105 protein-coding genes and 2 tRNA genes are annotated in these 97918 nt (G+C 64.5%); 46 read left to right on the top strand and 61 right to left on the bottom strand.

Annotated features, from left to right (window positions below; translation table 11 throughout):
* The first annotated feature begins 16 nt into the window (after positions 1–16).
* Positions 17–1627, top strand: coding sequence for a GMC family oxidoreductase (locus tag BRX37_RS17400; RefSeq protein ID WP_125988458.1), 1611 nt, complete (start codon positions 17–19; stop codon positions 1625–1627).
* A 29-nt stretch (positions 1628–1656) separates the two neighbouring features.
* Here the strand turns inward: BRX37_RS17400 and BRX37_RS17405 are convergent, their stop codons facing one another.
* Together BRX37_RS17405 and bla are read right to left on the bottom strand one after the other, a co-directional pair.
* Positions 1657–2478, bottom strand: coding sequence for an SDR family oxidoreductase (locus BRX37_RS17405; RefSeq protein WP_125988460.1), 822 nt, complete (start codon positions 2476–2478; stop codon positions 1657–1659).
* 60 nt (positions 2479–2538) lie between these two features.
* Positions 2539–3465 carry a subclass B3 metallo-beta-lactamase gene (gene bla / locus BRX37_RS17410; protein WP_125988462.1) on the bottom strand — a complete coding sequence of 309 codons (927 nt, stop codon included), beginning with the start codon at positions 3463–3465 and terminating at the stop codon, positions 2539–2541.
* A gap of 107 nt (positions 3466–3572) precedes the next feature.
* On the opposite strand from bla, the gene BRX37_RS17415 reads away from it, so the two are divergent.
* The gene (locus tag BRX37_RS17415) at positions 3573–4457 is read left to right on the top strand and encodes a LysR family transcriptional regulator (protein ID WP_125988464.1); all 885 of its coding nucleotides are present in this window, start codon (positions 3573–3575) and stop codon (positions 4455–4457) included.
* 88 nt (positions 4458–4545) lie between these two features.
* Here the strand turns inward: BRX37_RS17415 and greB are convergent, their stop codons facing one another.
* Both greB and BRX37_RS17425 read right to left on the bottom strand, forming a co-directional pair.
* Positions 4546–5031 (bottom strand): transcription elongation factor GreB, encoded by a 486-nt coding sequence (gene greB, locus BRX37_RS17420; RefSeq protein WP_125988466.1) that lies wholly within the window; start codon positions 5029–5031, stop codon positions 4546–4548.
* A gap of 45 nt (positions 5032–5076) precedes the next feature.
* Complete coding sequence (locus BRX37_RS17425) at positions 5077–7149, bottom strand: lytic transglycosylase domain-containing protein (RefSeq protein WP_099234396.1); 2073 nt, start codon at positions 7147–7149, stop codon at positions 5077–5079.
* 99 nt (positions 7150–7248) lie between these two features.
* On the opposite strand from BRX37_RS17425, the gene dapA reads away from it, so the two are divergent.
* The 6 genes from dapA (at position 7249) to recA (ending at position 13343) form a co-directional block, all read left to right on the top strand.
* Positions 7249–8127 carry a 4-hydroxy-tetrahydrodipicolinate synthase gene (dapA, locus tag BRX37_RS17430; protein WP_004208674.1) on the top strand — a complete coding sequence of 293 codons (879 nt, stop codon included), beginning with the start codon at positions 7249–7251 and terminating at the stop codon, positions 8125–8127.
* 44 nt (positions 8128–8171) lie between these two features.
* Positions 8172–8654: an SsrA-binding protein SmpB gene (gene smpB, locus BRX37_RS17435; RefSeq protein ID WP_010337314.1), complete on the top strand. Its 483-nt coding sequence runs from the start codon at positions 8172–8174 to the stop codon at positions 8652–8654.
* A gap of 3 nt (positions 8655–8657) precedes the next feature.
* On the top strand, positions 8658–9251 hold the full coding sequence (locus BRX37_RS17440; protein WP_017499609.1) for a DUF2062 domain-containing protein: 594 nt from the start codon (positions 8658–8660) through the stop codon (positions 9249–9251).
* An 83-nt stretch (positions 9252–9334) separates the two neighbouring features.
* Positions 9335–11719, top strand: a complete 2385-nt coding sequence (locus BRX37_RS17445; protein WP_125988468.1) for a hybrid sensor histidine kinase/response regulator — start codon at positions 9335–9337, stop codon at positions 11717–11719.
* Positions 11720–11803: 84 nt separating this feature from the next.
* A complete protein-coding gene (locus tag BRX37_RS17450; protein ID WP_004208678.1) occupies positions 11804–12160 on the top strand; it encodes a response regulator in 357 nt (118 codons plus the stop codon).
* A 112-nt stretch (positions 12161–12272) separates the two neighbouring features.
* Positions 12273–13343: a recombinase RecA gene (gene recA / locus BRX37_RS17455; RefSeq protein WP_004208679.1), complete on the top strand. Its 1071-nt coding sequence runs from the start codon at positions 12273–12275 to the stop codon at positions 13341–13343.
* A gap of 177 nt (positions 13344–13520) precedes the next feature.
* Here the strand turns inward: recA and BRX37_RS17460 are convergent, their stop codons facing one another.
* The 5 genes from BRX37_RS17460 to aspS all read right to left on the bottom strand — a co-directional run bounded on the left by BRX37_RS17460 (position 13521) and on the right by aspS (position 19035).
* Positions 13521–13706, bottom strand: coding sequence for a hypothetical protein (locus BRX37_RS17460; protein ID WP_004208680.1), 186 nt, complete (start codon positions 13704–13706; stop codon positions 13521–13523).
* Between the two features lie 88 nt (positions 13707–13794).
* Positions 13795–15123: a methyl-accepting chemotaxis protein gene (locus BRX37_RS17465; RefSeq protein WP_125988470.1), complete on the bottom strand. Its 1329-nt coding sequence runs from the start codon at positions 15121–15123 to the stop codon at positions 13795–13797.
* Positions 15124–15204: 81 nt separating this feature from the next.
* A complete protein-coding gene (locus BRX37_RS17470; protein WP_125988472.1) occupies positions 15205–15990 on the bottom strand; it encodes a polyphosphate kinase 2 family protein in 786 nt (261 codons plus the stop codon).
* 65 nt (positions 15991–16055) lie between these two features.
* Positions 16056–17132, bottom strand: coding sequence for a DUF5694 domain-containing protein (locus tag BRX37_RS17475; protein WP_017499615.1), 1077 nt, complete (start codon positions 17130–17132; stop codon positions 16056–16058).
* Between the two features lie 118 nt (positions 17133–17250).
* A complete protein-coding gene (aspS, locus tag BRX37_RS17480) occupies positions 17251–19035 on the bottom strand; it encodes an aspartate--tRNA ligase (protein ID WP_125988474.1) in 1785 nt (594 codons plus the stop codon).
* Between the two features lie 128 nt (positions 19036–19163).
* Between aspS and rnd the strand changes: the two genes are divergently transcribed.
* Together rnd and BRX37_RS17490 are read left to right on the top strand one after the other, a co-directional pair.
* On the top strand, positions 19164–20330 hold the full coding sequence (rnd, locus tag BRX37_RS17485; RefSeq protein WP_099231051.1) for a ribonuclease D: 1167 nt from the start codon (positions 19164–19166) through the stop codon (positions 20328–20330).
* Between the two features lie 11 nt (positions 20331–20341).
* A complete protein-coding gene (locus tag BRX37_RS17490; protein WP_017499617.1) occupies positions 20342–20659 on the top strand; it encodes an I78 family peptidase inhibitor in 318 nt (105 codons plus the stop codon).
* Positions 20660–20671: 12 nt separating this feature from the next.
* On the opposite strand, the gene BRX37_RS17495 is transcribed toward BRX37_RS17490, so the two are convergent.
* The 6 genes from BRX37_RS17495 to BRX37_RS17520 form a co-directional block, all read right to left on the bottom strand.
* On the bottom strand, positions 20672–21607 hold the full coding sequence (locus BRX37_RS17495; protein WP_017499618.1) for a PAS domain-containing protein: 936 nt from the start codon (positions 21605–21607) through the stop codon (positions 20672–20674).
* A gap of 172 nt (positions 21608–21779) precedes the next feature.
* Positions 21780–22193, bottom strand: coding sequence for a hypothetical protein (locus BRX37_RS17500; RefSeq protein ID WP_004208689.1), 414 nt, complete (start codon positions 22191–22193; stop codon positions 21780–21782).
* Between the two features lie 25 nt (positions 22194–22218).
* The gene (locus BRX37_RS17505; RefSeq protein WP_004208690.1) at positions 22219–22602 is read right to left on the bottom strand and encodes a hypothetical protein; all 384 of its coding nucleotides are present in this window, start codon (positions 22600–22602) and stop codon (positions 22219–22221) included.
* Positions 22603–22666: 64 nt separating this feature from the next.
* A complete protein-coding gene (locus BRX37_RS17510) occupies positions 22667–23176 on the bottom strand; it encodes a helix-turn-helix domain-containing protein (protein ID WP_004208691.1) in 510 nt (169 codons plus the stop codon).
* 246 nt (positions 23177–23422) lie between these two features.
* Positions 23423–24106 (bottom strand): hypothetical protein, encoded by a 684-nt coding sequence (locus tag BRX37_RS17515; RefSeq protein WP_206434179.1) that lies wholly within the window; start codon positions 24104–24106, stop codon positions 23423–23425.
* Between the two features lie 225 nt (positions 24107–24331).
* Entirely contained in the window at positions 24332–24718 is a 387-nt protein-coding gene (locus BRX37_RS17520; RefSeq protein WP_037510835.1) for a PH domain-containing protein, read from the bottom strand.
* Positions 24719–24865: 147 nt separating this feature from the next.
* Between BRX37_RS17520 and BRX37_RS17525 the strand changes: the two genes are divergently transcribed.
* On the top strand, positions 24866–25423 hold the full coding sequence (locus BRX37_RS17525) for a nuclease (RefSeq protein ID WP_125988478.1): 558 nt from the start codon (positions 24866–24868) through the stop codon (positions 25421–25423).
* A 123-nt stretch (positions 25424–25546) separates the two neighbouring features.
* Positions 25547–26590, top strand: coding sequence for an acyltransferase family protein (locus tag BRX37_RS17530; RefSeq protein WP_125988480.1), 1044 nt, complete (start codon positions 25547–25549; stop codon positions 26588–26590).
* A gap of 33 nt (positions 26591–26623) precedes the next feature.
* Here the strand turns inward: BRX37_RS17530 and BRX37_RS17535 are convergent, their stop codons facing one another.
* Positions 26624–27397 carry a CsgG/HfaB family protein gene (locus BRX37_RS17535; RefSeq protein ID WP_017499622.1) on the bottom strand — a complete coding sequence of 258 codons (774 nt, stop codon included), beginning with the start codon at positions 27395–27397 and terminating at the stop codon, positions 26624–26626.
* Between the two features lie 195 nt (positions 27398–27592).
* On the opposite strand from BRX37_RS17535, the gene lepA reads away from it, so the two are divergent.
* Entirely contained in the window at positions 27593–29398 is a 1806-nt protein-coding gene (gene lepA / locus BRX37_RS17540) for a translation elongation factor 4 (protein ID WP_125988482.1), read from the top strand.
* Positions 29399–29508: 110 nt separating this feature from the next.
* Here lepA and BRX37_RS17545 read toward each other — a convergent pair whose 3' ends face one another.
* From BRX37_RS17545 to rpsL, 30 genes are all read right to left on the bottom strand, one after another.
* Complete coding sequence (locus BRX37_RS17545) at positions 29509–31104, bottom strand: hypothetical protein (protein WP_164522482.1); 1596 nt, start codon at positions 31102–31104, stop codon at positions 29509–29511.
* Positions 31105–31372: 268 nt separating this feature from the next.
* Positions 31373–31957, bottom strand: a complete 585-nt coding sequence (locus tag BRX37_RS27350) for a hypothetical protein (protein WP_318276749.1) — start codon at positions 31955–31957, stop codon at positions 31373–31375.
* A 261-nt stretch (positions 31958–32218) separates the two neighbouring features.
* A complete protein-coding gene (locus BRX37_RS17555; protein WP_125988486.1) occupies positions 32219–32770 on the bottom strand; it encodes an SRPBCC family protein in 552 nt (183 codons plus the stop codon).
* Positions 32771–32808: 38 nt separating this feature from the next.
* The gene (locus BRX37_RS17560) at positions 32809–33465 is read right to left on the bottom strand and encodes an adenylate kinase (RefSeq protein ID WP_004208699.1); all 657 of its coding nucleotides are present in this window, start codon (positions 33463–33465) and stop codon (positions 32809–32811) included.
* 46 nt (positions 33466–33511) lie between these two features.
* Positions 33512–34858, bottom strand: coding sequence for a preprotein translocase subunit SecY (gene secY, locus BRX37_RS17565; protein WP_125988488.1), 1347 nt, complete (start codon positions 34856–34858; stop codon positions 33512–33514).
* A gap of 195 nt (positions 34859–35053) precedes the next feature.
* The gene (rplO, locus tag BRX37_RS17570; RefSeq protein WP_004208702.1) at positions 35054–35584 is read right to left on the bottom strand and encodes a 50S ribosomal protein L15; all 531 of its coding nucleotides are present in this window, start codon (positions 35582–35584) and stop codon (positions 35054–35056) included.
* Between the two features lie 136 nt (positions 35585–35720).
* Positions 35721–35900 (bottom strand): 50S ribosomal protein L30, encoded by a 180-nt coding sequence (rpmD, locus tag BRX37_RS17575; RefSeq protein WP_010337294.1) that lies wholly within the window; start codon positions 35898–35900, stop codon positions 35721–35723.
* Positions 35901–35905: 5 nt separating this feature from the next.
* Positions 35906–36616 (bottom strand): 30S ribosomal protein S5, encoded by a 711-nt coding sequence (rpsE, locus tag BRX37_RS17580; RefSeq protein WP_004208704.1) that lies wholly within the window; start codon positions 36614–36616, stop codon positions 35906–35908.
* A gap of 2 nt (positions 36617–36618) precedes the next feature.
* Complete coding sequence (gene rplR, locus BRX37_RS17585) at positions 36619–36984, bottom strand: 50S ribosomal protein L18 (RefSeq protein WP_004208705.1); 366 nt, start codon at positions 36982–36984, stop codon at positions 36619–36621.
* Position 36985: 1 nt separating this feature from the next.
* On the bottom strand, positions 36986–37519 hold the full coding sequence (gene rplF, locus BRX37_RS17590; RefSeq protein ID WP_004208706.1) for a 50S ribosomal protein L6: 534 nt from the start codon (positions 37517–37519) through the stop codon (positions 36986–36988).
* Positions 37519–37914, bottom strand: a complete 396-nt coding sequence (gene rpsH / locus BRX37_RS17595) for a 30S ribosomal protein S8 (RefSeq protein ID WP_004208707.1) — start codon at positions 37912–37914, stop codon at positions 37519–37521. Before rpsH ends, rplF begins: the two co-directional genes overlap by 1 nt.
* Before the next feature lie 12 nt (positions 37915–37926).
* Positions 37927–38232: a 30S ribosomal protein S14 gene (gene rpsN, locus BRX37_RS17600; protein WP_004208708.1), complete on the bottom strand. Its 306-nt coding sequence runs from the start codon at positions 38230–38232 to the stop codon at positions 37927–37929.
* 50 nt (positions 38233–38282) lie between these two features.
* Positions 38283–38855 carry a 50S ribosomal protein L5 gene (rplE, locus tag BRX37_RS17605; protein ID WP_010337292.1) on the bottom strand — a complete coding sequence of 191 codons (573 nt, stop codon included), beginning with the start codon at positions 38853–38855 and terminating at the stop codon, positions 38283–38285.
* Complete coding sequence (gene rplX, locus BRX37_RS17610; protein WP_004208710.1) at positions 38855–39166, bottom strand: 50S ribosomal protein L24; 312 nt, start codon at positions 39164–39166, stop codon at positions 38855–38857. Before rplX ends, rplE begins: the two co-directional genes overlap by 1 nt.
* Positions 39166–39534: a 50S ribosomal protein L14 gene (rplN, locus tag BRX37_RS17615; protein ID WP_004208712.1), complete on the bottom strand. Its 369-nt coding sequence runs from the start codon at positions 39532–39534 to the stop codon at positions 39166–39168. Before rplN ends, rplX begins: the two co-directional genes overlap by 1 nt.
* A 168-nt stretch (positions 39535–39702) precedes the next feature.
* On the bottom strand, positions 39703–39966 hold the full coding sequence (gene rpsQ, locus BRX37_RS17620; RefSeq protein WP_004208713.1) for a 30S ribosomal protein S17: 264 nt from the start codon (positions 39964–39966) through the stop codon (positions 39703–39705).
* 12 nt (positions 39967–39978) lie between these two features.
* Positions 39979–40182, bottom strand: coding sequence for a 50S ribosomal protein L29 (rpmC, locus tag BRX37_RS17625; RefSeq protein ID WP_004208714.1), 204 nt, complete (start codon positions 40180–40182; stop codon positions 39979–39981).
* Positions 40183–40185: 3 nt separating this feature from the next.
* A complete protein-coding gene (rplP, locus tag BRX37_RS17630) occupies positions 40186–40617 on the bottom strand; it encodes a 50S ribosomal protein L16 (protein WP_004208715.1) in 432 nt (143 codons plus the stop codon).
* Positions 40618–40638: 21 nt separating this feature from the next.
* Positions 40639–41334, bottom strand: coding sequence for a 30S ribosomal protein S3 (gene rpsC, locus BRX37_RS17635; protein ID WP_004208716.1), 696 nt, complete (start codon positions 41332–41334; stop codon positions 40639–40641).
* Between the two features lie 4 nt (positions 41335–41338).
* A complete protein-coding gene (rplV, locus tag BRX37_RS17640; RefSeq protein ID WP_004208717.1) occupies positions 41339–41725 on the bottom strand; it encodes a 50S ribosomal protein L22 in 387 nt (128 codons plus the stop codon).
* Positions 41725–42003, bottom strand: coding sequence for a 30S ribosomal protein S19 (gene rpsS / locus BRX37_RS17645; RefSeq protein ID WP_004208718.1), 279 nt, complete (start codon positions 42001–42003; stop codon positions 41725–41727). The genes rplV and rpsS overlap by 1 nt, the downstream gene beginning before the upstream one ends.
* Before the next feature lie 5 nt (positions 42004–42008).
* Positions 42009–42845 carry a 50S ribosomal protein L2 gene (rplB, locus tag BRX37_RS17650; RefSeq protein WP_004208720.1) on the bottom strand — a complete coding sequence of 279 codons (837 nt, stop codon included), beginning with the start codon at positions 42843–42845 and terminating at the stop codon, positions 42009–42011.
* 10 nt (positions 42846–42855) lie between these two features.
* Positions 42856–43170, bottom strand: a complete 315-nt coding sequence (locus tag BRX37_RS17655; protein ID WP_004208721.1) for a 50S ribosomal protein L23 — start codon at positions 43168–43170, stop codon at positions 42856–42858.
* Entirely contained in the window at positions 43163–43786 is a 624-nt protein-coding gene (rplD, locus tag BRX37_RS17660) for a 50S ribosomal protein L4 (RefSeq protein ID WP_004208722.1), read from the bottom strand. Before rplD ends, BRX37_RS17655 begins: the two co-directional genes overlap by 8 nt.
* Positions 43787–43789: 3 nt before the next feature.
* Positions 43790–44542: a 50S ribosomal protein L3 gene (rplC, locus tag BRX37_RS17665; RefSeq protein WP_125988533.1), complete on the bottom strand. Its 753-nt coding sequence runs from the start codon at positions 44540–44542 to the stop codon at positions 43790–43792.
* 287 nt (positions 44543–44829) lie between these two features.
* Complete coding sequence (gene rpsJ / locus BRX37_RS17670) at positions 44830–45138, bottom strand: 30S ribosomal protein S10 (protein WP_004208724.1); 309 nt, start codon at positions 45136–45138, stop codon at positions 44830–44832.
* Between the two features lie 207 nt (positions 45139–45345).
* Positions 45346–46536, bottom strand: a complete 1191-nt coding sequence (gene tuf, locus BRX37_RS17675) for an elongation factor Tu (RefSeq protein ID WP_004208725.1) — start codon at positions 46534–46536, stop codon at positions 45346–45348.
* Positions 46537–46673: 137 nt separating this feature from the next.
* The gene (fusA, locus tag BRX37_RS17680) at positions 46674–48746 is read right to left on the bottom strand and encodes an elongation factor G (protein ID WP_004208726.1); all 2073 of its coding nucleotides are present in this window, start codon (positions 48744–48746) and stop codon (positions 46674–46676) included.
* Positions 48747–48903: 157 nt separating this feature from the next.
* Positions 48904–49374, bottom strand: a complete 471-nt coding sequence (gene rpsG / locus BRX37_RS17685) for a 30S ribosomal protein S7 (RefSeq protein WP_004208727.1) — start codon at positions 49372–49374, stop codon at positions 48904–48906.
* A gap of 15 nt (positions 49375–49389) precedes the next feature.
* Positions 49390–49761 (bottom strand): 30S ribosomal protein S12, encoded by a 372-nt coding sequence (gene rpsL, locus BRX37_RS17690; protein ID WP_004208728.1) that lies wholly within the window; start codon positions 49759–49761, stop codon positions 49390–49392.
* 359 nt (positions 49762–50120) lie between these two features.
* Between rpsL and BRX37_RS17695 the strand changes: the two genes are divergently transcribed.
* From BRX37_RS17695 to BRX37_RS17705, 3 genes are all read left to right on the top strand, one after another.
* Complete coding sequence (locus tag BRX37_RS17695; RefSeq protein WP_125988493.1) at positions 50121–52397, top strand: putative bifunctional diguanylate cyclase/phosphodiesterase; 2277 nt, start codon at positions 50121–50123, stop codon at positions 52395–52397.
* Between the two features lie 167 nt (positions 52398–52564).
* Complete coding sequence (locus BRX37_RS17700; RefSeq protein ID WP_125988494.1) at positions 52565–53755, top strand: M23 family metallopeptidase; 1191 nt, start codon at positions 52565–52567, stop codon at positions 53753–53755.
* On the top strand, positions 53736–54122 hold the full coding sequence (locus BRX37_RS17705; protein WP_206434178.1) for a polymer-forming cytoskeletal protein: 387 nt from the start codon (positions 53736–53738) through the stop codon (positions 54120–54122). The genes BRX37_RS17700 and BRX37_RS17705 overlap by 20 nt, the downstream gene beginning before the upstream one ends.
* A gap of 4 nt (positions 54123–54126) precedes the next feature.
* Here the strand turns inward: BRX37_RS17705 and BRX37_RS17710 are convergent, their stop codons facing one another.
* Genes BRX37_RS17710 through BRX37_RS17720 form a run of 3 tightly spaced genes read right to left on the bottom strand, consistent with a single transcriptional unit; the run spans position 54127 to position 57475 of the window.
* A complete protein-coding gene (locus BRX37_RS17710) occupies positions 54127–55635 on the bottom strand; it encodes a YifB family Mg chelatase-like AAA ATPase (protein WP_125988498.1) in 1509 nt (502 codons plus the stop codon).
* A gap of 50 nt (positions 55636–55685) precedes the next feature.
* Positions 55686–56360, bottom strand: a complete 675-nt coding sequence (locus BRX37_RS17715) for an RlmE family RNA methyltransferase (protein ID WP_004208734.1) — start codon at positions 56358–56360, stop codon at positions 55686–55688.
* Positions 56357–57475 carry a Ppx/GppA phosphatase family protein gene (locus tag BRX37_RS17720; protein WP_010337284.1) on the bottom strand — a complete coding sequence of 373 codons (1119 nt, stop codon included), beginning with the start codon at positions 57473–57475 and terminating at the stop codon, positions 56357–56359. Before BRX37_RS17720 ends, BRX37_RS17715 begins: the two co-directional genes overlap by 4 nt.
* A 336-nt stretch (positions 57476–57811) precedes the next feature.
* On the opposite strand from BRX37_RS17720, the gene BRX37_RS17725 reads away from it, so the two are divergent.
* The 4 genes from BRX37_RS17725 to BRX37_RS17740 all read left to right on the top strand — a co-directional run bounded on the left by BRX37_RS17725 (position 57812) and on the right by BRX37_RS17740 (position 64607).
* On the top strand, positions 57812–61144 hold the full coding sequence (locus BRX37_RS17725; protein ID WP_125988500.1) for an autotransporter domain-containing protein: 3333 nt from the start codon (positions 57812–57814) through the stop codon (positions 61142–61144).
* A 124-nt stretch (positions 61145–61268) separates the two neighbouring features.
* Positions 61269–62402: an endo-1,4-beta-xylanase gene (locus BRX37_RS17730; RefSeq protein ID WP_125988502.1), complete on the top strand. Its 1134-nt coding sequence runs from the start codon at positions 61269–61271 to the stop codon at positions 62400–62402.
* Positions 62403–62472: 70 nt separating this feature from the next.
* Entirely contained in the window at positions 62473–64056 is a 1584-nt protein-coding gene (locus tag BRX37_RS17735) for a Na+/H+ antiporter (RefSeq protein WP_125988504.1), read from the top strand.
* A 5-nt stretch (positions 64057–64061) separates the two neighbouring features.
* Positions 64062–64607, top strand: coding sequence for a nucleotidyltransferase family protein (locus BRX37_RS17740; protein ID WP_125988535.1), 546 nt, complete (start codon positions 64062–64064; stop codon positions 64605–64607).
* On the opposite strand, the gene BRX37_RS17745 is transcribed toward BRX37_RS17740, so the two are convergent.
* The 4 genes from BRX37_RS17745 to yajC all read right to left on the bottom strand — a co-directional run bounded on the left by BRX37_RS17745 (position 64608) and on the right by yajC (position 67955).
* Positions 64608–64889: an MTH938/NDUFAF3 family protein gene (locus BRX37_RS17745; protein WP_486056638.1), complete on the bottom strand. Its 282-nt coding sequence runs from the start codon at positions 64887–64889 to the stop codon at positions 64608–64610.
* Positions 64890–65005: 116 nt separating this feature from the next.
* The gene (secF, locus tag BRX37_RS17750) at positions 65006–65989 is read right to left on the bottom strand and encodes a protein translocase subunit SecF (protein WP_004208741.1); all 984 of its coding nucleotides are present in this window, start codon (positions 65987–65989) and stop codon (positions 65006–65008) included.
* A gap of 21 nt (positions 65990–66010) precedes the next feature.
* Entirely contained in the window at positions 66011–67612 is a 1602-nt protein-coding gene (gene secD, locus BRX37_RS17755; protein WP_004208742.1) for a protein translocase subunit SecD, read from the bottom strand.
* A 7-nt stretch (positions 67613–67619) separates the two neighbouring features.
* Positions 67620–67955 (bottom strand): preprotein translocase subunit YajC, encoded by a 336-nt coding sequence (gene yajC / locus BRX37_RS17760; protein WP_004208743.1) that lies wholly within the window; start codon positions 67953–67955, stop codon positions 67620–67622.
* A 244-nt stretch (positions 67956–68199) separates the two neighbouring features.
* Here yajC and BRX37_RS17765 point away from each other — a divergent pair.
* A tRNA-Pro gene (locus BRX37_RS17765) sits at positions 68200–68276 on the top strand.
* A 66-nt stretch (positions 68277–68342) separates the two neighbouring features.
* On the opposite strand, the gene BRX37_RS17770 is transcribed toward BRX37_RS17765, so the two are convergent.
* Complete coding sequence (locus BRX37_RS17770; protein WP_125988506.1) at positions 68343–69377, bottom strand: nucleoside hydrolase; 1035 nt, start codon at positions 69375–69377, stop codon at positions 68343–68345.
* Between the two features lie 94 nt (positions 69378–69471).
* Complete coding sequence (locus tag BRX37_RS17775; protein ID WP_125988508.1) at positions 69472–69921, bottom strand: DUF1003 domain-containing protein; 450 nt, start codon at positions 69919–69921, stop codon at positions 69472–69474.
* An 837-nt stretch (positions 69922–70758) separates the two neighbouring features.
* Between BRX37_RS17775 and BRX37_RS17780 the strand changes: the two genes are divergently transcribed.
* On the top strand, positions 70759–71298 hold the full coding sequence (locus BRX37_RS17780) for a glycoside hydrolase family 108 protein (protein ID WP_125988510.1): 540 nt from the start codon (positions 70759–70761) through the stop codon (positions 71296–71298).
* A 14-nt stretch (positions 71299–71312) separates the two neighbouring features.
* A complete protein-coding gene (locus BRX37_RS17785; protein ID WP_017499646.1) occupies positions 71313–71594 on the top strand; it encodes a 3TM-type holin in 282 nt (93 codons plus the stop codon).
* A gap of 36 nt (positions 71595–71630) precedes the next feature.
* On the opposite strand, the gene BRX37_RS17790 is transcribed toward BRX37_RS17785, so the two are convergent.
* The gene (locus BRX37_RS17790; RefSeq protein WP_026108855.1) at positions 71631–72080 is read right to left on the bottom strand and encodes a hypothetical protein; all 450 of its coding nucleotides are present in this window, start codon (positions 72078–72080) and stop codon (positions 71631–71633) included.
* 136 nt (positions 72081–72216) lie between these two features.
* Here BRX37_RS17790 and BRX37_RS17795 point away from each other — a divergent pair, with 136 nt between their 5' ends.
* Positions 72217–72891: a spermine/spermidine synthase domain-containing protein gene (locus BRX37_RS17795; protein WP_125988512.1), complete on the top strand. Its 675-nt coding sequence runs from the start codon at positions 72217–72219 to the stop codon at positions 72889–72891.
* Between the two features lie 555 nt (positions 72892–73446).
* On the opposite strand, the gene BRX37_RS17800 is transcribed toward BRX37_RS17795, so the two are convergent.
* Complete coding sequence (locus tag BRX37_RS17800) at positions 73447–74010, bottom strand: hypothetical protein (protein ID WP_026108856.1); 564 nt, start codon at positions 74008–74010, stop codon at positions 73447–73449.
* 347 nt (positions 74011–74357) lie between these two features.
* On the opposite strand from BRX37_RS17800, the gene rpsM reads away from it, so the two are divergent.
* From rpsM to BRX37_RS17835, 7 genes are all read left to right on the top strand, one after another.
* Positions 74358–74726, top strand: a complete 369-nt coding sequence (gene rpsM / locus BRX37_RS17805; protein ID WP_004208751.1) for a 30S ribosomal protein S13 — start codon at positions 74358–74360, stop codon at positions 74724–74726.
* A 77-nt stretch (positions 74727–74803) separates the two neighbouring features.
* A complete protein-coding gene (gene rpsK / locus BRX37_RS17810) occupies positions 74804–75193 on the top strand; it encodes a 30S ribosomal protein S11 (protein ID WP_004208752.1) in 390 nt (129 codons plus the stop codon).
* 125 nt (positions 75194–75318) lie between these two features.
* Positions 75319–76380, top strand: coding sequence for a DNA-directed RNA polymerase subunit alpha (locus BRX37_RS17815; protein WP_004208753.1), 1062 nt, complete (start codon positions 75319–75321; stop codon positions 76378–76380).
* Between the two features lie 237 nt (positions 76381–76617).
* Positions 76618–77043 carry a 50S ribosomal protein L17 gene (rplQ, locus tag BRX37_RS17820; RefSeq protein ID WP_004208754.1) on the top strand — a complete coding sequence of 142 codons (426 nt, stop codon included), beginning with the start codon at positions 76618–76620 and terminating at the stop codon, positions 77041–77043.
* A gap of 103 nt (positions 77044–77146) precedes the next feature.
* The gene (locus BRX37_RS17825) at positions 77147–79357 is read left to right on the top strand and encodes a prolyl oligopeptidase family serine peptidase (protein ID WP_097384651.1); all 2211 of its coding nucleotides are present in this window, start codon (positions 77147–77149) and stop codon (positions 79355–79357) included.
* A gap of 63 nt (positions 79358–79420) precedes the next feature.
* Positions 79421–80056 carry a hypothetical protein gene (locus BRX37_RS17830; protein ID WP_125988514.1) on the top strand — a complete coding sequence of 212 codons (636 nt, stop codon included), beginning with the start codon at positions 79421–79423 and terminating at the stop codon, positions 80054–80056.
* Positions 80057–80175: 119 nt separating this feature from the next.
* Positions 80176–80769, top strand: coding sequence for an outer membrane protein (locus BRX37_RS17835; RefSeq protein WP_125988516.1), 594 nt, complete (start codon positions 80176–80178; stop codon positions 80767–80769).
* A 71-nt stretch (positions 80770–80840) separates the two neighbouring features.
* Here BRX37_RS17835 and BRX37_RS17840 read toward each other — a convergent pair whose 3' ends face one another.
* Entirely contained in the window at positions 80841–81233 is a 393-nt protein-coding gene (locus tag BRX37_RS17840) for a gamma-glutamylcyclotransferase family protein (protein ID WP_125988518.1), read from the bottom strand.
* Positions 81234–81579: 346 nt separating this feature from the next.
* Between BRX37_RS17840 and BRX37_RS17845 the strand changes: the two genes are divergently transcribed.
* The gene (locus tag BRX37_RS17845) at positions 81580–81765 is read left to right on the top strand and encodes a PspC domain-containing protein (protein ID WP_004208760.1); all 186 of its coding nucleotides are present in this window, start codon (positions 81580–81582) and stop codon (positions 81763–81765) included.
* A gap of 317 nt (positions 81766–82082) precedes the next feature.
* Here the strand turns inward: BRX37_RS17845 and BRX37_RS17850 are convergent, their stop codons facing one another.
* On the bottom strand, positions 82083–82832 hold the full coding sequence (locus BRX37_RS17850; protein ID WP_125988520.1) for a DUF72 domain-containing protein: 750 nt from the start codon (positions 82830–82832) through the stop codon (positions 82083–82085).
* Between the two features lie 120 nt (positions 82833–82952).
* On the opposite strand from BRX37_RS17850, the gene BRX37_RS17855 reads away from it, so the two are divergent.
* Positions 82953–83189: a DUF2061 domain-containing protein gene (locus BRX37_RS17855; protein WP_017499658.1), complete on the top strand. Its 237-nt coding sequence runs from the start codon at positions 82953–82955 to the stop codon at positions 83187–83189.
* A 4-nt stretch (positions 83190–83193) separates the two neighbouring features.
* On the opposite strand, the gene BRX37_RS17860 is transcribed toward BRX37_RS17855, so the two are convergent.
* Positions 83194–83868, bottom strand: coding sequence for a peptidylprolyl isomerase (locus tag BRX37_RS17860; RefSeq protein ID WP_125988539.1), 675 nt, complete (start codon positions 83866–83868; stop codon positions 83194–83196).
* A gap of 271 nt (positions 83869–84139) precedes the next feature.
* On the opposite strand from BRX37_RS17860, the gene BRX37_RS17865 reads away from it, so the two are divergent.
* The 13 genes from BRX37_RS17865 (at position 84140) to BRX37_RS17925 (ending at position 96652) form a co-directional block, all read left to right on the top strand.
* Positions 84140–85264 carry an 8-amino-7-oxononanoate synthase gene (locus BRX37_RS17865; protein WP_017499660.1) on the top strand — a complete coding sequence of 375 codons (1125 nt, stop codon included), beginning with the start codon at positions 84140–84142 and terminating at the stop codon, positions 85262–85264.
* Positions 85261–85893 carry a dethiobiotin synthase gene (gene bioD / locus BRX37_RS17870; protein ID WP_125988522.1) on the top strand — a complete coding sequence of 211 codons (633 nt, stop codon included), beginning with the start codon at positions 85261–85263 and terminating at the stop codon, positions 85891–85893. Before BRX37_RS17865 ends, bioD begins: the two co-directional genes overlap by 4 nt.
* Positions 85894–86000: 107 nt before the next feature.
* A complete protein-coding gene (locus BRX37_RS17875; protein WP_125988524.1) occupies positions 86001–88043 on the top strand; it encodes a M13 family metallopeptidase in 2043 nt (680 codons plus the stop codon).
* 204 nt (positions 88044–88247) lie between these two features.
* On the top strand, positions 88248–88658 hold the full coding sequence (locus BRX37_RS17880; protein WP_004208769.1) for a DUF4168 domain-containing protein: 411 nt from the start codon (positions 88248–88250) through the stop codon (positions 88656–88658).
* 113 nt (positions 88659–88771) lie between these two features.
* On the top strand, positions 88772–90604 hold the full coding sequence (locus BRX37_RS17885; RefSeq protein WP_037513092.1) for a cation:proton antiporter: 1833 nt from the start codon (positions 88772–88774) through the stop codon (positions 90602–90604).
* A complete protein-coding gene (locus BRX37_RS17890; protein WP_125988526.1) occupies positions 90601–91224 on the top strand; it encodes an OmpA family protein in 624 nt (207 codons plus the stop codon). The genes BRX37_RS17885 and BRX37_RS17890 overlap by 4 nt, the downstream gene beginning before the upstream one ends.
* A 32-nt stretch (positions 91225–91256) precedes the next feature.
* Positions 91257–92546: an adenosylmethionine--8-amino-7-oxononanoate transaminase gene (locus BRX37_RS17895; protein ID WP_125988528.1), complete on the top strand. Its 1290-nt coding sequence runs from the start codon at positions 91257–91259 to the stop codon at positions 92544–92546.
* A 57-nt stretch (positions 92547–92603) separates the two neighbouring features.
* Complete coding sequence (gene infA, locus BRX37_RS17900; RefSeq protein WP_003049127.1) at positions 92604–92822, top strand: translation initiation factor IF-1; 219 nt, start codon at positions 92604–92606, stop codon at positions 92820–92822.
* Positions 92823–92834: 12 nt separating this feature from the next.
* Complete coding sequence (locus tag BRX37_RS17905; RefSeq protein WP_125988530.1) at positions 92835–93422, top strand: Maf family protein; 588 nt, start codon at positions 92835–92837, stop codon at positions 93420–93422.
* 49 nt (positions 93423–93471) lie between these two features.
* A complete protein-coding gene (locus BRX37_RS17910) occupies positions 93472–94461 on the top strand; it encodes a hypothetical protein (protein ID WP_048939423.1) in 990 nt (329 codons plus the stop codon).
* Positions 94451–94645 carry a DNA gyrase inhibitor YacG gene (locus tag BRX37_RS17915; protein WP_037521277.1) on the top strand — a complete coding sequence of 65 codons (195 nt, stop codon included), beginning with the start codon at positions 94451–94453 and terminating at the stop codon, positions 94643–94645. Before BRX37_RS17910 ends, BRX37_RS17915 begins: the two co-directional genes overlap by 11 nt.
* A gap of 49 nt (positions 94646–94694) precedes the next feature.
* Positions 94695–94770: transfer RNA gene (locus tag BRX37_RS17920), tRNA-Phe, on the top strand.
* A 166-nt stretch (positions 94771–94936) separates the two neighbouring features.
* Positions 94937–96652, top strand: a complete 1716-nt coding sequence (locus BRX37_RS17925; RefSeq protein ID WP_318276756.1) for a phage integrase central domain-containing protein — start codon at positions 94937–94939, stop codon at positions 96650–96652.
* A gap of 1092 nt (positions 96653–97744) precedes the next feature.
* Here the strand turns inward: BRX37_RS17925 and BRX37_RS17930 are convergent.
* Positions 97745–97918, bottom strand: a 174-nt coding sequence (locus tag BRX37_RS17930) for a transposase domain-containing protein (RefSeq protein WP_164522413.1), incomplete at its 5' end; no start/stop codon positions are given.

Below are 97918 nucleotides of genomic sequence, written 5' to 3' on the forward strand. Positions count from 1 at the left end.
CACAAGAGGAGAGGCGATGGACCGGGATTATGGCCGCTGGGATTATATCATCCTGGGCGCGGGCAGCGCGGGATGCGTGCTGGCCAACCGGCTGAGCGCCGATCCGCGCAACCGCGTGCTGCTGCTGGAGGCAGGCGGCAAGGACGACTGGCTGTGGATAAAGATCCCGGTCGGCTATCTTTATTGCATGGGCAATCCGCGCACCGACTGGTGCCTGAAGACCGAGGCGGAGGCCGGCCTTGGCGCTCGTGCCATCGCCTATCCGCGCGGCCGGGTGATCGGCGGCAGCAGTTCGATCAACGGCATGATCTACATGCGTGGCCAGGCCGCCGATTATGATGGCTGGCGCCAGGCCGGCAATATCGGCTGGGGCTGGGACGATGTCCTGCCCTATTTCGTGCGGGCGGAGGATCATCAGGACGGGGCCAGCGCCACCCATGGCGCAGGCGGCGAGATACGGGTCGAGCGACAAAGGCTGCGCTGGGACCTGCTCGACCGCTTCCGCCAGGCCGCCAGCCAATATGGCGTGCCCGAAACCGCCGACTTCAACGGCGGCGACAATCTGGGCTCGGGCTATTTCCAGGTGACGCAGCGGCGCGGCCGGCGCTGGAGCGCCGCCGACGCCTTCCTGCGTCCGGCGATGAACCGCCCCAATCTGCGCATCGTCACCGGCGCAACGATCGACCGGGTGACGATCGCGCAGGGCCGCGCCACCGGCGTGCGCTTCCTGCTGGACGGCGACGCCTGCACCGCGCTGGCCGATGGCGAAGTCATCCTGTCGGCCGGCTCGATCGGCAGCCCCGCCATCCTCCAGCGATCGGGCATCGGCGACGGCGCCCGGCTAGCCGCACTCGGCATCGACGTGCTGGCCGACCGGCCGGGCGTCGGCGAAAATCTGCAGGATCATCTCCAGATACGCTGCGCCTATCGGGTGAACGGCATCGCCACCCTCAACGGCCGGGCCGGATCATGGCTGGGCAAGGCATGGATGGGCCTGCACTATCTCGCCAGCCGCTCCGGGCCACTGTCGATGGCGCCCAGCCAGCTTGGCATGTTCGTCAAATCCGACCCGCGTCATGCCAGCGCCAATCTCGAATATCATGTCCAGCCCTTGAGCCTGGCCGCGTTCGGTGGCGCGCTCGACGCCTTTCCCGCCTTCACCGCCAGCGTCTGCAACCTGCGCCCGCACAGCCGGGGCGATGTGTGGATCCATTCCGCCGATCCGCTCGCCCCGCCCGCCATCTGCCCCAATTATCTGTCAGCGGCCGAAGACCGTCAGGTCGCGATCGAGGCGGTGCGCGTCACCCGCGCGATCGTCGGCCAGCCGGCCCTCGCCCCCTATGCGCCGCAGGAGTTCCGGCCCGGCCCGGAGCGACAGGATGACGCCGCCCTGCTCGAAGGAATCGGCGCGATCGCCAGCAGCATCTTCCATCCGGTCGGCACCGCCGCCATGGGCAGCGGCCCGCGCGCGGTAGTCGACCCGCAATTGCGCGTCCATGGCATCGGCGGGCTGCGCGTCATCGACGCCTCGGTGATGCCGACGATCACGTCGGGCAACACCAATGCGCCGACCATGATGATCGCGGAAAAGGGAGCGGAGATGATCCTCGCCGCCGCCCGTTCCTGAACTATCGGGCCTGAGCTTTCGCGCCTCAGTCAGCGCCCGGTCGCCGACGCCCCCGTGCGATAGCCCGGCTGGGCCGGTGCGCCGAACGCCGCCAGGATCGTATCGAACCGGCGGGCCAGGTCGTCGCGATATTCGGGATGGGTAATGATATAGGGCTGGTCCTGCTCGACCGCGCGCACCACCGCCCGGCCCAGCCAGATCGGCTCCATCATGTTGGCGCGAATCTGCGCCAGCCGCGCCGGGTCCATCGCGCCCGGCCCGACCGTGTCGGATTCCGACATGCGGCTGCGGGTCAGGCCGGGAAACAAAGTGGAGACGCCGACGCCATGGGGCGCCAGTTCCTGCCGCAGCGAATCCGACAGGCCCAGCACGCCGAACTTGCTCGCCGAATAGGCGGCGAACAGGCCGAAGGGGTTGAGTCCGTTCATCGACGATGTGTTGACGATATGCCCCACGCCCCGGTCGACCATCGCCCGCGCGAAACAGGCAATGCCATTATAGACGCCGGTCAGGTTGACCGCCACCAGCCGATCGAAATCGGCCGGGTCCATGTCGATCAGCGGTGCAAAACCCGACGCGATCCCGGCATTGTTGCAGAGGATATCCACAGGCCCGAAGCGCGCTTCCGCCGTCGCTTTCGCCTGCGCCCAGCTGTCGCGGCTGGTGACGTCGATCTGCAGCGCCATCGCTTCCGTCCCCGCCGGCAGCTTCGCGGCCTCCGCTTCGGCGAAACCCGCGTCGATATCGGCCAGGATGATGCGCCCGCCCTGCTCGGCAAAGGCCTGCGCTATCCCTGCGCCAATGCCACCGCCACCCCCGGTGATGAATGTCGTCCTGCCCGCGATCTGCATCCTGCTCCCCTTTATATTTACGACAATAGTGTCGCAAATTAAGACCGGCAGGAAAAGGGGTTATTGGCCCCGGCTGTAACTGCGCGTTTCCCCTTCCGCTGCCAGCTTCTTGTCCAGCATCCCGGCGGCGCGGTCGGCATAGCGGCGGCAGGCGGTCGGATCGATGAAGGCATTGGGCACGCGCTTCGCCCGCAAGCGCGCCAGCTTGGCCGGGTCGGCCGGATCGGGATGAGCCGTGATCAACAGGTCGCAATCCATTGCGCCCACCTTGGCGAAGGTCGCGCGAAAGGCGTCGACCACCGGCCGGTGCGCGGGATCGGAAAACCCATAGCCATCGGCCGCGATCGGATTGAGGCTGGAGCCGAAGACCATCGTCGCGCATTGCCGCCCCTCGCAGCTTTTCCAGCGCCAGCTCATGCTGCCCATCGTATGGCCCGGTGTCGCGACGGCGGTGATGACCGTGTCGCCCAGCCGGATCTCCTCGCCATCCTTGACCGCGCGCAGCCGGCGGACGGCGGGAAAATGCTCCAGCCAGGCCGCCTGCGGATCGGCCGGATCGATGCCGCCGGTGCGCAGCACGGCCGCCGCCGGCGCGCTCGCTACCACCGTCGCGCCGCTGTCGCGGGCCAGCGCGGCCAGCCCGCCGGCATGGTCGAAATGCGGCTCCGTGCTCAGGATCAGCTTCACGTCGCGGATCGAAAAGCCCAGCGCCCTGATGTTCGCCTCCACGTCGCGCACCGCCTGCGGCACCGCGCCGTCGATCAGGATCAGCCCGGCACTCGTCCTGATGAGCGCGACATTGAGGCCGCCGAACCCGACCAGATAGGTCTGGCCATGCAGCCGGACCGGTGCCTGCGGCGCCAGCCAGCGTTTGGACGAGGCGAGCGCGATCGGCCGCAGCAACGGATCATCCGCCGCCTTCGTCCAGGCCGGCCCACCCAGAAACATCGCAGCCATGCTGATACCTACGCCCATCCAGTTGCGCATCGCCCTACCCTTACATGCTTGGTGATGTGCAGAGATTGCGGGAGACACGGGCTTGCGACAAAGCATCAATTCTCGACACAGCCATTAGCTGACCTTATGCTTTGACCATGGATCGCGCCCAACTGCCGCTCAATGCCCTGCGCGCCTTCGAGGCGGCGGCCCGGCATCTCAGCTTCACCCGCGCCGGCCTCGAACTCTGCGTCAGCCAGGGCGCGGTCAGCCAGCAGGTCGCGCAGCTGGAGGCGCGGATCGGCGCGCCGCTGTTCCGCCGCCTGCCGCGCGGCCTCGCTCTGACCGATGAGGGGCTGGCGCTGCTCCCGGTGCTGGCCGATGCGTTCGACCGGGTCGGCGGCACGCTGGAGCGGATCGAGGGCGGGCGGCTGCATGAAGTGCTGACCTTGGGCGTGGTCGGCACCTTTGCCGGCGGCTGGCTGTTGCCGCGCCTTGCTGATTTCGCCCGTGCCTGCCCCCATGTCGACCTGCGGCTGATGACCAACAACAATAGGGTCGATCTGGCCGGCGAGGGGCTGGACCTGGCGATCCGCTTTGGCGAGGGCGCCTGGCACGGCACCCATGCCCAGCCGATCCTGCGCGCGCCGCTCGCCCCGCTCTGCACGCCAGCCCTCGCCGCCCGCCTGGCCGATCCCGCCACGCTCGCGCGCGAGCCGCTGCTGCGCTCCTATCGTGCCGACGAATGGCCGCGCTGGTTCGCCGCCGCCGGCGCGCCCTGCCCGCCGCTGCGCGGGCCGATGTTCGACACCTCGCTGCTGATGGTGGAGGCGGCGCGGGCCGGCCTTGGCATCGCGCTCGCCCCGGTAGCGATGTTCGCCGCCGATCTGCAGGCCGGACGGCTGGTCCAGCCTTTTCCTGAGAGCGTCGATGTCGGCGGCTATTGGCTCACCCGCCTGCTGTCCCGCCCCGACAGCCCCGCCATGGCCGCCTTCCGCGCCTGGCTGGCGGATGCTGTCCTACAGGGCAGATCGCCCCTATAATGGGGGCGGCCCGCGTAAGGATGTTACAGGGATTGGAAATAGAATGTCGAAATGTGCGGGAAATGTGGGAAGTTAAGCGATCGAAATCCTATTGCGGATAGCTGATCGCCATCACCTCATATTCCTTCTCGCCGGCGGGCAGATGCACCCGGCGCAGGTCGCCGATGGCCGCCCCGCGCAGCGCACGGGCGATCGGTGATCCCCAGCCGATCCGGCCGGCGTTCACATCGGTCTCGTCATTGCCGACGATCGTCACGGTGCGATGATTGTCATCCTCGTCGGCGATGGTGACGGTCGCGCCGAAATAGACCCGCCCCTTGTCGGGCTGCTGGCGCGGGTCGACGACCTTGGCGTCCTTCATCTTCTTCGACAGGCGCTTCAATTGCCCGTCAATCTCGCGCATCCGCTTGCGGCCATAAAGATAGTCGCCATTTTCGCTGCGGTCGCCATTGCCCGCGGCCCAGCTTACCACCTCGACGATGCGCGGCCGCTCGACGCCGAGCAGATGGTCATATTCCGCGCGCAGCTTCGCAAAGCCCTCGGGGCTGATATAATTGGGATAGGGACCGCTCATGCCGCCCCTTATCCACAGCCTTGGCCGACGCGCAAACCGGAAAGATCAGCCCGGCGTCTGCTTGCCCAGATAGCGGCTGAGCACCGCATTGCTGCCCTTGAACTTGGCCCGCTCCGGGTTCATCGCCTCATAGACGACGGCATTTTCCAGCACCCGCTGGACATAGTTGCGCGTCTCGAAGATCGGGATCTGCTCGATCCAGCGCAGCATGTCGGCGCCCGGCAGGCGCGGGTCGCCATTGGCCTTGACCCAGCGATTCACATTGCCCGGCCCGGCATTATAGGCGGCCACGGCCAGCGGATAGCTGCCGCCATAATAGTCGAGCATGCGCTGGAAATAGCCCGACCCCAGCATGATGTTGTAGCTGGGATCATTGAGCGAACCGGCGTCATAGCTCAGGCCCAGCTTGCCCGCCTGCTCGCGCGCCGTGCCCGGCATCAGCTGCATCAGGCCGCGCGCGCCGGCATGGCTGACGATCTGCTTGTCGAACTGGCTTTCCTGTCGCGCGATCGCATGGACCATGGTCCAGTTATATTGCGCCGTCGGCGGCACCGGCACGCGCGGGAAGGCGCTGGCGCCATAGCCGGTCAGGCCGTTGGATACGGCGCGACGACCGACCATCACGCCCATGTCCGGGCGGCCCAGATTCTGCGCCAGCTCGGCGGCCAGGAAATGATCGCCATCGCTGTCGGCGCCATTGGCAATGGCGCGGACGAACTTGCTCTGGTCTTCCCAATAGCCCATCTGGCCCAGCGCCCTGGCGGCGCGCACCACCGACCGGTTGTTGAACTCGCTGCGTTCTGCGGCCGAGATCGACACCGCCCGTTCGGGCGGCGGCGGCACCGGCCGGCCCAGCCGCTCCAGCGCCAGCTGACCATAATATTGATCGGGGAATTGTGCCGACTGGTTGAAATAGCTGTTGGCGCTGGCGGCATCGCCCGCCTGCAGCGCCGCGCGCCCGGCCCAATAATAGCCCTTGGCCTGGACCTGGGGCGACTTGCCGCCGGTTGCATAGCGGCGGAACATCGCCACCGCATCGGTCGGACGGTTGAGATTGTAGAAGGCGGTCGTGCCCGCCAGCCAGGCAAGGCTGGTATAATCGTCGCGCTCGCCGATCGGCCGGGTCGACACGTCCGTGCCCGGCGCATAGGCATCGTCCAGTTGGCTGGCGATGCCATAGGCAAAGCTCCACTGGCTGTCGTTCGCCGACGACCGCGCCTGGGTCAGCAGCGTCTCATACCATTTTTCGGCATTGCCGGGGCGGAAGGTCAGCGGCTGGCGATTGGCCAGATATTGGCGCCCGGCGATCCAGTTGCCGCTGTTGAGCAGCCAGGTCGCCTTGTCGGCGATGAAGCCCGCATCGCTCGCCCCGCCGGCCGGCTCGGCCGTCTGCATCTTGATCGCGGCGTCCGGCGACTTCTGGCGAAAGGCGATGCGCGCATCATAGATCGCCCGCCGCGCCGGACTGACATAGGCCAGCATCCGCATCGCGCCGATCGTGTCGTTGGACCACAGCAGTATGTCGGCGCGCTGGTCATGGTCGGCCACGGTAAAGCCCGATCCGAACAGCGACAGCAGCCGCGCCTCGTCGGTCGGGCTCAGCGTGCCGGTGATCCAGGCGGTGCGCGCGGCCACCCGCGCCTCATCCATCCGCCCGGCCTGCATCAGCGCCACGGCATTGCGGGCATGGCCGGTCGCGGTGCGCGCCGGGAAGCGGGCGAAGAAGGCGATCACCTGGCGCGGATCAAAGCTGTCGGGATTGATCCCGGTCTCGGCCAGCCGCCGCATCCGGTCCTCGCCCGGCCAGCCGGGATTGGCCATGATGAAGCTGGCATAGGTGGAAAAGCCCAGGCCATCGCTCTGCTGCAAGGCGCGCCACTGGCTGATCGTGCCGGCGATCGAGGGATCGGACGGCATGCCGACGCGGCTGGCCGCCTGGTTCCAGGCGCTGGGCTGAGTCGAGCCCGGCTGGCCCGGCAAAGGCTGCACCATCGCCTGGGCATAGACGGTGGGGGTTTCGGTCTGGGCGCCGGCACCGGCGGTTGCGAGCAATAAAGCAATGACAGGCATGCGGATCAGGTAACTTTCGACAGTTCCGGGCTTCGGCATGCTGGACATAATCGCTATTGCATCCTTATCAGGCCCTGAATGACGCGCTATAGCGCGCCGCTTGCCCGATCATGCCCCGGTCGCCCGGAGAATTGAAGGAGTTTAATGATGTTTTCCGGGTCGATTCCAGCCCTGGTGACCACTTTCCGCGACGGAGCGGTGGATGAGGCCGCCTTCCGCGCCCTGGTCGACTGGCAGATCGAGGAAGGGTCGAGCGCGCTGGTCCCCTGCGGCACCACCGGCGAAAGCGCGACCATGACGGTCGAGGAGCATAATCGCGTCATCGCCATCTGCGTCGACCAGGCGGCCGGCCGCGTGCCAGTGATCGCCGGCTGCGGATCGAACGACACCCGGATCGCGCTGGAACATATGTATGCGGCGCAGGCCGCCGGCGCCGACGCGGCGCTGGTCGTCGCGCCCTATTACAACAAGCCGAATCAGGACGGCGTCTACCAGCATTTCGCCTATCTGGCGCAGCGCTGCGACCTGCCGATCGTCCTCTACAACGTCCCCACCCGCACCATCACCGACATCGGCGTGCCGGTGATGCACCGGCTGAGCCAGGAATATCAGTCGATCGTCGGGGTGAAGGACGCCACCGGGAATCTGGGGCGGGTCACCGCGCAGCGCCTCGCCTGCGGCCCGGACTTCTGCCAGCTTTCGGGGAATGACGAAACCGCACTCGGCTTCAACGCGATGGGCGGCCGGGGCTGTATTTCGGTCACCGCCAATGTCGCCCCGCGCCTGGTCGCCGATTTCCAGGCGGCCTGCGCCGCGCAGGATTGGGATGGTGCCCTGGCGCTGCAGGATCGTCTCTATCCCCTGCATGATGCCCTGTTCAGCGATTCTTCACCCGGCCCTGTCAAATATGCGCTTACCCGCGTGCGGCCCGACATGCCCGGCGAGCTTCGGCTGCCGATTACCTGGCCGTCGGAATCGAGCCGCGCCGCGGTCGATCGCGCGCTGGAGATCGCCGGTCTGGTTTGACGCGCCGGCGTCCCTATATGATGAATTGAGTTAAGCAGCAGAATATGGCCCGCCCCCGCCCCGCAACCTTCGACAAGAAGAAGATCGTCGCCGAGAACCGGCGCGCCCGTTTCGATTATTTCATCGAGGACGTGTTCGAGGCCGGCATCGCGCTGCAGGGCACCGAGGTGAAGGCCCTGCGCGGCGGCGAGGGCAATATCGCCGAAAGCTATGCCGAGGTGAAGGGCAACCAGGTCTTCCTGGTGAACAGCAACATCCCCGAATATAGCCATGGCAACCGCGAAAATCACGAGCCCAAGCGGGTGCGCAAGCTACTGCTGCACGAACGCGAGATCGAGAAGATGCACAGCGCGGTGTCGCGCAAGGGCATGACGCTGGTGCCGCTGATGGTCTATTTCAACAGCCAGGGCCGGGCCAAGGTCGAACTGGCGCTGGCCAAGGGCAAGCAGAATCACGACAAGCGCGACACGATCAAGGAACGCGACTGGAAGCGCGATCAGCAGCGCATCATGAAGGCGCATAGCTGATCCATGGACAATCGCTTCTCCCGCTGGTGGCACGCCAACGCGCCAACCCGTGAATCGCTGGAGAAGAGCCGCGTCCTTGCCCCCGTCGCCCATCGCGTGCTGGAACCCTCGCTGTGGCGCTTCACCCGCCGGTCGGTGCCGCGCGGCGTCGCGCTCGGCCTGTTCGTCGGCATCTTCCTGCTGATCCCCGGCGTCCAGATCGCCGGCGCTGCGATCTTCGCCCTGCCCTTCCGCGCCAATATCCCGGTGGCGGCGGCAATGACCTTCCTGTCCAACCCGGCCACCACGCCGCTGATCCTGATGGCATCGGTATGGCTCGGCAACTGGATGCTCGGCCGCAGCGCCGACGCCTCGGGCTTCATGGCGCTGGTCGATGGCCATGCCTCGATCGGCCAATGGTGCGCCTGGCTCTTTTCCGAAGCCGCCCCGGCCATGCTGCTCGGCCTGTTCCTCATCTCGCTCGCCAGCGCGGTGCTCGGCTATGTCGGCGCCGACTGGTTCTGGCGCCGCCGCATGGGCCGCAAGTGGCAGGCGCGCAAATTGAGGATTGGCAAGCGCACCGAAAGCAGCGCATTGGAAGAGATCGCTCGGGTCTGATCCGTGGCGTCATGGTTCCATTGTAAGGGCTTAAGGGGACGGCGCCGATGGTTGCGCGGGTAAACAGGGATGATGAGGCGTGGATGGGACAAGCCCCGTCGCGCAGCTTCGTGCCCCTGCTCGCGCTCGCCGCAGCCGCCTCCGCCGCAATCGTCCTCTATGCCATTGGCGACTGGGCACTGGCCGCCGGCTTTGCCGCCACGGTCATCACCATCGCCGCGCTGCTCGCCTGGTATCGCCGCCTCTACCCCCCGCCGCTGTCCGCAAGTGATGCCGTGCCCGACTGGACCGTGGCGCGCGCCGCCGCCGACGCCTCCAGCATGGCGATCGCCGTCACCGACCGCGCCGGCCGACTAGTCTGCGCCAGCGACCTGTTCGGCGAATGGTTCCCCGGCTATCCCTCCCCGCCGGCCGTCAATACCGATGCCTCGCTGATCGAGAGCCTGACCGCCGCCGCCCGCGCCGCCTGGCGCGATGGTGAGGCCAAGGTCGAGGCGATCGCCCATGCGACCCTGCGCCTCGACGTCGACATCACCCGCACCGGCCGGTCGGAAGATTATCTGCTCTGGCGCTTCACTCCGATGCGCCAGCCCAGCGCGCTCGACGATGTCCATCGCGTGCTGACGGGCGAAGCCGGACGACAGTTGGGCGAAGCCGGCATCATGGCGGTGATGATCGGCGGCGAAGGCCGCATCCGTGCCGCCAACGGCGCCTTCCTGCTGCGCGCCGCCGGACGGATCGACGCCAACATCACCGGCCGCGATTTCGCCGCCCATATGCGGGTCGATGACAAGGGCCGGCTGTTCCTGGCGCGCGAGGAAAGCGGCGGCCTGCCGCTGCGCCTGCTTCAGGTGCCGCTGCGCCGTGCGTCGCAGCCGGGCGGCGTCCAGAACGGCGCGCAGGACGGCCCGATGCTGCTGCTGCTGATTGACGAGCCGGCCGGCGGGGGCGGCACCTCTGCCCTTTCCTATATCGAAACCCTGCTCTCGCTGCTGCCCTTCGGCCTCGCCATGGCCGACCGCGACGGCCGGGTGCTGTTCGTCAACAAGGCGTTCGCCCGCGCCGCCGGCATCAAGGATGCCGAAACGCCCAGCTATCCCGGCGACCTTGTCGTGCGCGAGGATCAGGCAGCGGTGGCCGACGCGGTGCGACGCTTTGCCGTCGGCCCGCAAATGTCGGGCGACATCGCCGTGCGCATGCGCGAACAGCCCGAGGAACCGATCGCGCTCAGCCTCGCCGGCGTGCGCGGCCTGGGCGAGGCCGCCGTACTACTCAGCCTCAAAGACAATAGCGAGGAATCGAAGCTCAAGCGCCAGGTCGCGCAGGCGACCAAGATGCAGGCGATCGGCCAGCTGGCCGGCGGCGTCGCCCATGACTTCAACAATATCCTGACCGCCATCATCGGCCATTGCGACCTGATGCTGATGCGCCATACGCCGGGCGACAGCGACTATGACGACATCACCCAGATCAAGTCGAACAGCAATCGCGCGGCGGGCCTCACCCGCCAGCTGCTCGCCTTCTCGCGCCAGCAGACGCTGCGCCCGCAGATATTGCAGCTGCCCGACATCGTCGCCGACGTTTCCAACCTGTTGAAACGCCTGCTCGGCGAAAATGTGAAGCTCGACGTCAGCCATGGCCGCAACCTCGGCGCGGTGCGCGCCGACCCCGGCCAGCTCGAACAGGTCATCATCAACCTGGCGGTCAATGCCCGCGACGCCATGCCCGAAGGCGGCACGCTCAATATCCAGACCTATGGCGTGCCCGCCAACCGCGTGCGCGAGATGCGGCAGCAAATCCTGCCGATCAGCGACTATACCGCGCTGCGCGTATCCGACACGGGCCTGGGCATCCCGCCCGACATCTTGTCCAAGATCTTCGAACCCTTCTTCACCACCAAGGAACTGGGCAAGGGCACGGGCCTTGGCCTTTCCACCGTCTATGGCATCGTCAAGCAGTCGGGCGGCTATATCTTCGCCGAATCCGAACTGGGCCGGGGCGCCAGCTTCGTCATTTATCTGCCGGTCTATGCCGGCGGCGACATTGAACAGGCCAAGCCCAAGACGCCGATCAAGCGCAGCGAGACCTGGGGCACCGGCACGGTGCTGCTGGTCGAGGATGAGGATATGGTCCGCGCCGTGGCCGAACGCGCCCTCACTCGCCAGGGCTACAAGGTGCTGACCGCCAGCGACGGCGAACAGGGGCTGGAGGTGCTGGGCGGCAGCGAGAAGATCGACCTGCTGATCTCCGACGTGGTGATGCCCAATATGGACGGCCCGGCGATGGTGGCGCAGGCGCGGCGCAGCTTCCCCGACCTCCCCGTGCTGTTCATGTCCGGCTATGCCGAGGAGCAGCTGCGCAAGTCGATCGACATCGCCAATGTCGCCTTCCTGCCCAAGCCCTTTTCCGTCAACCAGTTGGCCGAAGCGGCGCGCGACGCGCTGGCGATGCGACCGGCGGTGGAATGAACTTGCCCGCCGGCAAACGATTATGCTGGGCATCGCCTGCCCCTTTGGCTAGCGATGGGAAGCAAGAACAAGGGACAAGGGCGCATGGCTGACGGCAAGTCCATCCTCATCGTCGAGGATGAAGCGATGATCGGCATGATGCTGGAAGATTATCTCGACGCGCTCGGCTATCGCCTTCACGCGACCGCCGCGTCGGTGGACGAGGCGTGCGCCCTGGCGCGCGAGGGCGGGTTCGACGCCGCCCTGCTCGACTGCAATCTCCAGGGTGAAAAAAGCTGGCCGGTTGCCGACATATTGGCCCAGCAGTCGATCCCCTTCCTGTTCGCCACCGGCGGCATGGCCGACGATCTGCCGCAGGGCCATGCCGATCGCCCGACGCTGGCCAAGCCCTTCACCATCGGCGCCGTCGAACGCGCGCTGGAGAAGATTCTCGCCGACTGAATAGGCAGGATAGGAAATTTCCGTTCCCCTCTTGTTCCTCAGGAACAAACAGGATACATCATTGGCAGGCGCCGAGTGACTCGACGCGATCCGCTTGACAGGGGATAGGCCGATGACCGCTATGCTCTCACTCATCGATTCCAAGAAGACAGGCACAATGGACAGACAGAAAGCATTGGAGGCGGCGCTCGCCCAGATTGATCGCGCCTTCGGCAAGGGCAGCGCGATGAAGCTCGGCAGCCGCGAGAAGATCGAGATTGAATCGATCTCGACCGGCTCGCTCGGCCTCGACATCGCGCTCGGCATCGGCGGCCTGCCCAAGGGCCGCATCATCGAGATTTACGGCCCGGAAAGCTCGGGCAAGACCACGCTGACGCTGCATGCGATCGCCGAAGCCCAGAAGGCGGGCGGCACCGCCGCCTTCGTCGACGCGGAACATGCGCTCGACCCCATCTATGCCAAGAAGCTGGGCGTCGACATTGACGAACTGATCGTGTCGCAGCCCGACACCGGCGAACAGGCGCTGGAAATCGTCGACACGCTGGTCCGTTCCAACGCCATCGACATCCTCGTCGTCGACTCGGTCGCCGCGCTGGTGCCGCGCGCCGAGATCGAGGGCGAGATGGGCGACAGCCATGTCGGCCTGCAGGCGCGCCTCATGTCCCAGGCGCTGCGCAAGCTGACCGGGTCGATCGCCCGCTCCAAGTGCATGGTGATCTTCATCAACCAGGTGCGCATGAAGATCGGCGTGATGTACGGCAATCCGGAAACCACCACCGGCGGCAACGCGCTCAAATTCTACGCCTCGGTCCGTCTCGACATCCGTCGCACCGGCCAGATCAAGGATCGCGACGATATCGTCGGCAACGCGACCCGCGTGAAGGTGGTGAAGAACAAGGTCGCCCCGCCCTTCAAGCAGGTCGAATTCGACATCATGTATGGCGAGGGCATTTCCAAGATTGGCGAGATGCTCGACATCGGCGTCAAGGCCGGGCTGGTCGAGAAGTCGGGCTCCTGGTTCTCCTATGACTCGGTCCGCATCGGCCAGGGTCGCGAAAACGCCAAGACCTTCCTCAAGGAAAATCCCGAAATGGCAGACCGCCTGGAAAAGGCGATCCGCGGCAAGACCGAGGAAGTCGCCGAAGGGATGATGGCCGGACCCGAAGCGGGGGATGACGACTAAGCAGGACGACCGCGCCCGACCGGATCAACCGGGCGCCTGATCCTGGCTTTCGTCCACCTCTGGCTTCACGCTCTGAAAAGGCCCGTTGCGCGATGGCGCGGCGGGCCTTTTACCTGCCGCGCGCGCGACAGGGCTGTCGCCATGCAGGCGCAACGGAGGGGAAGAGGGAAAAGACCGCTATTCGTGCGGCCGCAGGGCGCGGTTGAGCGAATCCAGCACTTCGGCGATCGGTTCGGTCACGGTGACGCTGCGGCCTTCGCCAAAGCGGATGCGGGTGCCGTCGGTCACGGATGAGACGAAGGTCACCTGGGTAGGGTTGACCGCGGTTTCGGTGCGATCGACGCCGACGAACATGACGAGCATGATCTTCTCTCCCATTTTCGGCCCGTGCCGGACCCATTGGGTGCAAGACTAGCTGCTTTTTGCGCCGTTACCAGAGGCTTTGTGCGGCTCAGCCTGCCTGGATCGCCTGCAGGAACCGGCTCGCCCGATCGTCCAGCCGGTGCGCGACCGTCGCCAGTTGCCCCGCCGCAACGCCGATGTCATGGGCGCCCGCCGCCGCCGCGCTTGCATTGTCGCTGATCTGGCGCGCACTCTGGCGGATATGGTCGCTCGACGATCCGGCTTCCGACAGGCTCGCGGCGATCGACCGGCTGAAGGCGCCATGGCGCGCCACCGCCGAAAAGACCGACGCCGACACCTCGTTCGCGGTCGCCATCGCCGCGTCCATGTGCATATGCCCCTGCGCCACCGTCTCCACCGCCAGTCGGACATGGCCGATGCGCTGTCCGATCTCGGCCGCCGCCTCGCGCGTCTGGCTCGCCAGAGTCTTCACCTCGCGCGCCACCACGGCAAAGCCCTGCCCCGCCTCGCCCGCCCGTGCCGCCTCGATGCTGGCATTGAGCGCCAGCATGCTGGTCGCCCGCGCAATATCGTCGATCAGGGTGATGACCGCGCCGATCCCGTCCGCCTCGACGCGCAGCGCCGCCGTCTGCTCGGCCCCGACCTGCGTCTGCGCCACCGCCGCGCGGATCGCCTCGCCCGCCGCGCGCACCTGGCTTTCCATCGCCTGGAACAGCCCGCCCAGTTCCTGCCCGCCGCTGGCGATGCCGTGCAGGCTGTCGGCCGTCTGTTCCGCCGCGACCGCCATGCCGGCCGCCGCCTCGCCATTGCCCGACGCCCGCTCCACCGCCTGTTCAGCGCGCGCCGACAGCATGTCGGCCATGCCGACCAGATCGGCGATCAGCGCCTCGACATCCGCGCGAAATGCGCCGCTCTCGCGCGTCACATGTTCCAGCCGCCGGGTGCGGGCCAGCGCATCGCGTGTATCCCGCTCCGCCGCCAGCCGCAGCAGCAGCGGACCGCCGACCACGCCGACATAATCGCCGCCCTGCGTCACGATCAGCCCCTCGCAATCGCTCCCCTGCGCCGCATAAAGGTCGATCAGCCGTTCGACGCTGGCACTCTGCTCGACCGTCGCGCACGGCCGCACATGTTCGTCCAGCCGCCCGCCGAAACTGGGATTGCGCAGCAGCGCATGGCCGAAGGGATTGAACAGGATGCGCCGCATGTCGCGCTCATAAATGGCCCCCACCGGCCGATCGGCGGCGTCCACCACCGGCAGCAGCCGCAGCGCCGCATCATCCTGGAAGCGGTCGACGGCCTGGCTGAGCGGCTGGCCCAGCCGGACCGCAGCGCAGCCCTGCGCAAAGGGCAAGGCGGTGCCGGCGGCAACATGCGGCTCCGGGTCGGGCCGATCGAGCATCTGGGGCGCGTACATGGCGCCCGGCCTAGAAGAAAAGGGTAAATGACCGCTTAGTATTTGATGACGCTTTTGTTACAGATCGTTGTTTTTACGGAATTATTTGGCCGGCTTATAGCCAAATGCCTCGCGTGCCAGCTTGACCACCTCGGGATCGGCCGCCGGGAAATCCATCGGCACCAGTTTCTCCAGCCGCTCCGCGACATAGGTCAGCGCCGCGATTCGTCCGGCCTTGCGGTTATTATTGTCGATCACCTTCCAGGGCGCCTGCTTGGTGTCGGTCTTCTCGAACATGTCGTGCATCGCATCCCAATATTCGGCCCGCCTGGCCCGGTTGCGATAATCGTCGGTGCCGGTCTTCCACCGTTTCCACGGCGTATCCAGCCGCTGCGCCAGTTGCTCATCCTGCGTCTCCTGGGTGATGTGGACGAACAGCTTGATGATGTTGGTGCCGGTATCGACCTGCTGCGCCTCGAACGCATTGATATCCTTGTAGCCGCGCTTCCATTCCGCCTTGGTGGCATATTTCTCCACCCGCTCGACCAGCACCCGGCCATACCAGCTGCGGTCGAACAGGCCGATATTCTGGCTGGCGGGCAGCCGGGTCCAGAAGCGCCAGAGGAAATGATGGTCCAGTTCCTCGCGCGTCGGCGCGGCGATCGGGTGAACCTGATAGTAACGCGGGTCCCAGTCCGCCGTCATCCGCTTGATGATGCCGCCCTTGCCCGCGCCATCCCAGCCTTCCAGCATGATGACGGTCCGGCGGCGATGCAGGATATGGGCGACCTGGATCTTCGACAGGCGATGCTGCAGCGCCAGCAGCGCCGCATCATAATCGCCCTTGAACTTCGCCCCGGTCTCATAGTCCGACAGATTGATCGTCATGCGCCGCTCTCCTGCAAGGGGACGGCCGATTAGATCGAACCCCGACGTCAAGAGCAAGCGCGGCCTCAGTGCAGCACGGCATCGGTATCGACCAGCCGCACATCGTGCATCATGTCGAGATAGGCCTGGAGATAGAATTTGTGCGAGGCTCCGACGATCACCAGCATCCGCTGGCGCGGCGCGGCGGCGAAGACGTCGCGAATATTGGCCGCCATGCGCAGGTTGCGCACCTCCCAATAGCCGGCATAGCCGCGCCCGAAACGCTCGGGCGAAGGCTCCTTGAGCGCCGCGCCGAAATCGCTGTCATAGATGGTCTGCGCCTGATCCGGCGCATTATAGGCGCGATAGAGCGCCAGCACGCCGGCCCCCGTCCGGATGCCGGGCTGCAGCGCCGCATCGGCCGCCTTGCGCCGCGCCGTCGCTTCATTGTCCCACGCCTTCATGATCGCCGCGCCCGCCGCCTTCTCCTCCTCGGCATTGCGATAGGGCCGGTCGGCGCTGTGGTCGTCCATCGGTTCCAGCCGCTCCAGCCCCAGCCGGGCAGCCAGCGGCGCGGCAATCAGGAACTCCTCGTTGCGACGCTGGCGCAGCGTTTCCAGCCGCGCCACCAATATGGCGTCCAGCCCATCCCCCGCATGCCGGTCCGCGCCGTCCAGCCGCAGCCATTGCACCAGCGCCGATCCCTGATCCGCCGCCGCCAGGAACAAGGCCGCCATATGGCGCCGGTCCGATGCCGTCGGCCGCTCCGGCCAGGCGGCCATACGCCGCTCGACCTCGGCCGTGGCGGCCGGCACGTCCAGCCCGGTCGCCTGGCGCGCCGGCGTCGCGTCCCAGCAATAGGTTTCCACCGTCTCCGCATAGCGGAACGGCGCGCGACGCAAGGCGTCGCATTGCAGGCCAGACAGGGACTCGACCGCGATCGATTGCGGCTTCCACGCCGCCAGCCGGTCGATCAGCGGCCCCAGCGCCTTTGCATCGAAATCCTTTGGCCAGCCCGACAGATGGGGCGTGCCCAGCACCATCACCTCATTGGGCGGCCCGGCAACCGCCTTCAAAGCGCGCGGATCGAAACCGGGACCAGTCGCCTGCACAGACACCGCCGCAAGCCCCGCTGCCACTATCGCCATGATCGTCCGCATCATCCGCCACGCTCCCTTGCCGCCACGTGTGTTATCATAACAATACAGCAAGGCAAGACGGCAAAGAAAAAGGCCCCCGCCAGATGGCGGGAGCCCTGTTCCTTCCAGCCGAGGGAAAGGCTTATGCCTTCGCCTGCGGCTCCACCACGCGGACATGCAGTTCGCGCAGCTGCTTGAACTCGGCAGCGCTGGGCGCCCCCATCAGCAGGTCTTCGGCGCGCTGGTTCATCGGGAACAGCGTGATCTCGCGCAGATTCTGCGCGCCGCACAGCAGCATCACGATACGGTCGACGCCGGCGGCCATGCCACCATGCGGCGGCGCGCCGTACTGGAACGCGCGATAGAGACCGCCGAAACGCTCTTCCACGTCGGCCTGGCTGAGGCCGACCAGCTCGAACGCCTTCACCATCGCCTCGGGCGACTGGTTACGGATCGAACCCGACGCGATCTCATAGCCGTTGCAGACCATGTCATACTGATAGGCCTTGAGGCTCAGCGGATCCTGATTGTTGAGCGCGTCCAGCCCGCCCTGCGGCATCGAGAAGGGATTGTGGGCGAAGTCGACCTTCTTCTCGTCTTCATCATATTCATAGAAGGGGAAGTCGACGATCCAGCACAGGTCGAACCGGTCCTTGTCGATCAGGTCGAGCGTCTCGCCGACGCGGATGCGCGCCAGGCCCGCCAGCTTCGCTGCCTGCGACTCCTTGCCCGCGGCGAAGAACACGCCGTCATTCGGGCCAAGGCCCAGCGCTGCGATCAGCTTGGCGGTCGCTTCCTCGCCATGATTCTTGGCGATCGGGCCGCCGGGCACGCCATCCTTGATGTTGATATAGCCAAGGCCCGAATAGCCTTCGCCGCGCGCCCAGCTGTTCATGTCGTCGAAGAATTTGCGGCTGCCCGCGCCCGCGCCCGGCGCCGGGATCGCGCGGATCACATTGCCGCTCTCGACCAGGCTGGCGAAGATGCCGAAGCCCGAGCCGTGGAAATGCTCGGTCACGTCCTGGATGATGATCGGGTTGCGCAGGTCCGGCTTGTCGCTGCCATATTTCAGCATGGCTTCGGCATGCGGAATGCGCGGGAAGCTGCCGGCCGGGGTGACCGGCTTGCCCTGCGCAAATTCCTCGAACACCGATGCGATGACCGGTTCCATCGTGTTCCAGACATCTTCCTGGGTGACGAAGCTCATTTCCAGGTCGAGCTGGTAGAATTCGCCCGGCAGACGATCGGCGCGCGGATCTTCGTCGCGGAAGCAGGGCGCAATCTGGAAATAGCGGTCGAAACCGGCAACCATCAGCAGCTGCTTATATTGCTGCGGCGCCTGCGGCAGGGCGTAGAACTTGCCCGCATGGATGCGGCTGGGCACCAGGAAGTCGCGCGCGCCTTCCGGGCTGGACGCGGTCAGGATCGGCGTCGAATATTCGGTGAAGCCGGCATCTTCCATGCGGCGACGCATGTCGCGGATGATCTTGGTGCGGGTGACGATATTGGCGTGCAGCGTTTCGCGGCGCAGGTCCAGGAAGCGATAGCGCAGGCGGATATCCTCGGGATATTCCTGCTCGCCCGCCACCGGCAGCGGCAGTTCGGCCGAGGTCGACAGCACGGTCACCTTGTCGGCCACGACCTCGATCGTGCCGGTCGCCATCTTCGGGTTGGTCGCTTCCGGGCCGCGCGCGACCACGGTGCCGTCGATCGTCACGACCGATTCCGCACGCAGGCCGTCTAGGATGCGCAGCGGCTCGCTGTCCGCCTTGGCGACGATCTGGGTCAGGCCATAATGGTCGCGCAGGTCGATGAAGAGAACGCCGCCATGATCGCGCTTGCGATGCACCCAGCCGGACAGGCGCACATTCGCGCCGACATCGGCTTCACGAAGGGCGCCGCAATTGTGGGTGCGATAGGCGTGCATGGCGTTTCGATCTTTCAAATTCGTTTTACGGAAATGACAAATTGTTGCGGCCCGGCTATGGGCTTGCCTTGTCGACTATCGACCAGCCCGCAGGACGCGGGCCAGCCCATAATAAGATCGAAGACCATATGCAAATTCATCCGCTGATTACCGACAGCAAGACGCTTTCCGATTTCTGCGCCCGCATGGCCAAATCCCCCTATGTCGCGGTGGATACCGAGTTCATGCGCGAGAATAGCTACTGGCCCGAACTCTGCCTGGTCCAGGTCGCCGACTCCAACGAGGCCGCGGCGATCGATCCCAAGGCGCCGGGCATCGACCTTACGCCCCTGCTCGACCTGCTGGTCAATAATGAGGACGTGCTCAAGGTCTTCCATGCCGGCGGCCAGGACATCGAGATCGTCCATAATCTGACCGGCAAGACGCCGCATCCGATGTTCGACACCCAGATCGCCGCCATGGCGCTCGGCCTTGGCGAACAGATCGGCTATGGCAACCTCGTCGACGCCTGGCTCGGCGTGCAACTCGACAAGGGCGCACGGTTCACCGACTGGGCGCGCCGCCCGCTCGACAAGCGCCAGATCGACTATGCGATCGGCGACGTCACCTATCTGATCGAAATCTTCCCCAAGATGCTGGAAGAATTGCGCAAGACCGGGCGCGGCGACTGGCTCGACCAGGAAATGGAGCGGATCAGCGATCCGTCCAATTACGAGAATGATCCATCCGAAGCCTGGAAGCGCGTCCGCATCGCCAGCCGCAAGGCCGATGTGCTGGGTCGCCTCAAGGCGCTGGCCGCCTGGCGCGAGAAGGAAGCGCAGGACAAGAATCTGCCGCGCGGCCGCATCGTCAAGGACGAGACGCTGGCCGACATCGCCAGCCACCCGCCGCGCGCGCAGGAGGATCTGGGCAAGGTGCGCGGTCTCTCCGCCACCTGGAAGAGCAACGACATTGGCGGCCGGCTGATGGCTGCGCTCGGCGCGCACAAGCCGCTCGGCAAGGACGAGATGCCCGAGCGCGATCCCAAGCGTCCGGGCCTGGGCAAGGATGGCGCACTGGTCGCCGACCTGTTGAAGCTGTTGCTCAAGATTCGCTCGCGCGACATCAATGTCGCCCCGCGCCTGCTCGCCCGCACCGACGATATCGAGGCGCTGGCCGCCGGCGTGCGCGACGATCTCGCGATCCTGGAAGGCTGGCGCTATGACCAGTTCGGCCGGGACGCGGTGGACCTGGTCGAAGGACGCCTTGCCTTTGCGGTCAAGAATGGCCGGCTCAAGATGACGCGGACTGAATAAGGAGACGGACGATGCGGATGCCGGTGCCCATGCCGATGATGGCGATGATACTCCTGCCCCTGGCCGCCTGTGCCGGAACCGGCAGCGAAGGCCCCGGCTCCGCATCGCCGCCTGCCATGGCGCAGGGGCCGTGCAGCCATGACGGGCTCGACCGCTTCACCGGCCAGAAGGCGACGGCCGATCTGGGCGCGGAACTGCTCAAGGCATCGGGCGCCAAGACGCTGCGCTGGGGCGGCCCCAATATGGCCATGACCATGGACTTCCGTCCCGACCGGCTGACCGTCAGCTATGACGATCAGATGGTCGTCACCAGCGCCCGCTGCGGCTGACCCGCGCCCGCCTCATTCGGCGGCGCGCGGTAACTCCACCACTGTGCTCCCATCGAGCGCGGTGATCAGCACCACCGCCCCCTCGGCGCCATAGGCGCCGTGCAGGGCGACGATAGAGGCCTTCACCGCCACCGCCTCGCCGCGATTGCTCAGCAGCATGGTCTGCACGCATTGCGCGCCCTGCCCCTGCATCGCTCGCTCCAGCGCCTGGCGGAATGCCGCGCGGCCATGGGTGAGGACCAGGTCGGTCAGTTGCACGCCCATCACCCGTTCGCGCGGCAGGCTCAGCATGTCGGTGAAGGGCACATCGACCGCGTCGATCGTGCCGCGCACCGACAGGCGGACATAGCCGACATCGCCATGGGCGGTCATCGCCTCGATGATCGCGGCCTTGGCATCGGCCAGCCGATGGCGGCGCACATCCTCGGTAATGTCGCGGAACATGATGACGGTTGACCTTCCAAGGGGAAAACTCTGCAGCCGCAGCCAGGCGCCGTCGGCAAAGGGGGAGGGAATATCGGCTGCGCTCGGCTCGCCGCCGCTCACGGTGCGGCGCACATGCACTTCCATCAGACTGCCGCTGATGGAAGGCAGGACGACGTCCAACTTCGGACCGACCATCTGCCCCACCGGCTTGCGACAGATGGCGCTGGCGACCCGGTTGACGAAGTCGACGCGCATATCCTGGTCGCAGATGATCACCGCCTGATCGACCCAGTCGGCCAGCGCGAACAATTTCTCCTCGGCGCTCTCCTGACCGGCGTTGCCCGACTGGGCTTTGAGCGCCCGGAATTCGTTGACGCCCAGCAGCACATGGGTCGCCCGGCCATGATGGGTGATGTAGAGCGGCGTGCGTGTCGCCATGTCGCGACATTCGGAAAAGCCGCGGACTAGGTCGGCCGCGGTGACGACCGGACTTTCGGCCGGATAACCACCCTCTCCCTCCATTCCATCACTCCCTACTGGGTTCAGATGGCGCGTAACGCGCTGGGTCATGTCCCTTGATGCCATAATTATCGGCCCTCCATCAATCGGACAAAAACAGAAACGATATGCCTTTCGCCGGACGGCGCAGTCTCAAGAGGGAATGGTGGCCATTTCCGCATCCTGTTTCCCTTGTTCAGGCCGGAAACGCGTGTTTCCGGTCCATCTGCGTGCCCATGGCCATCACGACCAGCACCGGCACCGCCCAGATTGTCGACATGGCGTAGAAGAATTTGGTGAGGTAGGCGGGCGACACGATCACCGCGACCTGAACCGCAGCCACATTCAGTTGGAAGGCGGCGACGATGATCGGCCAGCGCCGGCTGCTCAGCATCGAAATGATGATCTTGAACAGCAGCGAGGCGCATTCGATCGCCAGGATCGTGCGGATCAGCACCGCCTCCGGCCGGATGGTCAGGACCGCCGTCTGGGCCAGGATGAACCCCGCCCAGACGCCGACGATGCTCCAGCGCCCGGTCGCGCCGCCATAGCGCACCACGAAGATCGAGGTGGCGATCAGCGCGATCGTATAAGCGAGGAAGATCTGCACGATCCTGCCTTCCGGTCCGGTCGCGTCAGGCGACCAGGCGCAGGGCGTCGGCCTGCTTTTCTTCCAGCGCGCTCCACGGGCTATAGCAGCCGTCGGCGCGTTCGGCCTGGTTGGTCTTCATGCGGATCTTGGTCGCCTCCAGATGGGCGCCCAGCAGCTGCTCGCGGCTCTGCATCATCGTGTCGATGCAGCCATGGAAGCGCTTGAACAGCTTCTGTCCCTGTTCAGGGGCGAGGCCGATGGTGCGGGCGGTGTCGATCATGTCGGCGCTCATCCGCAGCGTGTGGGCCAGAACATCGTCCAGCTTCACATAGGCATCGCGGACCTGGCCGCTCAGGTTGAAGAAGGTGTCGTCCGACATGTGCATTTCGCTCTTGGCGGCGCGCTCGGCGCGGCGGGCATTGGACATGGCAAGGCTCCCTTTTCAGGCCAGCGCTCGCTGGCCCATCAGATGGTTGGATTGTTGGAGACCGTCAGCCGAACAGATGATTGAGCCAATATCCCATCGTGATCAGCGCGGCCAGGGAACCCCCTGCCCATAACGCGACCCGGAAGATGGTCGTCAGGATCTGCCATCGATTCAGCCCATGCGGTTCCCCTCCCATGGTTGCCAGAATCCGGTTACCCAATTGGCGCAAACGACCCTTTTCCTGCCGCTCTGCACCAGCCGGGATATCGCCGGTCCGGGTCGGCCTGCTTGGTGCCGACGCCTCCTTCTCACCCGCCATCACCGGTTCAACAAGCGGCTCCGGCTTTAATTCAAATTGCTTGAATTGCGCGTTTTTCTCGGCCTCTACCAATATCCGGGCCGCCTCGCGCCGATCCTTGGCGCCCAGCGCCACGGTCGCGCGATAGACATATTGGTCGACCGTACCGGGGGTCAGCGATGTGCGCTGCGCGATCTGCTTGGAGGTATAGCCCTGTGCCACCAGCCGCAGGCATGCCCGCTGATTATCGTCCAGACTGGCAACCGCATTCGACATTCCAACCCCTCTGATCGCCCACAGGGAATCATGCCCCGGAACGGATGTAAACTTCTTCTATGATCAATTTTTTATGATGGCGGCCAAGCTATTGATTTATATCAGATACACTTCATCCATATCGGTGAGACGAAAAAGGCGACGCCTGTGGGCATCGCCTGTTTCCGTTACGGAATCCAGTCATGACATGACTCGATCCGCAATAGCTGCAATCGGGAACCCGGATAGCGCCCCGAAAGGCGCCGTCTACAGTTCCAGGCCGATCAGCGTACCGCTGCCGATCCGGTCGACATAGCGCTTGCCATCGACCTCCAGCCAGTCCGGCGTCACTTCCAGCCGGCGCCCGTTGATCGTGGTCCGCAGATGCTCGACCGCAAGCCGGTTGCGTGCAACGATACGCAAAACGCACAATCCGTCGCCCCGCGCCGCCATCATCGAATAGCGGTCGCCACGCAACAGGAAATGCCAGCTGCCGTCATGCGGCTTCCATTCATTGCCATCGATCACCTGCATCGGCGTGCCGTCGGCCGCGCCCAGCCTGACGCTGATCCGCGTCGCCCCCATGGATCGGCGCGGCGGCGCGAAGATCAGGATCGGCTCGCCATCCAGGGTGATGGGAATCGGCGTATCGCGCAGCAGCCGCGATCCACCGACGATCAATTGCGGCAATTCGTTGGAGAAGGGCAGGCGATCGCGCGCGAAGTGGCGCTGGCGTACCACCGGATTGGCATGGAAGCTGTGGACCTGATTCGCGGTCAGCCGCCCTTCCTCCACCAGCCCGTGACAGGTCGGGCAGAGCAGCGTCGCCCCCGGCCCGTCTGGCAGCCCCAGATAACGATAGATGGTCACCCCGCAGCGCACGCAGGCGAAGCCGCAGGACTGCCGAATCTCGGCCCGCTGATCGGCCGTCAGTTCCGGCAACAGCGGCATTACGCGCAAACCCACCATCAAGGCGCCCCCTTTTTCCCGCCGTCCGCCTGATGCGGATCGACGTTGCTTGTTCCTGGCGTCCTCGTGCGGGTGGAAAGCTCTGCCGGCCCCTGGGCTCCTATTGGTTAAAATAAATGCGCCCAAGTCAAGGGCCTAGACATTATGTTCGACAAGAAAATGGCGGATTTCGTGCGCTTTCCGTGCGCGCCGCCTCTGCCCGACCGCTCAGCGCTGGGGCAGAAGGTCCAGGTTGCGGGCTGCCGCAATCGCCCGAATCCGGCCCGGTCGCGGCATGTTGCGGATCGCGATTTCCGCTACGTCACCGGCGCTGAACAGCTCGACATTGCCGACATCGAACAGCCGCTGGCCGAAGGTCTGCGTGATCCGCACGCTACGGATACTGGACAGCGCGATCTCGGTCCGCTGCTTGGCCAGCAAGCCACGTTCCAGCAGCACCTCGCGCTCGCTCAGCGCCAGCCGCTCGCCCTTGTGCATCACCCACCACACGCCGATCGCCAATATGCCGACCACCGAAACCAGCAGCAGCAGGAACAGGAAGGGATGCGCCCGGACCATCGCCGGATGCTCGTCATACAGCCATGCTTCGCTCACGCCGCCTCCTTCGTCTGGCTTCCGCGGTTTTTCACCATGCCCCCGGCGCGGCGTCAAGGCGCCGTCCGCCGCCCCCTGTGCAGCCACCATGGTTAACCAAAAATTTCCCAATATTTACTAGCGATGGCCTCCGATTGGGGATGAATCATGGCCTATAGCCTGCATGATATTGGTGACGAAGACCGGGACCGGTCGGACCATTGGCTGAATGACAAGCAAGACGAGCGCCGCGCCATCGTGCCGCTGCGCCTCATCCTCATTGCCCTGTTTATGGGCGCGCTGCTGCTGGTCCTGATGCGCCATGTGCTGCCCGCGTCGACGACGGCTTCGGCACCATCCGTCGACGCCCCCGCCACCATATCCACCCGTTTTGCCGCCTGTGACGATCTGGACGGCCAGGCCTGTGTCCTCGCCACCGACGCCTATGCCTATCAGGGCCGTCGCTACCATCTCGCCGACATCAGCGCGCCCCGACTCGAAGGCGCTGACTGCCCGCAGGAAGCCGCCCTTGCCCGCGCCGGCCGCACCGCGTTGCAGGGCATGCTGAACGGCGGCAGCTTCGAAGCCCATGCCGATCCCGCCGACAGTGACCCGACCGCCCGCATACTGCTCCGTGACGGCGTCTCGCTGGGCCAGCTCCTCATTCTCAAACGCTATGCCCGTCCCTGGTCAGCCAGGCCAATCGACTGGTGCGCGGCCGGCTAAGACCGCGATCCCGCGGCGGGACGTTCCAGATCGGGACCGACAGCGCCCGTATCCGCCATTTGCGCATTGCACGTTAACCAAGAAAATATCCCATTCGTTGCTCCATCATTGCTATGAAGCATCATGGTCGAAACGAAGCCGAAGCGAACAAGGCTGACGGAGCTGGACGCGTTGCGCGGAATCGGCGCCTTGTGCGTGCTGGTCTTCCATTATTCGACCCGCTTCCATGAGCTGTTCCCGCAGGCCAGCCATGTGCCCTTCAGCTTCCCCGGCGGCAATTACCGCGTGCTGCTGTTCTTCACCATTTCGGGCTTTGCGATCTTCTTCACGCTGGACCGGATCAGCACGGTCGCCGACTTCATCGTCAACCGCTTCGCCCGCCTCTATCCCGCCTATCTGGTGGCGATGCTGGTGACGCTGTCGATCGAATATCTGGCCCAGGCGACCCAGTTGCTGGTTGGCCCCTTTGCGATTCTCGCCAATCTGACGATGCTCCAGGGCTTTGCCTTCATTCCCGAAGTGGACGGCGCCTATTGGACGCTGACGGTGGAGATCGCTTTCTATTTCTGCATGGTCTCGATCTGGAAATGGATTGGCCTGCGGCATCTGGAACCGACGCTGGTGGTCTGGCTGATCCTGCGCTGGGTTATGCAGCTCTGGCCCGACATCGTGCCCGAACGGGTCGTGATGCTGCTGGTGCTGCGCTACACGCCCTTCTTCATCATCGGCATGCTGGCCTACCGCATCTGGGCGGGACAGCGCAGCTGGCAGCAACAGGCGCCCTATGCCACGCTGGCGCTGCTGTCGATCGCGACCATGGAAACATGGGACGTGACGATTGTCGGCCTGGTGCTGATGGCGACCTTCGCAGCGCTGATCCGCAACCATCTGCGCTTCCTGGCGATCCGGCCGCTCGTCTGGATGGGCGGGATCAGCTACAGCTTCTACCTGATCCACCAGCATGTCGGTTTCGTCGTCATGCTGGAAATCGCCAGGGCCGGCTATAGCCCCTGGATCGGCTTTGCCGCCGCCTTCCTGGTCGCGCTGACACTTGGCACGCTGATCAACCGCCTGGTCGAGCGACCGGCGGGAGAGATCATCCTGCGCTGGTGGAAGAAGCGGCGACGGGCGCCCGGCCCGCTCGCGGAAATCGCGCCGAGCGGATGAAGGCGCTGCCGCAGCGGCAGCGCCCCCTTGCCATCAGGGCTGCGCGACCGGCGCGGCTGCCGCCGCATTCTCGGGCAGGCCGCCCAGCTGCGTCACCAGTTTCGTATAAGCGTCGAGATAGGCGAGCACGATCACCTGACCGATCTCGGTATTCTGGTAGCCGCCGCCGCCTGCGCCGGCAAAACCGCCCCACCAGCTCGACCCGCCGCTCGCGTTGAAGCTCAGGTCCGACTTGCGGGCATAGCCTTCGGTCAGCGCCTCTTCCTCGGTGGTGCGGGCATTGACGACCGAGAGGGTGACATTGGCCTCGCTCTTCTTGACGTTGATGCCGCCAGCGATCCGGCCCCAGGTGCTGCCACCCATGAAGCCGCCGAGCACGCCGCCCAGCGAATTGCCGCCGCTGTTGCGGTTGGAGGAGACGATGTCCGGCTCCAGGAAATAATCCGCCGCCTTCACCTGGCCACGGCCCAGATTGCTGTTCGCCTGCAATTCGCCATTGTCAGCCATGGCGCGTTCCATGTTGCGGCTCGCCATCGACCGGCCACGATTGACCAGGCCGAAGCAGCCCGACTGCTGCACGAAAATCTTCAGGATCGCCTCGGGGCTGCCCAGATTGAGTTCGCGCCACCACTGATTGTCGGGCTCGACGATCGCGACGGTGCCAAGGCGGCGGGTGCAGCGCGGGATTTCCGCCTGCTTTCGCGACTGTTCCTGACGGGCCGACGAACCCTTTTCGGCGGCCATCGCCATCGGCGCGGCCGAACCAAGGCAGACCGCAGCCGCAGTCAGCATCTTCAATACACGCATTTTCAAAAACCCCGTTTCCTGTCTGGTCGAGAGAAATTGGTGCGCCCCGGATATTTTTCTGGAACGTAACACAGCCGCAGGGGGCTTCCAAGCAAAGGGGGTTAATGACGATGCTTGTCATCGCACGGCAATTTCGCGTGCCATGCACTACGTGATCCTGCTGACAGCGCCCGCAACTGCTGCTATCGGGCGCCGATGACCGACCTGTCCCATATCCGAAACTTTTCGATCATTGCACATATCGACCATGGCAAGTCGACGCTGGCCGATCGCCTGATCCAGCGCACCGGCGGCCTGACCGACCGTGAGATGAGCGCGCAAGTCCTTGACAACATGGACATCGAGAAGGAGCGCGGGATCACCATCAAGGCGCAGACCGTGCGCCTGGACTATACCGCCAAGAATGGCGAGACCTATGAGCTCAACCTCATGGACACGCCGGGTCATGTCGACTTCGCCTATGAGGTGTCGCGGAGTCTCGCGGCCTGCGAGGGCGCGCTGCTGGTCGTCGATGCCGCGCAGGGCGTGGAAGCGCAGACGCTGGCCAACGTCTATCAGTCGATCGAGCATGATCATGAGATCGTGCCGGTGCTGAACAAGATCGACCTGCCCGCCGCGGAGCCGGAAAAGGTCCGCGCGGAAATCGAGGAGGTGATCGGCCTCGACGCGTCGGAAGCGGTGCTGGCCAGCGCCAAGTCGGGCATCGGCATCGACGACATCCTGGAAGCGATCGTCACCAAGATCCCGGCGCCCAAGGGCGATCGCAACGCACCGCTGGAAGCGATGCTGGTCGACAGCTGGTACGACCCCTATCTGGGCGTCGTCATCCTGGTGCGCGTGGTCAACGGCGTCATCAGGAAGGGCCAGGCGATCAAGTTCATGATCGGCGGCACCGAACATCTGATCGACCGCGTCGGCTGCATGCGCCCCAAGATCGAGGCGCTGCCGGAACTCGCCGCCGGCGAGATCGGCTTCATCACCGCCCAGATCAAGGAAATCGCCCAGACCCGCGTCGGCGACACGATCACGACCGTGAAGAATGGCGCCGCCAAGCCGCTGCCGGGCTTCAAGGAAGTGCAGCCGGTGGTGTTCTGTGGCCTGTTCCCGGTCGACGCCAATGATTTCGAGAAATTGCGCGAGTCGATCTCGAAGCTGCGCCTCAATGACGCCAGCTTCTCGTTCGAGATGGAAACCTCCGCCGCGCTCGGCTTCGGCTTCCGCTGCGGTTTCCTCGGCCTGCTGCATCTGGAAATCATCCAGGAGCGGCTGAGCCGCGAATATGATCTGGACCTGATCACCACGGCACCGTCGGTCGTCTATGACATGCACATGAAGGATGGTCGCACCCTTCACCTGCACAACCCGGCCGACATGCCCGATCCCAATCATATCGAGATGATCGAGGAGCCCTGGATCGAGGCGGTGATCTACTGCCCCGACGAGTATCTCGGCTCGATCCTGAAGCTGTGCCAGGACCGTCGCGGTATCCAGAAGAACCTCACCTATGTCGGCGGCCGCGCCCAGGTGACCTATGAACTGCCGCTCAACGAAGTGGTGTTCGACTTCTATGATCGCCTCAAGAGCATCAGCCGTGGCTATGCCAGCTTCGACTATCACCAGATCGGCACGCGTGAGGGCGACCTCGTCAAGATGAGCATCCTCGTCAACAACGAGCCGGTCGATGCGCTGTCGATGATCGTCCACCGCTCCGCCGCCGAAGCGCGCGGCCGCCACATGTGCGAGCGCCTCAAGGATCTGATCCCCCGCCACCTGTTCAAGATCCCGATTCAGGCGGCGATCGGCGGCAAGGTGATCGCGCGCGAGACGATCGCGGCGATGCGCAAGGACGTCACGGCGAAATGCTATGGCGGCGACATCACCCGCAAGAAGAAGCTGCTGGAGAAGCAAAAGGAAGGCAAGAAGCGGATGCGCGAATATGGCAGCGTCCAGATTCCGCAGGAAGCCTTCATCGCCGCCCTGCGCATGGGCGACGAGAATTAGGATAGGCGCCGGCGGGTGGGATCATCCGCTGCCAAAACATGACATCGCCCATGATCCGCTATGGGATCATGGGCGATTTTCGTTTCATTCTGCCTTGTACAGTGATCCTGTCAGTCGGTGACCTTGAACCGAGTGCCGACGAATAGCCCTACTGCGAAATGTGTATCCTGTCCGGCAAAGGCGCGGCCGAACAATTTTGCGCCGGCGTGCAATCCCTCCGTGGCGCTGGTGACGAAACTGATCGGCACGTCATATTCCAGCCGGTCCCTGGAGAAATTCCAGCTCGCCTTCGGCGCGATGCCGAGCGGCAACTTGATATTGCTCATGTCCCAGCGGAATTCGGCGCCGAGCTTCACGAACCAGTTCTTGTCCAGCGGCGCGAGGTTGGTGGTAACGCAGTGCGTGGTTCGATCGTCCTGATCGGGAGTCGGGCAGACAATCTGATCTTTGTTGTCATCAGCGATGGATAGTTCCTCCCCCATTTCCAGCAAGGCGGCGAGCCGGAAGGGGCGGCGATTATCGACGCCCTCGGGCCGACGCTTGCCCAGCAGCACGCCGGCGCTCCCTCCGATCGACCAGGGCGTCCCATCGGTCTTTCGCGATTTTATCCCCAGGGGCTCGTCCGCCTTCAGATAATCGGGATCGAGGCTGGCGAGATCACGATATTCGTCCGATGCATGACCGATGCTCGCCGTGATGGTCCAGTCCCACAGCGGATCAGGTACACCCCATAGCGCATTGGACAAAGCTTCCATCCCGGCTGCCGACTTGACACCTGTCAGCATCGATTGTGGGGACGTGCAGTTCGCCTTTGCCTGACTGAGATCCGTTTCGGCGTTGAGCCTGTCTGCGGCGTTGACCACTGCCGGCGGCGGCTGAAGTCGCTGGTCGTGTGTGTAAGCCGTGGCCGTGACTTCGCGCTGGCAGATGGCCGTTATGATGGCGGCCGCGTCATATAGGGCCTGATCCATTTCTGCGCGGCTGCGTCGGCGCGAATAGGCGCGGCTATAGGAAATCTTGAACTTGGCATCGTTGCCAAAGCCGTCGGACGATCCAAGGATGGCATCACCGTCCTTCAGCTTGGCCGATAGCTCGAACGCCAGTTGGTCCGTCATTGGCCGATCGCCAACGATTTCGCCGTTCACCCGGAACAGCTTCTTAGCATTGATTGGCCAGCTATATTTCAGCGCAACGCGTGAACCGCCCTCTGCCATCGTGAGTTGCCCAGCTAAGCCGATGCTGCTGACGTCGCGCTCCAACGGGGCTGTTGGAATCGCTTCCAGGACCCGCACATCATATGCGCGCCGAGCCGCCAGGAAGTCGGCGCTAGCTTTATTGGGACGGTCAAAGAATCGCTCTGTATCGAACTGCGGTGCCGGTGGGATAATGGGCGGTGGCACGGGTATGAACGCAGCAAGCTCCTTGCGGGTCTTGGCCAGGGCGTCGCGTGCTGCAACCGCGTTTCGATCGGCGACGTCGGCTGCGGCCATGTCCTTTTTCAGTTGCGCCTTTACCTCATTCCGAAACTCGACGGATTGCGAGGACGCTGACTGCCCGGCTGCCTTCAACCGATCGTTCAGGATGTCCAGAAAGGCCTTTGTCGCTTCCGCCTTCTTGCGCGCTTCCAAGGCATCGGTTTCGGCCTTGGTGGCGGCCGTTTCCGCACGCGCTAACCCATCGGAGAGGTGGTCCTTGGATGGCCGCATATGGGATATGGCCTGTCCATATATGGGTGCTGCGGCCAGAGTTCCGGACAGTCCGGTAATGGCCAGTAAAAATTTCGTCCTCCGCATCGTCATCCCCCTGATAATATAACGATATCGAAACGATATATTCTTCCCTGTTCGAGGCAATCATTCTTAATGAGCGACCAACATCAGCCGGTGGGGCGATATATTGGGAACAATGGGCAAATCGCGCAGGATTTGCTTGCGGCAGGCGCGATATGTCCGGGGGCAGGTAGCGGGGGGCCGCTTAATTGCCCGTCAGCGCGCGCCGTCGCCGGATTTCCTCAAGGACGCGTTCGACCGCAGCGATGGCCGCGGGGCTGCCGGGGCCGCTATTGGGATCCGGCGTGGGGGCCTTGCGACCGGCATGGGCCGGCGACAATGGGGTGAAGCGATCGGGCGCGCGGCACCGCAGCAGGAACATCAGCAACCGGTCATTATAGACCCGCCGGGTACCGACCAGCTTGCCATAGCTGTAGACCGGCACTTCGACGCCATGGATGGCGCGCTCCATGGCGATATCCTCCAGTCGGCGCACGCCCTGGTCGAGTGCGGCCTGCCAGGCGGCGGCAAAGGAGTCCGCGTTGCGCGCGCGGCGCAACTGATAGGCGGAGACGGCCGATTTGCCGGCCTGGGCGGCGGCATGGGTGACCGAGCCGGAATCGGCCAGCGCCGCGATGAAGATATGTTGCCGCGCCACGGTCCAGCCATCGTGCCGACCGCGCCGGGGGACCGGCTGGAAATCGGTCAGGGCGTTGGGCCGGGTGGAGACAGCGGCCGCAGCATCAGGCGATGTCGGCCAGGGCGGAGGGGGTGAGGGGATCGAGTTCATAGCGACGAATATAACCTATATGGTTATATGTAGGACAGCCCTCAGCGCGCGCCAGTCGATCGGCCGGTTCGAGCGGGGCTGGGCATGATAGTGGAGGATGAGACGCTGGCCGAGTGAAACACCATCGCGGACGCGGATGCGCGCGTCCGGATGGCTGTCTGCCGGGGCCGCATGGGTGACGAGAACCAAGCATCATCCATCGGGGTGGAGGCCATCGGGCTTCCACCCCGATTTGCTATTGCCTGCCGGCGCGGTCGCGCGTCAGCCCTTGCTGTCGGCCGCCCGCTTATAGCCGTCGAGTTGCTCCGCCAGCACCTTGTCGACGATCGGCGCGATCGGCGCCAGGCCAGCGCGCATATAACCGCCCACCGAATAGGTCAGCGTCACACGGCTGCCGCCCGGCGCGGGCGCGATGGCGAAGTCCAGCACGCCGGTCACGGCCTCGCTCTGCAGCGGCCCCAGAGCGCCGCTCAGCCGCAATCGCTGGCGCGGCGCGGCATAGATGACCCGCGCATGTTCGATGCTGCCGGACGTGCCCTTGCCGCTCCTGTCGGGAATGGTCTCGCAGAAGCAGCCTCCGGCCTTCGCCTCCAGCACCATGTTGCGCGCATCGCCGCTATAGGTGTGGGCGCTGCTCCACCAGCGCCCCGGCTCTGCCAGCAGCGCATAGGCCGCGTCGGGCGCCAGCGCCACGTCCACGCTCGCCTGCACGACAAAGCCGGCATCGCTGCTGGCAACCACCCCACCCTGTCCGGGCGCAGCCGCCAGCGCCATGCCGGCGCCTGTCAGTATCGATTTGATTGGATAGGCCATGTCCCCTCCCCGCCTTGTCGCCGGGGAGGGAGAATAGCTCAGGCCGGAACGCCGTCCAAGATGGCGACGATCGCGCCGCTGACGTCGTTCATGTCGGCCATGCCGTCGACGCGGCTGACGATGCCGCGCGCTTCGTAGATCGGCAGGATCGGTGCGGTCTTGGCGCGATACTCGGCCATGCGGGTACGCACCGTTTCCTCATTGTCGTCGGGACGACGCTTGAACTCATGCCCGCCGCACTTGTCGCACGTACCCTCGACCTTGGGCTGCTTGAAGACATCATGATAGCCTTCGCCGCAGGTCGCGCAGGTGAAGCGACCGGTAATGCGCTCGACCAGCGCATCCTCGTCCACTTCCAGCTCGATCACATGATCGAGCGTGCGGCCGCGATCGGCCAGGATGGTGTCGAGCGAATGGGCTTGGGCCTCGGTCCGCGGATAGCCGTCGAAGATCACGCCGGTATCGGCCGCCAGCGCATCAAGCGCTTCGCCGATGATACCCGAGACGACCTCGTCCGGCACCAGCGAACCCGATTCCATCAGCGCCTTAGCCTGAAGGCCGACCGGAGTCCCCGCCTTGACCGCAGCCCGCAGCATGTCGCCGGTCGACAGCTGAACCATGCCACGGCTGTCGACGAGCCGCGTGGCCTGGGTGCCCTTGCCGGCACCCGGAGGACCAAGCAGAATGATATTCATTGCGCGCATTCTCCCCTTGTACTTGCGCTTGCCTGTCTGCGCCCCCTTAGCGCAGACGGCCCTTCAGCTTCGCCTTCTTGATCAGATCCCCATATTGATGGGCAAGCAGATGGCTCTGGATCTGGGTCACGGTATCGACCGTAACATTGACGACGATCAGCAGGCTAGTCCCACCAAGGTAGAAGGGAATTCCCGCCCGGGCGATGGCAAATTCCGGCACCAGACAGATGAAGGCCAGGTAGGCGGCACCGATCACGGTGATCCGGGTCAGGACATAATCGAGATAATTCTCGGTATTCTTGCCCGGACGGATGCCCGGAATGAAGCCGCCATTGCGCTTCAGATTGTCGGCCGTCTCTTCCGGATTGAACACCACGGCGGTGTAGAAGAAGCAGAAGAAGACGATGCCCAGGCCATAAAGAGCCATGTAGAAGGGGCTGCCGTGCGACAGATACTGGTTGATCGTCAGCACGATGCTGCTCCAGCGGCTGTCATCGTCCGCCTTCACGCCCATGAACTGCGAGATGGTCAGCGGCAGCAGCAGAAGCGAGCTGGCGAAGATCGGCGGGATCACGCCGGCGGTGTTGACCTTCAGCGGCAGATGGCTGCGATCGGCCTGCATCAGCCCCTGGCGCGTCTGGCGCTTGGGATACTGGATCAGCACCCGGCGCTGCGCCCGTTCCATGAAGCAGATGAAGGCAATCAGACCAAAGCCCAGCACCACGACCAGGAAGATGACCAGGCCCGAGATCGAGCCTTCGCTGCCCGACTTGAACAGGTTGCTCAGCGTCACCGGCAGCTGTGCGACGATACCGGCCATGATGATCAGCGAGGTGCCGTTGCCGATGCCGCGCGAGGTGATCTGCTCACCCAGCCACAGCAGGAACATGGTGCCGCCGATCAGCGAGATGATCGCCGAGACGACGAACAGCATGCCGGGGTCCACGACCACGCCCTGCGCCTGCCAGTTGGCGGCGGCGGCATAGCCCTGCACGGCGGTCAGGCCGACGGTGCCATAGCGGGTATATTGGTTCAGCTTCTTGCGGCCGCTCTCACCTTCCTTCTTGATCGCCGCGAGCTGCGGCGAGAGGGAGGCGGCCAACTGCACCACGATGGACGCGGTGATATAGGGCATGATGCCGAGCGTGATGAGGCTCGCGCGCGACAATGCACCACCCGAGAAGGTGTTGAAGATGTCGAGGATGCCACCGGCCGACTTCTGCGACCAGGCCGCGAGCGCGGTGGGATCGATACCCGGCAGCGGCACGAAGCTGAGGAAGCGGAAGACGATCAGCGCGCCGAGGGTGAACCAAAGGCGCTTCTTGAGGTCGGTCGCCTGGCTGAACTTCGCGAGGCTGAGATTGGATGCGAGCTGGTCGGCTCTCGATGCCATTGTGGCTGCCCTTCAAATCATTCTTGCCGGAGCCATCGGGCTCCGTGGCGGAATCGCTACCCCCTTAGCGGGGCGGGAAGACCATGTCGAACGGGAGTTGCCGCCGTTGCGACGAACATATGCTCCCCCCGATACACATAGCCCCGCCAACCCATATCGGGCAGCGGGGCCGTGCTTGCAAGTCTCGGGCGAGACTTAGGCCTTGGCGGCCTTCTTGGCGGCAAGGGCGGTGCCCTTCTTCGCCTTGGCCTTCTCGGCTGCCGGGACGACTTCGATCACGTCCAGCTTGCCACCGGCCTTGGCGACCGCTTCGACGGCGCTCTTCGAGGCACCGGCGACCAGGAAGCTGACCTTGGCGGTCAGTTCGCCCTTGGCCAGGACTCGGACGCCATCCTTGCCACCACGGGCCAGGTTGGCGGCCTTCAGAGCGGCATGGTCGATGACGGCAGCGGCGTCCAGCTTGCCGGCGTCGATCGCGGCCTGCACTTCACCCAGGTTCACGATCGCATAATCGTTGGCGAAGATGTTGTTGAAGCCGCGCTTCGGGATGCGCATGTGGAGCGGCATCTGGCCACCCTCGAAGCCGTTGATGCTGACGCCCGAGCGTGCCTTGGCACCCTTCTGGCCGCGACCGGCGGTCTTGCCCTTGCCCGAGCCGATACCGCGGCCGACGCGCATACGGCCCTTGCGGGCACCGGCATTGTCGTTGATTTCGTTCAGTTTCATGTTCGCACTCGCTTTCGCTTTTGTCGCGCCGATCCCGTGCGGGATCATCTAAAGGAAGCGCCCGTTAGCGCTTCCGCTGAAAAAACGAAAGAGGGGTTTCCCCCTCTTTCGCTTCATTTCGTCGGATCGAAAGGGCTTAGCCCTCGACCACTTCCACCATGTGGGGGAGCTTCTTGATGGCACCGCGGACTTCCGCCGTGTCTTCCAGCTCGACCACGCGATGCATCTTGCCAAGGCCCAGGCCGATCAGAATCTTCTTCTGGCTTTCGGGGCGACGGATCGGCGAACCGATCTGCTTGATCTTGATCTTCGCCATGTCAGTTACTCCGCAATCGCTTCGGCGTCAGCCTGCGCGACTTCGGCCGAGGCACCACCGCGACGCAGAAGGTCAGCGACCTTCTTGCCACGACGCTGCGCCACCGACTTGGGGCTGGTCTGCTCGCCCAGCGCCGCGAAGGTCGCACGGATCATGTTGTAGGGGTTCGAGGTGCCGTTCGACTTGGTCACGACGTCAGCGACGCCGAGGCTTTCGAACACGGCGCGCATCGGACCGCCGGCGATGATGCCGGTACCGGCCGGAGCCGAACGGACAGTCACCTTGCCAGCACCGAAGTGGCCGAGGCCGTCATGGTGCAGGGTGCGGCCTTCCTTCAGCGGAACGCGAACCATGGCCTTCTTGGCCGAAGCGGTCGCCTTGCTGATGGCTTCAGGCACTTCGCGCGCCTTGCCATGACCGAAACCGGCGCGGCCCTTGCCGTCGCCGACGACGACCAGAGCAGCGAAACCGAAGCGCTTACCGCCCTTGACGGTCTTCGAGACGCGGTTGATGTGAACCAGCTTCTCGATCAGCTCTTCGCCCTGTTCCTCGTCACGGTTGCCGCCACGGCGGTCGTCGCGACGGCCACGGCCGCCACGCTCGCCACGGTTGCGGTCACCGCCACGGCCACGGCCACGGCCGGGACCACGACCTTCGGTCTGAGCCTCGGCACCCTCGACGGGCGCGACGACTTCGTTGGTGTTTTCGTCAGCCATGATCAGAACTCCAGCCCGCCTTCACGGGCGGCATCGGCCAGCGCCTTGACGCGGCCATGGAACAGGAAGCCACCGCGGTCGAACACGACCTTGGTGACGCCGGCCGCCGTAGCAGCGGCAGCGACGCGCTTGCCGACATCGGCAGCGGCTTCGGAAGAGGCGCCGGTCTTGCCCAGAGCCTTCGAGCCAACATCCTTGTCCAGGGTCGAAGCGGCGGCGACGGTGGTACCGGCGACGTCGTCGATGATCTGGGCGTAGATGTGACGGCCCGAACGATGGACGCTGAGGCGCGGGCGGGTGCCCGAAACAGCCTTGAGCGCGGTGCGAACGCGGCGACGACGCCGCGCGAAGAGGGAAAGCTTAGCCATCTTACTTCTTCTTCCCTTCCTTGCGGAAGATGAATTCGCCGGCGTACTTGATACCCTTGCCCTTATAGGGTTCGGGCTTGCGCCAGCGGCGGATCTCGGCGGCGACCTGGCCTACCTGCTGCTTGTCGATGCCGCTGATCTCGACCGTGGTGTTATCCGGGGTCTTGATCTCGATGCCTTCCGGAATCTCGAAATCGACGTCGTGGCTGTAGCCGAGCTGCAACTTCAGGGTCTTGCCCTGCGAGTTCGCACGGTAGCCGACACCGGTGATCAGCAGCTTCTTCGAGAAGCCCTGGGTCACGCCGGTGATCAGGTTCTGGATCAGGGTACGCTGCATGCCCCAGAAAGCGCGCGCGCGCTTGCCGTTGTTGGCGGGCTTTACAGCGATGCTGCCTTCTTCGACGGTGTAGGTCACTTCGTCGGCCAGCGGCATGGCGAGGGTGCCCTTGGGCCCCTTCACCGACAGCTGACCGTCAGCGATCGACGCGGTCACGCCCGCAGGCACGGTGACCGGCTTCTTGCCAGTGCGGCTCATCAGAACACCTCCGCCAGCACTTCGCCGCCGACATTCTGTTCACGCGCTTCGGCGTCGGACAGAACACCCTTGGGCGTCGAGACAATGGTGATGCCCAGGCCGTTGCGGATCACCGGCAGTTCCTTGGAACCGGAATAGACGCGGCGACCAGGCTTGGACACGCGGGCAACATGCTTGATCGCAGGCTGGCCCTCGAAATACTTCAGCTCGATGCGCAGGCCGGGGTGATTGCCGAGGGTTTCCTCGGAATAACCACGGATATAGCCTTCGCGCTGCAGCACGTCGAGCACGCGGGCACGGAGCTTGCTGGCGGGGGACACAACGCTGTCCTTCTTCGCCTGCTGCCCGTTACGGATGCGGGTGAGCATATCACCCAGGGGATCGGTCAATGCCATCTCAAATGATCCTTACCAGCTCGACTTGGTGACGCCGGGGATCAGGCCCTTGTTGGCCAGATCACGCAGCTGCACGCGGCAGAGACGGAATTTGCGGTAGTAAGCGCGCGGGCGGCCCGTCAGTTCGCAGCGGTTGCGAATGCGGGTCGGGTTGCCGTTGCGGGGGACTTCCGCCATCTTCAGACGCGCAATCAGACGCTCGGTGTCGTCGAGAGCGGTATCGGCTGCGATCGCCTTGAGCTTCGCATAGCGGCCGGCATACTTCTTCACCAGCTTCTTGCGGCGCTCGTTCTTGTTGATCGAACTCAGTTTCGCCATGACTTAAGTTCTCTTCCTTAGCTTAAGCGTTGGGAGAGAAGCGGGGCCTGTTAGGCCGCCTGCTTCTCTTCAATCGGGAAGGGGAAGCCGAAGAGGCGCAGCAGTTCGCGCGCTTCGTCGTCAGTCTTCGCCGTGGTGGTCACGATGATGTCCATGCCACGCACCTTGTCGATGCGGTCATAGTTGATCTCGGGGAAGATGATCTGCTCCTTGATGCCGAAGGCATAGTTGCCACGGCCGTCGAAGCTCTTCGGGTTGAGACCACGGAAGTCGCGCACGCGCGGCAGGGCAATGTTGATCAGGCGATCAAGGAATTCATACATGCGCTCGCGGCGCAGCGTGACCTTGGCACCGATCGGCATGCCTTCACGCAGCTTGAACTGCGCGATCGACTTCTTCGCCTTGGTGATGACCGGCTTCTGGCCGGCGATCAGTTCCATTTCCTCGGCGGCCGAAGTGACCTTCTTCTTGTCCTGCGTGGCTTCACCGACGCCCATGTTGAGCACGATCTTTTCGATCTTCGGGATTTCCATCACATTCTTGTAGCCGAACTTCTCGACCATCGCCTTCACGATGGCGTCGTCGTAGATCGACTTCGAGCGCGGAATATACTTGTCGGCCATTACAGCACCTCACCGGACTTGACGGCGACGCGGACCTTCTTGCCGTCGCGGTCCTCGAAACGGACGCGGGTCGGCTTGCCATCCTTGTCGGCGACAGCGACGTTCGAAATGTGCATCGGGGCCGGCTTGCGGTCGATGCCACCCTGCGGGTTCGACTGGTCGGGCTTGCGATGCTTCGCATGCACGTTGATGCCTTCGACCAGGACCTTGTCGTCCTTGGGCATCACCTGGAGGACGGCGCCGGTACGGCCCTTGTCCTTGCCAGCCAGGACGACGACCTTGTCGCCCTTCTTGATCTTAGCAGCGCTCATTACAGCACCTCGGGAGCGAGCGAGATGATCTTCATGTGCTTCTTGGCGCGCAGTTCGCGAACGACCGGGCCAAAGATACGGGTGCCGATCGGCTCCTCGTTCTTGTTGATAAGCACAGCGGCATTGCCGTCGAAGCGAATCACGCTGCCATCAGCGCGACGCACGTCCTTGGCGGTGCGCACGATGACGGCACGATGCACGTCACCCTTCTTCACCTTACCGCGCGGAGCAGCTTCCTTGACGGAGACGACAATGATGTCGCCCACGCCGGCGAAACGCCGCTTCGAGCCGCCCAGCACCTTGATGCACTGGACGCGCTTGGCGCCGCTGTTGTCCGCGACGTCAAGATTGGATTGCATCTGGATCATGGATCCGGTTCCTTCTTATTTGGCCTACCGGGACTATCCCGGCGGTTCCGAATTTCGTGAGTCGACCCGGTGAATCGAAATGCACGAAGCGCGGGCCTGTACCTCCTCCCGAAGGAAAAGGCCAGCCCCGCGTCCGAACTTTTTCGACTCTAGAGTCGGTGACTGCCCTTAGGCCGCCGATTCCGGCGACTTGTGGGTGTCCACACGCTCGATGACCTTCCAGGTCTTGAGCTTGGAAATCGGAGCGGTCTCTTCGATACGGACCGTTTCGCCTTCCTTGTAGACATTGCCCTCGTCATGGGCATGGTACTTCTTCGACCGGCGGATGATCTTGCCGTAGAGCGCATGCTTAACCTTGCGCTCCACGCGAACCACCACCGTCTTGTCGGTCTTGTCGGAAACCACCGTTCCCGTCAGCACGCGCTTGGGCATCGTGTGTTTCCTTTACTTCGCGGCCGAGCGCGAACGCTCGGTCTGCAGGGTCTTGATCTGCGCGATCGAACGACGGACTTCACGAACGCGGCTGGGCTTTTCCAGCTGGTTGGTGGCCGCCTGGAAACGCAGATTGAACTGCTCGCGCTTCAGGTTGTTCAGCTCGGTCGACAGCTCGTCGTCCGACTTGGTCTTGAGGTCTGCAACGTTGGCCACAGCTTAACCCTCCAGGTGCGAGGTGTCGCCGAGGCGGGCAACGACCTTCGTCTTGATGGGCAGCTTCATCGCGGCGCGCGAGAAGGCCTCTGCTGCGAGCGGACCGGGAACGCCGTCCAGTTCGAACAGGATACGGCCGGGAGCGACGCGAGCCGCCCAATATTCGACCGAACCCTTGCCCTTGCCCTGGCGGACTTCAGCCGGCTTCTTGGTGACCGGAACGTCGGGGAACACGCGGATCCACAGACGACCCTGACGGCGCAGGTGGCGCTGGATCGCGCGGCGAGCCGCTTCGATCTGGCGCGCGGTGATCCGCTCGGGCTCCAGAGCCTTGAGACCATAGGCGCCGAAGTTCAGCGCAGTGCCGCCCTTCGCATCGCCCTTGATCCGACCCTTGAAGGTCTTGCGGAACTTCATCTTCTTCGGTTGCAGCATGACGCTATTACCTTCTTATTCTCAGCGCGCCGGGCGCACGCCGGAGGTCTGAGCCTCCAGCATCAGCCGGTCGGTAGCCATCGGATCATGGCCGAGGATCTCGCCCTTGAAGATCCAGACCTTGATGCCGCAAACGCCATAGGCGGTGTGCGCCGTGGCTTCGGCATAGTCGACGTTCGCACGCAGGGTGTGCAGCGGAACGCGGCCTTCACGATACCATTCGACACGCGCGATCTCCGCGCCGCCCAGACGGCCGCCGCAGGTGATCTTGATGCCTTCGGCGCCCAGACGGAGAGCCGACTGCACCGCACGCTTCATGGCGCGACGGAAGGCAACGCGGCGTTCCAGCTGGTCGGCGATGCCCTGTGCGACGAGCTTCGAATCGATTTCCGGCTTGCGGATTTCGACGATGTTCAGCGACACGTCCGACGAGGTAAAGGCACCCAGCTTCTTGCGAAGCTTTTCGATGTCTGCACCCTTCTTGCCGATGATGACACCGGGACGGGCAGCGTAGATCGATACGCGGCACAGCTTGGCCGGACGCTCGATCACGACCTTCGAGATCGCGGCCTGCGGCAGGTTCTTCATGATGTACTGGCGGATCTTGAGATCTTCCAGCAGCAGGCGACCATAGTCGGCGCCTTCGGCGAACCAGCGGCTGTCCCAGGTACGGTTGATCTGCAGACGCAGACCGATCGGGTTGCTCTTGTGACCCATGTGCTTACGCCTCCGCTTCTTCGCCAGCTTCACGCACGACGATGCGCACGCGGCTGAAGGGCTTGAGGATCCGGGTCGACTTGCCGCGGCCGCGAGCGTGGAAGCGCTTCAGGGTGAAGCTCTTGCCCACCGATGCTTCCGCGACGACCAGGGCGTCGACGTCCAGATTGTGGTTGTTTTCCGCATTGGCGATGGCCGAAGCCAGCACCTTGCGCACGTCGACAGCCATCGCCTTCTTCGAGAAGGCGAGGATGTTGAGCGCGTCCTCGACCTTGCGGCCGCGGATCAGCGTGGCGACCAGGTTCAGCTTCTGGGCCGAACCACGGATCTGCGTGCCGACGGCGAGCGCTTCATTGTCGGCGACGCGACGGGGAGCCTTTTCCTTGCTCATTAGCGCTTGCCCTTCTTGTCGGCAGCGTGACCGGGGAAGAAGCGGGTCGGAGCGAATTCGCCCAGCTTGTGACCCACCATATCCTCGTTCACGAGAACCGGAACATGCTTGCGGCCGTTATAGACGTTGAACGTCAGGCCAACGAACTGCGGCAGGATGGTCGAACGGCGCGACCAGGTCTTGATCGGACCCGAGCGGCCATTGCTTTCCTGCGCGACTTCCGCCTTCTTCAGAAGGCTGAGGTCCACGAACGGACCTTTCCAGACGGAACGAGCCATCTCGCTTACCTCTTCTTCTTCGCGTGGCGGCTACGGATGATGAACTTGTCCGTTGCCTTGTTGTGACGGGTGCGCGCACCCTTGGTCGGCTTGCCCCACGGGGTGACCGGGTGACGGCCGCCCGAGGTCCGGCCTTCACCACCACCATGCGGGTGATCGACCGGGTTCTTCGCAACACCGCGCGTCAGAGGACGGATGCCGTTCCAACGGTTGCGGCCAGCCTTGGCAAGGTTGGTGTTGCCATTGTCGGGGTTCGACACGGCGCCAACGGTGCCCATGCAGTCCGAACGGATGTAGCGCTGCTCACCCGACGACAGACGCACCATGACCATGCCACGGTCGCGACCGACCAGCTGGGCATAGGTGCCTGCCGAACGGCAGAGCTGCGCGCCCTTGCCCGGCTTCATCTCGATGTTGTGGATGATCGTGCCGACCGGCATCTGACCCAGTTCCATCGCATTGCCCGGCTTCACGTCGGTCTTCTTGCCCGCGATGACCTTGTCACCGGGAGCCAGACGCTGCGGCGCAATGATGTACGCCTGCGTGCCGTCGGGATAGTTCACCAGCGCGATGAAGGCGGTGCGGTTGGGGTCATATTCCAGACGCTCGACCGTACCTTCAACGTCCCACAGGCGACGCTTGAAGTCGATGATACGATAGCGCTGCTTGTGACCGCCACCGATACCACGCGAAGTGACATGGCCCTTGTTGTTACGACCACCGGTCTTGCGCTTGCCTTCGGTCAGCGCCTTGACGGGCTTGCCCTTGTGCAGGCTCGACTTGTCGACGAGGATCAGGCCGCGCTGGGCCGGGCTCGTCGGATTATAGTGCTTGAGTGCCATCTATCTCGCCTCAAATACCGGTGGTGACGTCGATGGACTGACCTTCGGCCAGCGTGACGATCGCCTTCTTCACGTCGTTGCGCTTGTAGGGCTTGCCCTTCCAGCGCTTGACCTTGCCCTTCTGCACCAGCGTGTTGACCGCCTTGACGGTCACGCCGAACAGCGCCTCGACGGCAGCCTTGATTTCAGGCTTCGATGCGTCGTTGGCGACCTGGAAAACAACGGCGTTGTTTTCCGAGAGAAGGGTCGACTTCTCGGTGATGACCGGCGCGACAACGACGTCGAAGTGACGGTTGTCCACGGTCGCGGCTTCTTTCTTAGCCATTGAAACGGGCCTCCAGCTTTTCGACCGCGGCGCGGGTGAGCACCAGCGAGTCGGCCTTCAGGATGTCGTAGACGTTGGCACCAACGGCCGGCAGCAGGTTGACGCCGACGATGTTGGCCGAAGCCTTGGCGAAGCTGACGTTCACGGCGTCGCCGTCGATGAACAGAACCTTGTTCAGGTTCAGCTTGGCCAGGTTGGCGACCAGCGCCTTGGTCTTGCCTTCGGCAACGTCGAGATTGTCGAGAATGATCAGCGAACCATCCTTGACCTTCGACGACAGCGCCATCTTCAGACCCAGCGCGCGAACCTTCTTGTTCAGCGAGGGGTTGAAGTCGCGAACGCGGGCACCGTGAGCCTTACCACCGCCGATGAAGACGGGAGCGCGGCGATCGCCGTGACGAGCGGTACCGCCGCCCTTCTGGCGACCGAACTTCTTGCCGGTGCGGGCGACATCCGAACGCTCGCGCGTGCCGCGGGCAGTGCCACGACGCTTTTCGAGCTGCCAGGTGACGACGCGGTGCAGAATGTCGGCGCGGGGCTCGAGGCCGAAAACGGCATCGTTGAGCTCCAGCTCACCGGCAGCTGCGGCGTCGAGGGTCTGTACATTGACCTTCATGGTTTAGCCCTCCTGGCCTTCGGTCGCTTCGGGAGCGGCCGCTTCCGCGGGCGTCTCGGCCGGCGCGGCATTGCTGTTTGCAGCCTGCTTCAGGCTGGCGGGATAGGGCGCGTCGGCGTGACGGGGAACCTTCACGGCGTCGCTGACGGTCAGCCAGGTGCCCTTGGCGCCCGGAACCGAACCCTTGACGAACAGCAGACCACGCTCGACGTCCGTGCGGACGATCTCGAGATTCTGCTGGGTCCGCTCACGATCACCCATGTGACCGGCCATCTTCTTGTTCTTGAAGACGCGGCCCGGATCCTGACGGTTACCGGTCGAACCATGCGCACGGTGGCTGATCGACACGCCGTGGGTGGCGCGCATACCGCCGAAGCCCCAGCGCTTCATAGCACCGGCAAAGCCCTTACCCTGGGTGTGACCGGCAACGTCGACCAGCTGGCCAGCGACGAAGTGGTCAGCGGCGATTTCGGCGCCGACGTCGAGGAGCGCATCCTCGGCGACGCGGAATTCGACCAGACGCGCCTTGGGTTCAACTTCCGCCTTGGCGAAGTGACCGCGCTGCGGCTTGGCGACATTCTTGGCCTTGGCAACGCCAGCGCCCAGCTGAAGGGCGACATAACCGTCGCGCTCGACTTCCTTACGTGCGACGACCTGCGCACCCTCAAGGCTGAGGACCGTGACGGGGACATGACGTCCATCGTCCTGGAACAGGCGGGTCATCCCGACTTTCTTAGCGATCACGCCAGTGCGCATCACTGATTACTCCCATAGAGGCCCGCCATAGCAGCGGGCGTATCCAACGAAAAAACCGCTCAGCATCTCTGCTTCGCGGCCCAACCCAATGTATAGATCACCCCGTCCGGGTTGGATGCCGATCCCTCTCGGGAAAGGCGACGGGGGACCAGGACCACGCGCCTTGACCGGTTCACCGGCGGGCCGTGCGGTATCCCTTGTGTCGTTTGAGCTTCCGCCTCTCCAGAGAAGAGGAACAGAATACCCGATACCCCGCCTACCTTGCGGAAGGCGGGGACTTGCCGACCTTAGGCCAGCTTGATTTCGACGTTCACGCCGGCAGCCAGGTCCAGCTTCATCAGCGCGTCGACCGTCTGCGGCGTCGGCTGCACAATGTCAAGCATACGCTTGTAGGTGCGGACTTCGAACTGCTCGCGCGACTTCTTGTCGATGTGCGGACCACGGTTGACCGTGAACTTTTCGATGCGCGTCGGAAGAGGAATCGGACCGCGAATGAGGGCGCCGGTGCGGCGGGCGGTTTCGGCGATGTCGCCGGTCGCCTGATCGAGCACGCGATGATCGAACGCCTTAAGGCGAATGCGGATGTTGCTGTCCATTGTTCCTGTACCGATGCGAAAGAGCCAATAACCAGCGCATTTTCATGAATCAGCCGGAGCAGCCGTTGATTTACAAAAACACGCCAACAAAAAAATATCCGCCCCGTTTTGCCCTTCTAGCTCATTCGAGCCGGAGAAAGGCGATCCGGGGCGGGTAAAAAACTTCAGCGGCGCGAATCGGGCGATTCGCGCCGCTGCGGTCCTATATTACTTCGAGATCGTGCCGACAACCCCTGCGCCGACGGTACGACCGCCTTCACGGATTGCGAAGCGCAGACCCGAGTCCATGGCGATCGGAGCGATCAGCTTGACGCCGAGCTTCACGTTGTCGCCAGGCATGACCATCTCGGTGCCCTCGGGGAGGATCACTTCGCCGGTCACGTCGGTGGTGCGGAAGTAGAACTGCGGACGATAGTTCGCGAAGAACGGGGTGTGACGGCCGCCTTCTTCCTTCGACAGCACGTAGACTTCGGCGTCGAATTCGGTGTGCGGGGTGACCGAGCCGGGCTTGGCCAGAACCTGACCACGCTCAACTTCTTCACGGCCCACGCCACGGATCAGCGCACCGATGTTGTCGCCGGCCTGGCCCTGGTCGAGCAGCTTGCGGAACATTTCGACGCCGGTGACGGTGGTCTTCTTGGTGGGCTTGATGCCGACGATTTCGACTTCTTCACCAACCTTGACGATGCCGGTTTCGACGCGGCCGGTCACGACGGTACCACGACCCGAGATCGAGAACACGTCTTCGATCGGCATCAGGAAGGGCTTGTCGACCGGACGGTCGGGCTGCGGGATCCAGCTGTCGACGGCAGCCATCAGCTTCAGAACGGCGTCGTGGCCGATTTCCGGGGTCTTGTCCTGCAGGGCAGCAACAGCCGAACCGGCGATGACGGGGATGTTGTCGCCGTCGAAGTCGTACGAGCTCAGCAGCTCGCGGATTTCCAGCTCGACCAGCTCGAGGATTTCGGCGTCGTCGACCAGGTCGACCTTGTTCATGAACACGACCAACTGCGGCACGCCGACCTGCTTGGCGAGCAGGATGTGCTCACGGGTCTGCGGCATCGGGCCGTCGGTGGCCGAAACGACCAGGATCGCGCCGTCCATCTGGGCCGCACCGGTGATCATGTTCTTGACGTAGTCAGCGTGACCCGGGCAATCGACGTGCGCATAGTGACGGGCTTCGGTCTCATACTCGACGTGGGCGGTCGAGATGGTGATGCCGCGCTCGCGCTCTTCGGGAGCCTTGTCGATGTTGTCGTACGAGGTGAAGGTCGCACCGCCGGTTTCGGCGAGAACCTTGGTGATCGCCGCGGTCAGCGAGGTCTTACCATGGTCAACGTGACCGATGGTGCCGATGTTGCAGTGCGGCTTATTCCGCTCAAACTTAGCCTTAGCCATTTTATCCTACCTTCTAATCAAAATCAGCTTGGGTCTGACCGCTCGGCCGCGCCTCGCGAAGGCGCGTCCATAGCAGCATATTCACAGATTACCAGCCCCTATCCGAGCCGATTGCACGGCCCGGACAGGGAAACTCGTCAGGCCATCTTCGCCTTGACTTCGTCCGCAACATTCTGCGGCACTTCGTCATAGTGCGAGAAGATCATCGAGTAGTTCGCGCGGCCCTGGGTGAAGGAACGCAGCGAGTTCACATAGCCGAACATGTTGGCCAGCGGGACCATCGCCTCGACCACCTGCGCGTTGCCGCGCGTATCGGTGCCCTGGATCTGGCCACGACGGCTGTTCATGTCGCCGATGACGTCGCCCAGATATTCTTCCGGGGTCACGACTTCGACCTTCATGACCGGCTCGAGCAGGGTGATGCCCGACTTCTGCGCCGCTTCGCGCATCGCGGCGCGGCCGGTGATTTCGAACGCCAGCGCCGACGAGTCGACGTCATGGTACGCACCGTCATAGAGCAGCACTTCGAAGTCGATGATCGGGAAGCCGATCAGCGAACCGGTGGCAGCGGTTTCGCGCATGCCCTTTTCGATCGCGGGGATATATTCCTTGGGAATGTTACCGCCCTTGATCTCGTCCTTGAAGACGAAGCCCGAACCACGCTCGCCGGGGGTCAACTTGACCTTGATACGGCCGAACTGACCGGTACCGCCCGACTGCTTCTTGTGGGTGTAGTCGACGTCGACGGCCTTCTTGAGATATTCGCGATAGGCCACCTGCGGCGCACCGACATTCGCCTCGACCTTGAACTCGCGCTTCATGCGGTCGACCAGGATTTCGAGGTGAAGTTCGCCCATGCCCTTGATGATGGTCTGGCCCGATTCGTGATCGGTCGAGACGCGGAACGAGGGATCTTCGGCGGCCAGGCGGTTGAGGGCAACGCCCATCTTTTCCTGGTCGGCCTTGGTCTTGGGTTCCACCGACAGTTCGATGACCGGCTCGGGGAATTCCATCCGCTCCAGGATGATCGGCTGGCGCTCGGCGCACAGCGTATCACCAGTGGTGGTTTCCTTCATGCCGGCCAGCGCGACGATGTCGCCGGCATAGGCGGTGTCGATGTCTTCACGGCTGTTCGCATGCATGAGGAGCATACGGCCGATCTTTTCCTTCTTGTCCTTCACCGAGTTCAGGTAGGTGCCCTTGGTCAGGGTGCCCGAATAGATGCGCAGGAAGGTCAGCGAGCCGACGAACGGATCGTTCATGATCTTGAACGCCAGGCCCGAGAAGGGTGCGTCGTCCGAGGTCGGACGGCTGTCGGGGGTTTCGCCGTCCATCTTGACGCCCTGGACGTCTTCGATGTCGAGCGGGCTCGGCAGATAGTCGACGACGGCGTCGAGCAGCGGCTGAACGCCCTTGTTCTTGAACGCCGAACCGCACAGCACCGGCACGAAGGCGTGACCCAGCGTACCCTTGCGGATCAGCTTCTTGAGGGTCGCGGTGTCGGGCAGATTGCCTTCCAGATAGGCTTCCATCGCGGCATCGTCCTGCTCGACGGCAAGTTCGATCAGCTTTTCGCGATATTCGGCAGCCTTGTCGGCGAGGTCGGCCGGAATTTCTTCATAGTAGAATTCGGCGCCCAGGCTCTCATCCTTCCAGATGATCGCGCGGTTCTCGACCAGGTCGACCAGGCCCTTGAAGTCCGACTCTGCGCCGATGGGCAGATACAGGACGGCCGGGGTCGCGCCCAGACGGTCGATGATCGTCTGCACGCAATAATAGAAGTCGGCACCGGTGCGGTCGAGCTTGTTGATGAAGCACATCCGCGGAACCTTGTACTTGTCCGCCTGGCGCCACACGGTTTCCGACTGCGGCTCAACGCCGGCAACGCCGTCGAACGCGGCAACCGCACCGTCGAGCACGCGCAGCGAGCGTTCGACTTCGATGGTGAAGTCGACGTGGCCAGGGGTGTCGATGATGTTCAGGCGGTGGTCGTTCCAGATGCAGGTCGTTGCAGCCGAGGTGATGGTGATACCACGCTCCTGCTCCTGCTCCATCCAGTCCATGGTCGCGGCGCCGTCATGGACTTCGCCGATCTTGTAGGACTTGCCGGTGTAGTAAAGGATACGCTCGGTCGTGGTGGTCTTGCCGGCGTCGATATGCGCCATGATACCGAAATTGCGATAGCGTTCGAGCGGATGGCTGCGGGCCATGATGCTTCTCCGTTGCCGGCGCGCCGGCGGTTGGGGATTCGTTAATTCTGCGCGTGGCCCCTAAACCAATCCGTTCGCCATGGGTAGCCACCCACGGCGAACGGACCGATTTTGGAAACCAAATAACAAGGCGGGCACATAAGCGCCCGCCCTGCTGTTACCAGCGGTAGTGCGAGAAGGCGCGGTTCGCTTCCGCCATGCGGTGCGTATCTTCGCGCTTCTTGACGGCATTGCCGCGGTTGTTGGCAGCGTCCAGCAGCTCACCCGACAGACGGGCAGCCATGGTGGTTTCGCTGCGGTTGCGCGAAGCCGTGATCAGCCAGCGGATCGCCAGCGCCTGGGCGCGCTCGGGGCGCACTTCGACGGGGACCTGGTAGGTCGCACCGCCGACGCGGCGGCTGCGGACTTCGATGCCGGGCTTCACATTGTTCAGCGCGTCATGGAACATGCCGATCGGGTCCTTCTTGGACTTCGCTTCGACAGTGTCGAGCGCACCGTAAACGATGGACTCGGCGACGGCCTTCTTGCCGTCCTGCATGATGCTGTTCATGAACTTCGACAGCACGATATCACCGAACTTGGGATCCGGCAGGATAACGCGCTTTTCGGGGCGACGACGACGTGACATATTACTGTTCTCCCCTTACTTCGGACGCTTGGCGCCGTACTTCGAACGGCTCTGCTTGCGATCCTTGACGCCCTGGGTATCCAGAACGCCGCGAAGAACGTGATAGCGCACGCCCGGAAGATCTCGCACACGGCCGCCACGGATCAGCACGACGCTGTGTTCCTGGAGGTTGTGGCCTTCACCCGGGATGTAGGTGATGACTTCGCGCTGGTTGACCAGACGCACCTTCGCCACCTTACGGAGAGCCGAGTTCGGCTTCTTCGGGGTCGTCGTGTAGACACGGGTGCAAACGCCACGCTTCTGCGGGTTCGCATCCATCGCAGGGACCTTGGACTTGGTCTTCTGCAGTTCGCGGCCCTTGCGGACCAGCTGGTTGATTGTTGGCATGAAGCCCTTCACCTTTTCAGTTACTTTACCGGACGCCACCTGCGTTCCTGACCGGCCGGAATCACGAAAATTCCGAACGGCAAAGGCCCCCGACGGACAAGATCCGCCCGGAGCCGCAGGGACAGCCGATAATGTTCAGCTCTAGTGCTTGCCCCGGAAAGCGGCGGGAAAACGAGTCTTCCAGACGCATAGCGCGGGGCAGCGGCCCTATAGCGACGGGGGACGGAAGGGTCAAGCACGGCGCCCGAAGGCGCACGGAGATGCGCGCGCCACATAGTGAATGACATTTTATCATTTTGCTAACATGCTGCAGATTATGGGATCTTTCCCCGCAGCCCCCATATCCAGATGGACCAGTCGTGATTGCACTGTCCCGCATTAGCGGCGAATTCCACAGCCCGGAACGGGAGGCCGCCTTCCAGGCCGATCGACTGCCCGAATCGCGGCGCCACGCCCATCTGCTCTTCGCCTTGTCGGCGCTGCTCAACACCCTCTTCCTGCTGAGCGACTGGCGCTTTGCCGGCACGCCCCATTTCTGGGTCGCGGTGCCCGCCCGACTGGTCGTGGTGTTCTGGTCGCTCGTCAGCCTGGGCCTGTGCCGCTACATGCACAGTTTCAAGGCGGTCGAACGCATCTGTTTCGTCTGGCAATGCATCACCGCCATCGGCGTCGCCTTCCTCGTCTCCTCGCGCAGCGACATCGCCATCTTCGTTCTGGTGATGCTGCCGCTCGTCTTCTACCTGGTGGTGCCGACCAGCTTCCGGGGAAATGTCGGCGGCGGCCTGGGCTGCGGCGTCGCCCTGCTGATCGGCTATCTGGCCCCCGCCCCTCTATCGCCGACCATGCCCGGCATGATCATGGCGGTGCTGATGCTTCATTGCGGCATGTGGATCGCGATCGCCCGCACCAACCGGCTGCAGCGGCTGGAATGGACCGCCAGCCAGGACGCGCAGGCCGCCCGCGTCGCCCTCGCCGCCAATGGCGAAGCGCTCGAACGACTGTTCATGACCGTGCCGCTGCCGCTGATCGTCATCCGCGACGACGGCACGGTCCTCCGCATGAACGATTCGGCCACACGCAATCTGGGCACCGCGGACGATGTCGCCCGGCTGGCGCTGATCGTCGACCATGCCCCGCCGCTGCGCCTGCTTGACCGGCTGACGCGGGGTGACAGCATCGACAATGACGAATGCTGCCTCGCCAATGACGAAGGCATCATCCGCGATGTCCTGCTGGGCGCCCGCCCGATCCTGCTCGCCGGCGAACAATGCATCCTTGCCAGCATCGTCGACATCACCGACCGCAAGCAGGCCGAACGCCATCTTGCCCATCTGGCGATGACCGACGCCCTGACCGGCCTCGCCAATCGTTCCCATTTCATGGCCAGCCTGATGCAGGCGGCCCAGTCGACCGAACGATCCGGCGGCCAGATGGCAGTCGTGCTGATCGACGTCGACGAATTCAAGCGGATCAACGACAGCGCCGGCCATGACGCCGGCGACGCCCTTCTGTGCGCCGTGGCGGAACGGCTGCGCGACTCGGTACGCCCCGCCGACATGATCGCCCGCATGGGCGGCGACGAGTTCGCCGTCATCCTCACCCGCCTGCGCGGCCTGGCCGACCTCGACACCATCCTCAGCCGCATGATCGCGCGCCTGCACATGCCGCTGCGCCATGGCGGGCGGGACATTGATTGCCGCGTCAGCATGGGCGTCGCGCTTTATCCCGACCATGCCGGCGACATGATCGACCTGATGAAGCACGCCGACATCGCGCTGTATGAGGCGAAGAATAGCGGGCGCGGGCGCGCCTGCCTGTTCGAGCCCGGCCTGCTGGAAAGCTGGCAGACCGAGGCGCGGATGCTGGAACGGGCACGCGACGCCTTGGCCCATGCCCAGCCCGTGCCCTGGTATCAGCCCAAGGTCGACCTGCAGGATGGCCGCGTCATCGGCTTCGAGGCGCTACTGCGCTGCGTCCGCCCGGACGGCACCCTGATGATGCCCGACCAGATATTGGCCGCCTTCGAACATCCCGAACTGGGCCGCAAGATCACCGAGCGGATGATCGACCAGGTGCTGGCCGATTGCCGGGCCTGGATCAGCGCCGGCATCGATTTCGGCCATGTCGCGGTCAACGTCCCCGGCGTCGAACTGCATGACCGCGCCTTCCCCGACCGGTTGCTCGCCCGCCTCGCCCATGCCGATGTCGAACCGCGCCGGATCGAGCTGGAAGTCACCGAATCCGTCTTCCTCGGCCGCAATGTCGATGTGGTGGAAAGCAATCTTCAGCGCCTCAGCCAGGCGGGCATGGCCATCGCCCTCGACGATTTCGGCACCGGCTACGCCTCGCTGTCCCACCTCAAGCAGTTTCCGATCGACGTCATCAAGATCGACAAGGGCTTCGTGCGCGACCTGGAAACCGACCCGGATGATGCCGCAATCGTGCGCACTGTGCTCAACCTCGCCTACAGCCTGGGCGTGAAGACCGTGGCCGAAGGCGTCGAAACGATTGAACAACTGGAATATTTGCGATCAGGTGGTTGCCATTATGGCCAGGGCTATTATTGGAGCGCTGCCGTTCCGGCATCGCAATTACCCAGCTTTCTTGAGCCCTCCCGCTTCGCCCGTCGAAGCTGAAGCGGATCGCGAAAAATATTTTCAAAGCCAGGGAACCAAATGGGATGAAGATCATTTCGTCCCGGTTTAGCTTCGACTCGTCACGAGTCCGCGGCTGTGGATTCGCGCGTCCGATCTTCTTTTGCTACCGGCCCGACTCACCGAAATAAATAGTTACGGGGTCGCAATTGTCGCAGCGCAAGAAGAAGGGGGTCGCCACCCTCTGGGCCAGGCTCAGTGCCTTGTGCCCGGAGCGGGAAATCTTCCTGCGCTCGGGCGGCCAGGTAAAGTTCATCCGCATTTCCAAGCGCGCCCAGCTCATGGCCCTCGGCATCCTGTCGACCGGCCTGGTCGGCTGGGGCGCGGTTACCGTATCGATGCTCGCCAGCAGCGCCGCCGTCGCCCATGACCGCGCGATGCTGGATGCCAAGGGCGCGGCCGTGGCCAGCAAGGCACGCAAGGTCGACGGCTATCGCAAGTCGGTGAACGACCTCGCCCATGACCTGGAAGCGCGCCAGGATTTCATCGACGATCTCTACAAGACCCATTTCGGCGAGTCTGGCGATGCCGCAGCCAATGCCCCGGTCGGCAAGGCGGACGCCGCCACCGAAAAGGGCGGCCAGGGCAAGCTCGACGCCAAGATCAGCATGGCGCCCGAAGCCGCACCGCTGATGCAGGTCGATGCCCGCCAGCGCCGCTTCGCCGCCCTGCTGACCAGCGCCGTGGAAGCCCGCACGCAAAAGGCCGCCGCCGCAATCCGCAGCTTCGGCCTCAATCCCGACGCGCTCGCCCGCAATGCGGCCCGCGCCCAGGGTGGCCCGTTCGTGCCCTGGCATGGCGACGAGGATGCGATGCCGGCCGAGCTGGAAAAGCTCGCCACCGCGCTTTCCCGCATGGAATTTCTGGAAACCAGCCTGCTGCGCATTCCCTCGGGCCAGCCGACCGGCACGCCGATGCTCAGCAGCTCCTATGGCTATCGCCGCGACCCGTTCAACGGTCACGCCGCCTTCCATGCCGGGCTCGACTTTCCCGGCCGCTATGGCCAGCCGATCCTGGCCGCCGCCCCCGGCAAGGTCAGCTATGTCGGCCAGCGCAGCGGATACGGCAATGTCGTGGAAGTCACCCATGGCAATGGCATCATGACCCGCTACGCCCACCTGTCCGGCTTCAACGCCCGTGTCGGCCAGCAGGTCGCGCGCGGTGACCAGATCGCCCGCATGGGCTCCACCGGCCGCTCGACCGGCACGCATCTTCATTTCGAGGTGCGCGTCAACGGCGATCCCATCAATCCCCGCCGTTTCCTCGAGGCCCGCAAAGATGTTCTCCAAGTCCAGCAAATCGCCACGGCCCGTCTCGCCGATGTCGGCAACCGGGGCTAAGCACACCCCCTTCTCGCTGATCGGCAGCGACGTGACGATCACCGGCAATCTCGCCGCGACCGTAGACCTGCATGTCGATGGCGTGATCGATGGCGACATTCGCTGCGCCGCGCTGGTCCAGGGCCCCGACAGCCGCATCATCGGCCATGTCACGGCGCAGAGCGCGCGCCTTGCCGGCTTGGTCGACGGGTCGATCAGCGCCGAGGAACTGGTGGTCGAAAGCACCGCCCGCATCACCGGCAACGTGACCTATGAACGGATCACGATCGAAGCCGGTAGCCGGGTCGAAGGCCGCTTTGCCCACAAGGATAATGGCCCGGTCGCGGCCGGCGACCTCAAGCTCATCACCAGCGACAGCGCAGCCTAAGTGCTCAATTGACCGGCGCGCGCCGCCGGTAGCTCAGCGCCTCGGCCACATGCACCCGGCCGACCTGCTCCGCACCGGCCAGGTCGGCGATCGTCCGCGCCACCCGCAACACCCGCGTATAGCCGCGCGCCGACAGCTTCATCGCGGCGGCGGCCTGCGCCAGTAATTGCCGCCCCGCCTCATCCGGCCCGGCCACATCCTCCAGCCGCTCGCCATCCACCTCCGCATTGGTCCGCACCTTGCTGCCGGCATAGCGCCGGGTCTGTAGCGTGCGCGCCGCCGCGACGCGCGCGGCCACCTCCGCCGATCCCTCGGCCGGCGGCGGCAGCACCAGGTCGGCCGCCGTCACCGCCTGCACCTCGACATGCAGGTCGATGCGATCGAGCAGCGGTCCGGACACCTTCGCCTGATAATCGCTGGCGCAGCGCGGTGCGCGGGAACAGGCCAGCGCCGGATCGGACAGATGGCCACAGCGACAGGGATTCATCGCCGCGATCAACTGCACCCGCGCCGGGAAGGTGACATGGGCGTTGGCCCGCGCCACGCTGACCTCGCCGCTCTCCAGCGGCTGGCGCAGCGAATCCAGCACCACCCGCTGAAACTCCGGCAGTTCATCCAGGAACAGCACCCCCAGATGGGCCATGCTGACCTCGCCCGGCCGCGCCTTCAGGCCGCCGCCGACCAAAGCCGCCATCGACGCGCTATGGTGCGGATTGCGGAACGGCCGGGCGCGGCTGATCCGTCCGCCCTCCAGCGTGCCGGCGACACTGGCGACCATCGATGTTTCCAGCGCCTCGGTCGGCGTCAGTTCGGGCAATATGCCAGGCAGGCAGCTCGCCATCAGCGACTTGCCCGCCCCAGGCGGCCCGACCATCAACAAATTATGGCCGCCTGCCGCCGCGATCTCCAGCGCGCGCTTGGCGCTTTCCTGCCCCTTCACCTGGCGCAGGTCAGCGGCCCGCATCGGCGGCTCGACCGCGCCGGGCTGGGGCGGCGACAATGCCGCCGTGCCCTTGAAATGATTGAGCAGGCTGAGGAGATCGGGTGTCGCCACGACCTCCACCTGCCCCGCCCAGGCGGCCTCGCTCCCCTGTGCGGCCGGACAGACCAGACCCAGATCCTGTTCGCCGGCATGCAGCGCCGCTAGCAACACGCCGGGCGACGGCGCGGTGCGCCCGTCCAGCCCCAGTTCGCCGACGACGATATAGCCTGCCAGCGTCTCGGCATCGATCACCCCCATCGCGCCCAGCAGCGCGATCGCGATCGGCAGGTCGAAATGCGATCCTTCCTTGGGCAGGTCGGCGGGGGAAAGATTGACGGTGATCCGCTTGGGCGGCAGCGACAGGCCGATCGCGGCGATCGCATTGCGCACCCGCTCGCGGCTTTCGGCCACCGCCTTGTCGGGCAGACCAACGACGATGAAGGCCGGCAATCCCGGAACAAGCTGGCACTGCACTTCGACCGTGCGCGCTTCCAGGCCCAGATAGGCCACCGTCGAAACCGTCGCTACCAAAGGCCCCGCCCCCTTCTTCCCCCGTGAAGGCGGCCGATCGCTTGTCCCCGTTATTCCTGCGCGTCCGGCCGTCCCTTGAATCCCTGCGCCACGACATACCATTCGACGCTGCCCTTGCGGCTCGCCGGCGGCTTGGCATGCTTGATCGTGGTGAAATGCTTCTTGAGCACCGCCAACAGCTCCGCATCGGTGCCGCCGGCAAAGACCTTGGCGACGAAGGTGCCGCCCTTGCGCAGATTCTGCACGGCGAAATCCGCCGCGGCCTCGACCAGCCCCATGGTGCGCAGATGATCGGTCTGGGCATGGCCGACGGTGTTGGCCGCCATGTCGGAAATCACCAGATCCGGCTCCTGCCCCAGCGCTTCGCGCAGCAGGTCGGGCGCCTTGTCGTCCATGAAATCCATTTCGAACAGGGTGACGCCGGGAATCGGATCGACCGGCAGCAGGTCGATGCCGACCACCGCCGCCTTGGGCGCCATCTTGCGGATCACCTGCGCCCAGCCGCCCGGCGCCACGCCCAGGTCGACGACCGCGCGCGATCCCTTCACGAAATGGAATTTCTCGTCCAGCTCGATCAGCTTGAAGGCGGCACGGCTGCGCCAGCCTTCCTGCTTGGCCTTGTGGACATAGGGGTCGTTCAGGTGCCGCTCCAGCCAGCGCACCGACTGCGCGGTGCGCCCCTTGGCGGATTTCACCCGCACCTTGCCTGCGCCAGAACCCCTCACGTCGTTGCTCCATGGCGGTCCATCAGGCCGCGCAATATGCCCTCGCGAATGCCGCGGTCGGCGACGCCCAGTCGCTCGGCCGGCCAGATGTCGAGGATCGATTCCAAAATGGCACAGCCCGCGACCACCAGGTCGGCGCGCTCCGTGCCGATGCAGGGCAATCGTTGCCGATCCGCCAGCGCCATGGTCGACAGCCGTTCGGAAATCGCGCGCATCGAACTGCTCGGCACGATCAACCCATCGATCGCCTGCCTGTCATAGCGCGGCAGGTCAAGGTGCAGGCTGGCCAAAGTCGTCACCGTGCCCGACGTGCCCAACAGCCTGATGCCCGCTTCGCCCTGCGGCAGGCGCCGGGCGAGCGGCGCGAACGCCTCGGCCACGCGCGCGCGCATCCGGCCATAGGCGGCCAGCCGCTCGGCCGGATTGGCATGGTCGAACAATTCACTCTCGGTCAGCGACACCACACCCCAGGGCGCGCTCACCCAATCGACGATGCGCGGCGCACCGTCGCAATGGGAATCGACCAGCACCAGTTCGGTTGATCCACCGCCAATATCGAAGATCAGCGCCGGGCCATTGCCCTCTTCCAGCAGCGCATGGCACCCCAGCACCGCCAGCCGCGCCTCTTCCTGCGCGCTGATGATGTCGAGCGCGATCCCGGTCTCGCGATAGACGCGCTGGATGAACTCGGCGCCATTGCTCGCCCGCCGACAGGCCTCGGTCGCGACCGACCGCGCCAGCGTCACATGGCGCCGCCGCAGCTTGTCGGCACAGACCGACAGCGCGGCGATGGCCCGGTCGATCGCCGCATCGCTGATCCGCCCGGTGGCCGCCAGCCCTTCGCCCAGACGCACGATCCGGGAAAAGGCATCAACCACGATGAACCCGTCCGCTGACGGCTTGGCGATCAGCAGACGGCAATTATTGGTACCCAGATCGATTGCCGCATAGGATCGGCGGTCACGCGCCGTGTAGGGATAAAGGCCCCGTTGCTTCGACGGGGGCGTAATGGCCGCAGCCTTGCTCCCATTACCCGAACCGGAACGGGCGGACTTGCCCGAAACGCGGCCAACCGGGCCGGAACTCTGCGGCGATGGGCGGCTATGCTGCACCAAGGCCGTATCTCACTTCATCAATCGCCGATCGCGCAAATCCGATCGGAACTTGCCTTCATGCTTAAGCGGAACCGCCCGCTTCCGCAAGTGGGCGGGAAACAAGCCGAAAATCCCCGGCATTTCTTCAACCCATTACATTTGCATAAATTACATAATCGATACCGTTAACATAGAAAACGGCATGACCGGCGGATCAATCAATCAACGCTGGATATTCATAACGCAAAGATAACATTGTGTCTTTTTTGATACATGACAGAAACTTTCATTTTTTGGTAATTGTCTTGCGCCTGATAGCTGCATAGCCTCGCCAACGGTCTTTGGGGAGTTAACATCATGCGCATTCGTAAGAATGGCGCGGGCCTGTTGGCACGCGCCGGTCGTTCTGCCCTTTTGGCATCGGCCGCTCTGTCCGCTCTGAGCATCGCACCGGCAGCCCATGCCGTCGTGCCGAACGACAATAATACGCCGGCCGACATCGTCGATGGCACCGATGTGAACGGCGTCGGCATCATGTATCGCGCCGACGGCTATGTCTGCACCGGTACGCTGATCAATCCGCGCACCGTCATTTTCGCCGCCCACTGCGTCAATGACTATGACCCCAGTACCTACAGCACGGTGAATGACGGCATTCCGGTCGCCTTCGCCTTCCAGAGCAACGCCCGCCCCGGCCTCGTCAACTGGATCAACAACGGCTATCGCACCAACACCGCGCTCAGCGTCTACAACGTCAACAATATCGCCTATAATCCGGACTCGCTCGATCCGCCGGCGCTCAGCTTCCTCTATGGCGACACGGCGATGGCCACGCTCGACACGCCGGCCAGCGACGTGCCGACCTGGGCGATGCTCTTTTCCGCCCTGCCCGCGCCGGAAAGCATCAGCGACACAACCGGCACCGGCTATCATGTCACGATCACCGGCTATGGCCGCAGCGGCAGCGGCACCACCGGCAACAGCTATGGCATCGATTATCGCCGCAAGGTGGCCGAGAATTTCCTCGGCATGCTCGGCTCGCTCGACGATATCGACATCTTCCTGTTCGGCGAAGGCGGTGGCTACACCCAGAATCTCTACCAGACCGACTTCGACGATCCGACCCGGACCAACGAATTCGACTTCAATGTCTTCAAGGACGATGCGCTTCCCAATGAAGGCAATACCGCTGGCGGCGATTCCGGCGGCCCGCTGATCCTCGACCAGACCTTCGACCAGAAGGTGGTGCTGGGCGTCCTGTCGGGCGGCAGCCGCTACTTCCTGGAACAGCCGCAAAGTTCCTATGGCGGCTCCGCCTTCTATCAACCGCTCTATCTCTTCTGGGACTGGATCGCGCAGAATAATCCCTATCGCTACGCCACTGCCAAGGCCGGCGACGGCAAATGGAGCGACGCCAGCCACTGGGTGACGGCGCTCGATCCCAATTACATGATCATCGACAGCAACGGATCGTTGGTGAACGGCGTGCCGACCACGCCCGGCGCCGGCGCCTTTGGCGAGGATGATGCGCAGAAGTTCGGCCAGGTCTGCTACCAGCCCAATGATGGATCGGACGACGCCTGTTACGACGTCGGCACCGACACGCTGCTGATCAATGGCGAGCCGGTCGAGGCGACCGACGCGACCACCACCAGCGGCAGCAAGACCGTCGCCGACAACAAGGGCAAGGTTGAGATCGCCGAGCGCAGCCCGTCCGATGGTGCCGCCAGCCTGGCGGACGAGGCCATCGTGGAGGCCCAGGCGGAGGGCGATGCCGTCCTGCCCGCCGCGACCCTGGCCAACGGTCTGCCCGGCGCCACCAATTTCGTGCCGAACAATATCGACCCGGTCGCCGCGCAGGGCGTCGTCGGTCGCTATTATGACGTCACGCTGAGCGCCGCCGGCAAGACCACGCTCGACATCGACGCCACCGTCGATCGCTTCACCATCTCGGGCACCGGCTCGACGCTCGACGTCACCAGCGCCGGGTCGCTGACCAGCCTGATGGACATCAACCATCTCGCCGGCGTGGTGAATGTCGATGGCACGGTCGAAACGCCGGGCGACTATCTGCTGCTCTCGGGCCTGCTCTCAGGCAAGGGCACGCTGCGCACCCCCTATTTCACCAACATCATGGGCGTGGTCGCGCCTGGCGGCATCGGCACGGTCGGCACGCTCACGGTCGAGGGTAATGCCATCCTCTCCTCGGGCAGCACGCTGCATGTCGACCTTGGCAGCAGCGGTTCCGACCTGCTCGCGGTCAAGGCCACCGATGATGTCGAAGGCGTCGCGGCGGTCGATGGCAAGGTCGTCTTCGGCGCGGCGACCGGCGCCAAGCTGCGCTATGGCAGCCGCTACACCTTCCTGACCGCAGAAGGCGGCGTCGAAGGCACGTTCGACACGCCGACCAACATCAGCGCCATCCTGAAGCCCGTGCTGACCTATGGCGCCAACAGCGTCAGCGTCACGATCGATGCCGGCACCTACGCCGGCGTCGTCAATGGCGGCTCGCAGGTGCAGACCAGCTTTGCCCGCCTGCTCGATCAGAACCGTGCCCTCTACGGCAATTATGCCACCCTTTATGGTGAGGCCGACCTGCTGAGCGTCGCCGCGATCCAGGCGTCGCTCGAAGCCATGGCGCCGCGCACCGAAGCGCTCCGCACCTCCATGTCCGAAGTGCTGAACGACAATATGGCCCGCTTCTATCGCGATCGCCTGGCACGCGTCAGCGGCGGCAGCATGGGCGGCACGCTGACCATGACCGGGCAGCCGCTCCAGCTCGCCGCGCTCAGCATGAACAATCTGAACCTGGGCATGGATCAGGGCGGCGGCAACGAAACCGTCACCCAGGAAAATGCCCTGCCTGAAGACGTCAGCGCCTTCATCGCCGGCGGCTATATCGACGGCAAGAGCGATCCGATGCGGGGCGCCATCACCACCGGCCGCGACAAGTTCGACGGCTGGTATGGTGCGGCCGGCATCGAAAAGATGATCGGCGACGATGCCGTGATCGGCCTGGCCGCCTCATTCAGCGAACTGAAGGGCAATACCGGCATCGGCGACACCGCCCGTGCCCGCCTTTACCAGGCCACCGTCTATGGCAATTGGGATCTGGGCGGCGTGGTTCTGGATGGCGTCGGCAGTGCCGGCACCCTCACCAGCAAGACCAAGCGCGCCTTTGCGGTGGGCACCACCCCCTACACACTGCGCAGCAGCGACCAGCAACTGGCCCTGTCGGGCGAGATCGGCATCGGCGCGCCGCTGGGTGGCGATGCCTTCACCATCACGCCGCGCGCCTCGCTGCGCGGCGCCTATATCAGCGGCGGCAACCTCGCCGAATATGGCGGCGACACGGCGCTGGTGATCCATCGCCATGCGATCCAGAGCGCGCAGGGCCGCCTGGGGGCCACGGCGAAGATCGATGTCGGCGGGTTCAAGCCCTATCTGACCGCCAATTATGTCCATGAGTTCCGCGACCAGCCGGCCTATTTCCTGGCCAATTTCGTCGGCGGCACCGGATCGCTCGCGCCCTTCGCGCTGGGCGGCTCGGACAAGAATTGGGGCGAAGTGGGCGGCGGCCTGACCCTCAGCACCGGCAATGTCGACATCAGCCTGTCGGCCGACACCACCGCCTGGCGCGGCAACCTCAGCTATCAGAGCTATCGCGCCGCACTCAAATTCCGCTTCTGACAGCAGCTCCCCGGCAACAGAAGCATTGGGCCGTCCCGCATGGGGCGGCCCTTTTTTTTTGCGGGCAGCCCCCTCCGGCCAATTACCGATTGCCTCTGCGCCTCTCCGCTCGGACAAATGCAGCATGAAAGACCATGGCCCGCCCCTGTCCCGCCGGCACATGCTGTCGCTGACGGCGGGCGCCATCCCGGCCCTGTCCTGCGCGCCTGGCCTGGCCGTCGCGCCGCCTTCCGGACTCGACGCCATCGCCCGCAGCCGGGGCCTGCGCTTTGGCACCGCCGTATCGCCCACCCATCTGGACGATTCTGCCTTTGCCCAGTTGATCGTCCGGGAATGTTCGGTGCTGACCGCCGAGAATAATTTCAAATGGAAATATCTCGAAGCCAAGGAGGGTCAGCGCAACCCGGCGAAGGCGCTACGCGTCCTGCGCTTCGCCAGCCGCCATCGCATGTCGCCGCGGGGCCATACGTTCGTCTGGAACCAGGATGATCGGGTGCCCGGCTGGCTGATCGCCAATGAGGCAGCGCTGGCGCAGAAGGGGGGCGCGCCGCTCATCGCCCTGATGAACGACCATGCCCGCTATCTTGCCACCACCTTCCCCCAGATCGAATCATGGGACTGCGTGAACGAGGCGTTCGTCGTCCAGAGCGGACAATTGAAGAACTCGATCTACACCCGCATCCTCGGCATGGGCTTCTTCGACCTCGCCTTTCAGTTGATGGCGCAATATGCCCCCCATGCGCAGCGCGTCTATAATGGCAATATGAGCTGGGAGCAGAATCCCGATCATCGCAACGCCGTGCTGCGCGTGCTGGAACAGGCGCTCAAGCGCGGCGTGCCGGTCAACGCCATCGGCATCCAGAGCCATCTGGGCAATACGCTGGGCCGTGGCCGCGACGAACGGGCCTGGAATCGCTTCCTCGCCGAACTGGACGCCATGGGCATGACGGTGCTGATCACCGAACTGGATTGCGCCGACCGCCATCTGAGCGATCGGGAACCGGCCAGGCGCGATGCCGAAATCGCCGCCTTTGTGAAGGGCTATCTCGACATCACGCTCAGCCATCGCAATGTTTCCCAGATCATCTGCTGGGGCCTCAGCGATCGCTATTCCAATCTCAATCGCGACAGCTATCCGACCCGGAGGCGCCGGTCCGACGGCCTGCCCATGCGCGGCAACCCCTTTGACGATGCGCTGCGGCCCAAACCCTTTTATGATGCGATCGCCACCGCCCTCGCCGCCTGTCCGGTGCGATGATCGGGCGGACCGCTGGACAGGATCGGCGACCCTATTAGGGTAGGGCGATCGACAGACAGGGGCCAGGCCGATGCATCCGGTAGAATTGTTCGAACTGCTGGTGGCCATGCTGCTGGCGATCATCGCGCTTCATTATGTCGCGCATCGGCTGGGCCTGCCGCCGGCAGTCGCCTTGCTGACCGGCGGCACCTTGCTCGCTTTCGTGCCCGGCCTGCCGGTCATCTCGCTCGACCCCGAACTGGTGCTGGTGATCTTCCTGCCGCCGCTGCTGATGGACGGCGCCTGGTTCATTGCGCTGGGCCATCTGCGCCGCCACCTGATCGGTATCATGTCACTGGCGATCGGCGCGGTGATCTTCACTACCCTCGTTGTGGCCGCGGTCGCCCATGCGCTGATGCCCTCCCTGCCCTGGGCCGCCTGCGCCGCGCTGGGCGCGATCGTATCGCCGCCCGACGCCATTGCCGCCCGCGCCGTGCTGCAACGCGTGCATCTCCCCCGCCGCCTGTCGGTCCTGCTGGAGGGCGAAAGCCTGTTCAATGACGCCAGCGGCCTGGTCCTCTTCCGCTTCGCCATCGCCGCCGTCGCCACCGGCAGCTTCAGCGCGGTCGCGGGCCTCGAAAGCTTCATCCTGCTCGCCGTCGGCGGCCTGATCGTCGGCGGCGCGATCGGCGCCATCTGGGTGCTGCTGGTCCGGCGGCTGGGTGACGATTATCTGATGATCGCCTCTTCCATGCTGGTGCCCTGGTCGGCCTATCTGCTGGGCGAAGCCTTCCATGTTTCCGGCGTCATCGCCACCGTCGCCGCGGGCCTCATCTGCGGCTGGTATCAGCATATCGTCTGGTCCGCATCGGTACGGATGCGCGGCACCGCCTTCTGGGCAGTGATGATCTTCCTCATGGAAGCGACCGTGTTCATGCTGATCGGCTCGTCGCTGCGCGGCGTGGTCGACCGGGTCGGCGGCTTTGCCGTCGTGCTCGACAATATGGCGGTGCCCGTGCTGCTCATCCTGCTCGCCCTCACCGCCGCCCGCTTCGTCTGGGTGTTCGGCTCGGACGCCATCATCATGCTGCTGCGCGCGATGGGCCTGCGTCGCTACAGCCCGATCGGCCCGCGCGGCGCCACCGTGCTCGGCTGGGCCGGCATGCGCGGCGTGGTGACGCTGGCGGTCGCACTCTCCGTGCCGGAGGGCTTTCCGGGGCGCGACTTCCTGCTGGTCGCCGCCTTTGGCGTGATCCTCGGCACCGTCCTGATCCAGGGCACCACGCTCGGCCTGCTGATCCGCTGGGCGGGCCTCTCCGACCCGATTCATGATCGCCCCCGCCTCAGCATGAGCGATGCCGAAGCCGCCATCGCCAGGGTCCAGGCCGTGCGCGTCGAACAGCTCGCCTATGATGCGGCGGGTGAACTCATCCACCCGCAACTGCTCGAACGCTATCAGCGCCGCGCCGTCATTTCGAAAAATTATGCCGGACAGGAAGACCAGTTCGCCGACCGGCTCCACGCCCATTTCGACCTGGTGCTGGAGGCGATTGCCGCTGGCCGCGCCGAACTGCTGCGCCTGCACCGCGCCGGCGACATTGATGAACATGTGCTGCAGGAACTGGAGCGTGACCTCGACCTGGAGGAACTGACCGCCTGGTCAATGAAGTCGTGACCGCGATGGAAGCCCGGTTGCGCGACCTGCTGAACGCCGACCCCTGGCGCATGGCCATCCTGCATCTGCTCCGCTCGCTCGACCTGCCCGATGGCTGGGTCGCCGCCGGCTTCGTGCGCGATGCGGTCTGGGACCATCTCCACGGCCACGCCCCGTCGATCCCCGTCGGCGATATCGACATCATCTGGTTCGATCCCGCCCGAACCGATCCTGCGCTCGACCGGCAGATCCAGCGGCAACTGGCCGCGCTGCGCCCGGACGTCGACTGGTCTGTCAAGAATCAGGCACGGATGCACCTGCGCAATCGGGATGCACCCTATGCTGATGCCGCCGATGCGATGCGCCACTGGACCGAGACGGCGACCGCCATCGGCGTCCGCCTGACGCCCGACGACCGGCTGGAGGTCAACGCCCCCTTCGGCCTTGATGATCTGTTCGGCTTGCGGCTGGTGCCCGGCCCGGCCTTTCTCGGCGCCAGGCGGACGATCTTCGATGAACGGATGCGCGCCAAGCAATGGCTGGCGCGCTATCCCCTACTACAGCTTGGCTGATCAGAGCGGCAGCAGCGCGCCCACGATCCAGCGTTCCTCGGCGCGCAGCACGCCCCAGGCACGGGCGGCGGCGCGGCTGTCCATCGCCTCGACGCCGATGCCGCGCGCTTCCAGTTCCCGCACGAAGGCGCGGGTCGGCTGTTGCAACCCGCTGCCGGTGCCCAGCAGCAGGAATTCGGGCTTCAGTTCCAGATGGTCGAACAAATCGCCCAGCGCCGCGACGCTCATCGCCGACACCGCCGGCGCCTGCATCCAGGCCAGTGCCCGGACGGGGCTGAGCAACAGCCCGTCCGGGAAGACATCGTCCTTTACCCGGAAGCCCCGGCCCTGGAAGCCGGTGACGATCGGACCCTGGCCGCTATCGTCGCGGCGCAGTTCGATTCCGGTTTGACGGTCGCTCAGGGCTGGGCTCCGTCGCGCGGACCCATGCGCTCGGCCTGAGCGGCGATGCCGCCCTTCTTCGCCTTCTTCTCGGACGTCTGCGGGCTCAGGCCCAGCGTGATCAGCAGCGAGGAGGAGACATAGACCGACGAATAGGTGCCGACGATGATGCCCAGCATCATGGCCGCGGTGAAGCCGCGCAGCACATGGCCGCCCAGCAGCAGCAGCGCGCCCAGCGCCAGCAGGATGGTGACCGAGGTCATGACCGTGCGCGGCAGCGTCTCGTTGACCGACAGGTCGATCAGCGACTTCATGTCCATCTTGCGATATTTGCGCATATTCTCGCGGATACGGTCGTCGATCACCATCTTGTCGTTGATCGAATAGCCCACGATGGTCAGCACGGCGGCGATGATGTTGAGGTCGAACTCCAGCTGCGTGACCGCGAAGAAGCCCAGCGTCATCAGCACGTCGTGGACGATCGCGACGAAGGTCGACACGCCGAACTGCCATTCGTAGCGGAACCAGGAGAAGATCGCGATGCCGATGATCGCCAGAACGACCGCCAGCACGCCATTCTGGATCAGTTCGCCCGACACCTTGCCCGACACCGTGTCATAGCGTGAGAAGGTGACGCCGGGGAACTGGGCCTCCATCGCCTTGCGGGTCTTTTCGACCACGGCGTTGGCCGCGCCGGCGCCGCCCTGTTCGGGCAGCGGCAGGCGGATCTGCACCGTCTTGGGATCGCCGAACTGCTGCAGCGAGCTTTCGCCCACGCGCAGCCCCGCGATCGTGTCGCGGACCTTGTCGGTCTCGACCGCCTGCGGGAACTTCGCCTCGATCATCAGGCCGCCGACAAAGTCGACGCCCAGGTTCAGGCCCTTGTAGAAGGTCGCGCCGACCGCCAGCACGGTCAGCAGCAGCGTCAGGCCAAAGGCCCAGTGGCGCAGCTTGACGAAGCCGATATTGGTGTTGTCGGGGACGAGCTTGAGAAGTTTCATGGGTTGTTCCTCCCGCCCCTCTTAAATGTGGATGTCCGTGGGACGAGTGCGACGCACCCAGCCCGAGACGAGAACGCGCGTGAAGGTCACGGCGGTGAACACGCTGGTCGCGATACCGATCAGCAGCACGATGGCGAAGCCCTTGACCGGGCCGGAGCCCAGCGCGAGCATGATGCCACCGGCGATCGCGTGGGTCACGTTCGCTTCGAAGATGGTGCGGCTGGCTTCCTTGTAGCCGAACTCGATCGCCTGCACGACCCCACGCCCGCGTCGCCGCTCTTCACGGATACGCTCATAGATCAGCACGTTGGCGTCGACCGCGGTGCCGATGGTCAGCACGAAGCCGGCAATGCCCGGCAGGGTCAGCGTCGCGCCCAAAATGCCCATCACGCCCAGGATCACCAGCACGTTGATGGCCACGGCCAGGTTCGCATACATGCCGAACCGGCCATAGCTCACGAACATGAAGGCAGCGACGGCGACGACCGCGACGATCGATGCGACCAGGCCGGCGCGGATCGAATCGGCGCCCAGGCCCGGACCGACGGTGCGTTCCTCGACCACGACGAAGTTGACCGGCAGCTTGCCCGACCGCAGCGCGATCGCCAGCTGGTTGGCACCCTCGACCGTGAAGCTGCCCGAAATCGTCGCCGACCCGCCCAGGATCGGCTCATTGATGTTCGGCGCCGACAGCACCTTGCCATCCAGGATGATGGCGAAGGGGCGGTTGACATTCTGCGACGTCACCTTGGCGAACTTGTTGCCGCCCGATCCGTTGAAGCGGATGGTGACATTGGGTTCGTTGGTCTGCTGGTCATAGGTCTGCTGCGCGTCGGTCAGTTCCTCGCCCGACACCATCACCTGGCGGTGGACCGCGATCATCGGCGGCCCGGCCGGATTGGTCGGATAGGGCAGGACTTCGCTGCCCACCGGCGCGCGGCCCTGGGCCACCTCGCTCGGGTTGGCGCTCATGTCGACCAGCTTGAATTCCAGCTTCGCGGTCTGGCCCAGCAAAGCCTTCAGCGCCTTGGGATCCTGCAGGCCCGGCACCTGCACGACGATGCGGTTGGCACCCTGCTGCTGGATGGTCGGCTCGCGCGTGCCCATTTCGTCGATGCGCTTGCGGATGACTTCGGTCGCGACCTGCATCGCGCTCTTGACCGCATTGTCGATTCCCGCCTGGGTCGGCGTGATGACGATGGTGGAGCTGTTGACCACCTCGACATTGAAATCGCGCTGGCCGGTCAGGCCCGCCCCCTGGGTCAGCGGGCGGATGCGCTCGACGGCGGCATCCACTTCGCTGGGGTTGCGGACCATGAAGCTGAGCTTCCCGTCACGGCTGGAGATATCGCCGATCGCGATCTTCGTCTCGCCCCGGCGCAGCTCCGTGCGGACCTGCTCCTCCATATTGGCGAGCCGCTGCTTGGCCACATCCTGGGTCGACGCTTCCAGCAGCAGATGGCTGCCGCCGGCAAGGTCGAGGCCCAGATTGACCCGCGTCTGCATGAAGGGGGGCAGCTTCGCCACCGTCGAATCGGGCAGGAAGCTCGGGACGGCGCAGAAGATGCCGATGATCAGCGGCAACAGGATGCCGGCGATGGCCCAGCGCGAGAAGTTCAGCATGGTTGGATCAGTCGTTCGCGGGCTTGGCGGTGGTCGGGTCGATCACGTCGGCCAGGGTCGACTTGACCGCCTTGACCTTCATGTTCGGCGCCAGCTCGATATCGACATAGATGTCGTCGACGCGCGCGACCTTGCCGACCAGGCCACCGCCGGTCACGACCTGATCGCCCTTCTTCACGGCGTCGATCTTGCCCTTATGCTCCTTCATCTTCTTCTGCTGCGGACGGATCAGCAGGAAGTAGAAGACGACGAAGATGAGGACCAGCGGTGCCATCTGCACCAGGATACCGGCGCCGGAGGCTTGCCCGCCCGCGGTCTGGGCAAAGGCTGGAGTAATGAACATGGTGGGACTTTCGCCTTGTTTTTCGGTCTCCCCAACCCGCAGGGCGCGGGCATGGGATCAAGCGCGGGCGGCTAACACAGATGGCCGGGGCAAGGCAACAAGCTTGGCTTTTCGCGCCCGGAATGGCGGGCTTTGAAAGCATCGGGCAAGGGACGGAAAAGCCGGTCATTTGCACGCCCCGCAAAAAGCCTGCATCGAATCCCTTGCAACTTCCAATTCATCCCTCTATTGGGCGCCCTCCGGTCGGGACGTAGCGCAGCCTGGTAGCGCATCACACTGGGGGTGTGGGGGTCGGAGGTTCGAATCCTCTCGTCCCGACCAAAATTCTCCGAACATCGCCATAATCCATGATTTTCGCCGCTTCGGCGGAAGGCCTGCCCCTGCGTGTCAGACGCTGCCGGCCCGGATCTTGGCAAACATGTCCGCAAAGGTCAGCCGGCTATCGATCCGGGTGAAGACGCGCATCGGCCGCCCAGCCGGATGTGCGACATAGCCCGCCTGATCGTTGATCCGTGGCGTCGGCCGGATCAGATAATCGCTCGACGCCGCATCGGGATCGAAGGAGGATTGCAGCGCGGTCAGCGTGACCAGCGGACTGTCCCCCAATATATAGGTTTCGCCGAGCGGCGCATCGATCCGCCTGATTGCCCGCTCCAGCTGATCCAGCAGATAACGGCCCAGCCGCCCCGCCCCTGCCAGTTCCCGGTCGAGTTCGGCATGACTGATCATCAGCGTGCGATAGACGTTGCGCGGCACCTGCCAGATCTCGACCGCCGAATCGTTGAACAATGTCTGCGCGGCGGCCAGATCGATGGTCAGATTATATTCCTTGCTTGCCCGAACATGGACGGTGGGATCGATATTGCCCTGCTCGAGGCCATGTTCCGGCCCGCCGATCCAGACCAGGATGATCCGCCGTGCGATCTCCGGCCGCAGGCGCACCGCCTCGGCCAGGTCGGTCAGGCCAGCCCCCGCGACATAGAAGAGGGGCAATTTGCTATCAGTCCGTTGCGCTTCGGCGATGATCGCGGTCACCGCCGGGGTGGCCGATGGCGGCGTGCCGGGCGCCGGCGCGGCATTGCGCCCCGCCAGCACCGGCGGTCGATGCGGCAGCCGCATGCAATCCATCAAGTCGCTGACGCATTGCACGGCGTTGTCGGCTTGCCGGTCCGACCCGTCGAGGAAATCCCTGGGATGAATATGCGATCCGATGACCAGCGGGATCTGCACCGAAGGCGACAACAGATGATGCGCCAGTTGGAACAGGCCATCGGGATCGCCGGAAAAATCATTGTCGATGATCACCCGGCTGCGGACCCGCGCGGTCAGGGCATGAGCCGGCCCGGTCAGTGATGCCTGGCCGGCCAGCCCCACAAGCCCCGCCAGCCATGTTCGCCGATCGATGATAAGCCTGTTCTGCACGACCTGACCCTCCCCATGTCGCCCCATTGGACATGCGGCCACATTGCGGGGCCATGACCCACAATGTCAAACAAGACCCGGAAATGCCGGAAGATCAGTCGGCCGCCCCTGCCACATCCTCTCTCTCCCCCGCCATCGCCAGCAGCAGGTCGATCTTGTCGTGCAGGCTGGCAATCTGCGCCTCCGACCGCAGGTTGGTCTCATAGTCGAGCCGCGCCTCCAGCCGGTCCTTCGCCGTCTGGCGGTTCTGGCTCATCATGATGATCGGCGCCTGCAACGCGGCCAGCATCGACAGCATCAGGTTCAAAAAGATGAAGGGAAAGGGATCGAAGGCATGGCGCGCCAGCACCAGCGTGTTCAGGATCGCCCAGGCGACCAGGAACAGGCTGAAGCCGATGATGAAGCGCCAGGAACCGCCGATCGCCGCGACGCGGTCGGCCAGCCGCTCGCCATAGGTCTGGCCGTCATCGAACAGGCGGTTGAGATCAGGGGCCTGGGGCCCGCGGCCCAGGGAGCCGACGAGAAAACGGATGGCTGCATTCATGGATCACCTCGTGCGACCGCGCCTTCGGGGCGGACGGGTGATCCGAACCTGTCAGTTCACCCCCATGCCCGAACGCGCGGTCTTTCGACTATGGTCGTTGTCGGACATGATTTCCTCGAAAGGATGGGCGGAATATTCCGGCTGGAACAGGATGGCCGCTAGACCCGGCACCGCGCCGGATCAATCCGCGCAATCATGAAATCTTGGTCATGTCGGGGTGGTTTGCGGACCGTGGGCCTACCCTCTCCCGTGAACGGGAGAGGGTAGGCCCACGCCAAAGGCGTGGGAGGGTGAGGGCCTTCTGAAACAAGCCGCCCTCATCCAACTTCGCCTAACCGGCTTTGCCGGCAAGGCTTCGTATCCTTCTCCCGCCAACGGGAGAAGGAATGAGCGCTCCTGCTCGCTTCGCGCCAGGCAGCTTTCCGCCCGGAAGCGGACCGAGCGCTATCCGAGCAGCGCCATGCTGGCCCCGCCCCGACATCCCCTTTCCTACGCCCCCTCTCCCTGCTCTACACTTGGTGATGCGACCGAATGCGCCCGCGCCAATCGACCGGCGCGTGCCGCGTGCAAGCAAGGCGCGTGGGTGTCGCGTCAGGGGCGCGGGCCGCGCGCGGCGTTGACGCGGCACGATGGCCCAGCCCCTGTTGGACGGCACGCGTTCCAGTGCATGACCGACGCGCAGCAGAGGCGTTGCCGACGCGTTTCAGGCGCGAACGACCCCAGAAGCCCGTTTACACTGTGAACTTCGACAGACGCGCCCATGCCATTCCACCCTGTCCTACAGATAACCATATGGGATAAATGATTCGCCATCCACGAACCATGGAAGGGCCAATCATGACCATCGACACATTGCTGGACGAACTGATCGCGCGGGAGGGTGGCTATGTCGATCATCCGGCCGATCGCGGCGGGCCGACCAATATGGGCATCACGCTGGGCGTCGCGCGGGCGAACGGCTTTGCCGGCGACATGCGTCGCCTGCCGGCCGCCACTGCGCGCACCATCTATCGCCAGCTTTACTGGGATGGACCGGGCTATGCCGCCGTCGCGCAGCAGAGCATGACGCTCGCCGCCGAACTGTTCGACACCGCCGTCAACATGGGGGCGGGCGTCGCCAGCACCTTTCTCCAGCGAGCGCTGAACGCGCTCAACCGCAACCAGCGCGACTATCCCGATCTCCAGGCCGATGGCGCGATCGGCGCCCGCACGCTCGCCGCGCTGCGCGCCTTCCGCACCCTGCGCGGCGCGGCCGGCGACGCCGTGCTGATCAAGGCGATCGAGGCCTTGCAAGGCGAACGCTATCTGGCGCTGGCCGAAAGCCGCCCGGCCAACGAGGCCTTTCTCTATGGCTGGCTCGCCAACCGCATCGGCTGAAGGGAGACGCGATCATGTTGAAGACCGACGACATTCCTCTCCCCACCGAGCCGACCGACCTGTGGACCCAGCGGTCGCGACCGGCCTTTCTCTACGTCATCTATGCGCTGCTGCTCTGGTCGATCCCGATGGGGCTGATCTCGGGCTGGCAGCCGGAGGTGGCGGGTGCGATCATCGCGGGCATGCGCGCCTATCTCGACGCCCTGCCCGAGCCGCTCTACGCGCTCTTCGGCACCGCCTATCTCGGCTATACCGCGGCCCATGCCTGGGGCAAGGCGAGGGGCACGGAGCGCTGACGGAAACGGGCGGGGCGCCAGCGCGCCCTGCCCCACTCAATTATTGACGTAGAAGTCGCGCAGTGCCCGCGCATCATGCAGGGCATTGTGCGGCACCCGGCTGTTCGCCGCCGCGCTGAAGCCCGCCGCGTTGATCAGTTCCAGCCGCAGCCCATAGTCGACCGCCGCCATCTGCCCCGGCCCGGTGGTCAGCAACGCGCAGAAATGGGCCAGATCCTCGGGCCAGTCGGCGATGATCACCGGATCGGAATCGCCATCCAGATAGGCGGCGATATGGTCCGCCGCCTCGATCCGGCTGAGTTCATGGTCCAGCCCCGGCGGCACATGGCGCAGATAGGGGATGACATGGCGCTCGACCCAGGGTTCGATCACATCGGGCAGCGGCAGCGACGCATAGAAATCATCGTCGCCATGTTCGGGCACCAGCGCCACGCTGATCAGCGCGCCGCCAAAGCCGTTGAATTCGGTATCGAGAAAATAACGCATGATGGGGGTGCCGATAGACCCCTGCGCCGCCGCTGGCCAGCCCATAGGCGGCGAACCGTCCATCGGGCCGCCATTGCGCAGCGGCGCGCGACCTGTCATGCGGCCGCTTTCCCCGCCCTGTTTGAGGACCATTGCCATGACACCGCGCGAATTGCTGGGCACCGCCGCCGTTCCGGGCGGGCAGGAACTGCGCCTCTATCGCCGCGGCGGCGACTTCATGATCGTGCTCGACCGCAACGAGCTGATGAGCAGCCGGATGAGCGGGTCGGAAAAGGCGCTGGCGCTGATGACGCTGGAGCGGCTGGGCAAGCGCGCCGGTCTTCACATGCTGATCGGCGGCTATGGCATGGGCTTCACCCTGCGCGCCGCGCTCGCGGAAATGGACGCAAAGGCGCAGATCACGCTGGCCGAACTGGTGCCCGAGATCATCGAATGGGCGCGCGGCCCGATGGTCGACCTGGCCGCCGGCTGCCTGGACGATCCGCGCGTGCGGCTGGTGATGGACGATGTCGCCCATGTGATCGCCGCCGGCCATGGCAGCTATGACGCGATCCTGCTGGATGTCGACAATGGCCCGGACGGCCTGACCGCCGACGCCAATGACCGGCTCTATACCAATGCGGGCCTCGCCAGCGCGATGCGCGCGCTCAAGCCCGGCGGCATATTGGCGATCTGGTCGGCAGGATCGGACGCCGCCTTCACCCGGCGGCTGCAGAATGCGGGCTTCGCGGTGGAAGAAGTCGCGGTCAAGGCGCGCGACAATGGCAAGGGCCCCCGCCACGTCATCTGGTTCGCAACCCGCCGGCGGTAAGAATCCTGTTTGAGAAGGCCGGTTCCAGCCCGCTCCCCCGCCCAACCGCCCGACAGGATGACACTGGATCGGGCGGTTGGGCGGGGGAGCGGGCCGGCACCGTACCGAGACATCGCCCTTTCGCGATGTCTCAAAAAAAGGCGCCACACCCCAGACATGAGAGGGGCCGCCGGGACGCAATGCCCGACGGCCCATCATGTGCATGGTCAGCGGCCGGAAACCGCCCAGAAGGAAGACTAGTTCGCGCTAAAGCCCCTGGCGGAGACGGCCTGTATGTCGGCGCTCTTGGTCTCTACACCATGAAGGGTTTGTACCGACGCTCCGGCGTCGTCAGCGGCGCGTTTCCCGAATGGACTTGACCGACCCCATTGCTGAACCATGAGACATCGGATCACCTCCTTTCGCTAATTAAGCCCGCGTGACCGGCTTTGAGCTACCCCTCGATCGGCCACGAGACGGACTGTGAATCAGACGGATTGCAGGATCAAGACTTGTAATATTCTTTTTTGGAATCATACTCGACCGTCGGCCCGAAAAGCCTGGGCCGGCCGATTTTCAGCCCCGACATTCCTCGATCACGCGCGATATTTCGGCCCAGGCCGGCACGATCAGCGTCTCCTGCCCCTGCACCTCGACCGCGAAACGGCCCCGGCTATAGGCGAGCTGGTCCAGCACCGCGTCGCTCGCGCCGCGCACGGCAGTCAGTTGCGGCACCTGCGTCCCCGCCATCACCGCCGGCCAGCTGCTCGCGCCATAGCTTGTCCGCACCGTGATCGCCCCCTGCCCGCCGCCGGCCCGGCTCAGGCTGATCCGCCGCGTCGCCCGGTCGCAGCGCAACGTCAGGCGCGGGGCAGAAGCCGACTCGCCAAACAGCGCGACCGGCCCGGCCGGATCGGCGCGATAGGTCCAGTTGCCCGGCGTCGCAGGGCGATATTGCCACTCGACCGCCGCAGGCGGTGCGGGCTGCGCCGGTGGCAAAGGCGCAGGCCGGGATGCGGGTGCCGGACGCGACGCCGCAGCCGAAGGCGGCGCGGATGGCGGCGCGACGCAGCCGGCCACCAACAGGGTCAGCGGCGCTGCAAGGGCCGGGGCGGACACAAGAAATCGGGTCAGACGCATCGCGCTTCCATGCCCGAGCCGGCCGGAGCGCTCAACCCGAAAAGGGGCAAGGCGACGGCAGAGGCGGATGGCCGACCACGACCGCCGCCGCTTGCCCCCATGCGCAACCGCTCCGTTCATCGCACGGAGAGCCTCAAAAAAGCGCCGGATATTGACAGTTTTGGGGCGAATCGATAAAGGCCGCCGTTCCCTACACGCGTAACAGCGGCAGTGCTTCCTGCACTGGCCGTCTTTTTTGCGTATCGGGAAGCAACATCATGGCCTGTTTTTCCTTGCCAGGAAAGAGGCCCGAACGCTTTGAGATGGGGCGGCGCCAACTGCCCCGTGGAGCAGGAGATTTAAGTACCATGGCACGTATTGCGGGTGTTAACATCCCGACCAACAAGCGCGTAATCATCGCGCTCACCTACATCCACGGCATCGGTCGCAAGACCGCCGTCGACCTCGCCGACAAGCTGGGCATCGACCATGCGCGCCGCGTTCAGGACCTGTCGGACGCCGAAGTCCTGCAGATCCGCGAAGCCATCGACGCCGACCTGACCGTCGAAGGCGATCTGCGTCGCGAAACCGCGATGAACATCAAGCGCCTGATGGATCTGGCCTGCTATCGCGGCCTGCGTCATCGCAAGGGCCTGCCGGTCCGCGGTCAGCGCACGCACACCAATGCGCGCACCCGCAAGGGCAAGGCGAAGCCGATCGCCGGCAAGAAGAAGTAATCGTCGAGGGTCATGTCCTCTGGACCGACCCTCCGGTGACTTCTGCTTTTGAACGATTTTTGTAGGATTAGAGCAAAATGGCACGCGAACCCCAGCGCATTAAGCGCCGCGAACGCAAGAACATCTCGGCCGGCGTCGCGCACGTCAACGCCAGCTTCAACAACACCATGGTGACCATCACCGACGCCCAGGGCAACGCGATCTCGTGGTCCTCGGCCGGCATGATGGGCTTCAAGGGCAGCCGCAAGTCGACCCCGTACGCCGCTCAGGTGTGCGCCGAAGACGCCGGCCGCAAGGCCGCCGAGCACGGCGTCCGCACCCTCGAAGTCGAAGTCAAGGGCCCCGGTTCAGGCCGTGAATCGGCTCTGCGCGCACTTCAGGCCGTCGGCTTCCACATCACCTCGATCCGCGACGTCACGCCGATCCCGCACAATGGTGTGCGTCCGTCGAAGCGCCGCCGCGTCTAATTAAGCTTCGCTAGAGGCTTGAAGGCGGGCGGCGGACGCGTCGCCCGCTTACCCGTTTGCATCGGCCGGAACGTCCTGATGGGTCCAGGATCTACCCGTTACGGCCACATCCCCAGGGGAAGTACATGACTGTCAACATGAAGAACTGGCAGGAATTGAAGAAGCCCAACGCCCTCGAGATCAAGCCGACCGGCGACGGCAAGCGCAAGGCGACCTTCGTTGCCGAACCGCTTGAGCGCGGTTTCGGCCTGACGCTCGGCAACGCGCTGCGCCGGGTTCTTCTCTCCTCGCTCCAGGGCGCGGCGGTCACCTCGATCAAGATCGAGAATGTCCTGCACGAATTCTCGTCGCTCGCCGGCGTGCGTGAGGACGTCACCGACATCGTCCTGAACATCAAGCAGGTCGCGCTGAAGATGGAAGGCGAAGGCCCCAAGCGTCTGCAGCTGTCCGCCACCGGCCCGGCCGTGGTGAAGGCAGGCGACATTGCCGTCGTCGGCGACATCGAAGTGATGAACCCCGATCTGGTGATCTGTCACCTCGATCAGGGCGCGACGCTGAACATGGAACTGACGGCTGACATCGGCAAGGGCTATGTCCCCGCCGTCGCCAACCGCCCGGCAGACGCACCGATCGGCCTGATCCCGGTCGACGCGCTCTACTCGCCGGTCCGCCAGGTCGCCTACAAGGTGGACAACACCCGCGTCGGCCAGGAACTGGACTATGACAAGCTGTCGCTGACGCTGGAAACCGACGGCACCGTGACGCCGGAAGATGCGATTGCCTATGCAGCCCGCATCCTGCAGGACCAGCTCCAGCTGTTCGTCCACTTCGAGGACGCGCTGCCCGCCGCTGCCCCGGCTGCCGGCCATGCCGCTGCCGCTGCGTCGGAAGGCGAAAGCGACACCAACCAGATCAACCGCTATCTGCTCAAGAAGGTGGACGAACTGGAACTGTCGGTCCGCTCGGCCAACTGCCTCAAGAACGACAACATCATCTATATCGGCGATCTGGTCCAGAAGACCGAAGCCGAGATGCTGCGCACCCCGAATTTCGGCCGCAAGTCGCTGAACGAAATCAAGGAAGTGCTGTCGTCCATGGGTCTGCGCCTGGGCATGGACATCCCCGGCTGGCCGCCGGAAAATATCGAGGAAATGGCCAAGAAGCTCGAACAGGAGCTGCTGGGCTAATCCTCCCCGAGCTTGCTCGGGGAGGGGGACCGCTCGCGAAGCGAGTGGTGGAGGGGCACGGGCCTCCACGCGGAATGCCGGTCGAATCATGCATTTGACGGCACCTGCCCCTCCACCGGCCGATGGCCGGTCCCCCTCCCCGTTCCGGGGAGGAACAGGGGCAATGGGCGGCGCCCCTTAATCGCTGCCTGGTCTGGGGTACCTCATCCGGCCCCTTAACGAACGAAGGAATGAGACATGCGTCATAAAGTTGGTCATCGTAAGCTTCAGCGCAGCACCGGTCATCGTACCGCCCTGCTTCGCAACCTGGCTGCCTCGCTCATCAAGCATGAGCAGATCCTGACCACCACGCCGAAGGCGAAGGAACTGCGTCCCTACGTCGAGAAGCTGATCACCCTCGCCAAGAAGGGTGGCCTGTCCAACCGTCGTCTGGCCGACGCCCGCCTGAAGGACGATGCGCAGCTGACCAAGCTGTTCGAAGTCCTGGCCGAGCGTTACAAGGATCGCAACGGTGGCTACACCCGCGTGATCAAGGCCGGTTTCCGCGCTTCGGACGCCGCGCCGATCGCGATCATCGAGCTGGTCGACCGTGACGTCGATGCCAAGGGCCAGGACTCCGGTCCGGTCAACACCGTCGACGAAGACGAATTCGAAGCCGCCTGATCGCGGTTCCACCGGTAACGGTGGATAGACGATAGTCGAACAGGCCGCGGCTTCATCCGAAGCTGCGGCCTGTTTTCTTTTCAAGGACAATAGGGTCGAGAGGATGCGCGCGCTTCGCCGCCTGATCTGGCCGCTGCCGGCCCTGCTGGCAGTGATCGCCGCCGCGCCGGCCTCTGCTGTGGCTGCCGCTGCCTCGGGCGATGCCACCCCCGCCGCGATCGACGCGACGCCGCCGGATAACGGCCTCCATTACCCGCTCACCCGCCGCCAGGATCTGGTCGAGGATCATTTCGGCGTGAAGGTGACCGATCCCTATCGCTGGCTGGAAAATGACGTCCGCACCGATCCCGCCGTGCGCGATTGGGTCGGCCGCGAAAATGACCTGACCCGCCGCTATATCGATGACCTGCCCGGCCGCGACGCGCTCAAGACGCGGATGCAGGCGCTCTTCGCCCATGGCCGCTTCACCGTCCCGCGCAAGGCCGGCACCCGCTATTTCTACGGCTATAACAAGGGACTGCAGAACCAGACCCCGCTCTATGTCCGCGAAGGACTGGCCGGTGAACAACGGCTGCTGCTCGATCCCAATCGCTGGGCCAGGGACGGCGCCAGCGCGCTCGCCGAATGGACCCCCTCGCCCGACGGCCGCTTCCTCGCCTATGGCGTGCAGGATGCCGGCAGCGACTGGCGCACCCTGCGCGTGCTCGACGTCGACAGCGGCAAGATCCTCGACGACAAGGTCGAATGGGTCAAATTCTCGCAGACCGCCTGGGACGGCCGGGGCGAGGGCTTCTTCTACTCCCGCTATGCCGCGCCGGTCGACGGCGAAGCCTATCAGTCGACCAACAGCGACCAGCAGCTTTATTATCATCGCATCGGCACGCCCCAGGCGCAGGACCAGCTCATCTATGCGACGCCCGATCGCCCCGGCCTCAGCCACACCGCCCAGGTGACGAGCGATGGCCGCTGGCTGATCGTCAGCAGCTTTGCCGGCATGGACCCGCGCCGCGAACTGCATGTCGCCGCGCTCGACGGTGGCCCCGTCAAGCTGCGGACGCTGGTCAAGGGCCTCGCCAATGACTGGCGCCTGATCGGCAGCCGGGGATCGACCCTCTATTTCGTCACCGACCGCAAGGCCGCCCATATGCGGCTGGTGACGCTCGACGCCCTGCGGCCGGGACGCAGCGAAAAGCCGCTGGTGGCCGAACGCGCCGATACGCTGGCCGGCGGATCGCTGGTCGGCAACCGTTTCATCCTGGCCTATATGACCCAATCGGAAACCGTCGCCGAACTGGTCGAACTGGACGGCCGCAAGGTCGGCGACGTGCCGCTGCCGGGCATGGGCACCGCCGCCGGCTTTGGCGGGCGCGATGGCGACCCGGAAACCTTCTTCTCCTTCTCCGGCTTCGTGACGCCGGCCAGCATCTATCGCTTCGACACGGCGAGCCAGCAGACCCAGCTCTTCGCCCAGCCCGACCTGCCCTTCAATCCCGCCGATTATGGCGTCGAACAGGTCAGCTACCCCTCCAAGGACGGCACGCTGATCCCGATGACGATCCTGCGCAAGAAAGTGCTGGCCGACCATGCGCAGGCGGTCCCGACCATCCTTTATGGCTATGGCGGCTTCAACATCGCGCTGACGCCCGGCTATTCGGCGACCCGCATGGCCTGGCTGGAACAGGGCGGCGCCTATGCGATCGCCAATCTGCGCGGCGGCGGCGAGTTCGGCAAGGCCTGGCACGATGCCGGGCGTGGCGCCAACAAGCAGAATGTGTTCGACGATTTCATCGCCGCCGCCGAATATCTCAAGGCGCAGGGCTATACCCCCAAGGATGGCCTGGCGATCGAAGGCCGCTCCAATGGCGGCCTGCTGGTCGGCGCGGTGGTCAACCAGCGGCCCGACCTGTTCGCCGCCGCCCTGCCCGCGGTCGGCGTCATGGACATGCTGCGCTTCGATCGCTTCACCGCCGGCCGCTATTGGGTCGACGATTATGGATCGCCCGACAATGAACGCGATTTCCCCCTGCTCTATGGCTATTCGCCCTATCACAACATCTTGAGCGGCAAGGAGTATCCGGCGATCCTGGTGACCACGGCGGACACCGACGACCGGGTCGTGCCGGCGCACAGCTTCAAATATGCCGCCGCGCTGCAGGCCGCGTCGATCGGCGACAAGCCGCATCTGCTGCGGGTGGAGAATCGCGCCGGCCATGGCGCGGGCAAGCCGATCGACAAGCTGATCGAGGAATATGCCGACAGCTATGCCTTTGCCGCCCATTTCACCGGGCTCGACATCCAGCGCAAGCCGGACTGAGCTCATTCAGCCTCGGGACAGCCCGACGCGGCTATGGCTCTTTCCATCGCAGGAGACAGGCAGATGATCGGGAACAGGACGCGGTGGATGACGGGTGCGCTGGTTGGCGCAGGGCTGCTGCTGGGCAGCGTCGCCCCGGCACAGGCCCGGCCCCGCTATGACGATCGCTACTGGCATCACCGCCATGATCGCGGCAATGGCTTCGGCTTTGGCGACGCGGTCGGCATTGCCGCGCTGCTTGGCGCCGCCGTGGTGGTCGCCAATTCCGTCTCCAAGGACCGCAAGGACGCACGCGGGGCCGATGCCGACAACCGCCCCTATGCCGACAATGACGCCCCGCCCCCGACCGGCGGCACCGATTATGGTGCGGATGCCGGCAACGAGGATGTCTACAGCCCCGAATCGCCCGCCCGCGCGGATGATTTTTCCGACGTCGCCGCCGCCAACCAGAGCAATGACCAACTGACCGATGCCTGCGCGCTGGCCGCGCGGGACGAGGCGCAGGGCCAGGCCGGCTATGCCGAAATCCGCCACATCGACGAGCCGCGCGCGACCGCCGACGGCTATAATATCGATGGCGAGGTCGAAACCCGCGCCAGCTATCGCGCCACCGAAGGCACCACCCGCCGCTTCACCTGCGCGATGAAGGACGGCCGCGTGGCAGAGGTCTATCTCAGCCGCGACGTGGCGATGCACTGACGCCTAGCCACCGGATTGTCTCGCCTGGCGAGACAGTCTGGTGCGCCGCCGCCGGCTTATCATGCCCGCCCATTTCCCTATTTCGAGCCCATCTCGAACAAATGGGAAAAGGGATAGACATGATGAGAAACATGATCGGCACCGCGGCAGCCATCGGCCTTGCCCTCGCCTGCGGCACCGCCCATGCCGAAAGCTTCCAGGGCCCCTATGTCGGCGTCCAGGCCGGCTGGAACCGCGACAGCATCGGCAGCGCCAACAGCGATGTCGGCCGTCTCGACCTGCATGAATCGCGCGATGCCTTCTTCGGTGGCGGCTTTGCCGGTTATGATCATCAGCTTACCGACAAGATCGTGGTCGGCGTGGAGGCCGGTTTCGACATCGCGGCCGATGATGCATCCCGCGTCGGCGGATCGCTGATCGATCCCAATTACAGCTTCGATATCGGCGCGCGCGCCGGCTATGTCGTCGGCGGCAACACCCTGCTCTATGTCCGGGGCAGCTACGAGAATATGCGCGCCCGTATCGCGCTGAGTGATGCCAATGGCACCCTGTCGGGCCATGACAGTTTCGACGGCTGGGGCGTGGGTGCCGGCGTCGAGCGTTTCGTCGCCGACAAGGTCACCGCGCGTATCGAATATCGATATAGTGACCTTGGCGACGGCGGCAAGTTCGACCGGCACCAGACCCTGGTCGGCCTCGCCTATCATTTCTGATCGTCAGCCGGGGCGGGCAGGCGCAAGGTAGCCCTGCCCGCCCAGAGGCCAGAGCCATCCATTCCAGCGGATCAGCGCGCCGCCAGATAATCGCCGCTGGCGATCACCCGATGTCCGGTAACGGACAGGGCGTACAGATAGACCCAGGCCGTGACAGGCCCATCCGCCGTTTCCACTAGACAGCGTTCGCGCCGATACTCATGGGGCAGTGGATCGTCGGACGTACATTCCTCATAGGCGTCGAGCCGCGCCAGCAACGCCTCGGCATCAGGCAGCGCGAACAGGTCGCCATATACGCGCCCCGCCTCCCCCGGCACGAAACCGGGATAATCCGCCACCTGATAAAGTTTCCCGCCAATCCAGCCCGGCCCGATCCACTCGGCGCGATCGGCCAGCCAATGCGCCATCGGCCCGTCAAAGCCCGGCCGCAGCGTGCCATAAACGAAAAGCAACGGCCTATTCATTGCTCACCTGTAACTTTCACCGATTGACGGCAAATTTTCCCAATCATCGGATTTTTTCGCATGATGGAAAAATCAACGACTGAGGAAAACCCACGGATTTCCGCCAAAAATCGAAACTGGCACGCCGCCTGCAATATCGTCTGGCATCAAGGCCGGACGGTCCGGCCAGGAAATATCTAGGGAGTGAGTATCATGTCCATCGCCAAGTTCCAGAGCGTCGCCCTCGCCTTTGTCGGCGCCGTCATCTTCGCCAGCCTGTTCGTCGGCGCGGCGGTTCCGGTTGCCCCGATCGCCTGATCGGGCAACCGCCCCTTTCCCATCACAGATAATATTGAAGGCCAGATCCATGAACAACAGCTTCACCCTCGACCGCCGCAACGCGAAGATCATGGGCGTGTGCGCCGGCATCGCCAACCGCACCGGGCTGGATGTCACGCTGATCCGCGTTGCCCTGGTGCTGCTGACCCTGTGCGCCCTGGGCCCGATCGGCGTCGTGGCCTATCTGCTCGCTGGCTGGCTGGCCGAGGGTTGATCCCTCGCCGCCACCGGAAGGCAGGGTTTCCGGATACAAAAGCGCCGCCCCGGCATATGCCCTGGGCGGCCTTTTTATGCCCCGCATTGGCGGGACAAGGATGAGCGCGATCTGCGCTTAAGCGTACAGCACCGAGTAGAAGGTCAGCATCTGGACGCTGACCGCAACCACCAGCGCAGTCGCCTGAAAGGCCTGACGCATATTGGACTCCATCATTGGAACGACATCCCGGATCGGGATGCAGCGCCATATGATGATTTCACATCATTGTAACAATCGCAAAGCCTGACATGCCAATTGCATCAAACGCAATTATGTCACAGCTGTTGCTCCAGAGCCATGATGGTCGCGCGCGCCGCTGCCGGGTTCCGGACCTTGGCGCCGCTGATGTAGAAGAGATAGGCGTCGCCCTGCGCCGCCTGCGCCTTTGCCCGATCGGCCCAGCCGGCGATGTCCGTCGCGGTATAGCCGGTCTCCTCTTCCTCCCGGCTGCGCATCAGCCGGCTGTAGGAAAAACCGACATCATGGCCGGTGATTGCCGGATAATCGTCATGATCGGCCAGCACCACCGCCGCGCCCGCGTCGCGTGCCAGCGCCAGGAAGGCCGGGTCATCGAAACTTTCGTGCCGCACCTCCAGCGCATGGCGCAGCGCCACGCCATCGACACTGGCCGGCAATAGTTTCAGGAAGGCGCCGAAATCATCGGGATCGAATCTCTTGGTCGGCATGAACTGCCACAGGATCGGCCCCAGCCGGTCGCCCAGTTCGACAATCCCCTGCTGGACGAATTTCTGGATCGACTCGCCCGCCTCCGCCAGCACGCGGCGATTGGTGCAGAATCGCGACGCCTTGACCGCAAACTGGAAGCCGTCGGGCACCGCCTGCGCCCAACCGGCAAAGGTCGCCGGCTTCTGGCTGCTATAATAGGTGGCGTTGATTTCCGTCGCCGTCAGTTGCACGCCGACATAGGCCAGTTCATCCTTCTGGCGCATGCCGACGGGATAGAAGCTGCCGCGCCAGGGTTCATAGACCCATCCGCCGATCCCGACCCTGATCCGTCCCGTCATGAAGATCCTCCCTGCGCCATATTGATCGCCCGGAACGATCAGAGCCAGCGGGAAAAGCCATTGGCGATTATTGCGAACAATTCTTAATTATCGAGCAACAGATTTCAAAGGGGCTCCGCCATGTCGCTCGATCTCATCAAGACCGCCACCTATTTGTCGATCCACCTGACCGTGGGCTTCACCGTCGCCTATCTGATGACCGGATCGGTCGCGCTGGCCGGCGGCATCGCGCTCGTCGAACCGATGGTCAATGCGGTCGCCTTCTTCTTCCACGAACAGGCGTGGAAGCGCTTCACCGCCCGGCCGCCGCGCAATGCCGGACGCGACTGGATGCGCGGTCAGGCGGCGATCGCCTGATCCCTCACTGCTTCGGGCGCGGCTTGGCACGCGGAATCAGCCAGGGCTTCACCTTGCCGGTCGGCCGCGCCTTTCCGTCCAGCCGTCGTACGTGCCGGATGGTGATTGGCTTGACGATCATCTGCCCGCGCATCGGCCCGGTGCCACAACAGGTCGGCACCGCCAGGATGCGACGCACCACGTCCATGCCGGCCACCACATGGCCAAAGGCGGCATAGCCGATCGAACTGCCCTGCGCGTCCATCCTCGGCGTCGGTCCCACCGTGATGAAGAAATTGCCCGATGCCGAATTGGGCCGATCGGGCCGGGCCATCGACAATGTCGCGTCGAGATGCCTGATCCCGGTCTGGCTGGTCGGCTCATGCCGGACCGGCGGCAAGGCCCGGCGCAGGTCGGTATCGATCCCGCCCTGGATCAGCCCATATCTGGGATCGCTCTTGCGCCGCGCCGCCCGGTAGAAGACCGTGCCGTCGAGCCGCTGGTCGTCGGCATAGGCCAGGAAATTGGCGCTGGTCAGCGGCGCCCGGCGCTGGTCGAGGGCCACGATGATGGTCCCGACCGACGTATCAATCGCCACGCGCGTATAGCCGGGGGTCGGCCGATTGGCAGGCTGGGCATTGGCCAGACCGGGTAACAGGGCGAACAGGAAGACGGCAAGACGGCAGGCAACGGAACGCATCGACACGGGGTACTCGTCGGGGAGGGAGGATGCCGAGGCTATCGACCGCGCAGCGCGGACGCAACCAAGCAACAGGGCGCCTGCCCTTTGCCAATATGCCGCTTATGCTGTCCTACAGCATGTCACCGCCCCATATTGCCCGGCCTCGGCGATCGAACAGATTTGTAACGAAATTTCCCACATTTGAATGAAGATGACAAAATGTGCGGGAAATGTGCGAAGTTAAGCGCTTGCTTGCCGGGCTCGGGGTGGGGGCCTATAGCCCGCGGCCATGAGCAGCGAACCCTTCCGCACGCAACTCGCAGCGCTTGAATCGCGGGGGCGCCTGCGCCACCTGATCCCTCGCGCCGGGCGTGATTTTGCCTCCAACGATTATCTTGGCCTCGCGTCCGATCCGATGATCGGCCAGGCCGTTGCCGATGCCGTCGCGCGCGGCGTGCCGGTCGGCTCGGGCGGCTCGCGCCTGCTGCGCGGCAATGCCCCCGAACATGAAGGGCTGGAGGCCAAGGCCGCGGAATTTTTCCGCACCCAGGCATCGCTGTTCCTGGCCAACGGCTTTCTCGCCAACATGGCGCTGTTCGCGACCCTGCCGCAGCGCGGTGACCTGATCGTCGCGGACGAGCTGATCCATGCCAGCGTCCATGACGGCATCCGCCTGTCGAAGGCGACCGCGGTCTTCGCCCGTCACAATGACCTGCAGAGCTTTGCCGACCTCATCACCGCCTTCCGCGCCGAAGGGGGCAAGGGCCGGATCTGGATTGCGGTCGAAACGCTCTATTCGATGGACGGCGACATGGCGCCGCTCGGCGATCTCGCCAAGCTGGCCGCTACCCATGATGCGATGCTGTTGCTGGACGAAGCGCATGGCACCGGCGTCTTCGGCCCCGGCGGGCGTGGCCTGTCGGCCGGCCTCGACGGGCTGCACAATGTCATCACCCTCCACACCTGCGGCAAGGCGATGGGCGTGGAGGGCGCGCTGATCTGCGGCCCGCGCATCCATATCGACTATCTCATCAACCGCGCCCGGCCCTTCATCTTCTCGACGGCACCCTCGCCGCTGATGGCGGTCGCTGCTTCCGCCGCGATCGACCGGATCGAGACCGCCGACAATCGCCGCGACCGGCTGGCCACATTGCGCCAGGATGCGGTCGAGGCGATCTGCGCGCCGCTCGGCCTGCCCCGTCCGCGCAGCCAGATCATCCCGCTGATCCTGGGCGAGGACGCGCGCACCATGGCCGCCGCCGCCGCCTTGCAGGAGGCCGGCTTCGACGTGCGCGGCATCCGGCCGCCGACCGTGCCCGCCGGGACCAGTCGGCTCCGTATCTCGCTCTCGCTCAATGTCGGGCGCGCCGACGTGATCGCGCTGGGCGATGTGCTGCGCCGGGTCGCCCGATGACCCGCCTGATCGTCACCGGCACCGATACCGACATCGGCAAGACCGTCTTCGCCGCCGGCCTCGCCGCGGCGCTCGGCGCCTATTATTGGAAGCCGATCCAGGCCGGCGTCGATCCGCAGGGCGACAAGGAACGGGTTGCCGCCCTGTCCGGCCTGCCGCCCGAACGCATGCTGCCCGAAGCCTATCGCCTCGCCACGCCGGCCTCGCCGCATCTCGCCGCGCGGATCGATGGCGTCGACATCTCGCTCGATCGCCTGGCGCTGCCCAGGGTCGACGGACCGCTGGTGGTGGAAGGCGCGGGCGGCGTGCTGGTGCCGGTCAGCGAAAGCCTGCTGATGGCGGATCTGTTCGCCTATTGGGGCCAGCCCGCGATCCTCTGCGCCCGCACCGGCCTTGGCACGATCAACCACAGCCTGCTCAGCATAGAGGCGCTGCGCGCGCGCGGTGTCCATGTCGTCGGCATCGCCTTCATCGGAGATGCGCATGAGGAGAATGAGCGGATCATCCCGCACATTGCCGGCGTACCCAGCCTGGGGCGCCTGCCACTGCTCGATCCGCTCGATCGGGACAGTCTGGCGGCGGCCTTCAGGGCGCACATCCACCTTCCCGATAATTTCAACGGCCGATAATTTTCGACCAACGACATGGACATGCCGCTTTGACGGGCGTTGAACTGCCCGCCAGAACGGACAGAACGAATGACGTCCGATCCAGACGAAGCAAGGGAATAGCCTTCATGAAGTTCCTCCTGATGGGCGCTGCCGCCACCGGCCTCGCGCTCGCCGCGACCGTGGCCCATGCCGACCAGCCCGCCACCACGACCGCCGCTGCCCCGGCCGCCAAGCCGACCTATGGCACTTACGGCTTCGACACCGCCGGCATGGACAGCTCGGTCAAGCCCGGCGACGATTTCTATGAATATGCCAACGGCACCTGGCTGAAGAACACGCCGATCCCGGCGGACAAGTCCAACTATGGCGCCTTCACTGTGCTGGATGAACTGTCGCAGAAGCGCACCCGCGAGATATTGGACGGCGCCAAGACCGATCCGAACAGCAAGATCGGCGTCGCCTATGCGACCTATCTGGATTCGGCCGCGGTCGAGGCGAAGGGCCTTGCCCCGATCAAGCCCTGGCTCGCCGAAATCGGCGCGGTCAAGGATCTGAAGGCCTATGCCGCCCTGTCCGGCAAGGCGGCGCGCGCCGGCGTGCGCGGTCCGTTCCGTTTCTATGTCGGCCAGGACGACAAGGATCCCGAAACCTACATCCTCTCGATGATGCAGGGTGGCCTGGGCCTGCCCGACCGCGACTATTATCTCGACCAGGGCGAGAAGATGGCGGCGATCCGCACCGCCTATGTCGCCCATCTCGAACAGATGCTGACCCTGCTGGGCGAACCCAATGCCAAGGCGCGCGCTGCCGCGCTGATGGCGTTCGAGACCGAGATCGCCAAGGTCCACTGGACCCAGGTCGACAGCCGCGACGCGGACAAGACCTATAACAAGATGACCCTCGCCGCGCTGCAGAAGGCCGCGCCCGGTTTCGACTTCGCCGCCTATTTCGGCGCCGTTGGCCTCAAGCCCACCGACCTGCTGGTCGCCCAGCCCTCCGCCGTCACCGGCGAAGCCGCGCTGATCGCCAAGGCGCCGATCGGCGTGCTGAAGGACAGCCTGCTGCTGCGCAGCGTCCACAGCTATGCCGATTATCTGCCCGACAATATCGCCAGCGCCGATTTCGCCTTTTTCGGCACCACCCTGTCGGGCACGCCCGAGCGCGAGGAACGCTGGAAGCGCGGCGTCACCTTCCTCAAGGAATCGTTGGGCGAGGAAGTCGGCAAGGTCTATGTCGCCAAATATTTCCCGCCCGAAACCAAGGCGGCGATGGACCAGCTGGTCAAGAATGTCCTGTCGGCCATGGGTCGCCGCATCGATGGCCTGCCGTGGATGAGCGACGAGGCCAAGGCCCGCGCCCACAAGAAACTGGCCGCCTTCACGCCCAAGATCGGCTATCCCGACCGCTGGCGCGACTATAGCGGCCTGACGATTACGTCGGGCGACCTGTTCGGCAATGCGATGCGCGCGAACCAGTTCGACTTCGATTATAATATCGGCAAGCTGGGCAAGCCCATCTATCGCTGGGAATGGGGCATGACCCCGATGGAGATCAACGCCTATGCCAATTTCGGCATGGTCGAGATCGTCTTCCCGGCCGCCATCCTGCAGCCGCCCTTCTTCGATCCCCATGCCGATCCGGCAGTCAATTATGGCGGCATCGGCGCGGTGATCGGCCATGAACTCAGCCATCATTTCGACGACCAGGGCGCGAAATATGACGAGACCGGCAAGCTCAACCAGTGGTGGACCGATCAGGACGTCGCCAATTTCAAGGCGCTGACCGCCAAGCTCGGCGCTCAATATGACGCCTATGAACCCTTCCCCGGCGCGCATGTGAAGGGCGCCTTCACCATGGGCGAGAATATCGGCGATCTGGGCGGCCTGGCCGTCGCGCTCGACGCCTATCATGCCTCGCTGGGCGGCAAGGCCGCGCCGGTGATCGACGGCATGACCGGCGACCAGCGCTTCTTCCTGGGCTGGGCACAGGTGTGGCGCCGCAATTATCGCGAGGCTAATCTGCGCCAGCGCCTGGTCACCGATCCGCACGCGCCGTCGCAATATCGGGCCGACATCGTGCGCAATTTCGACGCCTGGTATGATGCGTTCAAGCCCGCGCCGGGCGGCAAGATCTATCTCGATCCCAAGGATCGGGTGAAGATCTGGTAAGCAGAATCGGGAAGGGCCGCTCATCGGGCGGCCCTTTTTCGTTGCGGCATGGAAATGAGGGCCGCGACCGATCGTTTTCCCTTCGCGGCAGGCTGACGGGAACTTTTCCGCCATCTTTCTAATGCCACGCTTCATCCTGTCCGGACTTTTCCCCGGCCTGCTTTGTCCACAGCTTTGGGCGGTAGCAAAGCCAAGGAGAAGCACATGACGGGTCTCAACCTTTCGAACATCATCAAGACCGGTGTCGCGTCGGTCGCGCTGCTGGCAGCCTATTCCGTGTCGGCGCAGACGCCTGCCGCCCCCGCAGCATCGGCCCCCGCCGCCGGCGCCAGCAACTTCAGCGATGCCGACATCAAGCAGTTTGCCGCCGCCGCCGTCGAAGTGACCAAGATTCAGTCGGACAATGCGATCGCCGCCGCGGAAAAGCAGCCCAAGATGCTGGCTGCGCTGCAGTCGAAGGGCATTCCGCCTGAAAAGTTCAACGCCATCGGCCAGGCTGCGGCCGCCGATCCGGCCCTGCAGCAGCGGATTCAGGCTGCCGCCGGCACGCCAGCCCCGGCCGCGCCCGCCAGCCCGGCGACCCCGGCTGATCCGGCAACCCCGCCGCAGCAATAAGCATATTTGCCACGGGAATGGCGGGTTCTCCCTTGCCCGCCATTCCCGATCTGCGATCCGGTTCCCCAGATCGTTGAAAATAAAGGGGGTGACCATGGCGGCTCCGCCTGTCTATGGTCCCGGCCATGCATGAACAGGCCCTTGTAATCGCGCTGATCGGCATATTGGGCATCGGCGCCCAATGGATTGCCTGGCGCACCGGCTGGCCCGCCATCGCCTTGATGCTCGCCGCCGGCGTCATCGGTGGCCCGGTGACCGGCCTTATCGATCCCAAACTCACTTTTGGCGAACTGCTCGAACCCATGGTGTCGGTGGCGGTCGCCCTGATCCTGTTCGAGGGCGGGCTCAGCCTCAATTTCCGCGAACTGCGCAAGACCGACGGCGCCGTCACCCGGCTGGTGGTGCTGGGCGCGCCGATCGGATGGATATTGGGCGCGCTCGCCCTTTATTATGTCGCGGGCCTCGTCTGGCCGGTGGCGATCCTCTTCGCGGGCATATTGGTCGTGACCGGCCCAACCGTCGTGCTGCCGCTGCTGCGCCAGTCCAACGTCGCCGCCCGGCCGCGCGCGATCCTCAAATGGGAAGCGATCGTCAACGATCCGGTCGGCGCGCTGCTCGGCCTTGCCACCTATGAATATCTGCGCCGATCGAGCGAGGGCAGCACGCTGGCGGCTGTCATCCTGTCGCTGGTCGCTGCCGCGATCATCGCCGGCCTGATCGGCTGGCTCGCCGCCCGTGCGATCGGCTGGGCGTTCCAGCGCGGCCATGTGCCGGAATATCTGAAAGCGCCAATCCTGCTGGTCGCAGTGATCGGCGTCTTCGTCCTCTCCAATCTTATCCAGGCGGAAACCGGCCTCGTCACCGTGACGGTAATGGGCGTCGCGCTCGCCAACATGAAATTCGATTCCCTGCGCGACATCCAGCCGTTCAAGGAAAATGTCACCGTCCTGCTGATCTCGGGCGTGTTCGTGATCCTGTCGGCCTCGCTCGACCTTGATGTGCTGCGCCAGTTCGAATGGCGCTTCCTGGCCTATCTGCTGGTGCTGCTGTTCGTCGTCCGCCCGGCGACGGTGCTGCTCAGCCTCGCCTTCTCGCCGGTGCCCTGGAACGAGCGATTGCTGGTCGCCTGGATCGCGCCGCGCGGTATCGTGGCGGTCGCCATTTCCGGCCTGTTCGCGCTGCGGCTCGATCGGCTGGGCTATGGCGACGGCGCGATCCTGGTGACCCTGTCCTTCTCGATCGTGGTCGCGACCATCCTGTTCCATGGCTTCTCGATCAAGCCGGTCGCCCGGCTGCTCAAGGTCACCGGCGCGCAGGACAAGGGGCTGCTGCTGGTCGGCGCCACGCCCTTCAGCCTCAGCCTTGCCGCCCAGCTGCGCCAGTTGGAGGTGCCGGTGATGATCGCCGACAATAGCTGGCAGCGGCTGGCCCCCGCCCGCCATGGCGGTATCCCGACCTATCATGGCGAGATATTGGCGGAGGCGACCGAGGAGCGGCTGGACCTGGCCCAGTTCCAGGTGCTCGCCGCCACGTCGGAGAATGAGGCCTATAACGCGCTCGTCTGCAACGAGTTTGCGCCCGAGGTCGGCCGCGACAACGTCTATCAGTTGGGCGATGCCAGCGACGATCATGATCCGCGCGCGCTGCCGGAATCGCTGCGTGGCCGCGCGCTGTTCGATTCCGGCCTCGGCGTTGAGGAAATCATGATCCGCGAGGATGCCGGCTGGACCTTCCGCAAGACGCGGATCAGCGACCAGTTTGATTTCGAGGCGGCCAAGGCCGACCTGCCGGCCGATGCCGACATGCTGCTGCTGCTCCGCAAGAACGGCACGATGCGCTTCTTCACCCATGCGTCGCGACCGACGCCACAGCCGGGCGACACGATCCTGTCCTATGTGCCGCCCGCATCAAAGACCCGCAAGAAACCGGAAGGAGAGGAGGAATGAGGAGGCTCGCCCCCGCGCTGGCCGTGTGCGTCATGCTGGCGGCCTGTGATCGGCCCGCAGGCAATGCTGTCGACAATGCCGCCAACGCAGCCAATGCGTTGGGCAATGATATAGCCGCGAACGAGGCCGATAATGCCGCCGAGCCGGTCCGCTCGATCCTGCGCCCCGAAGTGGCCGAACCCGAAGCGCCGAAGATCGAACCGCTCGACGCCACCATCGCTTTCGGCACGTCCGGGCTGAAGCTGGACGATGCCGCCCGCGCCGCACTCGATACGCTGGTCGAAACCCCGGCGATCAAGACCGGCGGGGCGATCACGTTGCGCGGCCATAGCGACAGCAAGGGCAATGACGGCGACAATCGCGTAGCCTCCCGCATCCGGGCCGAGGCGGTAGAGGCCTATCTGGTTGAAAAGGGCATCGCCAAGGATCGCATCAGCCTGATCGCGCTGGGCGAAACCCGGCCGGTCGCGCCCAATGCCAAGGAGGATGGCAGCGACGATCCGGAAGGTAGGGCGAAGAATCGCCGGGTCGACATCCATGTCGCGGTGCCCACGGTCGTCGTGCCGACGGCGGCCGTGCTGCCCAGCATCTCGCCGGTGGATCGCAAGGACAAGCCATAGCCTTGGTCGCCGATCGGGCGTAGGGGACGCCGATGACCTCTCCTGTCTGGCACCCCTTCACCCAGCACGGCCTCAACGAGCCTATTCCCCATGTCGTCCGGGCGGAGGACGCGACCCTCCATCTGGCCGATGGCAGCAGCCTGATTGACGGCATTTCCAGCTGGTGGGTGACGACCCATGGCCATTGCCATCCGCGCATCGCCGCGGCCATCGCGCATCAGGCCGGGCAGCTCGATCAGCTGATCTTCGCGGGCTACACCCATGAGCCGGCCGAGGCAGTGGCGCGCGGTCTGATCGATCTCATGCCACAGGCGCCGGGGCGCGATCCCCTGGCCCATGTCTTCTTTTCCGACAGCGGATCGACCGCAGTGGAAGTCGCGCTCAAGATGGCGCTTGGCTATTGGCATAATCGCGCGCTCGACGGGCTGGGCGAGGCGCGCAGCCGCATCCTGGTGCTGGAACATAGCTATCATGGCGATACGATCGGGGCGATGTCGATCGGTGAGCGCGGTGTCTATAATGCCGCCTGGACACCGCTGCTGTTCGATGTCGGCACCATCCCCTTCCCGCATCCCGGCCGCGAGCAGGAGATGCTTGCCGCACTGGAGGCTGCCTGCGCGGAGCGTCCAGCCGCCTTCATCGTCGAGCCGCTGATCCTGGGAGCCGGGGGGATGCTGATCTATCCGCCCCATGTGCTGCGGGCGATGGCAGACATCTGCGCGCGCCACGATGTGCTGTTCATCGCGGACGAGGTGATGACCGGCTGGGGCCGCACCGGCACCCTGTTCGCCTGCGAGCAGGCCGGCGTGGTGCCCGACATCATGGCGGTGGCCAAGGGGATTACCGGCGGCGCCATTCCGCTCGCCGCGACGCTGGCGACCCCGCGCATCTTCGAGGCACATCGCTCGACCGACCGGGCGCGCCTCTTCTACCATTCGTCCAGCTACACCGCGAACGCGATCGCCTGCGCTGCTGCTGCCGAAAATCTCGCCATCTGGGCCGAAGAGGATGTGTGCGGACGGATTGCTGCACTGGCGCAGGGCATTGCCGACCGGCTGGCCTCGCTGGCCAGCCATCCCGCCTTCGCCAACCCGCGCCAGATCGGCACGATCATGGCAATCGACCTGGTAGCGGCCGATGCCGGCTACCTCTCCGATCTCGCGCCGCGCCTACGTGCCTTCTTCCTGGAACGCGGCCTCTTGCTAAGGCCGCTCGGCAACACCATCTACCTCATGCCGCCCTATTGCATCGATGCACAGCAGCTTGATGCCGTCTTCGCGGCCCTCGTCGCAGCCGGTGATTATTTCGGTTCTGCGTCCTGACTTCCATTTTCCACGTTTTGGCGCTATGGCGGCGCGATTTTTCGATTCTGGGATATTATGGCCAAAGAAGAACTGCTTGAAATGCGCGGACAGGTTGTGGAGCTTCTCCCCAACGCCATGTTCCGCGTGCGCCTTGAGAATGATCATGAAATTCTCGGCCACACCGCTGGCAAGATGCGCAAGAACCGCATCCGCGTGCTGGTCGGTGACGAAGTGCTGGTCGAACTGACCCCCTACGACCTGACCAAGGGTCGGATCACCTACCGCTTCAAATAAGCCGCATTTTCGATGCGACTCATTCTAGCTTCGGCTTCCCCCAGACGGCGTGACCTTCTGGGGCAGATTGGCGTGCTTCCTGATGCCGTCGATCCAGCGGACATTGACGAAAACCCGCGCAAGGCCGAACTGCCGGCCGCCTATGCTGCGCGTGTCGCCGCCGAAAAGGGCGCGCTGGTCGCTGCCCGCCATCCCGGCGCGCTGATACTGTCGGGCGACACCGTAGTGGCCGCCGGCCGCCGCATCCTGCCCAAGGCGGAAAGCGAGGCGGAGGTCCGCGCCTGCCTCGACCTGCTGTCGGGGCGCCGGCATCGCGTCTACAGCGCCATCACCTTGATCGACGCCGCAGGCGTGGCACGGCACCGCCTGTCCACGAGCGTCGTCATCTTCAAGCGGCTGGAGCGCAGCGAGATCGACCGCTATATTGCCAGCGGCGAAGGGCTGGGCAAGGCGGGTGGCTACGCCATCCAAGGCCGTGCCGCGGGCCTCATCCGCAGCATCCAGGGCAGCCATAGCGCGATCATGGGCCTGCCGCTTTACGAAACCCGCACGCTGCTTGAGGCAGCGGGCTATCCACTGGACCGTCGGGATTTCGAGTGAAATGGTACATTTCACGGCTCGGAAATCACGACAAGTAGGTAACTGAACGATGGCCGAATGGCTCTATGAAGAAGGCATTGGCGAGGCCCGTGCCGCGCTGATCGAAAAAGGGCGCATCGTCGAGGCGCTGATCGAGCGCGAGGGCGAGGTCGCCCGTGCAGGTGCCATCCTTCAGGGCCGTCTGGTCCAGACCATCATTCCGCGCAAGCGCGGCGTGGTGCGCCTGATCTCGGGCGAGGAAGTGCTGATCGAGCCGATCCCGCCCAAGGTGGCCGAGGGCGCCAATGTGCTGGTCGAAATCTTCCGCGAGGCGATCGCCGAGGAAGGGCGGGGCAAGCGCGCCAAGGGCCGCATCGCCCAGCCCGGTTCCAAGGTGCATCCGGGGCCCAGCCTGCTGCAGCGGCTGCGCGCCACCGATGTCGCCATCCGCCCCTGTCCCGCCCATGAGGAGGACCGGCTCGAAGCCCTTGGCTGGAGCGAGCTGATGGAAGAGGCGGTCAGCGGCGAAGTCGGCGCCGAGGATGCGGCGCTGCGCATCTTCCTGACCCCCGCGATGATCCTGATCGACATCGACGGCAGCCTGCCGCCGGCCCAGCTCGGCCCCAAGGGCGCGAAGCTGTCGGCCCAGGCGATCCGCCGCATGGGGCTGGCTGGCTCGATCGGCATCGACCTGCCGACCATGAACAACAAGGATGAGCGCATCGTCGCGGCCGCGCAGATCGACAAATATCTGCCGCTGCCGTTCGAGCGGACGGCGGTCAACGGCTTCGGCTTCGTCCAGATCATCCGCCGCCGCGAACGCGCCAATCTGATGGAACTGCTGCGCGAGGATCCGGTGCTGACCGCCGCGCTGGCGCTGCTGCGCCGTGCCGAACGGCATGGCACCGGCGGCGCGGCGACGATCACCGCCGCGCCGGCGATCATCGACCTGCTGCACAAGCGCGCCGACTGGATCGAACAGCTTGCCCGCCGTCGGGGTGGTGAGGTGACGCTGCGCGCTGATTCTGCGCTGTCGCTGGCGGCCGGCCATGTCGCCTAAGGCCGGCGCCTGTCCGGTTTGCGGCCAGCCGGCGCAGCCGGAAACCCGCCCCTTCTGCGGCAAGGGATGTCGCGATCGCGACCTGCTGCAATGGCTGGGCGAGGGCTATCGCGTGCCCGGCATGCCGGGCGACGAAGCCCTGCAAAAAAATGATAATTATGGGCTGGACAGCGAGCCGGATTGACGCCTATAGGCACGCCTCCATCCGGCGGTCACCTCCGCCGAGACGCGATGCCCGGGTAGCTCAGTTGGTAGAGCATGCGATTGAAAATCGCAGTGTCGGCGGTTCGAATCCGTCCCCGGGCACCATTTGTTCCCCTCAGAACATCTCGGAAATGCCCAAGCCGCCTCTCGGAAATGGCGGATTTCTGCGACCTTTTGAGCCTTTTGCTCTCAGGGCGTCTAGTTGCATCGCGCAACCTTTTCTGGCCGAAGCTGGTAGCTATTCTCGCGGGTACCATGAAGGAGATACCCCATGCTGAGCGCCATGGCCGTAAGCAATGCGAAGCCCATCCACCGTCCCTATAAATTATCGGACGGCCGGGGCCTGTATCTGATGGTGATGCCCAACGGGGCGCGCTACTGGCGCTTCTATTACACCTTCCTCAAGAAGCAGAAGACCCTGTCGGTCGGGGTGTATCCCGATGTCTCGCTCGCACTGGCGCGAGAGCGGCGAGAAGAGCTGCGACGCATTCTTGCGTCAGGCGAAGACCCGTCCAGCCGCCGGAAGGCCGATGCCGCCCAGGCGCGGCTGCTTGAAATCGGAACGTTCGACCAACTCGCTGACGAGTATGTCGCGCGGCTGAAGGCTCGAGGCCGAGCGGAGAAGACGGTCACCAAAAATATCTGGATTCTCGAATATGCACGGCCCGCGCTCGGAAACCAGCTGGTGCGGGATATTTCGACGCCGGAGATATTGGAGATCCTGCGGAAGATTGAAGCGCGAGGGCGTTACGAAACCGCGATTCGGCTTCGAGGGACATTAAGCACTATCTTTCGCTACGCCATTGCCACCGGCAGGGCGCAGAAGGATCCGGCAAGCGAACTGCGTGGAGCGTTGCTGACGCCCCAAGTCAAACACAGGCCGGCCATCACGGACCCGGCCAAGGTGGGGCCGCTGCTTCGTGCCATAGACGGCTATGACGGCGATGGTGCGGTCCGGATCGCCCTTCAGCTGTCGGCCCATCTGTTCGTTCGCCCAGGTGAGCTCCGGCTGGCGCATTGGGAGGAGTTTGATCCGGACAGCTGCATCTGGCTCATTCCAGCGAGCCGGACGAAGATGCGTCGCCTTCACAAGGTCCCGCTCTCGCGCCAGGTTCTTGGTCTGCTGGAAAAGCTGGAGGGCATGACCGGGGGCGGTCAGCTCCTGTTTCCGAGTCCTCGATCCGACAAACGCGCCATATCCGACAACACACTAAATGCAGCGCTTCGCCGGATGGGCTTCAAGCAGGACGAGATGACGGCGCATGGCTTCCGGGCCATGGCAGCGACCTTGCTCAATGAATGCGGCAAATGGCATCCGGATGCCATTGAACGACAGCTGGGCCACATCGAAGGCAATGATGTCCGGCGCGCCTATGTGCGCGGCGAGCATTGGGGCGAGCGCGTGCAGATGATGCAATATTGGTCGGATCTTGCCCATTCCCGAAAGCCCGATAATACGGACCGCGTTTCCCGGCACCGCCAGATGCACCCGAATGCGCGATATCGCTTCGCCGACCGGTACGTATGCACCGCCGACCTGGGCGCGGCTTGTCTGGTCAAGGACGTACCGACCGCCGGGTTCGGCCGCCCTCGACCAGTTTCCGTGAGGTTCCCAGCCGCCACGTGGCCGCCCGACCTTCTCAAGCAGCCAAGCGGCGATGCCGACGTGCTCGTTCGCCCAGCGCGCGATCCTGTCCGCACCGTAGAAATCGAGTGCGATGCGGTTGTTATTCGGCACGTCCGTGATGGCCTTGCGCATCGCGGCGATCCGCTTGTCGTATGCCGATGCCGACGGATCGTCCGTCGAGAAGATGATGTAGGAACCGCGCTTCTTCGCCAGCTCGGTGAAGATCGGGCGCGGAGTACCATTGCGCCTCATCTCCTTCTCGATTTTCGCAGGACCCATGGTCTCGGCCTTGGATTGGAACATGTTCGTTCGACGGGGCAACCAGGCCTTAGGCTTGGGTTCGCCGGTCCAGATGATTGACGCGTCTACGCCGCCGTCTCCGGCAGTTTGGTTGCCACCGACGGAAATCCCGGTCGCCGGGATGCCGCGCGCCTTCGCCTCGGTTTCAAGCAGATGCCGCAGGAGTTCGCGCAGGCCTTCATCGGAAAGGTCAGCGACCATCTCCTTTGTGATGTCGAAGGGGCCCAAGATCAACGTTTCCGGGTCGGCAATGGCAGAGTGTGATGAAACAATTCCGACAGAGCCACTGGGATTGCGGGCGCCGAATTCACTGGAAGCAAATAAAGCGAGGCCACTGAGAGATGCGAGCGATCCATAAGAGCATTGTGTCAGCAGGCATTAATGGCCGCAATAGATCGATTTGGTCATGACGCGGCCAATCGATCGGATGTCCGAAAATTCGGTTTGGAGCTAGAAGCGGACTGCCCGCTGACGGCCAATTGCGGACCAAAGGGGCACACCGTCGCCGTCGGCCGTTCGCTGGAGCATTTTCCTAGGCCAACTCGAACTGACCAAGCGGAGCAATATGCGGTCTATTGAATGATCCTGATGAACGTTAGATGATTAATAGATGTTATGATAAAATAATTGACTTTGAGATCGAACCAACTTTATAATTGCATGATACTGGTAGTATTTCTGGTATCAATTCGTTGCATTTATGAAATGTGATCGGAAGATTGGAAAGGTTTGTCATGACAAATGCTCCGTCCCCGGCACCATTTGCTCCCCTCAGATGACCGGACCCACTAAGTCGCGCCGCTGACCCGCTAAGTGGCTTCCTGCGACCCATATAAACGCTTCAAGCTCTGTATTTGAGCAGAATCCGGAATTGCGCCCACTGGACGGCTCAAGTCGCCTCTGGCGCCAGCCGCGGCAAATTACGTCGGCGGCCAGATCATAGCGGCGACATATTCTAGATCATGACACTGCGAGCAAAGGGATCAGGTCCAAAGGACGAACCGGGGAATCTGGTACCGAAGCGTAAATCCCTCTCTGAAACTGAAGCTGGCCTCCGAACCGAATCGGAGGTTTCGCTCATTTCGACAGGTGGTGATCCCGCCTATATTATGGATTTTCGGTAAGCGCTAAAACACTCCCACAGGGGAGCGCTCAGGCGGCCTGATCGATGACGGGGCTGGCGGTGACGCGACTATCTACCCAGTTGTAGGGGAGCAGATCATCGATGGGATCTGTGTCGCCGCACAGGACGATGCGTGCGAGGACATCGGCGAGGTAGGCCTGCGGGTTGATACCGCCCAGTTTGCATGTTTCGATGAGGCTGGC

Source organism: Sphingomonas sp. S-NIH.Pt3_0716 (assembly GCF_003950715.1).
GTDB lineage: Bacteria > Pseudomonadota > Alphaproteobacteria > Sphingomonadales > Sphingomonadaceae > Sphingobium > Sphingobium yanoikuyae_A.

Excerpts from the sequence above, each read along its gene's own strand:
- BRX37_RS17425 (WP_099234396.1), bottom strand. The coding sequence starts at position 7,149 with ATGTCCAGCATGCCGAAGCCCGGAACTGTCGAAAGTTACCTGATCCGC.
- BRX37_RS17910 (WP_048939423.1), top strand. The coding sequence starts at position 93,472 with ATGGCCGAATGGCTCTATGAAGAAGGCATTGGCGAGGCCCGTGCCGCG.
- tuf (WP_004208725.1), bottom strand. The coding sequence starts at position 46,536 with ATGGCTAAGGCTAAGTTTGAGCGGAATAAGCCGCACTGCAACATCGGC.
- rplR (WP_004208705.1), bottom strand. The coding sequence starts at position 36,984 with ATGGCTAAGCTTTCCCTCTTCGCGCGGCGTCGTCGCCGCGTTCGCACC.
- BRX37_RS17405 (WP_125988460.1), bottom strand. The coding sequence starts at position 2,478 with ATGCAGATCGCGGGCAGGACGACATTCATCACCGGGGGTGGCGGTGGC.
- BRX37_RS17505 (WP_004208690.1), bottom strand. The coding sequence starts at position 22,602 with ATGTCCAATGCCCGCCGCGCCGAGCGCGCCGCCAAGAGCGAAATGCAC.
- secD (WP_004208742.1), bottom strand. The coding sequence starts at position 67,612 with ATGCTGAACTTCTCGCGCTGGGCCATCGCCGGCATCCTGTTGCCGCTG.
- rpsQ (WP_004208713.1), bottom strand. The coding sequence starts at position 39,966 with ATGCCCAAGCGCGTGCTGACGGGAACGGTGGTTTCCGACAAGACCGAC.
- BRX37_RS17400 (WP_125988458.1), top strand. The coding sequence starts at position 17 with ATGGACCGGGATTATGGCCGCTGGGATTATATCATCCTGGGCGCGGGC.
- rpmD (WP_010337294.1), bottom strand. The coding sequence starts at position 35,900 with ATGGCGAAGATCAAGATCAAGCAGATCGGTTCGCCGATCCGTCGCCCC.
- BRX37_RS17440 (WP_017499609.1), top strand. The coding sequence starts at position 8,658 with ATGGACAATCGCTTCTCCCGCTGGTGGCACGCCAACGCGCCAACCCGT.
- BRX37_RS17825 (WP_097384651.1), top strand. The coding sequence starts at position 77,147 with ATGCGCGCGCTTCGCCGCCTGATCTGGCCGCTGCCGGCCCTGCTGGCA.
- rplD (WP_004208722.1), bottom strand. The coding sequence starts at position 43,786 with ATGAAGGTCAATGTACAGACCCTCGACGCCGCAGCTGCCGGTGAGCTG.
- BRX37_RS17780 (WP_125988510.1), top strand. The coding sequence starts at position 70,759 with ATGACCATCGACACATTGCTGGACGAACTGATCGCGCGGGAGGGTGGC.
- bioD (WP_125988522.1), top strand. The coding sequence starts at position 85,261 with ATGACCCGCCTGATCGTCACCGGCACCGATACCGACATCGGCAAGACC.
- rplB (WP_004208720.1), bottom strand. The coding sequence starts at position 42,845 with ATGGCACTCAAGCACTATAATCCGACGAGCCCGGCCCAGCGCGGCCTG.
- BRX37_RS17555 (WP_125988486.1), bottom strand. The coding sequence starts at position 32,770 with ATGGCCTATCCAATCAAATCGATACTGACAGGCGCCGGCATGGCGCTG.
- BRX37_RS17875 (WP_125988524.1), top strand. The coding sequence starts at position 86,001 with ATGAAGTTCCTCCTGATGGGCGCTGCCGCCACCGGCCTCGCGCTCGCC.
- greB (WP_125988466.1), bottom strand. The coding sequence starts at position 5,031 with ATGAGCGGTCCCTATCCCAATTATATCAGCCCCGAGGGCTTTGCGAAG.
- rplC (WP_125988533.1), bottom strand. The coding sequence starts at position 44,542 with ATGCGCACTGGCGTGATCGCTAAGAAAGTCGGGATGACCCGCCTGTTC.
- rplE (WP_010337292.1), bottom strand. The coding sequence starts at position 38,855 with ATGGCCGACAAGTATATTCCGCGCTCGAAGTCGATCTACGACGACGCC.
- secF (WP_004208741.1), bottom strand. The coding sequence starts at position 65,989 with ATGAAACTTCTCAAGCTCGTCCCCGACAACACCAATATCGGCTTCGTC.
- BRX37_RS17530 (WP_125988480.1), top strand. The coding sequence starts at position 25,547 with ATGGTCGAAACGAAGCCGAAGCGAACAAGGCTGACGGAGCTGGACGCG.
- BRX37_RS17515 (WP_206434179.1), bottom strand. The coding sequence starts at position 24,106 with ATGCCGCTGTTGCCGGAACTGACGGCCGATCAGCGGGCCGAGATTCGG.
- BRX37_RS17845 (WP_004208760.1), top strand. The coding sequence starts at position 81,580 with ATGAACAACAGCTTCACCCTCGACCGCCGCAACGCGAAGATCATGGGC.
- BRX37_RS17450 (WP_004208678.1), top strand. The coding sequence starts at position 11,804 with ATGGCTGACGGCAAGTCCATCCTCATCGTCGAGGATGAAGCGATGATC.
- rplP (WP_004208715.1), bottom strand. The coding sequence starts at position 40,617 with ATGCTGCAACCGAAGAAGATGAAGTTCCGCAAGACCTTCAAGGGTCGG.
- BRX37_RS17535 (WP_017499622.1), bottom strand. The coding sequence starts at position 27,397 with ATGCGTGTATTGAAGATGCTGACTGCGGCTGCGGTCTGCCTTGGTTCG.
- BRX37_RS17835 (WP_125988516.1), top strand. The coding sequence starts at position 80,176 with ATGATGAGAAACATGATCGGCACCGCGGCAGCCATCGGCCTTGCCCTC.
- BRX37_RS17545 (WP_164522482.1), bottom strand. The coding sequence starts at position 31,104 with ATGCGGCCATCCAAGGACCACCTCTCCGATGGGTTAGCGCGTGCGGAA.
- lepA (WP_125988482.1), top strand. The coding sequence starts at position 27,593 with ATGACCGACCTGTCCCATATCCGAAACTTTTCGATCATTGCACATATC.
- BRX37_RS17730 (WP_125988502.1), top strand. The coding sequence starts at position 61,269 with ATGAAAGACCATGGCCCGCCCCTGTCCCGCCGGCACATGCTGTCGCTG.
- BRX37_RS17725 (WP_125988500.1), top strand. The coding sequence starts at position 57,812 with ATGCGCATTCGTAAGAATGGCGCGGGCCTGTTGGCACGCGCCGGTCGT.
- BRX37_RS17525 (WP_125988478.1), top strand. The coding sequence starts at position 24,866 with ATGGCCTATAGCCTGCATGATATTGGTGACGAAGACCGGGACCGGTCG.
- aspS (WP_125988474.1), bottom strand. The coding sequence starts at position 19,035 with ATGCACGCCTATCGCACCCACAATTGCGGCGCCCTTCGTGAAGCCGAT.
- BRX37_RS17445 (WP_125988468.1), top strand. The coding sequence starts at position 9,335 with ATGGGACAAGCCCCGTCGCGCAGCTTCGTGCCCCTGCTCGCGCTCGCC.
- BRX37_RS17470 (WP_125988472.1), bottom strand. The coding sequence starts at position 15,990 with ATGACGATCAATCTGTCGGACTATGAGACCGGGGCGAAGTTCAAGGGC.
- rplV (WP_004208717.1), bottom strand. The coding sequence starts at position 41,725 with ATGAGCAAGGAAAAGGCTCCCCGTCGCGTCGCCGACAATGAAGCGCTC.
- BRX37_RS17465 (WP_125988470.1), bottom strand. The coding sequence starts at position 15,123 with ATGTACGCGCCCCAGATGCTCGATCGGCCCGACCCGGAGCCGCATGTT.
- BRX37_RS17795 (WP_125988512.1), top strand. The coding sequence starts at position 72,217 with ATGACACCGCGCGAATTGCTGGGCACCGCCGCCGTTCCGGGCGGGCAG.
- BRX37_RS17865 (WP_017499660.1), top strand. The coding sequence starts at position 84,140 with ATGAGCAGCGAACCCTTCCGCACGCAACTCGCAGCGCTTGAATCGCGG.
- BRX37_RS17890 (WP_125988526.1), top strand. The coding sequence starts at position 90,601 with ATGAGGAGGCTCGCCCCCGCGCTGGCCGTGTGCGTCATGCTGGCGGCC.
- rplF (WP_004208706.1), bottom strand. The coding sequence starts at position 37,519 with ATGAGCCGCACTGGCAAGAAGCCGGTCACCGTGCCTGCGGGCGTGACC.
- dapA (WP_004208674.1), top strand. The coding sequence starts at position 7,249 with ATGTTTTCCGGGTCGATTCCAGCCCTGGTGACCACTTTCCGCGACGGA.
- rpsH (WP_004208707.1), bottom strand. The coding sequence starts at position 37,914 with ATGGCATTGACCGATCCCCTGGGTGATATGCTCACCCGCATCCGTAAC.
- BRX37_RS17860 (WP_125988539.1), bottom strand. The coding sequence starts at position 83,868 with ATGCGTTCCGTTGCCTGCCGTCTTGCCGTCTTCCTGTTCGCCCTGTTA.
- rpsL (WP_004208728.1), bottom strand. The coding sequence starts at position 49,761 with ATGCCAACAATCAACCAGCTGGTCCGCAAGGGCCGCGAACTGCAGAAG.
- BRX37_RS17830 (WP_125988514.1), top strand. The coding sequence starts at position 79,421 with ATGATCGGGAACAGGACGCGGTGGATGACGGGTGCGCTGGTTGGCGCA.
- rpsC (WP_004208716.1), bottom strand. The coding sequence starts at position 41,334 with ATGGGTCACAAGAGCAACCCGATCGGTCTGCGTCTGCAGATCAACCGT.
- rplO (WP_004208702.1), bottom strand. The coding sequence starts at position 35,584 with ATGAAACTGAACGAAATCAACGACAATGCCGGTGCCCGCAAGGGCCGT.
- BRX37_RS17415 (WP_125988464.1), top strand. The coding sequence starts at position 3,573 with ATGGATCGCGCCCAACTGCCGCTCAATGCCCTGCGCGCCTTCGAGGCG.
- BRX37_RS17790 (WP_026108855.1), bottom strand. The coding sequence starts at position 72,080 with ATGCGTTATTTTCTCGATACCGAATTCAACGGCTTTGGCGGCGCGCTG.
- BRX37_RS17655 (WP_004208721.1), bottom strand. The coding sequence starts at position 43,170 with ATGGCTAAGAAAGAAGCCGCGACCGTGGACAACCGTCACTTCGACGTC.
- fusA (WP_004208726.1), bottom strand. The coding sequence starts at position 48,746 with ATGGCCCGCAGCCATCCGCTCGAACGCTATCGCAATTTCGGTATCATG.
- secY (WP_125988488.1), bottom strand. The coding sequence starts at position 34,858 with ATGGCATCGAGAGCCGACCAGCTCGCATCCAATCTCAGCCTCGCGAAG.
- BRX37_RS17705 (WP_206434178.1), top strand. The coding sequence starts at position 53,736 with ATGTCGGCAACCGGGGCTAAGCACACCCCCTTCTCGCTGATCGGCAGC.
- rplQ (WP_004208754.1), top strand. The coding sequence starts at position 76,618 with ATGCGTCATAAAGTTGGTCATCGTAAGCTTCAGCGCAGCACCGGTCAT.
- yajC (WP_004208743.1), bottom strand. The coding sequence starts at position 67,955 with ATGTTCATTACTCCAGCCTTTGCCCAGACCGCGGGCGGGCAAGCCTCC.
- BRX37_RS17925 (WP_318276756.1), top strand. The coding sequence starts at position 94,937 with ATGCTGAGCGCCATGGCCGTAAGCAATGCGAAGCCCATCCACCGTCCC.
- rpsM (WP_004208751.1), top strand. The coding sequence starts at position 74,358 with ATGGCACGTATTGCGGGTGTTAACATCCCGACCAACAAGCGCGTAATC.
- rpsN (WP_004208708.1), bottom strand. The coding sequence starts at position 38,232 with ATGGCGAAACTGAGTTCGATCAACAAGAACGAGCGCCGCAAGAAGCTG.
- BRX37_RS17905 (WP_125988530.1), top strand. The coding sequence starts at position 92,835 with ATGCGACTCATTCTAGCTTCGGCTTCCCCCAGACGGCGTGACCTTCTG.
- BRX37_RS17785 (WP_017499646.1), top strand. The coding sequence starts at position 71,313 with ATGTTGAAGACCGACGACATTCCTCTCCCCACCGAGCCGACCGACCTG.
- rnd (WP_099231051.1), top strand. The coding sequence starts at position 19,164 with ATGCAAATTCATCCGCTGATTACCGACAGCAAGACGCTTTCCGATTTC.
- BRX37_RS17915 (WP_037521277.1), top strand. The coding sequence starts at position 94,451 with ATGTCGCCTAAGGCCGGCGCCTGTCCGGTTTGCGGCCAGCCGGCGCAG.
- BRX37_RS27350 (WP_318276749.1), bottom strand. The coding sequence starts at position 31,957 with ATGAACTCGATCCCCTCACCCCCTCCGCCCTGGCCGACATCGCCTGAT.
- rpsE (WP_004208704.1), bottom strand. The coding sequence starts at position 36,616 with ATGGCTGACGAAAACACCAACGAAGTCGTCGCGCCCGTCGAGGGTGCC.
- BRX37_RS17815 (WP_004208753.1), top strand. The coding sequence starts at position 75,319 with ATGACTGTCAACATGAAGAACTGGCAGGAATTGAAGAAGCCCAACGCC.
- smpB (WP_010337314.1), top strand. The coding sequence starts at position 8,172 with ATGGCCCGCCCCCGCCCCGCAACCTTCGACAAGAAGAAGATCGTCGCC.
- rpsG (WP_004208727.1), bottom strand. The coding sequence starts at position 49,374 with ATGTCACGTCGTCGTCGCCCCGAAAAGCGCGTTATCCTGCCGGATCCC.
- rplX (WP_004208710.1), bottom strand. The coding sequence starts at position 39,166 with ATGAGCGCTGCTAAGATCAAGAAGGGCGACAAGGTCGTCGTCCTGGCT.
- rpsS (WP_004208718.1), bottom strand. The coding sequence starts at position 42,003 with ATGGCTCGTTCCGTCTGGAAAGGTCCGTTCGTGGACCTCAGCCTTCTG.
- BRX37_RS17840 (WP_125988518.1), bottom strand. The coding sequence starts at position 81,233 with ATGAATAGGCCGTTGCTTTTCGTTTATGGCACGCTGCGGCCGGGCTTT.
- BRX37_RS17855 (WP_017499658.1), top strand. The coding sequence starts at position 82,953 with ATGTCGCTCGATCTCATCAAGACCGCCACCTATTTGTCGATCCACCTG.
- infA (WP_003049127.1), top strand. The coding sequence starts at position 92,604 with ATGGCCAAAGAAGAACTGCTTGAAATGCGCGGACAGGTTGTGGAGCTT.
- recA (WP_004208679.1), top strand. The coding sequence starts at position 12,273 with ATGACCGCTATGCTCTCACTCATCGATTCCAAGAAGACAGGCACAATG.
- bla (WP_125988462.1), bottom strand. The coding sequence starts at position 3,465 with ATGCGCAACTGGATGGGCGTAGGTATCAGCATGGCTGCGATGTTTCTG.
- BRX37_RS17800 (WP_026108856.1), bottom strand. The coding sequence starts at position 74,010 with ATGCGTCTGACCCGATTTCTTGTGTCCGCCCCGGCCCTTGCAGCGCCG.
- rpsJ (WP_004208724.1), bottom strand. The coding sequence starts at position 45,138 with ATGGACAGCAACATCCGCATTCGCCTTAAGGCGTTCGATCATCGCGTG.
- BRX37_RS17495 (WP_017499618.1), bottom strand. The coding sequence starts at position 21,607 with ATGGAGGGAGAGGGTGGTTATCCGGCCGAAAGTCCGGTCGTCACCGCG.
- BRX37_RS17880 (WP_004208769.1), top strand. The coding sequence starts at position 88,248 with ATGACGGGTCTCAACCTTTCGAACATCATCAAGACCGGTGTCGCGTCG.
- BRX37_RS17510 (WP_004208691.1), bottom strand. The coding sequence starts at position 23,176 with ATGTCGAATGCGGTTGCCAGTCTGGACGATAATCAGCGGGCATGCCTG.
- rpsK (WP_004208752.1), top strand. The coding sequence starts at position 74,804 with ATGGCACGCGAACCCCAGCGCATTAAGCGCCGCGAACGCAAGAACATC.
- BRX37_RS17775 (WP_125988508.1), bottom strand. The coding sequence starts at position 69,921 with ATGAATGCAGCCATCCGTTTTCTCGTCGGCTCCCTGGGCCGCGGGCCC.
- BRX37_RS17735 (WP_125988504.1), top strand. The coding sequence starts at position 62,473 with ATGCATCCGGTAGAATTGTTCGAACTGCTGGTGGCCATGCTGCTGGCG.
- rplN (WP_004208712.1), bottom strand. The coding sequence starts at position 39,534 with ATGATCCAGATGCAATCCAATCTTGACGTCGCGGACAACAGCGGCGCC.
- BRX37_RS17895 (WP_125988528.1), top strand. The coding sequence starts at position 91,257 with ATGACCTCTCCTGTCTGGCACCCCTTCACCCAGCACGGCCTCAACGAG.
- BRX37_RS17740 (WP_125988535.1), top strand. The coding sequence starts at position 64,062 with ATGGAAGCCCGGTTGCGCGACCTGCTGAACGCCGACCCCTGGCGCATG.
- BRX37_RS17460 (WP_004208680.1), bottom strand. The coding sequence starts at position 13,706 with ATGCTCGTCATGTTCGTCGGCGTCGATCGCACCGAAACCGCGGTCAAC.
- BRX37_RS17560 (WP_004208699.1), bottom strand. The coding sequence starts at position 33,465 with ATGAATATCATTCTGCTTGGTCCTCCGGGTGCCGGCAAGGGCACCCAG.
- BRX37_RS17475 (WP_017499615.1), bottom strand. The coding sequence starts at position 17,132 with ATGATGCGGACGATCATGGCGATAGTGGCAGCGGGGCTTGCGGCGGTG.
- BRX37_RS17885 (WP_037513092.1), top strand. The coding sequence starts at position 88,772 with ATGGTCCCGGCCATGCATGAACAGGCCCTTGTAATCGCGCTGATCGGC.
- BRX37_RS17490 (WP_017499617.1), top strand. The coding sequence starts at position 20,342 with ATGCGGATGCCGGTGCCCATGCCGATGATGGCGATGATACTCCTGCCC.
- BRX37_RS17850 (WP_125988520.1), bottom strand. The coding sequence starts at position 82,832 with ATGACGGGACGGATCAGGGTCGGGATCGGCGGATGGGTCTATGAACCC.